At 71.6% G+C, this 110,244-nt stretch carries 110 protein-coding genes and 1 pseudogene (1 of these 111 only partly in view); 51 read left to right on the top strand and 60 right to left on the bottom strand.

The window, feature by feature from the left end; translation table 11 throughout:
• Nucleotides 1-984, top strand: partial view of a mandelate racemase/muconate lactonizing enzyme family protein gene (locus tag ACWF7A_RS00555; RefSeq protein WP_452248240.1) — the 3' portion only. It extends 288 nt beyond the left edge of the window; 984 of the gene's 1,272 nt are visible here — the last part of the coding sequence; the start codon falls outside the window, past its left edge; it ends in the stop codon at nucleotides 982-984.
• Here the strand turns inward: ACWF7A_RS00555 and ACWF7A_RS00550 are convergent.
• Nucleotides 981-1,718: a ribonuclease activity regulator RraA gene (locus ACWF7A_RS00550; protein WP_452248239.1), complete on the bottom strand. Its 738-nt coding sequence runs from the start codon at nucleotides 1,716-1,718 to the stop codon at nucleotides 981-983. The genes ACWF7A_RS00555 and ACWF7A_RS00550 overlap by 4 nt on opposite strands.
• A gap of 94 nt (nucleotides 1,719-1,812) precedes the next feature.
• Between ACWF7A_RS00550 and ACWF7A_RS00545 the strand changes: the two genes are divergently transcribed.
• Complete coding sequence (locus ACWF7A_RS00545) at nucleotides 1,813-4,275, top strand: M12 family metallo-peptidase (protein WP_452248238.1); 2,463 nt, start codon at nucleotides 1,813-1,815, stop codon at nucleotides 4,273-4,275.
• Between the two features lie 10 nt (nucleotides 4,276-4,285).
• Here ACWF7A_RS00545 and chvE read toward each other — a convergent pair whose 3' ends face one another.
• The 3 genes from chvE to ACWF7A_RS00530 all read right to left on the bottom strand — a co-directional run bounded on the left by chvE (nucleotide 4,286) and on the right by ACWF7A_RS00530 (nucleotide 8,000).
• Nucleotides 4,286-5,377: a multiple monosaccharide ABC transporter substrate-binding protein gene (chvE, locus tag ACWF7A_RS00540; RefSeq protein ID WP_452248237.1), complete on the bottom strand. Its 1,092-nt coding sequence runs from the start codon at nucleotides 5,375-5,377 to the stop codon at nucleotides 4,286-4,288.
• 230 nt (nucleotides 5,378-5,607) lie between these two features.
• Nucleotides 5,608-7,152 carry a hypothetical protein gene (locus ACWF7A_RS00535; RefSeq protein WP_452248236.1) on the bottom strand — a complete coding sequence of 515 codons (1,545 nt, stop codon included), beginning with the start codon at nucleotides 7,150-7,152 and terminating at the stop codon, nucleotides 5,608-5,610.
• 113 nt (nucleotides 7,153-7,265) lie between these two features.
• Entirely contained in the window at nucleotides 7,266-8,000 is a 735-nt protein-coding gene (locus ACWF7A_RS00530; RefSeq protein WP_452248235.1) for a hypothetical protein, read from the bottom strand.
• Between the two features lie 140 nt (nucleotides 8,001-8,140).
• Between ACWF7A_RS00530 and ACWF7A_RS00525 the strand changes: the two genes are divergently transcribed.
• Nucleotides 8,141-9,073: a hypothetical protein gene (locus ACWF7A_RS00525; RefSeq protein ID WP_452248234.1), complete on the top strand. Its 933-nt coding sequence runs from the start codon at nucleotides 8,141-8,143 to the stop codon at nucleotides 9,071-9,073.
• Nucleotides 9,074-9,098: 25 nt separating this feature from the next.
• On the opposite strand, the gene ACWF7A_RS00520 is transcribed toward ACWF7A_RS00525, so the two are convergent.
• Complete coding sequence (locus ACWF7A_RS00520; RefSeq protein ID WP_452248233.1) at nucleotides 9,099-9,884, bottom strand: alpha/beta fold hydrolase; 786 nt, start codon at nucleotides 9,882-9,884, stop codon at nucleotides 9,099-9,101.
• Nucleotides 9,885-9,950: 66 nt separating this feature from the next.
• Here ACWF7A_RS00520 and ACWF7A_RS00515 point away from each other — a divergent pair, with 66 nt between their 5' ends.
• Both ACWF7A_RS00515 and ACWF7A_RS00510 read left to right on the top strand, forming a co-directional pair.
• The gene (locus ACWF7A_RS00515) at nucleotides 9,951-10,625 is read left to right on the top strand and encodes a GntR family transcriptional regulator (protein WP_452248232.1); all 675 of its coding nucleotides are present in this window, start codon (nucleotides 9,951-9,953) and stop codon (nucleotides 10,623-10,625) included.
• Between the two features lie 125 nt (nucleotides 10,626-10,750).
• Entirely contained in the window at nucleotides 10,751-11,608 is an 858-nt protein-coding gene (locus tag ACWF7A_RS00510) for a M23 family metallopeptidase (protein WP_452248231.1), read from the top strand.
• A 51-nt stretch (nucleotides 11,609-11,659) separates the two neighbouring features.
• Here the strand turns inward: ACWF7A_RS00510 and ACWF7A_RS00505 are convergent, their stop codons facing one another.
• Nucleotides 11,660-12,322, bottom strand: a complete 663-nt coding sequence (locus ACWF7A_RS00505) for a response regulator (RefSeq protein WP_452248230.1) — start codon at nucleotides 12,320-12,322, stop codon at nucleotides 11,660-11,662.
• Complete coding sequence (locus ACWF7A_RS00500; RefSeq protein ID WP_452248229.1) at nucleotides 12,310-13,494, bottom strand: sensor histidine kinase; 1,185 nt, start codon at nucleotides 13,492-13,494, stop codon at nucleotides 12,310-12,312. Before ACWF7A_RS00500 ends, ACWF7A_RS00505 begins: the two co-directional genes overlap by 13 nt.
• A 159-nt stretch (nucleotides 13,495-13,653) precedes the next feature.
• Between ACWF7A_RS00500 and ACWF7A_RS00495 the strand changes: the two genes are divergently transcribed.
• Nucleotides 13,654-14,319: a DUF4386 domain-containing protein gene (locus ACWF7A_RS00495; RefSeq protein WP_452248228.1), complete on the top strand. Its 666-nt coding sequence runs from the start codon at nucleotides 13,654-13,656 to the stop codon at nucleotides 14,317-14,319.
• Nucleotides 14,320-14,325: 6 nt separating this feature from the next.
• On the opposite strand, the gene ACWF7A_RS00490 is transcribed toward ACWF7A_RS00495, so the two are convergent.
• From ACWF7A_RS00490 to ACWF7A_RS00465, 6 genes are all read right to left on the bottom strand, one after another.
• Nucleotides 14,326-15,081: a ZIP family metal transporter gene (locus ACWF7A_RS00490; RefSeq protein ID WP_452248227.1), complete on the bottom strand. Its 756-nt coding sequence runs from the start codon at nucleotides 15,079-15,081 to the stop codon at nucleotides 14,326-14,328.
• Nucleotides 15,082-15,255: 174 nt separating this feature from the next.
• Nucleotides 15,256-17,199, bottom strand: coding sequence for a TNT domain-containing protein (locus ACWF7A_RS00485; RefSeq protein ID WP_452248226.1), 1,944 nt, complete (start codon nucleotides 17,197-17,199; stop codon nucleotides 15,256-15,258).
• Nucleotides 17,192-22,627, bottom strand: coding sequence for a WXG100-like domain-containing protein (locus ACWF7A_RS00480; RefSeq protein ID WP_452248225.1), 5,436 nt, complete (start codon nucleotides 22,625-22,627; stop codon nucleotides 17,192-17,194). The genes ACWF7A_RS00485 and ACWF7A_RS00480 overlap by 8 nt, the downstream gene beginning before the upstream one ends.
• Nucleotides 22,628-22,636: 9 nt before the next feature.
• Complete coding sequence (locus ACWF7A_RS00475; protein ID WP_452248224.1) at nucleotides 22,637-22,954, bottom strand: WXG100 family type VII secretion target; 318 nt, start codon at nucleotides 22,952-22,954, stop codon at nucleotides 22,637-22,639.
• A complete protein-coding gene (locus ACWF7A_RS00470; protein ID WP_452248223.1) occupies nucleotides 22,951-23,472 on the bottom strand; it encodes a YbaB/EbfC family nucleoid-associated protein in 522 nt (173 codons plus the stop codon). Before ACWF7A_RS00470 ends, ACWF7A_RS00475 begins: the two co-directional genes overlap by 4 nt.
• Nucleotides 23,473-23,603: 131 nt before the next feature.
• Nucleotides 23,604-24,500 (bottom strand): hypothetical protein, encoded by an 897-nt coding sequence (locus tag ACWF7A_RS00465; protein ID WP_452248222.1) that lies wholly within the window; start codon nucleotides 24,498-24,500, stop codon nucleotides 23,604-23,606.
• 164 nt (nucleotides 24,501-24,664) lie between these two features.
• On the opposite strand from ACWF7A_RS00465, the gene ACWF7A_RS00460 reads away from it, so the two are divergent.
• The gene (locus ACWF7A_RS00460) at nucleotides 24,665-25,153 is read left to right on the top strand and encodes a peptidoglycan-binding domain-containing protein (protein ID WP_452248221.1); all 489 of its coding nucleotides are present in this window, start codon (nucleotides 24,665-24,667) and stop codon (nucleotides 25,151-25,153) included.
• Between the two features lie 122 nt (nucleotides 25,154-25,275).
• Here ACWF7A_RS00460 and ACWF7A_RS00455 read toward each other — a convergent pair whose 3' ends face one another.
• Nucleotides 25,276-26,106 (bottom strand): MerR family transcriptional regulator, encoded by an 831-nt coding sequence (locus tag ACWF7A_RS00455; protein WP_452248220.1) that lies wholly within the window; start codon nucleotides 26,104-26,106, stop codon nucleotides 25,276-25,278.
• Nucleotides 26,107-26,282: 176 nt separating this feature from the next.
• Here ACWF7A_RS00455 and ACWF7A_RS00450 point away from each other — a divergent pair, with 176 nt between their 5' ends.
• Together ACWF7A_RS00450 and ACWF7A_RS00445 are read left to right on the top strand one after the other, a co-directional pair.
• A complete protein-coding gene (locus ACWF7A_RS00450; RefSeq protein ID WP_452248219.1) occupies nucleotides 26,283-27,563 on the top strand; it encodes a DUF1800 domain-containing protein in 1,281 nt (426 codons plus the stop codon).
• 4 nt (nucleotides 27,564-27,567) lie between these two features.
• Entirely contained in the window at nucleotides 27,568-28,806 is a 1,239-nt protein-coding gene (locus ACWF7A_RS00445; RefSeq protein WP_452248218.1) for a DUF1501 domain-containing protein, read from the top strand.
• 21 nt (nucleotides 28,807-28,827) lie between these two features.
• Here ACWF7A_RS00445 and ACWF7A_RS00440 read toward each other — a convergent pair whose 3' ends face one another.
• The gene (locus ACWF7A_RS00440) at nucleotides 28,828-29,409 is read right to left on the bottom strand and encodes a biliverdin-producing heme oxygenase (RefSeq protein ID WP_452248217.1); all 582 of its coding nucleotides are present in this window, start codon (nucleotides 29,407-29,409) and stop codon (nucleotides 28,828-28,830) included.
• A gap of 130 nt (nucleotides 29,410-29,539) precedes the next feature.
• Between ACWF7A_RS00440 and ACWF7A_RS00435 the strand changes: the two genes are divergently transcribed.
• Nucleotides 29,540-29,944 (top strand): ATP-binding protein, encoded by a 405-nt coding sequence (locus tag ACWF7A_RS00435; RefSeq protein WP_452248216.1) that lies wholly within the window; start codon nucleotides 29,540-29,542, stop codon nucleotides 29,942-29,944.
• A gap of 11 nt (nucleotides 29,945-29,955) precedes the next feature.
• On the opposite strand, the gene ACWF7A_RS00430 is transcribed toward ACWF7A_RS00435, so the two are convergent.
• Nucleotides 29,956-30,426 carry a response regulator gene (locus ACWF7A_RS00430; RefSeq protein ID WP_452248215.1) on the bottom strand — a complete coding sequence of 157 codons (471 nt, stop codon included), beginning with the start codon at nucleotides 30,424-30,426 and terminating at the stop codon, nucleotides 29,956-29,958.
• The gene (locus ACWF7A_RS00425) at nucleotides 30,408-32,324 is read right to left on the bottom strand and encodes a PP2C family protein-serine/threonine phosphatase (protein WP_452248214.1); all 1,917 of its coding nucleotides are present in this window, start codon (nucleotides 32,322-32,324) and stop codon (nucleotides 30,408-30,410) included. The genes ACWF7A_RS00430 and ACWF7A_RS00425 overlap by 19 nt, the downstream gene beginning before the upstream one ends.
• A 91-nt stretch (nucleotides 32,325-32,415) precedes the next feature.
• Here ACWF7A_RS00425 and ACWF7A_RS00420 point away from each other — a divergent pair, with 91 nt between their 5' ends.
• The gene (locus tag ACWF7A_RS00420) at nucleotides 32,416-34,701 is read left to right on the top strand and encodes an ATP-binding protein (protein ID WP_452248213.1); all 2,286 of its coding nucleotides are present in this window, start codon (nucleotides 32,416-32,418) and stop codon (nucleotides 34,699-34,701) included.
• Between the two features lie 333 nt (nucleotides 34,702-35,034).
• Here ACWF7A_RS00420 and ACWF7A_RS00415 read toward each other — a convergent pair whose 3' ends face one another.
• Together ACWF7A_RS00415 and ACWF7A_RS00410 are read right to left on the bottom strand one after the other, a co-directional pair.
• On the bottom strand, nucleotides 35,035-35,874 hold the full coding sequence (locus ACWF7A_RS00415; RefSeq protein ID WP_452248212.1) for a hypothetical protein: 840 nt from the start codon (nucleotides 35,872-35,874) through the stop codon (nucleotides 35,035-35,037).
• Between the two features lie 14 nt (nucleotides 35,875-35,888).
• Nucleotides 35,889-36,494, bottom strand: a complete 606-nt coding sequence (locus ACWF7A_RS00410) for a TetR/AcrR family transcriptional regulator (RefSeq protein ID WP_452248211.1) — start codon at nucleotides 36,492-36,494, stop codon at nucleotides 35,889-35,891.
• 149 nt (nucleotides 36,495-36,643) lie between these two features.
• Here ACWF7A_RS00410 and ACWF7A_RS00405 point away from each other — a divergent pair, with 149 nt between their 5' ends.
• Nucleotides 36,644-37,330 (top strand): SDR family NAD(P)-dependent oxidoreductase, encoded by a 687-nt coding sequence (locus ACWF7A_RS00405; RefSeq protein WP_452248210.1) that lies wholly within the window; start codon nucleotides 36,644-36,646, stop codon nucleotides 37,328-37,330.
• 10 nt (nucleotides 37,331-37,340) lie between these two features.
• Here the strand turns inward: ACWF7A_RS00405 and ACWF7A_RS00400 are convergent, their stop codons facing one another.
• Nucleotides 37,341-38,075, bottom strand: coding sequence for an SDR family oxidoreductase (locus ACWF7A_RS00400; RefSeq protein WP_452248209.1), 735 nt, complete (start codon nucleotides 38,073-38,075; stop codon nucleotides 37,341-37,343).
• Between the two features lie 65 nt (nucleotides 38,076-38,140).
• Here ACWF7A_RS00400 and ACWF7A_RS00395 point away from each other — a divergent pair, with 65 nt between their 5' ends.
• Complete coding sequence (locus ACWF7A_RS00395; RefSeq protein ID WP_452248208.1) at nucleotides 38,141-38,923, top strand: helix-turn-helix transcriptional regulator; 783 nt, start codon at nucleotides 38,141-38,143, stop codon at nucleotides 38,921-38,923.
• A gap of 10 nt (nucleotides 38,924-38,933) precedes the next feature.
• Nucleotides 38,934-39,365: a MerR family transcriptional regulator gene (locus tag ACWF7A_RS00390; protein ID WP_452248207.1), complete on the top strand. Its 432-nt coding sequence runs from the start codon at nucleotides 38,934-38,936 to the stop codon at nucleotides 39,363-39,365.
• Here ACWF7A_RS00390 and ACWF7A_RS00385 read toward each other — a convergent pair.
• Together ACWF7A_RS00385 and ACWF7A_RS00380 are read right to left on the bottom strand one after the other, a co-directional pair.
• On the bottom strand, nucleotides 39,321-40,238 hold the full coding sequence (locus ACWF7A_RS00385) for an NADP-dependent oxidoreductase (RefSeq protein ID WP_452248206.1): 918 nt from the start codon (nucleotides 40,236-40,238) through the stop codon (nucleotides 39,321-39,323). The genes ACWF7A_RS00390 and ACWF7A_RS00385 overlap by 45 nt on opposite strands.
• Nucleotides 40,239-40,283: 45 nt before the next feature.
• Nucleotides 40,284-42,296, bottom strand: a complete 2,013-nt coding sequence (locus tag ACWF7A_RS00380) for an ATP-binding protein (RefSeq protein WP_452248205.1) — start codon at nucleotides 42,294-42,296, stop codon at nucleotides 40,284-40,286.
• A 159-nt stretch (nucleotides 42,297-42,455) separates the two neighbouring features.
• Between ACWF7A_RS00380 and ACWF7A_RS00375 the strand changes: the two genes are divergently transcribed.
• Complete coding sequence (locus ACWF7A_RS00375) at nucleotides 42,456-43,337, top strand: cyclase family protein (RefSeq protein WP_452248204.1); 882 nt, start codon at nucleotides 42,456-42,458, stop codon at nucleotides 43,335-43,337.
• Between the two features lie 7 nt (nucleotides 43,338-43,344).
• Here ACWF7A_RS00375 and ACWF7A_RS00370 read toward each other — a convergent pair whose 3' ends face one another.
• The 3 genes from ACWF7A_RS00370 to ACWF7A_RS00360 all read right to left on the bottom strand — a co-directional run bounded on the left by ACWF7A_RS00370 (nucleotide 43,345) and on the right by ACWF7A_RS00360 (nucleotide 48,397).
• Nucleotides 43,345-44,526: a fumarylacetoacetate hydrolase family protein gene (locus ACWF7A_RS00370; protein ID WP_452248203.1), complete on the bottom strand. Its 1,182-nt coding sequence runs from the start codon at nucleotides 44,524-44,526 to the stop codon at nucleotides 43,345-43,347.
• Between the two features lie 335 nt (nucleotides 44,527-44,861).
• On the bottom strand, nucleotides 44,862-47,738 hold the full coding sequence (locus tag ACWF7A_RS00365) for a tetratricopeptide repeat protein (RefSeq protein ID WP_452248202.1): 2,877 nt from the start codon (nucleotides 47,736-47,738) through the stop codon (nucleotides 44,862-44,864).
• Nucleotides 47,739-47,821: 83 nt separating this feature from the next.
• A complete protein-coding gene (locus ACWF7A_RS00360; RefSeq protein WP_452248201.1) occupies nucleotides 47,822-48,397 on the bottom strand; it encodes a TetR/AcrR family transcriptional regulator in 576 nt (191 codons plus the stop codon).
• A 57-nt stretch (nucleotides 48,398-48,454) separates the two neighbouring features.
• Here ACWF7A_RS00360 and ACWF7A_RS00355 point away from each other — a divergent pair, with 57 nt between their 5' ends.
• Together ACWF7A_RS00355 and ACWF7A_RS00350 are read left to right on the top strand one after the other, a co-directional pair.
• On the top strand, nucleotides 48,455-48,868 hold the full coding sequence (locus ACWF7A_RS00355) for a DUF3995 domain-containing protein (protein WP_452248200.1): 414 nt from the start codon (nucleotides 48,455-48,457) through the stop codon (nucleotides 48,866-48,868).
• 10 nt (nucleotides 48,869-48,878) lie between these two features.
• Nucleotides 48,879-49,643 carry a DUF7662 domain-containing protein gene (locus ACWF7A_RS00350; protein WP_452248199.1) on the top strand — a complete coding sequence of 255 codons (765 nt, stop codon included), beginning with the start codon at nucleotides 48,879-48,881 and terminating at the stop codon, nucleotides 49,641-49,643.
• 28 nt (nucleotides 49,644-49,671) lie between these two features.
• On the opposite strand, the gene ACWF7A_RS00345 is transcribed toward ACWF7A_RS00350, so the two are convergent.
• The 4 genes from ACWF7A_RS00345 to ACWF7A_RS00330 form a co-directional block, all read right to left on the bottom strand.
• A complete protein-coding gene (locus ACWF7A_RS00345; protein WP_452248198.1) occupies nucleotides 49,672-50,562 on the bottom strand; it encodes a VanZ family protein in 891 nt (296 codons plus the stop codon).
• An 80-nt stretch (nucleotides 50,563-50,642) separates the two neighbouring features.
• On the bottom strand, nucleotides 50,643-52,025 hold the full coding sequence (locus ACWF7A_RS00340; RefSeq protein WP_452248197.1) for a ferritin-like domain-containing protein: 1,383 nt from the start codon (nucleotides 52,023-52,025) through the stop codon (nucleotides 50,643-50,645).
• A 45-nt stretch (nucleotides 52,026-52,070) separates the two neighbouring features.
• Nucleotides 52,071-53,108: a saccharopine dehydrogenase gene (locus ACWF7A_RS00335; protein ID WP_452248196.1), complete on the bottom strand. Its 1,038-nt coding sequence runs from the start codon at nucleotides 53,106-53,108 to the stop codon at nucleotides 52,071-52,073.
• Nucleotides 53,109-53,136: 28 nt separating this feature from the next.
• Entirely contained in the window at nucleotides 53,137-53,697 is a 561-nt protein-coding gene (locus ACWF7A_RS00330) for a GNAT family N-acetyltransferase (protein WP_452248195.1), read from the bottom strand.
• Between the two features lie 114 nt (nucleotides 53,698-53,811).
• Here ACWF7A_RS00330 and ACWF7A_RS00325 point away from each other — a divergent pair, with 114 nt between their 5' ends.
• From ACWF7A_RS00325 to ACWF7A_RS00315, 3 genes are all read left to right on the top strand, one after another.
• Nucleotides 53,812-55,131 (top strand): alpha-lytic protease prodomain-containing protein, encoded by a 1,320-nt coding sequence (locus ACWF7A_RS00325; protein WP_452248194.1) that lies wholly within the window; start codon nucleotides 53,812-53,814, stop codon nucleotides 55,129-55,131.
• 96 nt (nucleotides 55,132-55,227) lie between these two features.
• Nucleotides 55,228-56,088, top strand: coding sequence for a hypothetical protein (locus tag ACWF7A_RS00320; RefSeq protein ID WP_452248193.1), 861 nt, complete (start codon nucleotides 55,228-55,230; stop codon nucleotides 56,086-56,088).
• Between the two features lie 24 nt (nucleotides 56,089-56,112).
• Nucleotides 56,113-57,342, top strand: coding sequence for a DUF6357 family protein (locus tag ACWF7A_RS00315; RefSeq protein ID WP_452248192.1), 1,230 nt, complete (start codon nucleotides 56,113-56,115; stop codon nucleotides 57,340-57,342).
• A 108-nt stretch (nucleotides 57,343-57,450) separates the two neighbouring features.
• On the opposite strand, the gene ACWF7A_RS00310 is transcribed toward ACWF7A_RS00315, so the two are convergent.
• From ACWF7A_RS00310 to ACWF7A_RS00295, 4 genes are read right to left on the bottom strand one after another with little or no spacing between them, the layout of a single operon-like run.
• On the bottom strand, nucleotides 57,451-58,410 hold the full coding sequence (locus ACWF7A_RS00310; RefSeq protein WP_452248191.1) for an ABC transporter permease subunit: 960 nt from the start codon (nucleotides 58,408-58,410) through the stop codon (nucleotides 57,451-57,453).
• The gene (locus ACWF7A_RS00305; RefSeq protein ID WP_452248190.1) at nucleotides 58,407-59,282 is read right to left on the bottom strand and encodes an ABC transporter ATP-binding protein; all 876 of its coding nucleotides are present in this window, start codon (nucleotides 59,280-59,282) and stop codon (nucleotides 58,407-58,409) included. The genes ACWF7A_RS00310 and ACWF7A_RS00305 overlap by 4 nt, the downstream gene beginning before the upstream one ends.
• Nucleotides 59,279-59,674, bottom strand: coding sequence for a GntR family transcriptional regulator (locus ACWF7A_RS00300; RefSeq protein ID WP_452248189.1), 396 nt, complete (start codon nucleotides 59,672-59,674; stop codon nucleotides 59,279-59,281). The genes ACWF7A_RS00305 and ACWF7A_RS00300 overlap by 4 nt, the downstream gene beginning before the upstream one ends.
• A 51-nt stretch (nucleotides 59,675-59,725) precedes the next feature.
• On the bottom strand, nucleotides 59,726-60,166 hold the full coding sequence (locus ACWF7A_RS00295) for a DUF6326 family protein (RefSeq protein ID WP_452248188.1): 441 nt from the start codon (nucleotides 60,164-60,166) through the stop codon (nucleotides 59,726-59,728).
• Between the two features lie 158 nt (nucleotides 60,167-60,324).
• Here ACWF7A_RS00295 and ACWF7A_RS00290 point away from each other — a divergent pair, with 158 nt between their 5' ends.
• Complete coding sequence (locus ACWF7A_RS00290; RefSeq protein WP_452248187.1) at nucleotides 60,325-61,482, top strand: sensor histidine kinase; 1,158 nt, start codon at nucleotides 60,325-60,327, stop codon at nucleotides 61,480-61,482.
• Nucleotides 61,479-62,135 carry a response regulator gene (locus ACWF7A_RS00285; protein WP_452248186.1) on the top strand — a complete coding sequence of 219 codons (657 nt, stop codon included), beginning with the start codon at nucleotides 61,479-61,481 and terminating at the stop codon, nucleotides 62,133-62,135. Before ACWF7A_RS00290 ends, ACWF7A_RS00285 begins: the two co-directional genes overlap by 4 nt.
• Before the next feature lie 7 nt (nucleotides 62,136-62,142).
• Here the strand turns inward: ACWF7A_RS00285 and ACWF7A_RS00280 are convergent, their stop codons facing one another.
• Both ACWF7A_RS00280 and ACWF7A_RS00275 read right to left on the bottom strand, forming a co-directional pair.
• Entirely contained in the window at nucleotides 62,143-63,111 is a 969-nt protein-coding gene (locus ACWF7A_RS00280) for a hypothetical protein (protein ID WP_452248185.1), read from the bottom strand.
• Between the two features lie 28 nt (nucleotides 63,112-63,139).
• The gene (locus ACWF7A_RS00275; RefSeq protein WP_452248892.1) at nucleotides 63,140-63,499 is read right to left on the bottom strand and encodes a PadR family transcriptional regulator; all 360 of its coding nucleotides are present in this window, start codon (nucleotides 63,497-63,499) and stop codon (nucleotides 63,140-63,142) included.
• Nucleotides 63,500-63,631: 132 nt separating this feature from the next.
• Here ACWF7A_RS00275 and ACWF7A_RS00270 point away from each other — a divergent pair, with 132 nt between their 5' ends.
• A complete protein-coding gene (locus ACWF7A_RS00270; protein WP_452248184.1) occupies nucleotides 63,632-64,342 on the top strand; it encodes a ThuA domain-containing protein in 711 nt (236 codons plus the stop codon).
• On the top strand, nucleotides 64,312-65,379 hold the full coding sequence (locus tag ACWF7A_RS00265; protein ID WP_452248183.1) for a Gfo/Idh/MocA family protein: 1,068 nt from the start codon (nucleotides 64,312-64,314) through the stop codon (nucleotides 65,377-65,379). The genes ACWF7A_RS00270 and ACWF7A_RS00265 overlap by 31 nt, the downstream gene beginning before the upstream one ends.
• On the opposite strand, the gene ACWF7A_RS00260 is transcribed toward ACWF7A_RS00265, so the two are convergent.
• Both ACWF7A_RS00260 and ACWF7A_RS00255 read right to left on the bottom strand, forming a co-directional pair.
• Nucleotides 65,376-66,005, bottom strand: coding sequence for a response regulator (locus ACWF7A_RS00260; protein ID WP_452248182.1), 630 nt, complete (start codon nucleotides 66,003-66,005; stop codon nucleotides 65,376-65,378). The genes ACWF7A_RS00265 and ACWF7A_RS00260 overlap by 4 nt on opposite strands.
• The gene (locus tag ACWF7A_RS00255; RefSeq protein ID WP_452248181.1) at nucleotides 66,002-67,210 is read right to left on the bottom strand and encodes a sensor histidine kinase; all 1,209 of its coding nucleotides are present in this window, start codon (nucleotides 67,208-67,210) and stop codon (nucleotides 66,002-66,004) included. Before ACWF7A_RS00255 ends, ACWF7A_RS00260 begins: the two co-directional genes overlap by 4 nt.
• A gap of 172 nt (nucleotides 67,211-67,382) precedes the next feature.
• Here ACWF7A_RS00255 and ACWF7A_RS00250 point away from each other — a divergent pair, with 172 nt between their 5' ends.
• The 6 genes from ACWF7A_RS00250 to ACWF7A_RS00225 all read left to right on the top strand — a co-directional run bounded on the left by ACWF7A_RS00250 (nucleotide 67,383) and on the right by ACWF7A_RS00225 (nucleotide 72,323).
• Nucleotides 67,383-68,468 (top strand): ABC transporter permease, encoded by a 1,086-nt coding sequence (locus ACWF7A_RS00250; RefSeq protein ID WP_452248180.1) that lies wholly within the window; start codon nucleotides 67,383-67,385, stop codon nucleotides 68,466-68,468.
• Entirely contained in the window at nucleotides 68,465-69,148 is a 684-nt protein-coding gene (locus ACWF7A_RS00245) for an ABC transporter ATP-binding protein (protein ID WP_452248179.1), read from the top strand. Before ACWF7A_RS00250 ends, ACWF7A_RS00245 begins: the two co-directional genes overlap by 4 nt.
• Before the next feature lie 122 nt (nucleotides 69,149-69,270).
• Nucleotides 69,271-69,699 carry a hypothetical protein gene (locus ACWF7A_RS00240; RefSeq protein ID WP_452248178.1) on the top strand — a complete coding sequence of 143 codons (429 nt, stop codon included), beginning with the start codon at nucleotides 69,271-69,273 and terminating at the stop codon, nucleotides 69,697-69,699.
• 202 nt (nucleotides 69,700-69,901) lie between these two features.
• Nucleotides 69,902-70,405, top strand: a complete 504-nt coding sequence (locus ACWF7A_RS00235) for a SigE family RNA polymerase sigma factor (RefSeq protein ID WP_452248177.1) — start codon at nucleotides 69,902-69,904, stop codon at nucleotides 70,403-70,405.
• Nucleotides 70,402-71,466 (top strand): hypothetical protein, encoded by a 1,065-nt coding sequence (locus tag ACWF7A_RS00230; protein WP_452248176.1) that lies wholly within the window; start codon nucleotides 70,402-70,404, stop codon nucleotides 71,464-71,466. The genes ACWF7A_RS00235 and ACWF7A_RS00230 overlap by 4 nt, the downstream gene beginning before the upstream one ends.
• Nucleotides 71,467-71,762: 296 nt before the next feature.
• Entirely contained in the window at nucleotides 71,763-72,323 is a 561-nt protein-coding gene (locus ACWF7A_RS00225; protein ID WP_452248175.1) for a snapalysin family zinc-dependent metalloprotease, read from the top strand.
• 50 nt (nucleotides 72,324-72,373) lie between these two features.
• On the opposite strand, the gene ACWF7A_RS00220 is transcribed toward ACWF7A_RS00225, so the two are convergent.
• Nucleotides 72,374-73,108, bottom strand: coding sequence for a class I SAM-dependent methyltransferase (locus tag ACWF7A_RS00220; RefSeq protein WP_452248174.1), 735 nt, complete (start codon nucleotides 73,106-73,108; stop codon nucleotides 72,374-72,376).
• 41 nt (nucleotides 73,109-73,149) lie between these two features.
• Nucleotides 73,150-73,623, bottom strand: coding sequence for a hypothetical protein (locus ACWF7A_RS00215; protein WP_452248173.1), 474 nt, complete (start codon nucleotides 73,621-73,623; stop codon nucleotides 73,150-73,152).
• 24 nt (nucleotides 73,624-73,647) lie between these two features.
• Between ACWF7A_RS00215 and ACWF7A_RS00210 the strand changes: the two genes are divergently transcribed.
• From ACWF7A_RS00210 to ACWF7A_RS00180, 7 genes are all read left to right on the top strand, one after another.
• Nucleotides 73,648-74,358: a hypothetical protein gene (locus ACWF7A_RS00210; protein ID WP_452248172.1), complete on the top strand. Its 711-nt coding sequence runs from the start codon at nucleotides 73,648-73,650 to the stop codon at nucleotides 74,356-74,358.
• Nucleotides 74,359-74,742: 384 nt separating this feature from the next.
• Nucleotides 74,743-75,498, top strand: a complete 756-nt coding sequence (locus ACWF7A_RS00205; protein WP_452248171.1) for a class I SAM-dependent methyltransferase — start codon at nucleotides 74,743-74,745, stop codon at nucleotides 75,496-75,498.
• 82 nt (nucleotides 75,499-75,580) lie between these two features.
• Complete coding sequence (locus ACWF7A_RS00200) at nucleotides 75,581-76,195, top strand: hypothetical protein (RefSeq protein ID WP_452248170.1); 615 nt, start codon at nucleotides 75,581-75,583, stop codon at nucleotides 76,193-76,195.
• A gap of 128 nt (nucleotides 76,196-76,323) precedes the next feature.
• Complete coding sequence (locus ACWF7A_RS00195) at nucleotides 76,324-77,259, top strand: hypothetical protein (RefSeq protein ID WP_452248169.1); 936 nt, start codon at nucleotides 76,324-76,326, stop codon at nucleotides 77,257-77,259.
• Nucleotides 77,260-77,486: 227 nt separating this feature from the next.
• Entirely contained in the window at nucleotides 77,487-78,128 is a 642-nt protein-coding gene (locus tag ACWF7A_RS00190; protein ID WP_452248168.1) for a TetR/AcrR family transcriptional regulator, read from the top strand.
• Complete coding sequence (locus tag ACWF7A_RS00185) at nucleotides 78,125-79,789, top strand: FAD-binding dehydrogenase (RefSeq protein WP_452248167.1); 1,665 nt, start codon at nucleotides 78,125-78,127, stop codon at nucleotides 79,787-79,789. Before ACWF7A_RS00190 ends, ACWF7A_RS00185 begins: the two co-directional genes overlap by 4 nt.
• A gap of 115 nt (nucleotides 79,790-79,904) precedes the next feature.
• Nucleotides 79,905-80,663: a hypothetical protein gene (locus tag ACWF7A_RS00180; protein ID WP_452248166.1), complete on the top strand. Its 759-nt coding sequence runs from the start codon at nucleotides 79,905-79,907 to the stop codon at nucleotides 80,661-80,663.
• On the opposite strand, the gene ACWF7A_RS00175 is transcribed toward ACWF7A_RS00180, so the two are convergent.
• The 3 genes from ACWF7A_RS00175 to ACWF7A_RS00165 all read right to left on the bottom strand — a co-directional run bounded on the left by ACWF7A_RS00175 (nucleotide 80,656) and on the right by ACWF7A_RS00165 (nucleotide 82,469).
• Entirely contained in the window at nucleotides 80,656-81,315 is a 660-nt protein-coding gene (locus ACWF7A_RS00175; RefSeq protein ID WP_452248165.1) for an anti-sigma factor, read from the bottom strand. The genes ACWF7A_RS00180 and ACWF7A_RS00175 overlap by 8 nt on opposite strands.
• Nucleotides 81,302-81,856, bottom strand: coding sequence for an RNA polymerase sigma factor (locus ACWF7A_RS00170; protein WP_452248164.1), 555 nt, complete (start codon nucleotides 81,854-81,856; stop codon nucleotides 81,302-81,304). The genes ACWF7A_RS00175 and ACWF7A_RS00170 overlap by 14 nt, the downstream gene beginning before the upstream one ends.
• Before the next feature lie 73 nt (nucleotides 81,857-81,929).
• Nucleotides 81,930-82,469, bottom strand: coding sequence for a hypothetical protein (locus ACWF7A_RS00165; protein ID WP_452248163.1), 540 nt, complete (start codon nucleotides 82,467-82,469; stop codon nucleotides 81,930-81,932).
• 158 nt (nucleotides 82,470-82,627) lie between these two features.
• On the opposite strand from ACWF7A_RS00165, the gene ACWF7A_RS00160 reads away from it, so the two are divergent.
• Together ACWF7A_RS00160 and ACWF7A_RS00155 are read left to right on the top strand one after the other, a co-directional pair.
• Complete coding sequence (locus ACWF7A_RS00160; protein WP_452248162.1) at nucleotides 82,628-82,927, top strand: DUF3099 domain-containing protein; 300 nt, start codon at nucleotides 82,628-82,630, stop codon at nucleotides 82,925-82,927.
• Nucleotides 82,924-83,304: an NAD-binding protein gene (locus ACWF7A_RS00155; protein ID WP_452248161.1), complete on the top strand. Its 381-nt coding sequence runs from the start codon at nucleotides 82,924-82,926 to the stop codon at nucleotides 83,302-83,304. Before ACWF7A_RS00160 ends, ACWF7A_RS00155 begins: the two co-directional genes overlap by 4 nt.
• On the opposite strand, the gene ACWF7A_RS00150 is transcribed toward ACWF7A_RS00155, so the two are convergent.
• Nucleotides 83,296-85,044, bottom strand: coding sequence for a glycosyltransferase family 4 protein (locus ACWF7A_RS00150; protein WP_452248160.1), 1,749 nt, complete (start codon nucleotides 85,042-85,044; stop codon nucleotides 83,296-83,298). The genes ACWF7A_RS00155 and ACWF7A_RS00150 overlap by 9 nt on opposite strands.
• Nucleotides 85,045-85,268: 224 nt before the next feature.
• On the opposite strand from ACWF7A_RS00150, the gene ACWF7A_RS00145 reads away from it, so the two are divergent.
• The 5 genes from ACWF7A_RS00145 to ACWF7A_RS00125 all read left to right on the top strand — a co-directional run bounded on the left by ACWF7A_RS00145 (nucleotide 85,269) and on the right by ACWF7A_RS00125 (nucleotide 90,946).
• Nucleotides 85,269-86,423 (top strand): nucleotide disphospho-sugar-binding domain-containing protein, encoded by a 1,155-nt coding sequence (locus ACWF7A_RS00145; RefSeq protein WP_452248159.1) that lies wholly within the window; start codon nucleotides 85,269-85,271, stop codon nucleotides 86,421-86,423.
• Between the two features lie 246 nt (nucleotides 86,424-86,669).
• Nucleotides 86,670-89,534, top strand: coding sequence for an AfsR/SARP family transcriptional regulator (locus tag ACWF7A_RS00140; protein ID WP_452248158.1), 2,865 nt, complete (start codon nucleotides 86,670-86,672; stop codon nucleotides 89,532-89,534).
• Nucleotides 89,534-90,100: a tetratricopeptide repeat protein gene (locus tag ACWF7A_RS00135; protein WP_452248157.1), complete on the top strand. Its 567-nt coding sequence runs from the start codon at nucleotides 89,534-89,536 to the stop codon at nucleotides 90,098-90,100. The genes ACWF7A_RS00140 and ACWF7A_RS00135 overlap by 1 nt, the downstream gene beginning before the upstream one ends.
• Nucleotides 90,101-90,141: 41 nt before the next feature.
• Nucleotides 90,142-90,558, top strand: coding sequence for a DUF6892 domain-containing protein (locus ACWF7A_RS00130; protein WP_452248156.1), 417 nt, complete (start codon nucleotides 90,142-90,144; stop codon nucleotides 90,556-90,558).
• A 109-nt stretch (nucleotides 90,559-90,667) separates the two neighbouring features.
• Nucleotides 90,668-90,946 (top strand): DUF4342 domain-containing protein, encoded by a 279-nt coding sequence (locus ACWF7A_RS00125; RefSeq protein ID WP_452248155.1) that lies wholly within the window; start codon nucleotides 90,668-90,670, stop codon nucleotides 90,944-90,946.
• Between the two features lie 101 nt (nucleotides 90,947-91,047).
• Here the strand turns inward: ACWF7A_RS00125 and ACWF7A_RS00120 are convergent, their stop codons facing one another.
• Both ACWF7A_RS00120 and ACWF7A_RS00115 read right to left on the bottom strand, forming a co-directional pair.
• Entirely contained in the window at nucleotides 91,048-92,286 is a 1,239-nt protein-coding gene (locus tag ACWF7A_RS00120; protein WP_452248154.1) for an RNA polymerase sigma factor, read from the bottom strand.
• On the bottom strand, nucleotides 92,283-92,672 hold the full coding sequence (locus tag ACWF7A_RS00115; RefSeq protein WP_452248153.1) for a YciI family protein: 390 nt from the start codon (nucleotides 92,670-92,672) through the stop codon (nucleotides 92,283-92,285). Before ACWF7A_RS00115 ends, ACWF7A_RS00120 begins: the two co-directional genes overlap by 4 nt.
• A gap of 158 nt (nucleotides 92,673-92,830) precedes the next feature.
• Here ACWF7A_RS00115 and ACWF7A_RS00110 point away from each other — a divergent pair, with 158 nt between their 5' ends.
• From ACWF7A_RS00110 to ACWF7A_RS00100, 3 genes are read left to right on the top strand one after another with little or no spacing between them, the layout of a single operon-like run.
• A complete protein-coding gene (locus ACWF7A_RS00110; protein WP_452248152.1) occupies nucleotides 92,831-93,289 on the top strand; it encodes a TetR/AcrR family transcriptional regulator in 459 nt (152 codons plus the stop codon).
• Between the two features lies 1 nt (nucleotide 93,290).
• Nucleotides 93,291-93,644: a hypothetical protein gene (locus tag ACWF7A_RS00105; RefSeq protein WP_452248151.1), complete on the top strand. Its 354-nt coding sequence runs from the start codon at nucleotides 93,291-93,293 to the stop codon at nucleotides 93,642-93,644.
• Nucleotides 93,641-94,660, top strand: coding sequence for an alpha/beta hydrolase (locus ACWF7A_RS00100; protein WP_452248150.1), 1,020 nt, complete (start codon nucleotides 93,641-93,643; stop codon nucleotides 94,658-94,660). Before ACWF7A_RS00105 ends, ACWF7A_RS00100 begins: the two co-directional genes overlap by 4 nt.
• On the opposite strand, the gene ACWF7A_RS00095 is transcribed toward ACWF7A_RS00100, so the two are convergent.
• The 6 genes and pseudogenes from ACWF7A_RS00095 to ACWF7A_RS00070 form a co-directional block, all read right to left on the bottom strand.
• Entirely contained in the window at nucleotides 94,661-95,470 is an 810-nt protein-coding gene (locus ACWF7A_RS00095; RefSeq protein ID WP_452248149.1) for a serine hydrolase, read from the bottom strand. It abuts the gene before it with no gap.
• 208 nt (nucleotides 95,471-95,678) lie between these two features.
• Nucleotides 95,679-96,539 (bottom strand): ATP-binding cassette domain-containing protein, encoded by an 861-nt coding sequence (locus ACWF7A_RS00090; protein WP_452248148.1) that lies wholly within the window; start codon nucleotides 96,537-96,539, stop codon nucleotides 95,679-95,681.
• On the bottom strand, nucleotides 96,536-96,931 hold the full coding sequence (locus tag ACWF7A_RS00085) for a GntR family transcriptional regulator (RefSeq protein WP_452248891.1): 396 nt from the start codon (nucleotides 96,929-96,931) through the stop codon (nucleotides 96,536-96,538). Before ACWF7A_RS00085 ends, ACWF7A_RS00090 begins: the two co-directional genes overlap by 4 nt.
• 45 nt (nucleotides 96,932-96,976) lie before the next feature.
• Nucleotides 96,977-97,960 carry an ABC transporter permease subunit gene (locus ACWF7A_RS00080; protein WP_452248147.1) on the bottom strand — a complete coding sequence of 328 codons (984 nt, stop codon included), beginning with the start codon at nucleotides 97,958-97,960 and terminating at the stop codon, nucleotides 96,977-96,979.
• Nucleotides 97,961-98,187: 227 nt separating this feature from the next.
• Nucleotides 98,188-98,655, bottom strand: a pseudogene (locus ACWF7A_RS00075) (ATP-binding cassette domain-containing protein); the annotation flags it as partial.
• Between the two features lie 222 nt (nucleotides 98,656-98,877).
• Nucleotides 98,878-99,747, bottom strand: a complete 870-nt coding sequence (locus ACWF7A_RS00070; RefSeq protein ID WP_452248146.1) for a helix-turn-helix domain-containing protein — start codon at nucleotides 99,745-99,747, stop codon at nucleotides 98,878-98,880.
• A 136-nt stretch (nucleotides 99,748-99,883) separates the two neighbouring features.
• Between ACWF7A_RS00070 and ACWF7A_RS00065 the strand changes: the two genes are divergently transcribed.
• Nucleotides 99,884-100,867: an SMP-30/gluconolactonase/LRE family protein gene (locus ACWF7A_RS00065; protein WP_452248145.1), complete on the top strand. Its 984-nt coding sequence runs from the start codon at nucleotides 99,884-99,886 to the stop codon at nucleotides 100,865-100,867.
• Nucleotides 100,868-100,940: 73 nt separating this feature from the next.
• Here the strand turns inward: ACWF7A_RS00065 and ACWF7A_RS00060 are convergent, their stop codons facing one another.
• The 6 genes from ACWF7A_RS00060 to ACWF7A_RS00035 all read right to left on the bottom strand — a co-directional run bounded on the left by ACWF7A_RS00060 (nucleotide 100,941) and on the right by ACWF7A_RS00035 (nucleotide 105,377).
• Nucleotides 100,941-101,210 carry an Atu4866 domain-containing protein gene (locus tag ACWF7A_RS00060; protein WP_452248144.1) on the bottom strand — a complete coding sequence of 90 codons (270 nt, stop codon included), beginning with the start codon at nucleotides 101,208-101,210 and terminating at the stop codon, nucleotides 100,941-100,943.
• Between the two features lie 241 nt (nucleotides 101,211-101,451).
• On the bottom strand, nucleotides 101,452-102,225 hold the full coding sequence (locus tag ACWF7A_RS00055) for an isocitrate lyase/PEP mutase family protein (RefSeq protein ID WP_452248890.1): 774 nt from the start codon (nucleotides 102,223-102,225) through the stop codon (nucleotides 101,452-101,454).
• Nucleotides 102,226-102,304: 79 nt separating this feature from the next.
• A complete protein-coding gene (locus ACWF7A_RS00050; RefSeq protein ID WP_452248143.1) occupies nucleotides 102,305-102,769 on the bottom strand; it encodes a DUF5980 family protein in 465 nt (154 codons plus the stop codon).
• Between the two features lie 120 nt (nucleotides 102,770-102,889).
• Nucleotides 102,890-103,840 (bottom strand): alpha/beta hydrolase, encoded by a 951-nt coding sequence (locus ACWF7A_RS00045; RefSeq protein WP_452248142.1) that lies wholly within the window; start codon nucleotides 103,838-103,840, stop codon nucleotides 102,890-102,892.
• Nucleotides 103,841-103,865: 25 nt separating this feature from the next.
• Nucleotides 103,866-104,804, bottom strand: a complete 939-nt coding sequence (locus ACWF7A_RS00040) for an NADP-dependent oxidoreductase (RefSeq protein WP_452248141.1) — start codon at nucleotides 104,802-104,804, stop codon at nucleotides 103,866-103,868.
• A 105-nt stretch (nucleotides 104,805-104,909) separates the two neighbouring features.
• Complete coding sequence (locus ACWF7A_RS00035) at nucleotides 104,910-105,377, bottom strand: cupin domain-containing protein (protein ID WP_452248140.1); 468 nt, start codon at nucleotides 105,375-105,377, stop codon at nucleotides 104,910-104,912.
• 160 nt (nucleotides 105,378-105,537) lie between these two features.
• Here ACWF7A_RS00035 and ACWF7A_RS00030 point away from each other — a divergent pair, with 160 nt between their 5' ends.
• Nucleotides 105,538-106,035 carry a MarR family winged helix-turn-helix transcriptional regulator gene (locus tag ACWF7A_RS00030; RefSeq protein WP_452248139.1) on the top strand — a complete coding sequence of 166 codons (498 nt, stop codon included), beginning with the start codon at nucleotides 105,538-105,540 and terminating at the stop codon, nucleotides 106,033-106,035.
• 4 nt (nucleotides 106,036-106,039) lie between these two features.
• Here the strand turns inward: ACWF7A_RS00030 and ACWF7A_RS00025 are convergent, their stop codons facing one another.
• Both ACWF7A_RS00025 and ACWF7A_RS00020 read right to left on the bottom strand, forming a co-directional pair.
• Complete coding sequence (locus ACWF7A_RS00025; protein WP_452248138.1) at nucleotides 106,040-107,296, bottom strand: AAA family ATPase; 1,257 nt, start codon at nucleotides 107,294-107,296, stop codon at nucleotides 106,040-106,042.
• Between the two features lie 28 nt (nucleotides 107,297-107,324).
• The gene (locus ACWF7A_RS00020; protein ID WP_452248137.1) at nucleotides 107,325-108,179 is read right to left on the bottom strand and encodes a helix-turn-helix domain-containing protein; all 855 of its coding nucleotides are present in this window, start codon (nucleotides 108,177-108,179) and stop codon (nucleotides 107,325-107,327) included.
• A 91-nt stretch (nucleotides 108,180-108,270) separates the two neighbouring features.
• On the opposite strand from ACWF7A_RS00020, the gene ACWF7A_RS00015 reads away from it, so the two are divergent.
• Complete coding sequence (locus ACWF7A_RS00015) at nucleotides 108,271-109,230, top strand: NAD(P)-dependent alcohol dehydrogenase (protein ID WP_452248136.1); 960 nt, start codon at nucleotides 108,271-108,273, stop codon at nucleotides 109,228-109,230.
• Between the two features lie 28 nt (nucleotides 109,231-109,258).
• Nucleotides 109,259-109,777 (top strand): TetR/AcrR family transcriptional regulator, encoded by a 519-nt coding sequence (locus ACWF7A_RS00010; RefSeq protein ID WP_452248135.1) that lies wholly within the window; start codon nucleotides 109,259-109,261, stop codon nucleotides 109,775-109,777.
• Between the two features lie 15 nt (nucleotides 109,778-109,792).
• Here ACWF7A_RS00010 and ACWF7A_RS00005 read toward each other — a convergent pair whose 3' ends face one another.
• Nucleotides 109,793-110,140, bottom strand: a complete 348-nt coding sequence (locus ACWF7A_RS00005; RefSeq protein ID WP_452248134.1) for a hypothetical protein — start codon at nucleotides 110,138-110,140, stop codon at nucleotides 109,793-109,795.
• Nucleotides 110,141-110,244 lie beyond the last annotated feature (104 nt).

Genomic DNA, 110,244 nt, shown 5'->3' with positions numbered 1-110,244 from the left:
GTCTCCGGGGTCGAGATGGCGCTGATGGACCTCGCCGGCAAGGCGTACGGAGTGCCCGCGTACGCGTTGGCCGGCGGCCGGTTCCGCGACCGGATCCGGTGCTACGCCGACACTCCGTCGCTACCGGACCCGCACGCGATGGGCGCCAGGCTGCTGGAGCGCAAGCGACGCGGGTTCACGATGCTGAAGATGGACGTCGGCGTCGACCTGCTGTGGGACGTGCCGGGGGCGTTGATCGCGCCGCCCGGTGCCCGCGAGGACCTGACGACGATGCACCCGTTCACCGGCATCCAGGTGACCGGGAAGGGCGTCGAGCACCTGGCGTCCTATGTGGACACGGTCCGGTCCGTCGTCGGGTACGACGTCGCGCTCGCCGCCGACCACTTCGGTCACATCGCCCTCGACTCGTGCATCCGCATCGGCCGCGCGCTGGAACCGTTCACGCTGGCCTGGATCGAGGATCTGATCCCGTGGCAGCTGACGGACCAGTGGCGTCAGCTGACCGAGGCCGTGGCCGTCCCGACGTGCACGGGGGAGGACATCTACCTGCTCGACGGCTTCCGTCCGTTGCTCGACACCGGTGCCATCCGCGTCGTGCACCCCGATCCGGCGACGGCGGGCGGGATCGCCGAGACCAAGCGGATCGGTGACCACGCGCAGGAACGCGGCATCCCGATGGCGCTGCACCTCGCGGCGTCCCCGATCGCGACGATGGCGTCCGTGCACCTGGCCGCGGCCACGGAGAACTTCCTCGCGCTCGAACACCACGCGGCCGAGGTGGAGTTCTGGAGCGACCTCGTCACCGGCCTGCCGCGCCCGCTGATCCAGGACGGCCACATCACGGTGCCGGACACGCCGGGACTGGGTTTCGGCGACCTCGACGAGGAGCTGCTGCGATGCCACCTCGACCCGCGCGACCCGGTGTTCTTCGCCGAGACGACGCACTGGGACGGCGAGTCGAGCCACGACCGGCTGTGGAGCTAACGCCCCTGCTCGGCGCGCCACCGCTCGTACTCGGGCCGGGCGTCCTCCGACAGCGGGTAGTACCTCCGCAGGTCACCGCCCTCGGCCAGCTTGATCCGGGAGAACTCCTCCCACTCCGCGTGTTCCCGGGCGACGGCGACGAGGGCGGGCGCGAGCTTGACCGGCACCACGACCGCGCCGTCGTCGTCCGCCACGACGATGTCGCCCGGCTCGACGATCGTGCCCCCGCACGCCACCGGCACGTTCACGGCGGTCGGGACGATGCCGGTCTGGGCGTGGTAGTTCGGTGTGGCGCCCCGGATCCACAGCCCGAGACCGAGTTTCCTGGCCTCGCCGACGTCGCGCAGACACCCGTCGATCACGACACCGGCGCCGCCGCGACCCTTGAAGTAGGTCAGCATCATCTCGCCGAACACGCCGCTGCTCATGTCGCCGCGCGCGTCCACGACGATCATGTCGCCGGCCTGCGCGTGGTACATGACGTGCCGGTGCAGCTGCTTCTCCGGCTCCTCGTACTCGTCGACGGGGTAGAGGTCCTCCCGCTTCGGCAGGAACTGCAGTGTCAACGCGGGCCCGGCCACGCGCATGCCGGGTGTCACGGTGACCGGGCCTTGGATGAACGCGCTGCGGATGCCCATGCGGCTCAGTTCGGCGCTGGCCGTCGCGCTGCCGAGAGTCGCGAGGGCGGCGCTGAGTTCTGCGGGCGGGCGAACGATGTCGTGCGTCTCGACCACGTCGGTAGCTCCCTCGTTGGGACGTCGAACCGAGCGTAGTGCAGAAACCGTTGTGCAGAGCCAGAAAAAGTTTCGAAACCCCTGGGAGACCTACGTGCCAAGACGTTCGCCGACACACCGGGCGCTGATCGTGCTGCTGGTCGCTGTGACAACGGGCGCGCTGGTGGCCTCTCCGGGCACAGCCGCCGCCGCGGAGAATCCGTGGGCCGGGGTGGACGATGCCGTCTCCGCGTCGGGAGCGGGTCAGCAGGGGTTCACCCTCGACCGCACCGCGATGGCCTCCGCCCTGGCCGGAACCGGCACCGTCGAGGTCGTGCTGCCGACGCCCGCGGGCACGTTCGAACGGTTCGCGCTGGCCGACTCGCCGGTGATGGAGCCGGAACTTGCGGCAAGGCACCCCGAGATCAGGACGTACGCGGGCCGCGGTCTGGACGACCCGGCCGCGTCGGTCCGCGCTGACCTGACACCACTGGGATTCCACGCGTCGGTGCGGTCGCAACGCGGACACTGGCTCGTCGCGCCGTTGTCCCATCGCGACCAGAGCCTCTACGTCAGCTCCTACGGCCGTGGCCTCGAACCGTTGCGGGAAGCCGGTGTCGGGTACGCGTCACGACAAGCCCGCTCCACTGGCGCCGCCCCGAGTCCGCTCGTGCAGCGCCGCACCTACCGGCTGGCGATGATCAGCGACCCGTCCTACGCGCGCTACTTCGGCCTGGAGAACGTCACCGCGGCGAAGGCGGCCCTGGTCAACCGGATCGCGCAGATCTACGACGACGAGCTCGCGATCCGGTTGGTGCTGGCCAACGGTTCCGACAGGACCGACCTCAGCACCGACGCCGAGGCGACCGGGTCGAACGGTCCGTGCGGCGCGGCTCCCTGCTTCCTGCCGGAGGAACTGGAGCGGTGCGTGACGGGGACTCTTGGCCGTGCCGCGACGGTGCTGGGCCAGCTGGTCGGGGCGAGCAACTACGAGATCGGGCACGTCGTGCTGGGCGTCCGGGGCGGCGGCGGGGGAGTGCCGGGCGTGGGTGGTGCGCACAAGGCGGCTGCCTGCACGGGCATCGCGACTCCCACGGGTGACTACTTCGCCGTGGACTACGTGGCGCACGAGATGGGGCATCAGTTCAACGCGGAGCACACCTTCAACGGCGACCAGTACTCGTGCGGCACGGGACAACGCGTCGCCGCGTCGTCCTACGAGCCGGGCAGCGGGTCGTCGATCATGTCCTACTCGGGCACCTGCCAGCAGGACAACCTCCAGCGCCACAACGATCCCTACTTCTCCCACCGCAGTCGCACGGAGATCGGCGAGTTCACCTCCTCGACCCAGTGGGACTGGGACGAGGTGCAGAACGTGTCCCTGCGGGACTTCGGCAGTGGCGACTCGTTCACCCTGACCTACGAGGGCCGCAGGTCGGCGCCCGTCACCCACGCCGGCTACAGCCAGGAAGCGATCAAGGCCGCCGTGGAGGCGATCCTGCCCGCGGGCGCGGAGGTCGACGTGGTGGGCCTCGGGGACAACGTGAACCGGCCGACCCCGTTCGACACCACCGGTTTCCAGGTCACGTTCGGCGGAAGCCTGAGGTGGAAGAACGTCTCCGCACTGGGCATCGACCTCACCGGGGCGTCCGGGTGGGCAGGGGAGACGGTCAAGGGCGGCCCGCAGGACAACGGTGGCCACCGCGTCGAGTCCACCCGCAACCACGTGCCGGTCGTGACCGTGCCCGCGCGGCGGACCATCCCGGCGCGCACCCCGTTCGCCTTGACCGGCAAGGCCTCCGATCCCGACGGCGACCCGGTGACGTACCTGTGGGAGCAGAACGATCCGGGCGGTGAGGCCGGTACCTCGCTGGTGGACAACACCAAGACCGACGGCCCCCTGTTCCGCGTGTTCGGCACCGCCGCCGTCGTCAGCGCGGAAGACGCCCTGAAGTACCACTCGCCAGGCGCCAACACCGCGACGACCGACCCACGGCGGGTCTTCCCCGACCTCGCGCAGATCGCGGCCGGCAACACCAACGCGGTCACGGGCCGATGCCCGGCCGCGCCTCCACCTCCCGCGCCGGAGACCGGTTTCGACACGAACGTGCCGCCCGCTCTCGTCGACTGCTACTCGGAGTTCCTGCCCACCGCGGACTGGGTGGGCGTGGACGGTTCTCGCACCCTCCACTTCAGACTCACCGCCCGCGACGGCAGGCAGGGTGGTGGTGGCGTGGGCAGTGCCGACACCGAACTCGTGATCGCGCCGGGCACGGGCCCGTTCCTGGTGACCTCACACGCGTCCCGTGCGTCGTACCGGGGCGGTTCGCGGCACCAGGTCACCTGGGACGTGGCCGGGACGGCGGCCTCCCCGGTGAACGCGAGGACCGTGCGGATCACCTTCTCCACCGACGGCGGGCTGACCTTCCCGCACGTGCTCGCGGCCGGCACCCGCAACGACGGGGCCGAGACCGTGAGGCTGCCGAGGGTGCGGACCGACCAGGGCCGGATCAGGATCGAGGCCGTCGGCAACGTCTTCTTCGACCTGAACGACGCCGACCTGACCATCACCGGCTGACCTCGCGGGTTCAGCGGAGCTGGTCGTCGGTGTAGTAGCCGGAGTCGACGAGGACCTTGTGGTAGTTGGACTTGTCGACGCTCACGGGGTTGAGCAGGAAGGCGGGGACGATCTTGACGCCGTTCTCGTAGTCGTTGAGGTTGTTGAGCTGCGGCGGCGTCCGGCCCTTCAGCACGGCCTCGGCCATCGACGCCGTCGCCGTCGCCAGCTCGCGGGTGTCCTTGTAGATCGTCGAGTACTGCTCGCCCGCGATGATGGACTTCACGGAGCCGAGCTCGGCGTCCTGGCCGGTCACGGTGGGGAAGACGGGGCCGTACCCGTTGTTCTTCAGCGCGGCCAGGATGCCGAGGGAGATGCCGTCGTAGGGCGAAAGCACGCCGTTGACCTTGTTGCGGCGGTACGCCGTCGTGAGGATCTCGTCCATCCGCTTGCGCGCTGTCTCGCCGTCCCACCGCAGGGTCGTCACGGCCTGGAAGTCGGTCTGACCGCTGCGCACCACCAGCTTCTTGTCGTCGATGAACGGCTTGAGCACGGACATGGCGCCGTTGAAGAAGAACACCGAGTTGTTGTCGTCCGCCGAGCCGGCGAACAGCTCGACGTTGAACGGACCGGCCTCGGGGCCGGGGCTGCCGTCGCCGTTGCGCAGGCCGAGCCCGGTCAGCAGCGACTCGGCCTGGTAGACGCCGACGCGGAAGTTCTCGAACGTCGCGTAGTAGTCGACGTTCGGGCTGCCGCGCAGGAGCCGGTCGTAGGCGATCACCGGGATCCCGGCCTCCGCGGCCATCTGCAGCTGGCTGGTGAGCGCCGAGCCGTCCACCGACGCGATGATCAGGAGCTTCGCGCCGGCGCCGATCTGGGTCTCGATCTGCTTCGCCTGGGTGGGCACGTCGTTCTGCGCGTACTGCAGGTCGACCCGGTGCCCGCGCGACTCAAGGTCGCGCTTGATGTTCTCGCCGTCGCTGATCCATCGCTGCGACGTCGTCGTCGGCATGGTCACGCCCACGAGAGCGCCATCGGGTTTGCCCTGTTCACCGGCTGCGGGAGCACCGCACGCCGCCACGAGCAGCGCTAACACGAGCACCCCGAACTTCGACGATCGCATCCCGGCTCCTAGCGCGGACCAACTACGTTCTGTGACCTGGGCCACAAGCGGATGTGGACGTTAACAACTGGGGCCAGGGGGATCAAGCAGGGCGACGTGGAATGCGGTCCGGCCATCAAAGACACGAATGGTTCGGCGGACACCGCAGTACCGGCGTGAGGCGATCAAGAGGTGGACTGCAACGCGATGACGGCAGTCGGGGCGGTTCCTCGGGGACGCCTTCGCGGCGGTTACCGCGGTGGAGTCGCCGGGACCTGGTCTCGGCCGGTGACGGCCGGGTCGCGGCCCGCCCACCAGCCGGCCACGACCACCAGGACCAGGCATGCCGCCGCGAGGGCCAGGCCGATCTGGGTCGCGGGCCCGCGTTCTGCGGGCAGACCGAGAGTCCAGCCCAGGAAAGGCACCAGGAACGCCAGCCCGGTCAGCACGGCGGCGGCGTCGACCACCGCCGCGCGTGACCGGCGCACCGCCCCCTGCGCCATCGTGAGACCGATGCCGATGCCGGTCAGGAACAGCGGGAGCAGCAGCTTGGGCATGGTCGACGTGCCGGAGGAGGACGTGAAGAACACGACCGCGCCGGTGATCGGGATGGCCACCAGCAGGAGGAAGACGAGGGGCAGCACCACCACGAGCACGTGCCCGATCCGGGCGCGGGACCGGCGGGCCGCGACCGACATCCCGATCAGCAGTGCGAGCAGGGTGATCATCCCGGCGTCGAGCACGTCGTCCCCGATCACCCGGCCGAACCCGGTGAGCGGTGCGGGGCGGATGGTCACCCCGGTTGCCGAGACCTCGACCGGTACTCGTTGCCACACACCGGAAGCGTCGCGGACCGCGAGCCCGTCGGCGCCGTTGGCCACGACCACCTCGTGTCCACCCGGGACGGTGCGGACCAGGACGTCCACACTGGCCACCTTCGACACGCGGTCGATCCCTCCGGAGGCCGGGTGCTGGCGCTGGACGAACGGCCACCGCGAGGCCGGCACCTCCCAGGCGGTGCGCCAGGTCCGGCCGCCGTCGGTCGTCTCGTCGACGCCGAGCAACCGGCCACCGTGGGGCACCGGGCCGGGGACGTCGAGGTCACCGACTCCGTGCACCCGGTAGCAGTGCGCGGCGTCGCCGGGCACGCAGGCTTCGGGTTGCCGGCGACCCAGCAACTCCTCAGGCGTGACTTCCGCCAGTGGAGTCCACCCGCCGCCAGCGGAGCCGGAGCTGTAGAGCCGCTGTTGCACCTCGATGACCACCTGGTCGCCCACGAGCTGCACGGAGTTCACCGACTGAAGGGTGTCGAGGGGCGCGGAGGTGGCGGCGACGGCCAGCACCGCGAGCGGCATCGCGAGCAGCACTCGCACCTGGTGGACGGGGCCGTCCGGCAGGGGAGGAGCCGCGGCCGCCTGTCGCCAGGCCCACCACGCGAGTCCCAGCGCGGGCAACGCGACCAGGTCGGTCGGGTCGGCCAGGACGACCGAGGGTCCGTTGACGACGGACCACGCCGCCGAAGCGACCTCGGCTCCCGTGCCGCTCAGCTTCACCCACGCGAACCCGGCCCCCGTCAGCAGCGTCGCCGCCGCGGCACCGAACGAGCCGGCGCGGAACAGGCCGAACACCACCCCCAGCACCGCCGGCGCCACCACCAGTCCGGCGACGTCGCTGAGCTTGCCGGTGACGACACCCGGCCACGCCTGCTTGAACACGTGGTCGTTGAGCAGCAGGACCGCGGTCGCCCCCACGGTCAGCGGATGCGCCACCCAGCGCAGGAACACCCCGGCTCGCATGGGGTCCAGCCTGCGTTGCCGTGATCACGGCAACGACTCGGTCCGGCGCCAGATCGGCCTGGGACAGCGGTGCGCACCCGGCTGGTCCAGGGCACAGCAGCCCGACTCCCGCCTCAGAGCTTCATCTTCGCACCCGGCTGGGGCTGTCGCTGCCAGAGCCGGACCAGCAGTACGACGCCGAACACCGCCATGCAGCAGGCGATGTAGTAGGCCAGGCAGAACGCCGCGATGGCCGCGGGAGGGTGCATGTCCGGCGGCAGGAACGGTTTGCCGTCCTGCCACAGCATGGACGCGGTGTCGAAGAGAACGACCGCGGCGGTGGGAACGCCCCACACCAGGGTCGGAGCGCTGATGATCGTCGCGTTGATCGGGACGACCCGGTCGTCGAGCCGGGTTTCGCTGCGTCCGGCGAGGAACAACACGCCGATCGCCGACAGCAGGTACAGAAACGAGAAGGTGTCCAACGCCGTCGCGCCTGCCGGCACGCCGACCCCGACGACGTCCAGCGGGATGATCGGGCTGTCCCGCAGGCCGAAGCCGAACGACAGCAGGTTGCCGATCAGGAACACGACGTACAGCCACAGGAGTTCCAGGCCCACCAGCACCACGAACGAGCTGACCAGCAGAACGCGCTCCAGCCGTGGCCTCGATCGCAGCCCCGCGTCGACGGTCCGCGCCGCGCGGATCGCGAGTCCCAGCGCCGCGCGGATGAAGCCGAACCAGGCCGTCACGAAGAGCGCACTCGCGATGAGGAACGCGAGCAGGGGTAGGCCGAGTTGGTTCTCCACCAGGTGCACGAGCGCGTCGTCGGGCTTGTCCGGAAGGTTGTCGGGGTCAGGCTGGACCATGGCGACCGTCCTAGCTCGCGGCGGGTGTCTCCACTCAGTTCGCGCGGCGCGGCGATCGAGTTACACGCGACGAGAAGCCGTGCGGTAGCGGACTGCACCGCATGAGCGATAGCCGGATGTCGTCCACGAGGAGGTATCCGGTGACCTGTCCCCACTGCGGTAGCGCGGCACACAAGGTCATCGCGCCGGGTTTTCACGAATGCCTGGGGTGGCGTCCGGAAGTGTTCACCGACCCAGCGACGGGGCTGGCGGTGGCACGAAGGATCCCGTGCGGGCAGCGCTACCACGCAGGTGGCGACCGGGGCCGCAACACGACATGTGCCTGCGGGACTTTCGCCGTGGGCGTGTGCACGTCCTGCGGCACGTTCGTGTGCGGTGACCACTCGGCGGGTGGCGCTCAACGCATGTGCTTCGCCTGCGTTGAAGCCGCTCGCGCCGCGTCCGAACAGCAGGAGCAGCAGGAGGTCGCGGCCGAGAACGCTCGGGCAGAGGCGGAACTCGCGAGGGTGCGCGCGATCGCCGACCCCGTCGAGCGGCTTCTGTGCGGTGCCAGGTTCTTCACACCAGTATCGAAGCCTGACCCGGGCCACAACCCGTGGGGGCGAGCGTCCTCCGCGGATGGCACGAGTGAGCTTCTCCGCCTGTCCCTGCAGGAAAATCTCGTGGGTCTGTGTCCGGAGCTGTGGCCCGACGGTCATGACGGCGACCCGCCGTGGCACACGCCCAAACTGGGTTCATGGTTCGCGAAGCGGGCCTCTGCCGCGGGAATCACGCCGCCGCCGGACCTGGTTCCCCTGGTGCGCCGAAGCTTCTTGGCGCCGCGTGACGAACTGGTGCGAGGAAGGCCGCAGGCAGCGTGGCGGCTGCCCGAAGGATCCACCACGCTGCTCAGCCACGTGGCCGACGAGGACGCAGCGAGGTACGCCACCGAGACCTGGGCCGATGCCTACGTGCTGCCGAAGGGCGAGGTCGTGCTCCACCCTTACCTGCAGCACGGCACCAAGCTGCGCCCAGCGTTCCTGAGTCCGCACGGCCTGGCCGCGATGGCGGACGTTCTCGGTCTGACGTGGTGATCCCACCTAAGCCGGCCTGCTCGGTTCACCTCGTCGCGGCCACCCGGTCGACGACCTCGCGCACGGTCTCCAGGACCTCGTCGGGGTGATCGAGGTGGACGCTGTGCGTCGCACCCGGCCAGCTCCGGATCTCGCCGCCGAACGCGTCGGCGAGACGGCTGTGAGCGAGCAGGACCGCGTGGCCGGGCTTGCGCTCGGCCGTCACCACCACCGTCGGCAGCCGGGGGAGGTCGGACTCCCGCAGCCCGTGGGAGAGGCCGGTCAGCCCGCGGACAGCGCGGGCGAGCGTCGGGATGTCCAGGTTCGCCGTGCGTTCGGCCGCGGCGGCGCAGTCGGGACGCAGACCGCGCGCGGTCCGGCGTGCGGTGGCGCGGAACGCGGCGGCGAGCAGGCGGCGCAGTCCGGGGATCGTGGCGATCCTGCCGAGCACGCCCGTCATGCGTTCGATCCTCGTGCAGGAGTTCGGGTCGTTGATCGGCGTGGGGTCGAGCAGCACCAGGCCCGCCACCTGCTCGGGGTGGTCGCGGGCGAGCAGCACCCCCACCGCGCCTCCCAGGCTCTGGCCGACCACGACGACGGGACCCCGGCCGAGCCGCTCGACGAACGAGCTCAGCGCGGCGGTAGCGTCGGCCAGCGATCCGTCCGACGTCGACGTGCCGGTGCCGGGCCGATCGTGTTCGACCACCAGGGCCCGGCCCGCCAGGCCCTCGCGCAGGCCGGGGAAGAAGCCGTCGCAGGACTCGGCGCCGCCGGGCAGGAGCAGCACCGGCGGGCCTGACTCGCCGTACACGCGAGCCTCGTCGTTCTGCATGGTGCGCCCCCGTCGGGATCGAGGATCGTGCAACAACTTCTCCATGATTGTGACACAATCTGATCCGTGGACGAGGTCATGGCCGCTCCCCAGCGGATCGCAGCGGCATTGCGGGGTGAGCTGCTCGACGGCGCGCACCCGGTGGGCACCCGCTTCCGCGAGGAGGACGTGGCCGCGCGGTTCGACGTCGGCCGGCACACGGTGCGTTCGGCGCTGCGGTTGCTCACCGAACGAGGGCTGGTGGTGCACGAGCGGCACCGCGGAGCTGTGGTGGCGCCGCTGAGCAAGGCCCGCATCGACGAGATCTTCGACTACCGCAAGGTCCTCGAACTGGGCGCGCTGCGCATGGCACTGGCCGCGGGCGCGGACCTGTCACCCGTGCTGGCCGAGGTCGACCGCCTGGAGGAGATGGCCGGACGCTCGCCGCAGCCGTCGTGGCGCGCACTGACGGGCGCGCACAGTGCCGTCCACCGGGCGATCGTCGCGGCCGCCCGCAACCAGCACCTGCTCGACAGCTACCGCCGCTGCGAGGACGAGGTGAGGCTGCTGCTCACCTTCGTGCGTCCCGACTTCGATCCCGCGAGCCTGACCGAGGTCCACCGCGCACTCGTCGAGAAGTTGATGCAGGGCGGGGAGATCGCGACGGACGCCCTGACGCACGACATCGACCACATGGGCCGGGCCGCGTTGCTGAGCGCGTTGGGCCGCGCTGAGGAGAGCGTGCGCCTTTTCGGGCACTGACAGCGACCTCGGGTGGTCCGTGAGCAGCGGATTGTTGAAACCCCGGGAAAGTTCACGGACACGACGGCACACAGTGTGAAGGCCGGACCGGCAAGCACACCTCGAACCCGTCAAGGAAGTGGATCATGAGACCAGGGATGGTGAGCAGACTGCGCGCCGCCGCACTGTGCGTGGCAGTCGCAAGCGGACTGATGGTGACCGTCGCGGCGCCCGCGGCCCAGGCGGCGCCGTCGTTCCAGCTGCCCTTCGAGTGCGGTCAGCAGTGGCGGCTGGACACCTGGGGCCACAGCCCCGCGCTCGACATGGTCCGCGAGCCCGACCAGGCCGGCACGGAGGGCGCGGCGCTGCTGGCCTCCGCCGCGGGCACGGTGAACCAGTCCTTCTACCACGGCAACGCCGGCAACGTGATCCAGATCAACCACGGCGGCGGCCACTTCAGCACCTACCTGCACCTGCAGTCGCGGGCCGTGTCGGCGGGCGCCTCGGTCGCGCAGGGTCAGCTGATCGGCCGCGTGGGACGGACGGGCCCCACCTCGAACAACCACCCGCACCTGCACTACGAGCAGGGCTTCGACAGCAACGGCAACGGCAGCGTCACGTGGGGCGCGGCCGGAACGGAACGCGTCGCCGCGTCGTTCAACGGCGTGACCTACACCGGCTCCGCGAAGACCTGGCGCAACGTCGCCAGCCGCAACTGCGGTGGCGGCGCCTGGGACTGCCAGGCCGGGTACTCCTGCTACTACGACGGGACCGACGGCCGCGACAAGTTGTTCACGGCGGCGCGGTGCGGCACGCACGACCTGCGGGGAGGGCCCTACCAGGACAGGATCTCGTCGATCGCGAACTACGGCGGCGGCAAGGTCTGGGTCTACGTTTGGGACGTCGAGTCCCGCGACCACTTCGACCTGCACGGGTGGGTCGAGATAGGGACGCAGGGCAACTTCTTCACCAACGACATCGACAAGATCCACATCGACTGCTGAGACGGCCGGCGAACGGCCCGTGGCGAGAGCCGCGGGCCGTTCGCCGGGGGCTCACCCGGGCTCGGCGTCGTACAGGCACCGGGCCACCTGGACGCGGTTGGTGACCTCCAGCTTCGCGAACACGCTCCCGACGTGCGTCTTGACGGTGGCGAGGCCGAGGTGCAGGGACTCGGCGATCTCGGCGTTGGTCGCCCCCTCGGCGATCGCGGTGGCGACCTGGCGCTCGCGGTCCGTGAGGCGGGCGAGCAGCGCTCGTGCCGTGCGTTGCCGGGAGTCGCCCTGCCTGGTGGCCACGGCGATGAGCCTGCTGGTGACGCTCGGCGAGAGCATCGGCTCGCCGAGCGCGACGCGGTGCACGGCGGCGACGATGTCGGCGGGTCTGGTGTCCTTCAGCAGGAATCCCGCCGCTCCCTCCCGCAGCGCCGTGAAGACCATCTCGTCGGTGTCGAACGTGGTCAGGACGACGACCCTGGCCGGAGATCCCCGGTCGCGGAGCCGTCGGGCGGCCTCCAGGCCGTCCATCCGGGGCATCCGGACGTCCATCAGGACGACGTCCGGTCGTTCGCGCAGGATCACGTCGATCGCGTCCCGCCCGTCGGCCGCCTCGCCGACGAGGTCGATGTTCCCGGCGCCGCCCAGGATCATCCGCAGTCCCGCTCGCACCAGCGGGTCGTCGTCGACGAGGACGAGGCGCACCACGTTCAGCTCTGCCACGGCAACCTCGCCGTCACGACGAACGACCCGTCCCGCGGCCCGTGGGCGAGGGTTCCGCCGGCGAGCTCGGCGCGCTCCGTGAGACCCAGCAGCCCGAGACCTGGCGACGCCGTGCTCACCCGGTCGCTCAGCCGGTTGCTGACCTCCACCTCGAGCCCGCTTCCGGAGGCACCGGTGAGCCGCACGGCGACGGGCTCACCGGGTGCGTGCTTCCTGGCGTTCGTCAGAGCCTCCTGGACGATCCGGAAAGCCGTGCGCGACACCGTCTCCGGGAACCGGTGCGCGAGCATCTCCCCGCTGTCGAACCGCACCGCGGAACCGGCCTCCCGCGCGTCGGCGAGCAGAGCGGGCAGCTGGGCGAGCGTCGGCTGCGGAGGTTCGGCGGTGACGTCCGCGCTCCCACCGGCGCGCAGGACGCCCAGCACCTCCCTCAGTTCGGCCAGGGCGAGCCGGGCGTTCTCCTGGATGGTCTCCGCCGTCTCGACCGTCTGCCCGCGGTCGAGGTCGTCGCGGTAGGTGAGCGCTCCCGCGTGCAGCGCCACCATGGAAATGCGGTGCGCCAGCACGTCGTGCATCTCGCGGGCGATCCGGTTCCGCTCCGCGTCGCGGGCGACCTGGGCGGTCAGGGCCTGCTCCCGCTCAGCGGTGAGGGCGCGCTCGCTCAGCGAGTCGACCAGGTCGCGGCGGGCGGCGACGTAGTACCCGGTCGCCACGGCGGCGGCGAGGAAGAACCCGCTGAGCACGACCCCGCCCGCGGCCTCGACGCCGCCGTTCTCCAGGAACAGAAAACGGCGCTGGTAAAGGGACTCCGACACGATCGCGCCCGCGAGGAACACGGCCGCGGCGACCGCGAGGGGCCCTCGTCGCCGCCGCGTGGCCAGTGAGGCGACAGCCAGTGCGGCCGGGCCCATGCTCGTCACCGACACGGTGCAGGCGGCGTTCGTCAGGCACGCCACGGCCAGCGGAAACCGCCGCCGCAGCGGGAGAAGCGCGAGCGTCACCACGCCGAACACGAAGTCGAGCACCAGCACCGCACCCACGACGTCCTGCTGCGCCACGGTCAGCGGACGGGACAGCACCACCGCGGTCATGGCACCCCACGCCGCCACGCCGATGGCCGCCGCGAGCAGGTGGCGCCAGACGCGGGACCAGGGACGAACCAGTGCCGGCATGACCGAAGCGTAGAGGGCGCGCGGCACAGCGCAGATCCGTCGCAAGGCTCGTCGGTCTCCACCCAGAGGGGGAGGCGCACGAGCCTTCGCGGGGAGTCGCCCCAGGCTCGGTCACGACAGCGTTGGTGCCGTCATCACCGCCACCGTCGAGGAGAAACCATGACCAAGCCCCAGACACTCGCGAGAACAGCGGGTCTGCTGTACCTGGCACTCGCGGTCCTCGGCATCTGGGCCGAACTGGTCGTGCGCGACAGCGTGCGCGTGCCCGGCGATCCCGTCGCCACCGCGGCCGCCCTCGTGGCCCGCGAAACGCTCTTCCGCTGGAGCCTCGCGGCGGACGTGCTGATGGCGGTGGTGTTCGTCCTGCTCGGACTCGTCCTGCAACGCCTGCTGCACCACGTGGACGAGCGCGCGACGACAGCGCTCCTGGTCTTCGTGTCGGTCGGCGCGGGCTCCATCCTGCTCAACCTCGCCTTCCAGGCGGGCGCGCTGCGGGTCGCCACCGATCCCGCGTACGACGACGACAGCCTCGCGTCGCTGCTGCTCGACCTGCACGGCTACGGCTACACGCTCGGCGGCGTGTTCTTCGGCCTGTGGCTGCTGCCCATGGGCTATCTCGCCCTGCGCTCCGCCCTGTTCCCGAAGCCGCTGGGGGTGCTGCTCGTCGCCGGCAGCGTCGCGTGGGTCGCCGACCCGCTGATCGCGTTCGCCCTGCCCGGCGCACCCGGCCTCGTCCGCGACCTGGTGTCGGTCCCGACGTTCCTCGCCGAGTTCGGCCTGATGCTCTACCTGCTCGTCTGGGGCGTTCGCTCCAGGTCGTCGTGACGACCGTCAGGAGACGCCCTCCGACAGGCCGAAGGCGACGAGGAAACCGATCACGGTGATGAGGCCGATGAGGAGGTGGGCCTCCTCGAACGCCTCGGGGATCATCGTGTCCGCGACCATCGCGAGGATCGCACCACCGGCCAGCGCGGTGATGACGGCGAGCACGACGGGGTCGGCGCCGCCGAGGAGACCGTTGCCGACCATCGCCGCCACGCTGCTGATGGCGGCGATGCCGGTCCACAGGCCGAGCACGTATCCCTTGCCCCGTCCGGCGCGGCGCATCCCGGCGGCGCTGGACATCCCCTCGGGCACGTTGCTGATGAAGACGGCGGCGACGGTCACCAGGCTGACCCCGCCACCGCTGAGCAGGCTCACGCCGATGACGATCGACTCGGGGATGCCGTCCAGCAGCGCGCCGAGCGCGATGGCGCCGCCGGAACCGGGATTGTCCTTTTCGGAGGGTTGCTGGCCGCCTGACCGTTTGCGGTGGCGTGCACCCCGGCGGGCGAGCAGCACGTTGGCGCCGGTGTAGAGGACGGCGCCGGCCAGCGCCCCGGTCGCCGCGGCGACGAGACCACCGCGTTCGTTCGCCTCCGCGACCAGCTCGAACGACACGGCGGACAACAGCACCCCGCTGCCGAACGCCATCACGCTGGCCAGCACTTTCGCGGGGACGCGGGCGAAGAACCCGGCCAGCGCCCCCACCAGCAGCGCGGACCCCGCGAGCAGGCCCCACAGGCCGGCCTCGATCACGCTCGGCATCACCGACTCCTTCGCACTGGACGTCCCGGCACAGCGTTCCCCGTTTCCGGGGGCGCACGCATCTCGGGCGGCGACCGCGCGAAGAAGCCGAACACGGCCCAGGCCGACTTCGTCCTCAGCCCCGGCGTGGAGGACGCGGTCGCGCGGCGGTGACCACCGCCGCGCGACCGCGGCTCATTCCCCGCTGATGTCGGTGAGGCTGCCGTCGGCGAGGTGCTCACCGATCGAGCGCGGCAACAGGTAACCGCGACCCCCGCCGGGCTGGCCGTGCCACGGCACCGTCGTCCCGGCCAGAACGCGCAGGTCGCGGACCACCCGGTAGCGGCGTGATCCTTCCGCTTCCCGCTCGGCGCGCAACGACGTCTCCGGGAACTCGGTGTTCGGGGTGAACACCAGGTTGCCGCCGGGGCCGCCGTACCGGACGACCTCCCGGCCCGCCATGAGCGTCGCCATCCGCTTGTGCGTCAACAGGGTCAGTGGCGGCTCGCCGGGCAGAGGCTGGATCGGCCAGTCGTTGAGGGCGGCGACGGTGTTGTTGTCGGCACCGCCCGCGCGCAGGCGCGCGGGCAGGATCGTCAGCGTGCCGAGCAGGTACGCCCCGGCCTCGATCAGCGCGGGGAACCTCCGCGCGCCGAACGACCGCCCGCGTTCGTACTGCGCCACCTGCCACTCGTCGCCCGCGCGCTCCAGGCACCAGCTCTCGTCCACCGGGCCGTCGAGGCTGTACGCCCTCGGGATGACCCCGGCCTCCGACAGCGCCAAGGCGATCTGCGCCATCTGTTTCCGCTCGCCGTCGGACAGCTCGGCCGACGCCGGTGCGGCCGACGCCGGTGCGGCGGACACCTCGCCGGTGAGCGCGGTGTGCGCCAGCGCGGCCGTCGCCGCGTCGACCGGTGGCGGGGTGAAGTTCGCCGCCCGGATGTGGGCGATGAGCTCGGGCTCCGGCGGCACGCCGTGCTTGGCCAGGTAGTGCGGGATCGACGCGGGCCACAGCCAGGTGCCGTCGGTGTGGAAGCCCGCGGGGACGTCCGGCACGCTGTCGGGCACGAACAGGTCGGTGTCGTGGCCTCGGCCGCCCAGCACGAGGTGGGCCTCGTTGAGGTAGCGCAGCACGCCCGAGACCTCGTCCGCCGGTACCTGCGGGCGGTCGACCACGGGGCGGCCGTTCGGCTCGCGGCGGTCGAACACCCGTGCCTCGCGGAACCGGGCGCGGGCGCCCAGCACCTGCTCGACGTTCGGCACGATCGCCCGCATCCACTCCGGCACGTGCTCCGGTGAGCGGGGGAAGCGCCGCAGGTCGTCCAGCACCGCGGGCGCCGGTGGCCTGGTGTTCCAGCCGGGGTCCTCGTAGGTGTAGCTCGTGGAGGAGCGCAGGGGGAACTCGATGATCATCTGCGCGCCCGACCACGGGCCGACGCCCGGCGCGGCCATCCTGGCCCGCAGCGCCGCGAACTCCTCGGCCGCCGCCGGGGGCGGGTTCCACGGCCTGAGCTGCCCGTCGAGGCCCTCCACGAAGGCGGGCATCTCCACGAAGGCTCCGGCGGCGCGGTACCCGACCCGGATCTGCGTCCAGTCGCTGGGCGCGTGCATCACCAGCAGGTCGGCGATGTGCCGTTCCACGTCCCGCTGTTCGACGAGCCCCGCGCGTTCCGTCCGCGGCGGGAGCTCGGGCATGCCGAGCTTGCGGCGCAACCAGTTCGGGATCTTCTCCTCCGGCCGCGGGAAGCGCTCCAGGTCCTTGCGGAACACCTCGTCGGGCACGGGCGGGTCCCAGACCGGGTCGTGCTGGTAGTTGTACAGCACGTGGTACTCGCTGGGCGGGTTCATCATGAACCGCGCGGAGAACCACGTGCCCCGGCCCGGCAGGTACATCAGCTCGCGCAGCTCGACGAACGCCTCGGCTGCCTCGGCCGGGGGCTCCACCTGGGCCGCCGTTCCGTTGTCCAGCAACACCACCAGACCGAAGTCCTGCGCGCTGGACGCCAGCGTCGCGACCAGGTCGAGCCGGACCCACCCCTGCGGCACGGCCTCCAGCAGGGCGACCCCGATCTGCTGGACCAGTTCCTCGTACCGACGGCCCCGTTCGGCGTCGGTCGCGCCGTGGTCCACATCAGACATTGTCGAATCTCCTGAGCTTGATCCTCGGGGCTCCGCTGGCGTCGACCATCACGAAGCGGGAGTGCACCTGGTGCGGGACCGGGCCGCCGTCGGCTTGGAAATCGTGCCAGGCAACCCTACTGCCGGCCCGTTGCTCCCTCGCGGCCTGCATGTCCCCGGCGTACCAGGTCTCGCGGTTGTCCGGGGTCCCCCTGCCCTGGTTCTGAGTGGTGAGCTGCGGGAACTGGCCGACGGCGTCGGGGGTCGGCCTGGTCACCTGGTTCGGCTTGATGTGACCGCCGTCGTAGTTCGGCCCGCCCACGGCACCGACGATGTCCTGCGACCACTGGCTTCGGGTCTCCCGCCTGCTGGGGCCGTAGGTGCGCTCGTCGGTCGTCTCCGCCGGGATGCCGTGGTCGTTGGTCGCGATCACGTAATTGCCGTCGAGGACGTACTGGCTGTTCGCGTGGAAGTTGTTCAGGTCCGGATTGGCGTTGTCCCGGACACCGCCCGGGCTCGACACCGCCTCGATCGCCACCACCCGGCCGAAGCCGTCGGCGTCCGGCGGTCCTGTGTAGAACGTGCCGCGTCCCGGGACCTCGAACATGGTGTTCGGCGGCAGGTTCGTGCGGTCGCTGAAGGCCTCCCTGGGCGCGAGCGGCGCGAGCGGGTCGCCCGGCTGCGCGCCCGGAGCGGGCACCTGCACCGGGTTGTTCGGGTTGACGGAGTAGGGCTGGACCCATTCCTGGTACCGCGGCGGGAATCCCCGGTCGTCGGTGGTGTAGCGGTGCTCGGCCCCGTCGACGTCCACCCGGTAGGTGGTGTTCGGCGCCGGGAACTCGACGTCGGGGTTGTTGTCGTTGCGGGTGTTCGGCGACACCAGGTCGGCGTGGGTGATCACGCCGCGCTGGTCGGTGAAGTACGTCCCCCGACCGTCCACTCGGTACGCGGTGTTGGGGGTGAGGCCCTGCCTGCCGATCAACCGTTCATCGGTCGCCAACGGCCGCAACGGCTGGCCCTGCAGGGCAGGGTCCGCCGCACCCCGGTTGTCCACCGGGATGGGGATCGGGTCGTTCGGGTTGCTCACCCTGGGCGGGGTGAAGGGCGACTGGATGAGCCCGCGCGACGGGTCCGCCGGCGCGCCCGGTGTGGCCTGGGGGGCCACACCGTCGGACGCGGTGCCGACGGGCAGGCCTCCCGACCCCGTCGGGGTCATGTCCCCGTTGGGGGAGAAGGCGTTCCAGCCGCCGTCCGGCGGGATCCTCGGGTACGTGCGCCCGTCCGCGTCGACGTAGTCGGGGCTGGACGAGTACGGCGTGGTGTTGCCCTCGCCCGACCAGGCCCGCTCCGTGGGCGCGATGACCGTGGCCCCGGAGTTGCGCGCCAGGTCCGCGGCGAGGCCGTCCGGATGACGTCCCGCCTCGCAGCCGACGAGCACGATCGGGTCCGTGCCGTTCCAGCCGAGCCCTCGGGCGAGGGCGGCCAGCTCGGCACCGTTCAGCTGCTGCCCGCCGACGTGGGCGGTGCGGCCGTCGCTGTGCACGTCGAGCACGAAGTGGCCGGGGATGGGCGCGACCGCGTTCGCCGCGTTGCGGGTGCGCACGTCCGTCGGGTCGAACAGCGCGCCGCCCGCCGGGGTGGCGAACCCGGTGGACTCGGCCAGCGGCCGCAACCCGTCGGGAACGGCGTCCAGGTTCGGCATCCCGGCGTCGTCGCGGGGCGAGCCGACGTCGGACGGGGTGTCCGGCGTGCCGTTGTGCGCGAGGGCGTCCGGCGTCGGCGTGCCGTGCGTGTCGCCGAAGTCCGCGGGCAGGACGGGATGACCCGGCGGCGCGACGTGCACCTCCCGGATGGCGCCACTGGCCAGCAACTGCTCGACACTGGCCGTGTCGGGCAGGGTGAACTGGCGTCCGCCACCGGGCTGTCCCAGCGCGGGTGCGACGTCGGCGAGCTCGCCGCGCACCCCGTCCGGGTCCACGACGACGTAGACGTGGTACCCGATCTCGGCGTTGTCCGGGAAGATCGCCCGGTCGCGGTAGTGGTACGGCTGCCCGTTCGGGTCCATCGGCGACAGGAACCGGCCGGTCTCGCCGCCGAAGCGGTCGAGCACGGTCCCCGGCGGCAGCGTGACGTCCCGCTGCGACCCCGGAACCGCGCCACCGTGCGGGGGCCACTGGTTGGTCCGGTACGTCCCGTCGGGCCGGTGGTGCTGGTTGAAGTCGTCCCGGTCGCTGTGCGACCCCCACGGGTCGTGGTCGCCGATGAGGTCACGGGTGCGCTGGTCGTAGCTGCCCATGCCGTTGGAGCGGTCGCCGCCCATCGGCACGTACTCGCCCATGTCGGCAAAGGGGTGCTCGCCCTGGCGCGTGCCCAGGTAGGTGAGCGGAACACCGTTCTCGTCGACCCGAGGTCCGGGCGTCGGAGGGGGGCCGTCAGCGCTGTCGGGGCTGGGGCCGTCGCCGTCCGCGTCGGGCGCGGGCCCGTCCCCGGCCTCGCCGGACATGTCCGGCGGTGCGGACCGGTCCACGTCGCCGAGCCCGTGCGGAGAAGGACTCGCGTCCGTGCCGGACGGCTGGTCGGGGCGTGCCGCGGGCTCGCTCGTGCCGGTGTCGGCTGGCCGGGCTCCCGGTGCCGTGTCCGGGCGGGTGGGGGACGTGTTGTCCGGGCGGGCAGGCGGTGCGGTGTCCGGTCGGGTGGATGTGCCGGTGTCCGGTCGGGTGGGAGGTGCGGTGTCCGGTCGAGCGGACGTGCCGGTGTCCGGTCGGGTGGGAGGTGCGGTGTCCGGACGGGTAGATGAGTTGGTGTCCGGACGAGAGGACGGGCCTGTGTCCGGGCGGGCAGGTGGTGCTGTGTCCGGTCGGGCACCGGGTGCGGGCCGACCAGGGCCGTCGGTCCGCTCGGGGGAGCGGCTGGCGTCCGGCTGACCTGAGGTGTCGTGCCTCACGGGCGCGTCGGGCCGAGTGGAGCCAGGCGGCGTCCACATCGGACGCTGGCCGTCCGGTGCCCTCGAGGTGTCGGGCCGGAGCTGGTTCGGACGCGGTTCCGGCCGGTAGCCGCCCGCGTCGGGGTGAGGCGTCTGACGAGCCGGGCCACCCTGCTGAGGCGTCCCGGGCGCCGTAGGTGCCCCGCCGAACGCGTTCGGCCCACCGAACGTGCTCGGCGCACCACCGCGTTGGTCGGGGGTACCGGCAGGCGGCATCCCACCATCGGGGCGCGTGGGGTTCCACGACGTCTGCGGCGCGATGGAGTCCGCGCGGCTGCTGGAGGTCGCACCCGAATCCGGGCGCGGACCACCTGCTGTACCAGGGGCGGGCGAGTGTCCGCCGGGCCCGAAACCGGGACCGTTCGCCGGCAGTCCACCGCCGCCTGTCTGTCCTGGCGCGTTGCCCGGTGATGCCGGGCCGTTGAACCCGCCGGCAGGGCCATGACCCGCCGGAACGCCCTGTCCACCTGGGCCGTAGCCCGCCTGCCCGCCGGGATTGCCGAATCCGCCGGGGTTGGCGAAGTTGCCGGTTCCGCCGGGGCCGCCGGGGTTGGCGAAGTTGCCGGTTCCGCTGGGAGTGCCAGGTCCGCCGAAGTTGGACGGTCCACCTGGGTTGCCCGGTCCGCCAGGTCCGGCGACGTGGGAGGTTCCGGTGGGGTTGCCTTGCCCGCCAGGGTTGCCTGGCCCGGCGAAGTTGCCCGGTCCACCGGGATTGCCGGGGCCACCGGAACTGCCGGGGCCGCCGAAGTTGGCCGGTCCGCCGGCGTTGCCTTGCCCGCCTGGGTTACCCGGCCCGCTGAAGTTGCCTGGTCCACCGGCGTTGCCGGGGCTGCCGAAGTTGCCCGATGAGCCGGGGCTGCCGGGCGTACCGGCGCCGCTCGGATGGCTTCCGTGGCTGCCGGGCGCAGGCGAGCCGTAGCCGCCCGACGAGCCAGGCCCACCAGAGCCGTGAGATCCGCTCGGCGAGCCCGGGCCACCGGGTGCGCTGTGTGCGCCACCCGGCGTCGGACCGCCGAAGCCGCTCGGACCGGGCGGCGTGAAGCCGGCCGGCCGTGAGGTACTCGCCGACGGGCTGCCACCGGCCGGGTTGCCGCCCTGCGCACCGCCGGACGGCACACCACCCGCGGGCGTCCCGCCGCCTCCGAGCGGTGCGGGGCCTCCGGAGGCCGAGCCGCCGGAGGTGGGGGAGCCGGGGTGGGACGGCGATGTCGGCGCGTGCGGAGCGGTAGGAGCAGGCGGAGCGGCGGCCGCGGCACTGGTCTCGGAGCGCGTACCGGGACTCCCCGGACCGTCCGAAGAGCCCGCCGATGGTCCACCGGAAGGCCCACCAGAAGGTCCGCCGGTGGGACCGCCGGAAGGCCCACCAGAGGGGCCACCGGAAGGACCGCCCGACGGTCCGCCCGACGGTCCGCCTGAAGGTCCACCGGAGGGACCACCGGAAGGCCCGCCTGAGGGACCGCCCGTGGGGCCGCCAGAAGGTCCACCGGAGGGACCGCCCGTGGGGCCGCCAGAAGGTCCACCAGAGGGACCTCCGGAAGGTCCACCCGACGGTCCACCGGGAGGCCCGCTCGGCGGACCACCCGGCGAGGGCGGAGCACCCGGCCCGTCACCGATGTTCGGCGCCGTGGGCGTGTCGTAGTGGGACTTCGCCCCGCCGATCCCACCGGAGACCGCACCGGACACACCGCTGCGAGCGAGGTCGCCGGCACTGATGTCCTCGCCGGTGACGACCGCGCTCACGACGGTGGAACCGACGCCCTCGACGCCGCCGCGGACGGCGCCTTCGACGACGTTGCCGCCGAGGCCGGTCGCTCTGGTCGGGACGAAGTCCATGCCGCCGCCGATCGCGCCGGAGATGGCCCCGGAGAGCGCCGCGCTGCCGGTCTTGTTCCAGTCCCAGCTGTGGCGGTCGCCCTTGGCGATCTGGATGCCCTGGATCGCCGCGTCGATGGCGACCTCGGTGAGCACCTCGCGCAGGATCGCGGTGATCAGCTTGCGGAAGATCATCTGCACGGTGATGCGGGTGGCCGCCTGGGCGATCGGGATGCCCGCCGTGGACGTGCCGAACGTGCCGAACGCCGCCGCGATCAACGCCGCGATCTCGATCGCGAGCATGATCAGCGCGGCGATGATGGCGTACTTGGCGTACTCCACCTCCAGCGCGGTGTTGTCACACGAGCCGGCCAGGCCGTCGCAGGACTCCTTCAGCTTCACCAGGTAGGCGTCCGCGCCCTCGACGAACTTCTTCCAGTACTCCCCGAACGCGTCGGCGGCCTGGCCCTCCATGGCGCCGAACGACTTCGTCGCGGCGTTGCCGGCCTGCGTGATGACCTCGTCGATGTCGGCGGACGCGGCCCGCCACGCATCGCCGAGTGCTCTGAGCTTGTCCTCATCGCCCTCGGGCCAGCTCTCGCCGACCACGATGGGGAACAGCCAGGTGATCTCCGATGGAATGGTGATCGACATGGTTCCCGCTCAGCCCCCGATCGCGCCGAGGCCGCCACTGCTGGTCTCGTCGATGTTCTGATGCGTGTTGGCGGTCTCGTTCAGCGCGGTCTTGATCGCCTGGATCGCCTCGCTCAGCTGGCCGAACGCCTTGACGGTGCCCTCCGCGGCGGGCACGTAGTCCTGGGAGAACTGCCGGCCCGACTCGTCGCCACCCCAGCAGGCACCCTGCGCGGACAGCGCGCTGGACAGCGTGCCGCCCGCCTCGGAGAGCATCTCCGCGGCGACGCCGAACGCGCCGGCGCCCGCCCGGACCTGGTCGGGCTCGATCCGAAATGCGCCGGTCATCGCTGACCCGGACCCTTGAGCACGCTGCCGAAGCCCTCGTCGTCATCGGGATCGGGGTCGCGCGGGGGCCTGCCCCGCTGCGGCGGCGCCTCGGCGGCGGGCGGACCCGGAGGCGGGGGCGGCTGCAGGAGGTCGACGAACGACGGCGCGCCCTCGACGAGCTCGGACAGGTCGGTCTGACCCTGCAACGGCGCGAGCGCGCCCTCGACCTGCTCACGCGCCGACCGGGCCGCGGACTGCGCGGTCTCGATCACCGAACGCGCCAGCTTCTCCGGCGTCGACCGCTGGAACGCGGCGGGAGCGAACCGCAGGTCCGTCAGCACCCCGGCCGGGTTCACCTTGGCCTGCACCAGGCCATCCGGCGAGGTCGCCTCCCCGGTCACGGCGGCCGCACGGGCCTGCGCGCCGGCGAACTCACTCGTGCGACGCCGCAGATCAGCCATCAAGTTGTCGACGTTCTCCCGCATGGCGGCGTTGCGCGCTTCCAGCTCAGCCTTACGCGCGGCAGCGTCACTCATGTGTCCCCTTCCCCTGATTGCCCGAAGGACACACGCAAGCATCCCGAAAGTACAGACGCCAAACCTAGCGAGTTGGATCCGTTCACCTCAGTGGTTTCGAGATGATGACCTCGAGTTGACTCCAGACGGATCTAGGAGTAGGCGATGTCCAGCTCGGCGAAGCCCGCGGACCCGAACAGCGCCTTGCCATCCTTCTTGAACGGGTTGCCGCAGTCCACGACCATGATCTTCGCCAGCTTCGGGCAGTCGAGCAGCGCCTCGACGTTCACGATCCTCTTCGAGTTCAGGACGGTCAGCTGCACCAGCTCGGGCAGCGCCGGAAACACCGCGCAGTCGATCTCGGCACGGATCCCGTTGAGCCGCAACGACTCCAGTGTCGGGACGGCGGCGAGCCGGGCCACCGGGAACTCGCGTCCGGTGCCGGCGATCTCCAGCACGCGCAGCGGCGCCACCAGGTGGCCGACGACGTCGGCGTTCTTCACGTCCACCAGCTCCAGGTGCCGCAGCGAGGGCAGCTCCCCGAGCTGGCGCAGCACCGCGTCGTCCCCGCTCACGTTGGTGCGCAGGAACTCGAGCGGCGGCAGCGGGTCGACCACCTGAGGCAGCCGCGGCGTGGTGTAGGAGCTGACCCACAACAGTCCCCGCAGCCCCGGCAGGGCGGTGTCGGCGGCGAGCGGCGCCGAGGGGACCCGGCCGTCGGGGTTGCCGATCACGAGCGACGTCAGCGCGGGCGACGCCAGGCGCGCCACGAGCGGCGCGGGCAGCGTCAGCGACTCCAGGTTCACCAGGGACGGCAGATAGGCGGGCAGCACCGCCTTGCGCAACTGGGCGTCGGTCGGGCACAGGGCGAGGCTGCGCACCCGCGCGACGTCCTCGGGTCGCGGCGAGCCTCTCCACGGAATCCGGACGGCGCCGTCCTCGGTGTAGTGGTCGCACTCGTCGGCGTTGCCCACGCAGAAGACCCCGTCGCCGTCGAACGGGCCGAGGCACCGTGCGCGGCTCTTGCCGAAGAGATCGAGGTCCGTCATGCCGCGCATCATGCGGCATTCGGAAGTAAAACCCAGCCGCCTTATGGAGTAGAAAAGTGACGCCCGGGAATGGCGGATGTATTCGAGGGTGAAGTATCGACGTTATTCGTGCATCGGATGGCATGATGCGTTCTGCGGTGACACGATTCAGTGACAGGAGAAGGATGAAGCGTTTGCTCAAGGCTGTCGCGGTGGTGACCTCCGTTGTCGCCGTCACGCTGACGGTGGGGTTGCCCGCGCAGGCATCGGTGTCCCAGGGGTACATCAGCGGTGGCGGCACCGTGACCGACGACTGGGGCGACGAGGGCGAGCTGTCGAGGTCCACGTTCCCCAACAGCTCCGCGACGGGCATTTGGCAGAAGGTGCTCTACGCGGACGGATATCTCACCGTCAACGACATCGACTGCCGTTTCGGGCAGAACACCGAGAGTGCCACCAGGAGGTGGCAGGCGGCCAGGAGCCTCGGCGACGACGGCCGCGTCGGGACGCTGACCTTCGGTCGTGCCGACAACCAGCTCCGGGCCACCGGCGACCCGGAGATCTTCCGCTACGACGGCACCAGTCGCGACGAGTACTTCCTGCGGGTCAATGGCCGTTACGAGCTTTTTCCCGGTCACGTCGCGTACTACCGGTCCATTTCATCCGCCTGCTGATGAACCCGGGCTGACGGTGTTCCGGTAACCGAGGTCGAGCAAAGAAATTCCGGCGGATCGAGGTGTTGGTCCGCCGGAATCGTCCTGCCCGAAAACAATAGTTCGCGCACTGCGTTTCGTCGTCAGCTGTCCGGGTCCTGCCCGATGAGTCGCCCGGCGAGCTCGATGCAGCGCAATCGCGCGGGAGAGAAGTCGTACGGCATCTTGGTGAACGCCTCGTAGGCGCTCATCAGCACGTCGTGCTCCCCGTCCAGGGCGTCGTCTTCGAAGAGCTTCTCCTCGGCCGCTTCCAGTCCGGCGGCCGCGATTGCCCGCTCCAGTGTCTTGTGGTGGGCGTGCCGCTGCTGGGCCAGCTCCTCGACCCGCGGGTCGTCGGGAGCCACGCCGTCGTCGAGCGACGCCTCGGCGGCATCGAGCCGGTCGTCCTCGGCCCGCAGCTCGGCGTGCGTGGCCAGCACGATGAACACGCTGGCCTGGACCGCGGCGGCCACCGGGCCGAAGATCCGCTCCGTCACCATGAGGGTGTCCAGATCGGACGGTCGCACCGCACCGGACGGCAGGTGCGCGAGCCGGTCCGTCACGAGGTCCGACAGCAACCCCATCGGACTCCCCACGGCTCGCAGGCGCCGGACGGCCGCGAGCTGACGTTTGATCTCGTCCTCCTGGGCGGCCAGCGTCTCTTCGAGGCGCCGCAGGTTCTGGTCGATGTCCTGGGTGTCGTCGAACGCGGCCCGCACGTCGTCGAGCCCGACGCCGGCCTCGGCCATCCGCCGGATCCACAGCAGACGGATCATGTCGTCGTAGCCGTAGCGGCGACGGCCGTCCGCGCCGCGTTCGGGCTCCTGCAGCAGGCCGATCTGGTGGTAGTGGCGGATGGCCCGCGGGGTCGTCCCGGCGAAGGCGGCGGCGTCACCGATCTTGACCTGGCGGGGCGGCGTGAACGAGAGGTGCATCGTGGACGGTGCCTTTCGAGCTGTGGTGCCTTGAAGAACAGCACATGCCGCTACGTCAGGTGCAACTCCGCTGGAGCGGAAGCCGGCGCGGAACGGGCACGCGAGCGCCTGAAGCGAGTCTGAAGGATCCGCGGCCGGGCTGGTCACGCCACGGCACGCGACGAACACTGTCCGCCATGGTGCAACTGGACGATCGCGCCGCGGTGCGAAGGCTGCACGACCGGCTGGGGACGGGCCCGCGGCCTGGTGACCTGGACAGGACGTTCGACGCCGCGCTGGACGCGCTGCTCGCCGGTGACCCCGCCGGTGACGTCGCCCCGCCACCGCTCGCCAGCCCGCCCCGTCCGGCCAAGGGCGACCGCGCGGCCAAGCAGGACGCCGCACACCAGCGTGCGGAGGACGACCACGCGTTGACGGTGTGGTGGCTCGACCGCATGGTGACGACGGGCAGACCCGCCGTGGAGCGCATGACGTGGTTCTGGCACGGGCACTTCGCGACGAGCGAGCAGAAGGTGCGCTCGCCGCGGTCGATGCTGGCGCAGAACGAGACGTTCCGCCGGCTCGGCCTGGGGCCGTTCGCGGACCTCGCCCAGGCTCTCGTGACGGACCCGGCGATGCTGGTGTGGCTCGACGGCAACGACAACAAGGCCGGTTCCCCCAACGAGAACCTCGCGCGGGAGTTCCTGGAGCTCTTCGCGCTGGGCATCGGGCACTACGAGGAACAGGACGTGCGGGAGGCCGCGCGTGCGCTCACCGGCTGGACGGTGCGCGCGGACACGGGCAAGGCCGAGCTGGTCGCCAAGCGCCACGACGACGGCCGGAAGACGGTCTTCGGACGCAGTGAGCGGTTCACCGCGGAGTCGTTGGTGACGCTGGTGCTGGACCGGAAGGAGAGCCCCGAGTTCGTCGCGGGCAGGGCGTGGTTCCGGATGGTGTCCGACCGGCCGCCCGCCGCCGACGTGCTGGCCCGGCTGGTCACCGCGTTCCGGCGCGACACGCGGTCGTTGGTGCGTGCCGTGGCTTCCGAGCCCGCGTTCCGCGATCCGGCGAACGTGCTGGTCAAACAGCCCGTCGAGTGGGCGGTGGGGCTGATGCGCGCACTCGGGGTCCGGCCGCGCGACCTCGAGCGCAAGCAGGCCGACGCGCTGCTGCGGGCGTTGCGCGGACTGGGGCAGACACCCTTCCGGCCGCCGAGCGTCGGCGGCTGGCCCGCCGGTGGCGCGTGGCTGACGACGGCCGCGTGGCCGTCCCGCCTCGACCTCGCGAAGCTCGTGGCGGACCGTGCCGACCTCGAGACCGCCCTGGGCACGGTCGACCGGATCGAGGGGGCCCGGCGCCTGCTCGGCGTGGACTCCTGGTCGGACCGCACGAAGACCGCTCTCGGCAAGGTCGCCGACAACCCGGTGCGGCTCGTCGTCGTGGCGGCGAGCGCCCCCGAGTACGTGGTGAGCAGGTGAGCTCGTGGACACCCTGACCCGACGCCGTTTCCTCACGCTGTCCGGTGTCACCGCGGCCGGTGCCCTCGCCTTCGGCGCCACGCAGGTGAACTGGGACGACCTGATGAAGGCGGCCTCCGACGACCCGCTCGACGCGAGCCAGGGCGTGCTGGTCGTCGTGACGCTCTACGGCGGCAACGACGGCCTCAACACCGTCGTGCCCGCCGAGGACCGCGCCTACCAGGACGCCCGACCGGACCTCGCCTACGAACCAGGCGAGGTGCTCGGCCTCGGCGAGGGACTGGGCCTCAACCCCGGGCTCAAGGGCCTCAAGCAGCTGTGGGACGAGCGCGGCCTCGCCATCGTGCGCGGCGTCGGCTACGACCGGCCCGACCACAGCCACTTCCGGTCGATGGCCATCTGGCAGACCGCCTCGCCCCGCACCTCCGTGCCGTCCGGCTGGCTGGGCCGCTGGCTCGACGAGACCGCGGGCGACGACCCGTTGCGCGCGCTCTCACTGGAACCCCTGCTGCCGCCCATGCTCGCGGGCGAACGCACGGCGGCGGCGTCGTTCCCGCTCAGCGGCCTGAAGCTCCCGACGGGCCCGCTGGGCGACGCGTTCACCGCGCTCGGGCAGGCCTCCGACGGCGAGGAGCACTGGCAGGCACGGGTCGCGCGGTCGATCGCGGACCTCCGCCACACCGCCACGACGCTGACCGGGTCGCCTGACGGCGGCAAGCTGCCCGACGACGACCCGGACGAGCAGCGCGACAAGGGCTCCTCGGCCGGAGGAGGGGGCGCGTTGGGAGCACAGCTCGACGTGGTCGCCCGGCTGATCGAGGCGGGTGCGCCCTGCCGCGTCTACTCGGCGTCGCTCGGCGGGTTCGACACGCACTCCGACGAGCGCGCGACCCAGCAACGGCTGCTGTCCGAACTGGACGCGGCACTCACCCCGTTCGTCCGCAGGGTGGGGAAGCGGGCGGTCGTGCTCGTCTACTCCGAGTTCGGCAGGAGGGTGCGCGCCAACGCGAGCGACGGGACCGACCACGGCACAGCGGGTCCGGTCTTCCTGCTCGGGGCCGGTGTGCGGGGTGGCTTCCTCGGCGCCCAGCCGAGCCTGACCGACCTCGACGACGGTGACCTCAAGCAGACCACGGACTTCCGCGACGTGTACGCGACACTGCTCGACCGCGTGCTGGGCACCGAGCCCGGACGGGTGCTGAAGGACCACGAGGGACGGCTGGAGGGGGTGTTCACCACCTGAGGTCCTGAACGGGGCGCGGGATCAGAACGTCGAACCGACCGCGTCGACGGCACCGGGGCGGCGCAACCACCCGCGCACCGTCACGAAGTGCCGCTCCGCCGCCAAGACGGCGTCCGGCACCTGCTCCGCGGGCAGCACCGCCTCCGCCATCGCGCCGAACCGCCGGAACCTCCGGCGGGCGTCACCGTCCGCCGCGAAGAACGACACCGGGACCGGGCCGAGCGAGTCCCCGACCCACCGCGTGATCAGGAGACCGCCGAGTCGTGCGCCCTCCACGACGTAGAGCGAGCCGACGAGCGCGGGCAACGTCGCCACGTCGGGCGGGGACGACCTCGGGATCGCGGCGATCCGCGACGGGCTCCACCCGCTTCGGCGCAGGTCCGCCGTGAGCCGTCCGGCGTCCGGCATCAGCTCCCACGGCAGCCCGTGCGCGGCGACGGACGCCGCCAGGGCCTCGTCCAGTGGTTCGTGGAACCCCAGGAACGCCGCGAGCAGCTCCTCGTAGCGCGCCGGCGAGGTGAGCCGGGAGAGGAACCCGAGGTCCTCCTCCAGGGCACGATGCGCGGCGCGGGTCTCGCTCCGCAGGCGAGCCAGCAGGGTCACCGCCGCATCGTAGTTCGGCCGGTCCGGCGACCTGTTCCCGGCGAGATCGAACCGCGCGCGGTGGCCGGCACGAACATCCGGATGCCACTTCTGCGGTCGTCGGGTGTGCGGCGACGGATTGGGGACCCGCATGTCCGTCGAGGAGGACTTCCTCGCGACCTCGGCGAGACCGTCCGCCGTGCTGGCGATCGGGGGCGACTCCGGCGAGCTCCGCCGGGCACGTGCCTGGATGCGCGACCAGGTCGCCGGGTTACCGCCCGAGCAGGCGGAGGACGTGGTGCTCGTCGCGGACGAACTGGTCGCGAACGCGCTGTGCCACGGCGAGGAGCCTCGACGTCTGTGCCTCACGCAGCGCGCCGGCTTCCTGCGGCTGGAGGTGCAGGACGGTGCTCAGACGCCGGCCCGTCCCCGGGAGGGCACGACGACGGGAGGCCGCGGACTGGCCTTGGTCGCCGCGCTGGCGACGACGTGGGGACAGCGGCAGACCGGCGACGGCAAGGTCGTCTGGGCGGAGTTCGTCCTGGCCGGGAGCTGACCGAGGACCGGTCACCCCACGGGTAAGTCCGGCGGCGCGGCGGGCCGCACGAAGCCGTTGGTGTGCCAGTACTCGACAGCGCCTTGCAGCACCGTCCGGAACAACGTGAAGTTCACCGGCTTGTAGACGTAGCTGTCCGCGCCCGCCTCGTAGCACCTGTCGATGTCCGGCGACGTGGTCGAGGAGGTGAACACGACGACGATCACGTCGCTCAGGCGTGAGTCGGGGTCGGTGCGCAGATCCGACAGCACCCGGTAGCCGTCGGCTCCCGGCATGTTCAGGTCGAGCAGCACCAGCACCGGCGTGACCAGTGAGGTGTCCCGCAGCCGGTCCGCGACCAGATGTCCGTCGTGGAGGAACTCCAGCGCGAGCTCCGGGTGCGAGCGCGACAGCGCGCGCTGGATCGCCTCCCGGTCCTCCTCGCTGTCCTCGACGACCAGCACGACCTGTTCGCCGCCCCCGGTCACAGGACCGTCCACCACGTTCGAGCACCTCCGCCGATCTCGATCCGCGCCCAGGCGGAGTCCCCGTCCACGGTGACGGTCACCTCGCCCTGCTCCGGTGCGCCCGCGAGCCGGTCCGGCACCGGTCTGCCCAGCGACCTGACGGCCGTGAGCGCGGCGTCGAGCGCCTGGTCCGCCGGCAGCACGGCGTCGAGCACCCTGCTGCCGCGGTACCGGATCACCATGACCGCCGCGTCGTCGTCCACCCCGTAGCGCCCGTCGCCCTCGACCAGCGTGGCCGCCATCTCGGGCAGCGGCAGGTCGTGCAGCGCCGCCAGCGTCGGCTCGAGGTCGGTGTCGCCGAAGAACGCCCCGGCCTCGTCCCTGGCCTCGATCAGCCCGTCGGTGAACAGCACCACGCTGTCGCCGGGCACCAGCACGTCGTCGGCCGTGGACAGCGTGAGCACGTCGAGCACGCCGACCAGCTGACCGCGGCAGGCCGTCTCCTCGACCCGGCCGTCACGCCGGATGATCATCGGTGGCGGATGTCCCGCCGTCAGCGACCGCATCGGCAGGCCGCCGGGACCGGGAGCGCCGAACGTGACCGCGGCCATGGTGAGGAACTTGCCCACCTCGTTGCGCAGCATCTTGGTGTTGAGCAGGCGCACCGCGTCCTCGGCACGGCCGCCCTCCTCCAGGATGGTCTCCACCGTGTGGCGGGCGAGTCCGGTCAGGGCGGCGGCCGCGGCGCCACGGCCGCACACGTCGCCGATGAGCGCGGTGAACCGGTCACCGGGCTGCCGCACGACCCCGTAGAAGTCACCGCCGACGTCGAGCAGGTGGCCGGCCACGTTGTACCCGGTCGCCACCTCGACGCCCTCGATCTCGGGCAGCACCGACGGCAGCAGGTGCCGCTGGAGCTCCTCGACCTCGGCGCGCCGGCGGCTGTAGAGCGTCGCGTTGTCGATGGCGAGCGCGGCTCTCGCCGCGATGTCGCGCACGAACTCCCGCGTGGGCACCCGGCGGGTCCCGGCGCGGTGGAAGAACGTCAGCACGCCCAGCACCCGTCCGTGCGCGTGCAGGACCGCGCTGGTCATCAGCTCCAGGCCGACGTCGGCGGGCAGCGACGAGGGCACCGGGCCGCTCTCGTCGTCGTCGTGCACCGGCGCGCCGGCCCAGCGGCCGTTGCGCAGGTGGTCGTTGAGCAGGCGTTCCCGGCGCACGTCCACGTGCGCCGCGGCGATCTTCTCCAGCCCGCCGTCACGCCGCCGGACGTGCACCGCGGCCCCGTCGGCGAGACCCGGCACCGCCATGCGCACGACCGCGCGGAGCGTCTCCTCCACGTCGAGCGACCGGGCGAGCCGCAGGGAGACCTCGGCCAGCACCGCGTCGGCCGCGAGCCGGTTGTCGAGCAACGCCTGGTCGGCGATCCGGTCGTCGGCGGCGATCACCACGTCGGCGATCTGCTCCAGCGCCCGTGCGACCGTCTCGTCCTCCGGGGCGCGCTCCAGGCAGACGAGGAGCAGGCCGCTGTCGCCCTGGGCGGCGCGGAAGGACGCGACCACCACCGCCGTACCGCCGACCTCGCCCACGCGCGCACCCAGGCCGGGGGCGAACGAGGCCAGCGCATCGGCGCGCAGCTCCGTGATCCTCGCCTGACCGGCGTCTCGCGCGGGCAGGGCGGGGGAGTGCGCGAGCCACGCGGCGACGTCCCCGGCGAGCCCGGCCGGCCCGCTCAGCACCCCGTGCTCGTGGTCGGCCCAGCGCACGACGCGCACGTCGCCGTCGGGGCCGACCCGCGCGCCGAGGACGCCGCGGACGTGCGGAAGCTCCAAAAGCCCCAGGTAGAGTTCCTTCGCGAAGACCTTGGTGCTGCCCGCGGCGAACGCGCTGCGCCACAACGCGTGCAACAGGCCGGGCCAGGAAGGTGCTGTCATCGGGGCCGCTCCCTCCGCTCCACGCGTCCGCCGTGTCCTGCCAAACAATCTTCGCCACAGAACCGTACGCCCACCGGAAGCAGGACTCAGCATGCAGGACGACCAGGTGGGCCTCGGTGCGGAGTGGGCTCTCGCCGCGCGGGCGGAGTCGGAGGCGGGGACGACGTCGTTCGACCTGACCGTCTGCCTCACGGAGCCCATCCACCTGCTCGGTGGCATCCAGTCCTACGGCGCACTGCTGGCCGTGGACGACGCGGGGCTGGTCGAGGTCGCCAGCGCGAACACGACGGACGTGCTCGGCAGAGCGCCCGAGTCCCTGCTCGGGACGCCGGTGGAGGCGTTGCTCGGGGCCGATGGCGTCGCGGCGGTGCGGGCCACGCTCGACGCCCCGACCGGTGACCGGGGGCTCTGCGGCCTCGCGCTGCCGGGCTCGGGCGAGAACTTCGACGTCACCGTGTACCGCGCGGACGGCCGCACGGTGCTCGAGTTCGAACCGCGCCCCGCCGCGGACACGTTCCGGTTCTCGCAGTTCTACCCGCGCCTGCGCACGTCGCTCACCAAGCTCCAGCACGAACGGACCGTGGTCGACGTCTGCGCGTCGGCGGTGGCGGAGATCCGGCAGCTGACCGGGTACGACCGGGTGGTGGCCTACCGGTTCGAGGGCCCGGCGGGGCCCGGTGAGGTGATCGCGGAGTCGGTGGCCGACGAGCTCGAGCCGTGGCTCGGCCTGTGGTTCCCCGCCACCGACATCCCACCCCAGGCACGGCGGCTGTACGAGCGGAACTGGATCCGCGTGATCCACGACGTGGACGACGCCACCGCCACGTTGCTCCCGCAGGTGCTGCCGGGCACGAGCGCGCCGCTGGACCTGTCCGACTCCGCGTTGCGCACGGTCTCGTCGTTCCACCTGGAGTACCTGCGCAACATCGGTGTGGCGTCCTCGATGTCGGTGTCGTTGCTGCACTCCGGCTCGCTGTGGGGTCTCATCGCCTGCCACGGCGTCACGCCCCGCCGCCTCGACCCGGAGGTGCGCTCGGCCTGCGAGTTCTTCGGCGTCACGCTGTCGCTGCAGCTCGCCGCGCTGGAGGAGGCGCAGACCTCCCGCGCGCGCCACGACACCCGCACCGCGTTGGCGCGCCTGGTCACGGACCTGAGCACGGACGTCACGCAGTCGGTCTCGACGAGCGTCGACCTGCTGCACGAGCTGATCGACGCCGACGTCGTGGCGCTGCGGTTCGGTGGTGCCACGACGATCGTCGGCGGTGGCGACGAGGCCGACCTGATGCCCGGCCTCGACGCGTTGTGGGCGGTGGCGCCCGAGCTGGCCGCGGGGGAGGTGTGGAGCACGGACGACCTCGGTGCGCACGACGCCTCCATGACACCGCACGCCGAGCACCTCAGCGGGGTGCTGCTGCTCGCCCTGGGCAACGGCGACCTGATCGCGTGGGTGCGGCCCGAACGCCGGGCCAGCCGGACGTGGGCGACGGACCCGAGCACGCCGGTTCAGCTCGGCGAACACGGTCAGCGCCTCACTCCGCGCGGCTCCTCGGTCGTGTACCGGGCCCTCACGCGCGGGCACTGCGTGCCGTGGACCGCCTCGGACGAGGCCGTGGCCGGTGAGTTCGGCCGCGCGATCACCACGCTGGTGCTGCGGCACAACGCCCGGCTCACCGCGTTGAACGACGAGCTTCGCCGCGCGAACGACGATCTCGACACCTACGCGCACGTGGCCGCGCACGAGCTCAAAGAACCACTGCGCGGCATCTTCAACTCGACGGCGTTCATCCGCGAGGACACCGACGACCTCGACGCCACGACGGTGCGCCGCCTCGACACCGTGCAGCGCCTCGCGCAGCGGATGGACGAGCTGATCAACTCGCTGCTGCACTTCGCCCAGCTGGGCCAGAGCGCCCTGCAGCGCCAGGAGATCGACCTGCGCGACGCCGCCCTGACCGCGCTGGAGGTCGCGGGTCTGCGGCTGGCGGAGCAGGAGGTCGAGGTCGTGCTGCCCGAACCGGGCCTGCTGGTGTGGGCGGACCCCGACCGTCTGAACGAGGTGCTGGTGAACCTCCTCGTGAACGCGGCGAAGTACGCGCGTGAGGAAGGTCCTCGCACCGTGGAGATCGCGCTCGCCGGTGAGGACGAGGTGCTCGTGCGGGACAACGGCATCGGCATCCCCGCTGAGCAGCGCACCGAGGTGCTGCGGCTCTTCCGCAGGCTGCACAAGCGCGACTCCCGCGGCGGTGGCCACGGAGCGGGCCTGGCGATCGTGAACCGCATCGTCGAGCGGCACGGCGGCCAGGTGCGGCTGGACGCCACGCCCGGAGGCGGCACGTCGGTCCTGTTCACCCTGCCGCGGGGCGCCGAAAGGACCTGACCTGGTCGACCGGTCTCCGCCCCGGAACAACCGGACCAGACCGAACACGACTTCGGTCGAGTTCTACTCGGTCGAGCCGGTGAACTTCCCCGGTCGCTACCCGAGGCACACGGGCAGCGTGGAGGCGGGCACCGGCGGTTGGTTCGCGGCGGACGCCACCCGTTCCGCGGCGTGCGGCTGAGCGCGTGGAACCTCCCCGGCTCCTGCCTCAGGCACATCAACAGCGAACTGTGGCTCGCCACGCCCGGTGGCTCCCGCCCCTGCGACACCGCGGCGAACCTGGTCGCCGACATCGCCTGGTCCGTCGACGCCCCCTGGGCACCTCGAGGAAGCTCAGGAGTTCGCGAGTGCGTGCCGGTGGTCGGCGACGAAGGCCGCCAGCGAGCGCGCCGGGTGGCCCGTCACCTTCTCCACCGTGTCGGTGACGCCGGCGAACACCCCGTCACGCACCCGTTCGAGCGTCCACGCGAACTCGTCGCGGTCGAACCCGTCGAGGCCGGCCACCGCCTCGTCGATCGTGATCTCCTCGTGCGCGATCGGGCGTCCGAGCCCGTCGGAGAGCACGGAGGCGGTCTGCGGCAGCGTGAGCGACTCCGGTCCTGTGAGTTCGTAGGTCTGGCCCGTGTGACCGTCGTCGAGCAGCGCGCGCTCGGCGACCGCGGCGATGTCCCGTGCGTCGATCCACGCCAGGTGCGCGCCGGATCCGGCGTACGGCAGGCGGCCGCGCTCGGCGATGTCTCCTCGGTAGAACCGGTCGTCGGTCAGCACCTGCATGAACCAGCTCGGTCGCAGGAACGTCCACGGATGTCCGCTGTCGCGCACCGCGCGCTCCGCCCGGGAAGCCCAGTCCTCGGGCGCGAACGAGTCGACGTCCCGTTCGGACAGCAGCACGATCCTCGTCGGAGCGGGGATCTGGCCGAGCAGGCGGGCGATGAGCCCGGGAGCGTCCTCGCGGTCCGGCCGCACTAGGTAGAGGGCGTCGATGCCGCCGGTGGCGGTGGCCCAGGTCGAGGGGTCGTCCCAGGAGATCCTGGTCGGGACGACGCGGTCGATCCTCACCGCGGACGGGTCGCTGCTCCCGCCGAGGACCTCGACGTCCGGACGAGCGGTGAGCAGCTCGGTCAGCGGAAGTCCTGTCTTCCCGCGGACACCGGTGATCAGGATGCGGGGCATGGGGCTTCTCCTCGTCAGCAGGCGGGCCAGTGGCGCAGGAAGGCGTCGGCCATCTCCTGCAGCTCCTCGGGGCTGACGCCGCCGGCGGCCTCCACGGCGATGCCCGCCTGCAGGGTGTGGACGTAGCGGGCGAGCAGCCCCGGGTCGCAGTCCGGTGGGAGGTCGCCCTCGTCGACGGCGCGCTGGAACCGCTCGCGGATGCGTTCGTGGCCCTTGTTGCGCCAGTCGACGAGGAGCGCGCGGATCTCGCGGCCGGCCTCACCGGTGGCCAGGGCCGCTTGCACGCCAAGACATCCCTGCGGTTGTTCCGGGCACGTGGTGGTGCGGATGGAGCCGGCGAGCAGCGCGGTGGCGACGCCGAGCGCGGTCGGCTCGGCCAGTGCGGGGACGACGTACGCGCCGGGGCCTTCCTCGTAGCGTTCAAGGGCCTTGCGGAACAGCTGTTCCTTGTTGCCGAAGGTCGCGTACATGCTGGCGGTGGAGATGCCCATCGCGCCGGTCAGGTTCGCGAGGCTGGCGCCTTCGTAACCCTGGTCCCAGAACACCAGCAGGGCGCGGTCGAGCGCCTCGCCGGCGTCGAAGCCGCGTGGGCGCCCTGTCGCCCGTCGTGTCGTCTCCACCGCCGCAGCCTACCTCTTCTGAAGTGATCGCTGCAGAACGTGCTACGGTCGAGTTCTGCATCGATCATTCCAAAAGAGGTCGATCCGGAACGGGGAGAGGCGCCGCCGGCCGACCCGTTGACCACGCCCGCAGATCCGAGAGAGAGCACATGACCATCACACTGATCACCGGGGCCAACAAGGGCATCGGTTTCGAGACGGCGAAACAGCTTCTGCAGCTGGGTCACACCGTCTACGTCGGAGCGCGCGACACCGAGCTGGGGGAGAAGGCCGCCGCCGAGCTCGGTGCCCGGTTCGTGCGGCTCGACGTGACCGACGACGACTCGGTGCGCAGCGCGCTGGCGAAGATCGGCGCGGACGAGGGCCGGCTCGACGTCCTGGTGAACAACGCGGGCATCCTCGCCAACGACGCGCTCGACGGCCCCGCGGCGCTGCGGGCCTTCGACGTCAACGCGGTCGGGGTCGTGCGCGTGACCGAGGCCGCGCTTCCGCTGCTGCGCGAGTCCTCGAACCCCGTCGTGGTCACCGTGTCGAGCAGCATGGGGTCGTTCTGGGCCGTGACCAACCCCGACCGCGGCGAGTACCAGATGCCCCTCGCGCTCTACGCCGCGTCCAAGTCGGCGGCGACCATGCTGACCGTCCAGTACGCGAAGGCCAACCCGGGCATCAAGTTCAACGCGGTCGAGCCCGGCCCGACCGCCACCGACATGACCGCGGCCTTCGGGATCGGGCGGCCGGTGCGGGAGAGCGCGGCGGTGGTGGTGCGGTTCGCGACCCTCGCGCAGGACGGCCCGACGGGGACCTTGCAGGACGAGAACGGCGTTCTGGCCTGGTGAGGAAGCGGTCTCAGCTCTGCGCGGTCGGCCGCACGACGATCTCGTTCACGTCGACGTCGGCCGGTTGCTCGATCGCGAAGGCGATGGCGCGGGCGATCGCGTCCGGCGGGATCGCGATGGCGTCGCGCATGCCCGCGATGCGCTCGCGCAGAGCGGGGTTGGAGGAGGCCTCCGCGAACCCGGTGTGCACGAAGCCCGGGAACACGGTGGTCACGCGCACCGTCGGCCCAGCCTCCTGGCGAAGCCCCTCGCAGATCGACCGCACGGCGACCTTCGTGCCCGCGTAGACCGCCATCGCCGGCGCCACGGTGAGGGCGGCGGTGGAGGCCGTGGTGACGAAGTGTCCCGCCTGCTGCTCGCGGAACACGGGCAGCGCGGCCGCGATGCCGTGCAGCACGCCCTTGATGTTGACGTCGACCATCTCGTCCCACTCGTCGACACGCAGATCGTCCAGCGGTGAGATCGGGCCGACACCGGCGTTGTTCACCAGCACGTCGAGTCGCCCGAACCGCTGCTGTGCGAGCCGCACCAACGCGTGGAGGTCTTCGCGCTGGGTGACGTCCGTGCGCGCGTAGACCGCTGTGCCGCCAGACTGCTCGATCTTGGCCACCAGGTCCTTCAGACGGTCCGACCGCCGTGCCCCGAGCACGAGACGTGCGCCTCGTCCGGCCAGCATCAGCGCGGTCGCCTCGCCGATCCCGCTGCTGGCACCGGTGATCGCGACAACCTCTCCCTCAACATTCATGACCCCAGCTTGCGGTGACCTCAGACTGGTATCCAGAATTAATTCATCCTGGTATCGGAGGTGCCATGACCGAGCAACAGGCGCGCGAGCTGGGGGTGTTCCTGCGCAGCCGCCGGGAACGGATCACCCCCGCCGAGGCAGGGATGCCGACCACCTCCCGGCGCCGGACTCCCGGGCTGCGCCGCGAGGAGATCGCCATGCTCGCGGGCATCAGCGCCACCTGGTACACCTACCTCGAACAGGGCCGGGACGTGCAGGCCTCCGACCAGGTGCTCGCCTCGCTCGCCGCGGCACTGCGGCTCGACGGCGCCGAGCGGGACCACCTGTTCCACCTCGCCGGGCACACGTCGAGCGCCGTCCCCAGCACGTCGCTGCCCGAGGAGGTGGCCGCGGTCCCGGGACTTCTCCAGCCGAACCCGGCGTACGTCATCGACGCCACCTACGAGGTGCTCAGCCACAACGAGGCCGCGGCCGCGCTGTTCCCCGTGCTGCGCGAGCAGACGCCGAACCTCGCCCGCTGGGTGTTCACCGCCCCCGAGGCGCGGACCGCGGTGATCGACTGGGAGGCGGAGGCACGCGGACTGCTCGCCCGGCTGCGGGGGCTGCACGCGCGCCACCCCGGCGAGCCGAGGTTCACGAAGCTGATCGACGACCTGCACGAGGCCAGCGCGGAGGTCCGGGCGTGGTGGCCGAACTACGAGGTGCAGCCCCAGCGCGGTGGCCGGAAGAGCCTGAAGCACCCCGAGCTCGGCGTGCTCGACTACGCCTACACGGCGTTCCACCTCGCCGAGCAGCCGGACTGCACGCTGGTGATCTACGCCGACGCGAGGCCCGTCGCCGAGTCGTAGTCTGGGTTCCGTGACCACGACTCCCGCCGCCGCGACGATGAAGATCGGCGAACTGGCCCGGTTGACCGGCGTCAGCGCCCGCTCGCTGCGGTACTACGAGCAGCAGGGGCTGATGCACAGCAGCCGGTCGACCGGCGGCCAGCGGCACTACGCGGCGACGGAGGTGGAGCGGGTCGAGATCATCCGGCGCCTGTTCGACGCGGGACTGAGCAGCAAGGTGATCGCCCGGCTGCTGCCGTGCGTCGACAGCGGCGAGAACGAGGTCGCCGAGGCCGCCTTCGTCACGATGCGCGAGGAACGCGACCGCCTGACCGCCGACATCGGGCGGCTCGTCGGGGCGAGGTCCGTCCTCGACGAGCTGATCGAGATCAACACCCGCTATCGCTACCGGAACGGGTCAGAGGCTCAGGTCGAGGATGAGCTTGCCCGAGGCGTGGCCTGACTCGACGAGCGCCAGGGCCTCGTCCGCCTGCGCGAGCGGGTACGTCCGCGTGATGTGCGGGTCGAGCCGCCCCGCGGTCATCAGTTCGGCGACGCGTTCGAGGTTCGCCCGGTCCAGGCGGCGGCGCACCATCTCGCCACCCAGCTCGGCCACCGCCGGGTCCCCGACGGAGACGATCGTGGTCGCCAGCGGTGCGACGGCACGCAGGGACTCGCCGCCGACGTTGTCGGCCAGTGCCGTGAAGCCGTCCGGAGCGAGCTCGCGGAGCCGCCGCACCACGTCGCCGTCGGTGTAGTCCACGAACGTCGCGCCGGTCGCCGTGACGATGTCCTTCTTGGCCGCACCGGCCGTGCCGGTCACGACCAGCCCCCGGTCCCGCGCGAGCTGGGCCAGCGCGATGCCCACGCCACCGCCGATCCCGTTCACCAGCAACGACGCCCCGGCGGGCAGGTCGAGCTGGTCGAGCACGTCCAGCGCGGTGGTGCCGGCGACGGGAATGGTCGCCGCCCAGACGTCCTGCAGGGCGTCGGGAACGCGCGCCGTGGACTCGCCGAGCAGCAGCGTGGTCTCGGCGTACGTGCCCGCACCGGTCAGCGCGAACCCGGTGACCCGGTCGCCGACGGCCAGCCCCGTCACGTCGGCGCCCACGGCGAGCACCGTGCCGGCCGCCTCCATGCCGAGGACCTGGGGGAACGGCAGGTGGCCGTTCAGGGCGGTGCCGTGGCCGGACCGCAGCTTGTGGTCGAGCGGGTTGACCCCGGCCGCCGCGACGCGCACGAGCACCTCGGCGGGACCGGGCACGGGGTCCGGCCGCTCGAAGAACTCCTGCACCTCGGCGCCGCCGAACGCCTTGTACCCCAACGCCTTGCCCATGATGATCCGCTCCTCGTGCTGTCGATTTCTTCCGACGACACGACGCTATTCGTTGACACCGGTGTCAACTTCCACCTGTTGTGACGCAGACGACTGACGGTGGTTTCCCGTTTCGCGGTCCCACAGCAGCTCGGTCAGCTGTGCGACCGCCTTGTCCCGGTGGCGCCGGTAGGTGTTGAACGACAGGTGCAACGACTCCGCGACCCGCTCCTGAACGCCGACCGGCCGCAGGAACGTGCGGTCGACCAGCACCCGGAAGTCGGGCTTCAGCCCCGCGACGGCGTCGTCGAGCAGGTCTCGCAGGCAGTCGACGGGCGTGCGTCCTGCGAGCCCGTGCCGCCGGACCATCCGCGACCGCACCAACGGGTTGGCCAGCAGCAGTTCCGGCGTGTGCAGGCCGCGCAGGGCGGAGCGGACGGCGTCGGTGAAGTCCGGCCTGGACAGCACCGCCCCGGCCGGAGCCGGTCTGCCCAACTGGTTGGCGTGCAACAGATCCGTGTACTCCTCGACGCCGATGCGGCGCCAGTCGTGGGCGAACACCGGGTACGACGACTCGCCGACGACGTAGCCCGCTCCGGCTGCCCGGAACCCCAGTGACTCCATCGCGGGCGCCCACAGCTCGCCGTCGCCGAACGCGCCGACGAGGCTCCACGCCGTGTCGTCGTCGATCAGGACGATCTCCAGCATCTGCCACGCGACGAACAGCGTCAGCGACGGGGACGGGCGCTGGCCGTGGTCGCGGTCGAGGAAGAACCGCCAGGCGCGGACCCGTTCTCCGGCGCGCGGCGGCCCGGACTCCGAGACGTGGTCCCACATCGCGTCAGTGCCGGGGTCCACGCCGAGGTCGGCCTCGGTCAGGTCCAGGCACGCGCCATACCCGCGCGGTTCGCCGGTCTCGGTGCGAAAGACGCGGAAGGCCTCGGGCCGGCGCTTCATCCACCGCGCCACCGACCCGGCCTGCTCGGGACCCTGCCACCGGGTGGTCATGGCGACGATCGCGGGCTGGTCACCGTCGCGCAGCCCGTCGGCGTGAGCCCGCAACGTCGGCGGTAGCGACGCCAGCGCGGCGAACCGGGACCGGGCCCCGTTGAGCACGACCGTCATGACCATCAGGTCGAGCCGCTCCCGTTCGCTCGCCGTCGCCCGGACCTGACGGTGGAACACGGCGAGCTTTCTGCGGTAGAGGTCGGCGTGGCGGGCGGGGTCGCGCCAGCGCAGGTCGGCGACGACGGCGTCGCGGACCACGTCGTGCGGGTACAGCCCGTACGGGGACTCGTCGACGAACACCTGCGCCCGCAGCCAGGCGAACAGCTCACCGGTGTCGTCGCCGGCCATCGAGCGCAGCAGGTCCTCGGTCGTGACGAGCAGCAGCGCGCAGACCTCCAGCGCGGTGCGGTGGCGTGCACTCGGCACCTCGCCGATCAGCTGCGTCAGCAACGCGCCCGCCCCGCCCGGCAGGTCCGACAGCGTGCGCGGGGTGACGCCGCGGCGCACGGCGTCCACCATCATCGACAGGGTGAGGGGGTGACCTCTGCTGATCTTCAGCAGCCGTTCGCGGGACTCCTCGGGCACGTCCTGGGCACTGAGGTAGGCGAGACCTTCCCGCGAGGACAGGTTCGCGAGCGGGACGACCCTCGTCACCGCCCGCCAGGCCGGGTCCGCGCGCCACCTCGGTCCCGGGCCGCGCCGTCCGGCGATCACCACCAGGCAGGGCTCGGGGAGCGACGGCAGGTAGTGCTCGCGGATCCAGTCGTCGATCGGCTCCAGCAGCTCGTAGGTGTCGAGGAAGAGGATCGCGGGCTCGTCGCCGGTGGGCACGGGCAGCGCGCCCCGGCCGAGGGCCAGGTGACGGGCGTCGACCCGGACCGGCTCGAAACCCTTCTCGGCGGCCAGGTCGGCGAACGCGTCGAGCAACGCGCTCTTGCCCACCCCGCCGGGCCCGTGCACGAAGACCACGCCGGAGCCGCCGAGCGCGTCCCGGAACACGGCGACCTCGTCGTCACGACCGGTGAAGGACCGCCGCCGCAGCTCCCGCAGGGTGTGTCCGAGTGAGGGCATGCACCCGACAGTATCCAAGCCGCCACCCACCGGCTTTGGGCACCGGATGGGCAGCGGATGGGCTGGTGGCGGACGCCCGGCGCGGTGACGATCTTGGTGCGGTGTGGACGCTCGCGCCGCGAGTCCTGTCCTCGCAACGGAAACGAAGGAAAGCCACCAATGGACCAGAGTCCTGCCGAGTTCCCGAGCAACTGGGGGCGCTGGGGCGGCGCGGACCAGCTCGGCACCGTCAACCTGATCACGGAGGAGGCCCGCGCGCGAGGCGCCGCCGAGGTGCGCACGGGATCGTCGGTCTCGCTGGCCCGCAAGACCCCGACCGCGCCGCTGATGGGCGGTCCGATGGCGGCTCTGCAGGCCGACACCACGGGCGTGCAGACCATCATGTCGTTCACCGGCGCACCGCCGATGGCGATGGCCGAGCTGATGCTCGTGACGACGCACCATCCCGAGGTCACCCACCTGGACGCGTTGTCGCACATGGTGATCGACGGGCAGGTCTATCCCGGCATCGCGCAGGCGGAGAGCTCAGGACCCGCAGGAGTGACGCACGGCGCCGCCGACGTGTTCGCCGGCGGGATCGTCACCAGGGGCGTGCTGCTCGACCTGGCCCCCGGCGGCAAGCTGCCCGACGGGCACGCGGTCACGGCCGGCGACCTGGACGCCGCAGCGGCACGGGCGGGCGTCGTGGTGGAGCCGGGTGACGCCCTCGTGGTGCGGGCGGGCTGGGACCGGGTTCCCGACCACGGCCGGGCTCTGCCGGGCATGACCTCGGGCGCGGTCCGCTGGATGCACGACCACGGGATCTCCCTCTACGCCGGGGACATCGGCGACGCGTCCCCGCCGGTGCAGGGCGACGTCCCGGGCGCGCTGCACCGGCTGGGACTCTTGCGGCTCGGGCTCGTGCTGATCGACGGCGCCCAGTGCGAGGAGCTCGCCGCGGTGTGCGAGGAGCAGGGCCGTCACACGTTCCTCTTCGTGGCCGCCGTTCCCCGCATCCTCGGCACCACCGGCCTGCCCGTGAACCCGCTGGCCGTGTTCTGAGCCCCGATCACGGGCGTGGGCCCAGCAGGCCGCGCGCGGCGAGGTTCTCCATCAGCGCGGTGATGCCGAACGTCCAGTCCTCCGCGTCCTCGGCCGTGTTCACGACGTTCGTCAACGCGCCCAGCCGGGGCGAGGAGATGCGCACGACGTCCCCGACCCTGTGCGTGAACCCCTCGCCGGGCTGGTCGCGGTCCTCGGTCGGGGCGAACATCGTGCCGGTGAACAGCACGAAGCCGTCGGGGTAGCGGTGGTGGGCGCCGAACGCGTGGGACACGAGGTCCTCGAGCTCGCGGCTGATCTCGGAGACCGGGTTCACGCCGTGCAGCTCGAACCCGTCGGGGCCGGTGACGTCCAGCGCGATCTCGGTGGCCTTGGCGTCCGCCAGGGTGAACCTCTCGTCGAACAGCCGGAGGAACGGCCCGATGGCGCAGGAGGCGTTGTTGTCCTTCGCCTCGGTGAGCAGGAGAGCACTGCGGCCCTCGAAGTCGCGCAGGTTGACGTCGTTGCCGAGCGTCGCGCCGGCCGGGTTCCCGCGCGAGTCCACGACGAGGACGAGTTCGGGCTCGGGGTTGTTCCAGGCCGAGCGGGCGAGAACACCGATGTCGGCGCCGAGCCCCACCGCCGAGAGCACCGGGGCCTTGGTGAAGATCTCGGGGTCCGGGCCGATGCCGACCTCGAGGTACTGCGACCACAGGCCCTCGGCCTGCAGAACCCTCTTCACCTCCGCGGCCTCCGCCGACCCCGGCCTCAGGTGGGAGATGTGGCCCTGGACGATCGCACCGATCTTCGCGCGGACCTCCTCGGCCCGCGTGGGATCGCCGTCGGCGCGTTCCTCGATGACCCGCTCGAGCATGCTGCGGACGAAGGTCACGCCCGCGGCCTTGAGCACCTGCAGGTCGACCGGGGCGAGGAACCGGGGAACGGCGCCGGCCGGGGTCGTCGTGGCGGCCAGCACCTCCGCGAGCGGCCACGACGTGCCGCCGGGGTGGTTCCGGACGATCTCCAGCGCGTCCGGCCGGTCGAGCAGCGACGAGACGGTGGCCGCCACCGGCGACAGGTCGACGACCTCCTCGCCGCGGATCGTCACGACCGAGGGGCCGCCCGCGGCCGGGTCGAAGACCCTCGCGACGAGTGTGGAGTCCGCCGCGTCCCCGGGAAGGACGTCGGCCGCGCTGAGTGAGATCCCCATGGAGGTCCTTTCCTGCCGCAACGCTTCCGCTCCCAGCCTAGGAGGGACGTCGAGCCGGGCGGAACGGTGCGCCGGACCCGTTCCGGGGTGGGGCCGGTGGCCTCACTTGCGGCTCGTCACGCGTTGCCGGCGAAGAAGCAGCACTCGCGGGGGTCGTTCACCGGGCCCGGTTCCTCGCGGTTGAAGATGATCGAACCGCAGACCGGCGTCGCGGCCGACGAGTGTTGTCCGGTGCGGCCACGGCCGCTGTCGGGAAGATCAGAGCGGCGAGCAGCGCACCGAGGCTCAGTGCGATGGCCGTGGGGTCCGCAGCAAGATCGTCTCCTGGGGTTCGGTCAGCCTCTGCGGCCGGTCGGCGCGTCCTCGCCGCACGACGCTATGCCGGCCGTGGCACGTGACTGCTCGTCCTGGTCACCGGTCTCGGTCGCGATGGCCAACGCCTCCCGGTGCGCCGCGAGCGCACCCGGCCGGCCTGCCGCGCGCAGGGCCTCGGCCAGGCCGTTCAGCGTGTACGCCTCGCCGTAGCGGTGCCCGGTCGCCCGGAAGATCTCCAGCGCCTCCTCGTGCACCCCGATCGCCTCCTCGGCGCGGCCCAGGTGGACCTGGACCTGGCCCAGGGTCGACAGCGCCGACGCCTCGCCGTAGCGGTGACCGAGGTCGCGGAAGTGGGCGAGCGCCTGGTGCAGGTGCGCCGCGGCGGCGGTGTGGCGGCCGAGGTAGGTGTACGCGTCGGCCAGGTTGGTCAGCGCGGCCGCTTCCCCCGCTCGGTCGCCGAGCGCGCGGAACAGGTCCCTGCCCGCGGTCAGGGCCTCGGCGGCGCCCGCGTGGTCGCCCGTCTGGCCCTGCACGGTGCCGAGGTTCGTGAGCACCGAGGCCGTGCCGTGCCGGTCACCGAGTTCGCGGTACCGGGTGAGTGCCTGCCGCAGGTAGCCGATGGACGCGTCGACGTCGCCGAGGCGGTCCTCGACGATGCCGAGGTGGGACAACGCGCGGGCCTCGCCGGCGCGGTCGGAGTGGTCGCGGTGCAGGCGCAGCGACTGGCGCAGGCGGGCGGCCGCGGGGCTGTAGCGGCCGAGCAGGCGGTGCGCTGCGCCCAGGTTCGTCAGGGCCCGTGCCTCGCCCTCGCGATCACCGACCAGGCGAGCGGCGCGCAAACCGTTGGTGTGCATGACAAGGGCCTCGGTGTGGTGCCCGGCCTCGAAGTACCGGTACAGCATCTCGGCCAGGCGCATCGCCTGCCCGGCGCGCCCGTGACCGGCGGCGAACGCGCAGAGGTCGGTCAGGTTGGCCCGCTCGGCGTCGAGCCACGCGCGCATCCGGGCCGGGTCGGCGACCGGCGCGGTCACGGCCACGCGGCCGGTGGGGTAGACGACGTCCATCGCCGCGGCCGCGGTGGTCAGGTAGTGGTCGAGCAGCCGGTCGAACGCGGCGGTCCGCCCGGGCTCGTCCTGCGCCAGGTCGACGGCGTAGGCGCGCAGCAGGTCGTGCATGCCGTGCCGCCCGGCCGGACCGCGGTCGACCAGGTGCGCCCGGACGAGCACGTCCACCAGCCTGCTCGCGGTGTCCGGGTCGAGGTCCGCGAGCGCGGCGGCGCAGGCCACGTCGAAGTCGCGGCCGGGATGCACGCCCAGCAACCGGAACAGCCGCGCGGCCTGCGCCGGAAGGTGCTTGTAGGACCAGGAGAGCACCTCGCGCACCGCTGCCCGTTCGTCCCCGCCGCCGTCGAGCAGCCGCAGCCGCCGCTGCCGGTCGCCGAGCTCCCCGACCAGGTCGGCCAGCTCGGTCTCCGGCCGGCTGACCACGAGCTCCGCGGCCACCCGCAACGGCAGCGGCAGGAACGCGCACTGCTCGGCCAGCTCGGCCAACGCCGCGGACCCGGCCCGCGGCCGGTCGCCGATCAGCTTGCGCAGCAACACGATCGCGTCACCCCGCCGCAACGGCCGCAGTTCGAGCCGCCGCGCGCCGTGCACCGAGACCAGACTCGCCAGGCTGTCCCGGCTCGTCACCACGACTACGCACGACGGCGCACCGGGCAACAGCGGCCGCAGCGGCTCGACCGCCGCCGCGTTGTCCAGCACGATCAGCAACCGCCGGTCCGCGACCTCGGTCCGGTACCGGGCCGCACGCGCGTCCACGTCGACCGGGATCGCGTTGCCGGGAACTCCCAGCGCCTGCAGGAACCCGGCCAGCACGTCCGCGGCCGTGACCGGTTTCCCGGCCTCGTACCCGCGCAGGTTCACGTACAGCTGGCCGTCCGGGAACCCGGCGCGCATCCGGTGTCCCCACTGGACGGCCAGAGCGGTCTTGCCTACGCCGGCCGTCCCGCAGACCGCGATCACCGCCGTCGCCGCGGGGTCGCGTTCGGCGAGCAGCCCGTCGAGAACGGCCAGTTCCGTTGCGCGGCCGAGGAAACCGGGTGTGTTGGCGGGCAGCTGCGCCGGCACCGGAACGGCACGACGAGACGTGACCGGCGCTGGTTCGTCGAGCAGCTCCGCATGAGCAGCGAGGAGTTCCGCTCCGGGGCCGATCGCGAGCTCGTCCCGCAGCACCCGCCGAGTCCTGTCGTAGACGGCGAAAGCGTCCGCCCGCCTGCCCGCCGCGGCGTAGGCGCGCACCAGGAGTGCCTGCACCGCCTCGTCCAACGGGTGGTCGGCAGCGTGCTCCACCAGCAATGGCAAGACGTCCACCGCCCGGCCCAGCCCGATCATCGCCCCGGCGTGGACGAGCACGGCGTTGCGCCGTTCACTCAGCAGCGCAACGACTTTCGCGTGCCCGGCGAGTCCGGGATGGTCGGCGAACGGCCGCCCCTGCCACAACCCGAGCGCGGTGCCGAGCAGCCCGGCGACCTCCTCCACGTCACTCGACCTCCCCGCCGCGGCCACGAGGGAGCGGAACCGGTCCACGTCGACCTCGTCGTCCGGGATGCGCAACGCGTACCCGTCACCGACGAACGGAATGCTGGTGCTGCGCGCATATCTGTGCCGCTCGGGGTCGAACAACCGCCGCAGGTGCTTGACGTGCGTCTGGATCACGTTGGTGGCGCTGGGAGGCGGGTTCTCACCCCAGAGCGCGTCGACCAGATCAGCCCGCGGCACCACCCGCCCACCGGCCAGGGCGAGCAGCCCGAGCACCGAGCGTCTCCCCGCCGGACCGAGCTCGATCTCCCGGCCGTCCTGCCAGGCCCGCACCGGGCCGAGAACCTGGACGCGCAACGACACCCCCCGAATGCCCCTGCCATGCTGGCACAGGCCGTTCGGGCACGGCAACGACCGAATCTTGTTGGCAGACGGTCGAATCAGGACCCGGCGGCGGGGTGCGGGATCAGCTGCTCCACGAAGTGGGTGAGCGCCTCCGGGTCGTCCGCGATCTCCGGCAGCGCTTTCGGCGTGGCCCGCTGGAGCTGCATCCAGCCGACGTAGGCCGAGTACGCCGAGATGGCCTGATACCGGGCTTCGTCCTTCGCTAGTCCGAGTTCGGCGTACACCTCGGTGAGGAAGCCGACGCGGCGTCGGGTCACCCGGTGCAGCGCCGGTGCCACCACCGGATCGTCGGCGTGCGCCACGAGCGCGGGCTCCAGTCCGCTGGTCGGATCCTCGACGATCGCGACGTGGAACAGCCGCCGCAGCCGTTCCCGGGGATCGGCGATGGTGCTCACCTGCTCGATGACGGCCTCGGTGCCCTGCAATTCCCACCACTCGAGCGCTTCGCGCAGCAGGGCGTTCCGGTCGGCGAAGTGCCAGTAGAAGCTGCCGCGGGTGACGCCGAGCCGTTTGGAGAGCGGCTCGACCGCCACGGCGCCGACACCACCCTCCGCCAGCGCGCCGAGTGCCGCGTGGAGCCAGTCCTCTTTGGAAAGTCGCTGCTTCGCCACCTTCCGTACAGTACTGTATGGAAAACCGTACAGGGGTGTACGGAACGGGAGGTCGTGATGACTGGACTTGCGCTGCTCACATCAGCGGTGTTGCTGGCGGTCGGTGTGCTGCACGTGGTGTGGACGTTCTCGCCGTGGCCGCTGCGCACGCGTGAGGAGTTCGCACGGCGCGTGGTCGACGTGCCGGTGGACAAGCTGCCGACACCGGGGATGACCCTCGTCGTGGCGTTGTTGCTCGTGGTGGCCGGTTACCTCGTGGTCGGCGAGGCGGCGTTGCTCGCTGTGCCGGGCCCGGCGTGGCTTCCGGCCGTGGGTACGGGGGTGGTGGCGGCTGTGTTGTTGTTACGGGGTGCGGCCGGTCTGGTGATGTCGTTCCGCCGCGACACGGAGTTCGCTCGGCTCGACCGGCGTTACTACTCGCCCTTGTGCCTTGCCCTCGCTGGGAGTTGTGCTGTTCTCGTAGCGCTCTAGCCTGGGCAGGATGCCGGCCGAGTACGCACCCTTCACGAGTCATCTCGCCGCCCTCGCCGAGGCAGGCCGCCAGACGGCGGAGTTCGGCTTCGCCGAGATCGCGCATCTCGTGAGCGGTCTGCCGCCGACCGCGCATCACGTGCGCCAGTGGTGGGCGAACAGCACCTCGGTGCAGGCGCAGTCGTGGCGCGACGCCGACTGGCACGTGGCGCAGGTCGACTTCGCGCGGCAGCGCGTGCGGTTCGAGCGCGGGCCGGTCGGCGCCGGGTATCGCGATCGTCCTCCCGCTTCGGAGGTGGTCGTGGCCTCCGCTGTCGAGATGGAGACGGTCGAACTGGACGTGCGCGTGCGCATGTCGTGGCAGCGGATGGGCGACGTCGGGCTCGGCGCCGACGGCCGCCTGGTGTTCCCGACGTTGCCCCGCGTGCCCGGCATCTACCGGATCAGCCTGTCGGACGCGCCCGACCAGGACCTGCCCGTCGTGTACGTCGGGGAGTCCGGCGACCTCCGCACCCGGTCGAACGGCTACCGCAACCCCGGCCCGACGCAGCAGACGAACCAGCGGCTGCGGGACGAGCTGCTCGGCCACCTCCACCGGGGTGGCCGCGTCAGCATCGCGGTGGTGACCAGGGCGACCGTCGAGGCACTCGGTGAGTCGAGCGAGCTGCCGCTGGTGAGGAAGTCCGCTCGCGTGCTCGCCGAGCACGCGGCGCTCGCCCTGATCTACCTGGACGGCACGTCCGCCGTGCTCAACCGTGACAAGGGTTCGGACTGAGAGCGGCACATCCGGCGCCGCGATCGGGTCAGGTGTTCTCGGCCGTCTCGCTGAGTACGACCTTGCCCTCGATGTTCTTGCGCGGCACTCCGTCCACGTCCACGCAGAGCCCGAAGACCCGCTCCCTGCTCGTCCAGCCGTTGATCCGCCCCCGGTTGTTCCCGATCTGCACCCGCTGTCCGGCGATCGCGGTGACCCGGTGCAGGTAGGTCGTTCCGGCGACTCGCACCAGCACGATGTCGTCCACCTCGAGCTTCGCGGTGTCGACCGGGGCGACGGTCACCCGCTGACGGCTGTGGATCAACGGCACCATCGACGACCCGGTCGGGCGGAACCGCACCTTCTCGCCGCGCGCGACCCGGGCCGCTACGGCATCCAACATCCCCACGGGCGGTAGCGTCGGCGCCGGACCGGATCTGCGCAACGCATTTCCGGCTGCACGGTCGCGCAACGCCACGTAACCGCCGGCGAGAGCAGCCGCCACCACGGCTCCGGCACTGTTGTTGAGGAAGTCCTGCGTCTCGCAGAGACCGCGTCCGACGAGCGGCTGCAGGACCTCGATCGCCGCGCTCAACGCCACCGCCGACACCAGCACCGCGAGCGGCCGCCTCGTCGCGAGCACCGCGAACCACACCGGCGGCACCAGGAGCAGCGCGTTGAACAGCTCGGACACCCCGTCCAGCGAGAAACCGTTGAGGAGGCAGAACTCCGTGCCGGTCAGCGCCCAGCTCGGCAGGGACCGCGAGAAGGTCAGGGCGAGCACGAGACCGAGGAAGATCCCCGCGAACACGGAGGGGACCGGCCGCCACCCGAACCTCGGTGCCGCGAACCAGCCGCCCGCGCCGAACGCCACCGCTCCGACCACCGTGCCGCCCGCGGTCAGCGGATCCGAGTACACGAAGAGGATGGCGTCCAGCACAGCCCAGAACCCCCGCCCCACAACGGAATCCGACGTGGCGAAGCGTACTGGGCGGTCCGGGGTCCGGACTGCCCGCCCTCTCAGGCCCGCAGGTCGGGCGGCACGTACTCGAACGTCGGCCCGGCCGTGGTCTCCCCGTCCTCCAACGGCATCATCATCAACGCCTGTGCCTGCGCCTTCACCTGGTACATGCTCCCGACCGTCGCCCCGAGACGGGCGGGCTCACCGTTGAACGCCCCCTCCAGCTCCTGGAGCAGGCGGCAGTAGGTGACGTTGAACCGCTCCTGCGCCACCCGGATCTCACTGCCCTCGGGTTGATCGGCAGAGCGCTGGTTCGGCCGCACGGGCATGACCGCGTCGAAGTCGACCGCGATCGCCTCACCGGTCGGACCGGACTGCGGCGTGTCACCGGTCTGGTAGCGGCGCCCGTGCTGGAGCTCCCGGAACCGGTAGTAGTGCGCCACCTCCTCCCGTTCGGGGTGGAAGACGTCGCGGTCGCCGTCCCAGACGTCGGTCCGCGCGGCTCCCTCGCCCTGCTCGGTGATCTCCGTCAACGCCGCCAGCGCGGACTTCAGGTCGTGCACCGGAACCACCGCACCGCCACCGCCGCGCAGGTGGAACTCACCTACCTGCCGGGCCGGGTCACCGCTGAACACGGCCTCCTCGCCCAGCTCGTCGCAGAGCCTCCGCATCCCTTCCTCGACGGCGGCGTAGAACTGGCCGATCGTCTCGTAGGCGTCTGCTTCTGGCGGTGCGCCGACCGAAGCAGGTCGTTCGATGCGCAGGAACAGCTCCAGGGCCTCCGGGCCGAACGGCACGAGCTGCACCTCGAACGACTTGTCGCCGTGAGGCAACGGGTGCGGGTACGGCGGCAGCAACGTGGGGGAGTCGAGCACCGGCTTGCCGCCGACGGCGTTGAGCAGGTTCGCCGCCAACGCCAGGTGCAGCATCTCCTCGGCCAGCACGCTGCCCACGACCTGCACGGCCTCGGCGTTGCGGCCCGGGTCCAACGAGTACAGCGCGCACAGGTACGGCGGAATCGTCGAGTGCTCCAGCTCGATGGCCCACTGCAGGTGGCGGCGCAGGTCCTCGACCGTCCTGATCGCGCCGCCCGAGGGCCGCAGCTCGACCGCGACGCGGTACGAGGCGGGTTCCGAGACGACGTGCAGGCCGGGGTCGTCGAACAGGCGCCGCACCGAGGCACGCCACTCGGGGTCGGTGACGGCCTCGTCCAGCTCGGTTCCCGACCGCCACTCCGCGACGTGGACGAACCGCACGTCCGGCCCATCGGCGAGTGGCCTGTGCAGGCGAGACCGCACGAAGCCCGGCTGGGCGGACATGATCCGCGCGTTCTCCCGGTACACCTCGACGAAGTGCTCGGCCTCGCCGGCCGGCACGGTGTAGCTCTTGATCACGACGACCGGCTCGTCCGTGCCGGTGCTCGATTCCAGGGATTGGCTCACGTCGAGGAAGACAGGACAGCCCGCGCGTTTGTGACACGGGGCCGGTTACCGGGACGCCTCCTTCAACGACGCGACGGTGTCGTGGAAGAGCCGCTCCGCGCGTTGCCAGGGTGAGGTCGTGCGCGGCAGGTCCCGCAGCAGCGGCAGCAGGTCGGCGGAGAACGCCTCGCTCGCCTCGAGCGGCACCAGCGACGGGAGGTTGTCGATCGCGATGAGGTCCAGCGGCGGCTCGTCGCGGAGCGTCCGCGCGGGCTGCTCCCAGCTCGTGGTGCGGTCGTAGATCGGCAGCACGTTGAACGGCGAACCGACGTCGCACGTCACGTCGCACACTGTCCGCAGCGCGCGCTCCGGCTCGTCGAGGTCGGCGGGGCGCAGGAACGGCGGCACGGGCGCGGACGTGAGCACCGCGTTGACCATCACCTCGTGCCGCAGCAACGCGTGCCGGTCGAGGTCGCGCGTCTCGGCCAGATCCCAGAGCGACGGCGTCAGGCCCGCCGCCGTCAGCGCCCGCTCGGCCCCGCGCCCGCATCGGCCGAGTGCGCCGACCACCACCGCGCTCATCGGATCGCCGCCGGCCAGCAGGGCGTCGAGCTCGGGCACGGAGGTGGGGTGGAGCGGCACGTCGAGCACGCCGCGGTGGTGCAGCACGGCCAGCGCCGCGCCGACGTAGCCCGCCCAGTAGCCGAACGCCGCCAGCCGCCTGCCGGAGTCGTCGGTCAGGTACTCCAGGTCGAGCAGCACGCCGCCACCCGCGTCGAACCGGCGCAGCAACGCCTCCGCGCCCTCCTGCTGTTTGTAGGCGTGGCCGAACAGCACGTGCCGATGCCGCAGCGCGGGAGGGCCGTCCGGCAGTTCCTTCAGCCCGACGACCACCGCGTCCTGCGGCGCGTCGACCCAGCTGCCCGCCTCGGCGACGGAGCAGCCCGCGGCGGCGTAGTCCTCGATCGGGTGCACGCGTTGCGCGGACTCCTCGACCGTCACGGCGAAGCCTTCGCGCACCAGCGAGGCGGCGTCGGCGGGCGTGATCGGCGCACGGCGCTCGGTCGGCCGCACCTCGCCGCGCATCCACAGTCTGAACGTCATGCCACGGAAAGGTAGTCGTAGTGACCGATCACCCGCAGGAACGCGGTTTCCGGGGCTCGTCGTCGAAAACGACGGGCGTGACCGTTCCGGTCTCCCAGTCGGTACGCAGAACGCCGTAGCCGACCGCGTCGAAAACCGCGCCGTCCGCACCCGGCCACGCCTGGCGATGGTGCGCTTCTTTGACGTAGCCGCAACGCAGGAACAGCCGCCGCATCGCCTGGTTGTCCTGGCGGGTGGACCCTTCGATCCGGCGGATCGAGGGCAGCTCGGTGAACAGGTACCCGGTGAGCCAGCGCAACGCGGCGCTCCCGATTCCGGCACCGCGGAACCGTTCGCCCACACGCAGGTCGAACATCGGTGTGTCGTCGTCGAGGTCGAACAACCGGATCACGCCCGCGAGCAGTCCGTCCTGGACGACGCAGAAGGTGCGGGCCGTCTCGTTGTCGTAGTAGCCGGCGGCGACCCGCGCCACCACGTCCGCCCGGTCGACGCGCGGTCCGGCGTGGAAGGGCCACGCGGTGCCGGCCAGGAGATCGGCCAGATCGTCGGTCTGCGCCGCGGTGAACCGCCGGAACTCGATGTTCTCCACCCGAGCGACGCTACCCGCGCGGCACGCCCGACCTTATGCCCAATTGGTATGTACCACTTGGCTGATACCCGTCGTACGGTCTGCCCGCAATCACCCTGCATGCAAGGAGCGGACATGAACCGCAAGCTCATCGCCGCCGCCACGGCGGCGGTCACAGCGGCCGGGCTGACCATCGCGGTGGCGCTGACGTCCAGCGCCACCGCGGCCGACACGGCCGACCCCGCCGTGCTGGCCGCGATGGCCCGTGACCTCGGCATCTCCTCGGAACAGACACGCGAACGGCTCGACGCCGAGAAGGTCGCGGGCCAGACCGACGCGGCACTGAAGTCGCGCCTCGGCCCGGCGTACGCCGGGTCCTGGCTGGACGGCACCGGCCACACCCTCACCGTCGCGGTCACCGACCCGGCACTGGCGAGCGCGGTGCGCTCGCGCGGCGCCGTCGCCACCACGGCCAAGCACAGCGCGTCCGCCCTGGACAGCGCGAAGACCAAGCTGGACGCCAAGGCCACCAGCGCCCCCGACGCCGTTCCTGGCTGGTACGTCGACGTGCGCGCCAACAAGATCGTCGTGCTCGCCCACGCCGGTGGCGCGGAGCAGGCCAGGGCGTGGGCGGCCGAGGCGGGCCTCCGCAGCGACGTCGTCGCGGTCGAGGCCAGCACCGAGGATCCCAAGCCGCTGATCGACATCATCGGCGGCAACGCCTACGGGCTTCCCGGCGGCGGTCGCTGCTCCATCGGCTTCGCCGTCGAGGGCGGCTTCGTCACCGCGGGCCACTGCGGAGCCACCGGCGGCCGCACCTCCAACCCCGGCGGCACCATCCAGGGCAGCAGCTTCCCCGGCAACGACTACGCCTGGGTCCGCGCCGACGCGGGCAACACGCCGCGCGCCCTGGTCAACCGCTACCCGGGCACGGTCCCGGTCGCGGGCTCCCAGGAGGCCCCGGTCGGCTCCTCGGTCTGCCGCTCCGGCTCCACCACCGGCTGGCGCTGCGGCACCATCCAGCAGAAGAACGCCTCGGTCACCTACCCCGAGGGCACCATCACCGGCCTGACCCGCACCAACGCCTGCGCCGAGCCCGGCGACTCCGGCGGCTCGTGGCTGACCGGTGACCAGGCCCAGGGCGTCACCTCCGGCGGGTCCGGCAACTGCCAGTCCGGCGGCACCATCTACTTCCAGCCCGTGGCCGAGATCCTGCAGGCCTACAACCTGCGCCTGGTCACCTCGGCCGGTCCGACCACGACCACCCCGCCGACCAGCACGACCACGACCACGACCACGCCGCCCGGCGGTGGCGGCTCGTGGGCCCCGTACACCAACTACGGCACCGGCTCCCAGGTCACCTACGACGGTGCGACCTACCGCGTCATCCAGCCGCACACGTCCGTGCCCGGATGGGAACCGCCGAACACCCCTGCCCTCTGGCAGCGGCTCTGACAGCAGCGTCCCCCCGGCGGCTATCACCCGTCGGGGGGCTTGCGTTTTCTTCGGGTTACCGAGCGGGCTTCGATCACCGTTTGACACAATGGGCGAATGGCACTGGGTTACGTCTTCGCTGTGCTGGCTACCCTGGCGTCAGGTAGTGGCTCGATCCTGGAGTCACAGGGTGTCCGGCGTGCCGGCGCGTACGGCGGAAGGTCTCTCGACCTCATCGCCCTGCGGCGCCAGTGGCTGTACTTCCTCGGTCTCGGTGTGAACCTGCTGGGGTTCGCCTGCGCGTCCGCGGCGTTGCACAGGCTGCCGTTGTTCCTCGTCCAGTCCATGCTCGCGTTCAGCGTCGGCGTGACCGCCATGATCAGCGCTTTCATGGGCACCCGCCTCCGCAAGTCGGGCTGGGCCGCGCTGCTCGTCGGCGCGACCGGCCTGGTGATGCTGGGCGTGTCCGCGGAGCCCGGTCCCGCGACGGCGCTGTCACCGCAGTGGCGGTGGATCCTCGTGGCCACCCCGATCCCGGTGGCGGCGATCGCCCTCTACGCCCGGCGCCACCACCGCGTCTGGGCCACGGTGGCACTCGCGTTCGGCTCCGGTGTCTCCTACAGCGTCGTCGGCATCTCGGCCCGCACGCTCCACCTCCCGGACGCCGTCTGGCGGCTCGTCCTGGAACCGGCGGCCTGGGCCATCGTCCTCAACGGACTCACCGCGGCGGTGCTGTTCGCGATGGCGTTGCAGAAGGGCGGCCCGACCGGGGTCACCGCCGTCATGTTCACCACGAACACGGCGCTGTCGTCGTTCGTCGGACTCGTCTACCTCGACGACCGCGTCCGCGACGGCTACGTGGCCGCCGCGACCATCGGGTTCGTCCTGGCCTTCGCCGGAGCGATCGCCGTCGCGCGCTACTCGGCCGACACCCGGCAGAAAGAACGCCCGAGGACGCCGGCCGGCGCGCGGGCGTGAGACGCCCGACAGCGAGGACGAGCGATGAGGCCGCTGACCTTCAGCGACGACAAGGACACCGAGCAGGAGTGGCTGCCCGGCGGTAGCGAGTCCGCCGCGGACGCCTTCCTGGGGTTCGTCGCCCGGCACCGGGCCGCGGACAACACGTCGTTCTCCATGGAGGACGCGGTCAGCGAAGAAGCGCTCGTGTTCATGGTGGACATCGGCGCCATCTGCCGGGTCAGGGGCTGGCAGGACTCGTACACCGAGTTCCGGGTCGTCACGACCGGTGGTGATCACCGGACGCTGGCGGCCGAGTTCGCCCGCGGCGGGTTCACCGCGCTCGACCACCACGGGCCCTGGCTGCCGGACGCCGACAGCTTCCTGCAGGCTCGATCGGCCCACCTCGCGCACCGAGCCGCACGGGGCGGTGCGGAGCGGGAACGAGGTCGTGCCGAAGAGCTCCGGTCCGAGTTCGACCGGTCGGTGCTGCGGCGGACGCACCCGCGCGAGCTGCGCCGGCGCCTGGAGGTCCTGGCCCGCGTCGACGGACGCGAGCCGGTCACGGTCGACGGCGTCACCCACTACGGCTACGGCACCGTCAACGCCTGGTTCACGGCTGGCGGCCGCGGCCTGGTGCTCACGTTCGACCGCGCCAGCGCTCTCCGCCCCACCGCGGCGCTGTACGACGGCGTCCCCGAGGACCTGCTCGCCCTGGTGAGGAACGTGCCGGAGTCGGCCACGACGCCCACCGTCCCGCATCCCGGCGGCGGCACGGTGGTGGCCGCGACCGGGATCTTCACCTTCTCCGGCCCGTGCGCGATGGCGGACGGCCTGGTGACGCGCCTGCGGGAGGACGGGCTGGGCATCGAGGCCACCGGGACGGGCCGGCTGCTCGATCCCTTCCTCGCGGTGCGGGACCTCACCCCCGAGGCGGTCGCGGAGGCGGGGGAGTGGAGCCCGGAGGACATCGCGAAGGGCTTCGCCGCCACTCCCGCTCCGGACGAGGGCCGGGCCGCCCCACTCGACCCCGATGCGCTCACCGGCTTCTGCCAGATCTGGGCCGACTCCGGCTACAACGACCGCTGGGACGTGCACTACGTCCTCTTCGACAGCCGCACGCTCGAGGAGGCGGGTCCTGCCCGGGACGACCTCCTGGAGCTGGTCCGGACACTCGGACTCGAGCGCGTGGACACCCCACCGGGAGCGGCCACCGGTGAGGTGTGGGTCCGCACCGACCCCCGGATCGACGCGGAGCTCAGCAACTGGGCGTGAACCGCCGAGCGCGGATCACGCCGCCCACGTTGCGTGCCGCACCACTAGAGCACCCGGCGCCGCACCCGCCGGGCGCGGATCACGCCGCCCACGTTGCGTGCCGCACCGCTAGAGCACCCGGCGCCGCACCCGCCACACCACCACGCCGATCAGGACCGCCGCGACGCCGGAGAACAGGGCCGCCTCGACGAGCTGGAACGTCCAGAACCGGTCGGCCGGGTGGTAGACCTCGAACCGCTGGAGTCCCTGTGAACGCAGGAACTGGGTGAGGTTGGTGCCGGCCCGGTCGGCCGCGGCCTCCAGCTCGGAGTACTCGGTCGAGCTCAGCCTGCGCCCGGTGGCGTCCGCGTAGCCCTGGTCGATCGTCCAGTCCGCGACGCCCGCCTGGTCCTTCGCGCCGCCGGCGGGGATCGGTCCGGTGGTGGTGAGCGGCGTGGCGTACGCGGGACGGGCCACCAGCGCCACCAGCATCCGGGCGGCGAGGAACGCCCCGAACGCGACACCGAACGCGGGCAGGCTGCGCCGCAGGATCGCTCCCGCGGCGGTGGCGACGCCGAACGCGAACAGCGCGTACGCCACCGGAACGAGTCCTTCGAGGTCGAAGGCGTCGTACTGCAGGCGCCCTTCCCACGCGTCGAACGGCTGCCGGAACCAGGTGAGCACCGCGGTGAACATCGCGGTGAGCGCGATGGTGACACCGGCCAGCGCCGCGAGCTTGGCCGCCAGCCAGCGCATCCGCGGCACGGCCTGCGTCCAGGCGAGCTGCCAGGTGCCGTCCTCCAGTTCGCGCGCGAGCAGCGGCGCGCCGAGGAACGCGCCGATGACGAGGGGGACCAGGTAGAAGGCCGCGAGGAGGTTCTCGACCCACCCGTACTCGTCGTCGAGCCGGCGGAAGGAGGCCGTGCAGGCGTCGCCGGCCCCGGCCTCGCCCACACACGCCGAGGGACCGCCGGGGAACAGGTCGTGGGCCTGCGTTCCGAGCACGAGCAGGGCGATGCCGAACAGGCCGAGGAGCACAGCCAGGACGCCGGCCTCGGTCCGGTGCTGGCGCCAGATCAACCAGGTCATGCCGCCCCCTCCGCCGGTCGGCGCAGGTACGCCAGCACCAGGTCCTCCAGCGAGACCGGCTCGGCCTGCCATCCGGGCGCGGCCGGGATCGCGCCGTCGCGCACCAGCAGGGTCGTGTGCCGGTCGCTGTGGACGGCCTGCACGACGGTGCCGGACCGGTCGAGGTCGGTGGCCGTGCGGGGGCCGACTAGCAGCCGGTGCTCGGTGAGGAGGGTGTCGATGTCACCGGTGAGCGTGACCCGGCCCTGGTTGAGCACGATCAGGTGGTCGCAGACGCGCTCCAGCTCGTGCACGACGTGGGAGGAGAACAGCACGGTCACCCCGTCCTCGGCGACCGCGCCCATGAGGACCTGCAGGAACTCGTGCCGGGCCAACGGGTCGAGGCTCGCCACCGGCTCGTCGAGGACGAGCAGGTCCGGCCGCTTCGCCAGGGCCAGCGCCAGGGCGACCTGGGCCTGCTGCCCGCCGGAGAGCGTGCCGGCCCTGCGGTCGAGCGGGATGTCCAGCTTCGCCAGCCGGCGCTCGGCCAGCCCCTGGTCGAACCGCAGGTTGCAGGCCCGGCCGAAGCGGAGCATCTCGGCGACGGTGAACCGCTTGTACAGCGGGTGGTCCTGGGCCAGGAACCCGATGCGGGACAGGGTCTGCGGGGTGCTGGCGGTGACGTCCTGACCGAGGACCTCGACCGTGCCGGTGCTCGGTGCCAGCAACCCGACGACCAGGCGCAGCAACGTGGTCTTGCCCGCGCCGTTCGGGCCGACCAGGGCGATCACGCCGCCCGGCGGCAGGGCCAGGGTGCAGTCCCGCAACGCCCAGCCCTTGCGGTACCGCTTGCCCACGCCGTCGGTGCGCAGCGCGAACTCGGTCGCCGTCACGCCACGTCCTCGTTCCTGATCTCCTGGTGGACGGACGTGAGAAGCGCGTCGACCGCCTGCTCGTCGAGGCCAGCCGCGTAGGCGCGCCGCAGCCAGGTCGCGAGGCCGCGGCGCAGCGACGTGTACGTCGCCGCCGACATCACGGCCGACTGCTGTTCGTCGACGAACGTGCCGTGGCCGGGCCGGCCGGTGACCAGGTTCTCCTGCTCCATCTGCCGGTACGCCTTGGCGACGGTGTTCGGGTTGATCGCCAGGTCCTCGACCACCTCGCGGATGAGCGGGAGGCGGTCACCGGGCTGGAGGAAGCCCAGCAGCACCGCCTGCCGCACCTGCTGGACGAGTTGCAGGTACGGCGGCACGCCGGAATGGGTGTCGAGCCGGAAGACGAACACGGTAGCCCCTCACTGCTTTACTAGTAACCTAGTAAAGCAGGAGGAGGACGATCAAGCGAGCTGGTGCGCCGGGGAGGCCACCGGCCATCTCCAGGCGGTTCGGGCGACCACGGCCAGGAGCACGGCCTCGATGAGGCTGCCGGCGATGTAGTAGACCCAGGTCTCGCCGATGCACGACGCGATGACGGTGATCGCGTAGAGGCAGCTGACGACGATGTTGACGACCCGGTTGACCCGTGCCGGGAGAACGAGTGTCAGCAACACCATCAAGATCGGCGGCACGATGTAGACCGTCGTCAGGATCAGGAACGTCTGGTCGATCGTGAACGGCGTGGACGAGACCTTGCCGTCGAGCGCCGCGGTGAGGAGATCAGCGCGGAAGAACCCGAAGATGTCGACGTAGGCGAACAGGAAGAGCGTCGTGGCCCACAGGCCGCTGAGCACGAGCTTCACATCGACCGGGGTGTCCTGGTAGTGCTTCGGTGTCGTCACGCGATCCGCTCCTCTGGTGGGTGAGGAGGTCCAGTGTCATCGCGCCGGGCCTGCGGCACACCGGTGTCCCGGCCAGTGTCGTCCTGGCCGAAAAGCCAGGGCCGGGCCTGCCTTTCCGGCCGATCCGCCGTCCCCTCCGAAGCTCTAACCTGGTGCGGGTGAAGAGAACGCCCGGTTGGTCGTGGACGGAGCCCGACGGCGGGAGCCCACCGTTCCGAGTGTGGCGCGACTGGGTGCTCGTCGCCGTGGTGATGGCGTCGGCGACCGCGGAGGTCGTCGTCCGCGACGACATGATGTGGCGTCCCGCCGGTGTCGTGCTCGGTGTGACGTCGGCGCTCGCGTTGCTGTGGCGGCGAGTTCGCCCGCTCGCCGCGGTGGGGCTCGGCTTCGGCGGGGTGATGCTGCTCGACCTGGTGGCCGTCTTCGTCGGCGGCGCTCCCTTTTCTCTGAACGTGAGCGCGTTCGTCGTCGTGGTCCTCGTGTACGCGCTGTTCCGGTGGGGGACGAGCCGGCAGACCGCGATCGGGCTGATGGTCGTGCTGCTGGCATGGCTCGTCGCCGTGACGTCCGACTTCCCCGGCGTCGTCGAGGCCGGCGGTGGCCTGCTCGTGTTGTTGTTCCCCGCCGCTCTCGGCGTCCTGGTCCGCTACGGGCGCATCGTCCGGACCCAGCGGTTCGAGCAGGTCCGGTTCCACGAGCGGGAGATGCTGGCCCGGGAGCTGCACGACACCGTCGCTCACCACGTGTCCGCCATCGCCGTTCAGGCGCAGGCGGGCCGGTTCCTGGCCGGTTCGCGCGACCTCGACGGTGCTTCCAAGGCGCTCGAGGTCATCGAGGCGGAGGCGTCGCGCACTCTGAGGGAGATGCGCTCCATGGTCGGCTCCCTGCGCCGTGGCAACGACATGCCGGAGGTGTACGCCCAGCGCGGCGTGGCCGACATCCAGGGTCTGGCCACAGTGGACGGGGACCGGGGCCTGAGGGTCGACGTGGAGCAGTCCGGCGATCTCGGCGACCTGCGCCCCTCGGTCGCGACGGCGCTGTACCGGGTCGCCCAGGAGTCGGTCACCAACGCGATGCGGCACGCACGGCACGCGACGCGGGTGCACGTCCTCGTGGACGGCGGCGCCGACACCGTGCGGTTGAGCGTCAGCGACGACGGCGAACGCGGTCCGTCCAACTCCCGTGTGCCAGGCTATGGACTCGTGGGCATGGCCGAACGCGTGACCTTGCTCGGAGGAACCCTCGAGGCGGGTCCCGGGCCCGACCGCGGCTGGACGGTCCACGCGGTGATCCCGAGGCGAGAGGCGGTCGCATGACCATCCGCGTCATCATCGCCGACGACCAGGACATCGTCCGGGCGGGACTGTCCACGATCCTCGACGGTCAGCCCGGCATCGAGGTCGTCGGCCAGGCCGCCGACGGCGTGGAGGCCGTGGCGCTCGCCCGCGGGCTGCGCCCCGACGTGTGCCTGTTCGACATCCGGATGCCGCGCCTCGACGGCGTCGAGGCGACCCGCCTGCTGGCCGGACCCGATGTCGAGGACCCTCTGGCCGTCGTCGTCATCACCACCTTCGACACCGACGAACACGTGAGCGGCGCGTTGAAGGCGGGTGCGAAGGGCTTCCTGCTCAAGGACGCCGGACCCGGCCTGCTGGTCCAGGCCATCCGCGCGGCGGCCGAGGGCGACGCCCTGATCGTTCCCAGCGTCACCGCCCGCCTGCTCGCCCGCTTCGCCGACTCCGCGTCTCCCTCGAAGCGGGCCGTGCCGCACGTGGCGCTGACCGACCGGGAGGAGGAGGTCGCGCTGACCGTGGCCCGCGGCCGGTCCAACGCCGAGATCGCCGCCGAGCTCCACATCAGCCTCAGCACCGTCAAGTTCCACCTCGCGAGCCTCATGAACAAGATCGGGGCCCGCAACCGCGTCCAGATCGCCATCTGGGCGTACGAGACCGGGCGAGTACGGCCCTGAACGGTCGTCAGACGGCACGTGGCCGGCGGAGAACGCGGCGCACGTGGCTGTGGGCCGTGGTCACCGCCGCGAACGCCACCGCCGTCTTCGCGACGATCGGGAGGAGTCCGAAGAGGACGGACATGGCCATGAGCGAGCCCCGCGGCAGCAGATCGTTGATCGGCTGGAGCGTGTACGTGGTCGCGCTCGCGATCACCAGGGCGGTGAGCACGCCGCGGCCTCCCGCGCGGCGCAGGACCGCGACGGCGGTGGCGACGAGCGCGACGGCCATGCCGATCGGGAGGGCCTGGGAGTCGAGGTCCATCGGGAAGGACTGCCTGCTGTAGGCGGGCACCTGCGTCGCGCCGGTCGCGACCGCGAAGGCCGCGCTGACCGGTGCGGCGAGCGCGGCGATGCGTCCGGCCGCCGCCCACTCGCCCCGGTCAGGCCGAAGAGTGGGCGCGAGCAGCACGAGCAGGGCGCCGACGACCACGGTCGTGCGGGCACCCGGTCCTTCGCCCACGTCCGGTGCGAACGACGCGGTGAGAGCCGTCGCGGCCGCGAAGACCTTGGCGGACGTGGTGTGGTCCAGCAGCGCCGACATCAGGACGCCGAGCCAGGACGTCGTGGTGATCGCGAGCGCCAGGTGGTCCAGCGCCGAGCCGACGCGCACGGCATCGGTCAGGCCCGTGGCGTCGAGGGCGACCAGTGCCCAGACCGCGACGAGGTAGGCGGTCACCAGGGCCGCGACCGGCATCGTGGCCGCGGCCGTCGCGCCGCGGAGGGCGTCACCCGCGGCACGCACGTGAGCCCGCGCGGCGCCGCGCAGCAGGCTCGCGCGTTCCCGTGCGGTGGGCCGGATCTGGCCGGGCTCCGCCATCTCGCACAGGGTGCCCAGCATCTCCTGCTCGCGCTCGGCGCGGTAGGCGGCGGGGTACCAGCGGAGCAGCCTGCGGTAGGCCTGTTCCAGGCGGGAAGCGGGGTCGGGGAGGGCCACGAACGAGCTCCTTCGGGTTCGGGGTGGTTCAGGCGAGACCGGCGGCGGGATCCGCGCCGAAGCCGAGGCCGCGGTCGGCGCGGGCGCGAAGTCCTGCCGCGGCGGCGTCGGCGTTGGCGCGCAGCCGTGCGGTCTCGCCCGCGAGAACACCGGCGCCGGTGTCGGTGAGCCGGTAGTAGCGGCGCAGGCGGCCGTCGACGACCTCTTCGCGGTCGAGCTCGATCCAGCCGTCGTCCTTGAGCCGGTCGAGCGCGCCGTACAACGTGCCCGCCTGCAGCCGGACGCGGTCGCCCGAGAGCGCCGCGACGGCCTGGACGATGCCGTAGCCGTGCAGCGGTTCGGTGGTCAGCGACGTGAGGATGAAGAACGTGGGTTCGCGCAGCGGCATCGGCACGCCGTCAAGCTACAGCGCCCGACATATATCGGCAACCGACCTATGGTGTGCGTCGAGCCCGTTCTTGACCCGGTGGTGGCGTGCGCGGCAGTGTGCAAGGAGGAAAGCGATTTCCAGGGGGTGGGTGTGGCACAGCCGAAGGCGTTGGTGGTCCGCGGTGGGTGGGAAGGCCACGAGCCGGTGAAGGCGACCGAGTTGTTCATCCCGTTCCTGGAGCACAGCGGCTACGCCGTGCGGGTCGAGGAGTCGACCGAGGTGTACGCGGACGCCGATGAGATGGCGCGCACCGACCTGGTCGTGCAGTGCGTGACGATGTCGGAGATCACCACCGGGGAGCTGGCCGGGCTGCGCGCGGCGGTCGAGGCGGGTACCGGGTTCACCGGCTGGCACGGTGGCATCGCGGACTCGTTCCGCGCGTCGTCGGACTACCTGCACCTGGTGGGCGGCCAGTTCGTCACGCATCCGGGCAAGGAGCCGTGCGAGCGCCGAGGCGAGCAGGAGGACAACTTCCTGCCGCACGAGGTGAACATCACCGCGCTCGGCCGGGAGCATCCGATCACCGCGGGCGTCGAGGACTTCGAGCTGGTCAGCGAGCAGTACTGGGTGCTGCACGACGACCTGGTCGACGTGCTGGCCACCACGACCCACCCGGTCCGGCCGTGGCATCCGTGGCACCGGCCGGTCACCTGCCCGGCGATCTGGACCCGCCGGTGGGGCGCGGGGAGGATCGTCGTGACCACGCCGGGACACAGCCTGGACGTGCTGGAGCATCCGAGCGTCCGCACCGTCATCACGAGGGGGATGTCGTGGGCGACCCGCACCGCGTCGGCATCGTAGGTCTCGGGTTCATCTCCGGCGCGTACCTGACCACGCTCCGCGACCACCCCGCCGTGCGCGTCACGGCGGTCGCCGACCTCGACGCCACCCGCTCGGCCGCGGTCGCGGCCGGCCTCCCGGGCGCCGAGGCGGTGAGCGTCGAGCGCCTGCTCGGTGGGGACGTCGACACGGTCCTCAACCTCACCGTGCCCGCGGCCCACGCCGAGATCACGCTCCGTGCGATCGACGCCGGCAAGAACGTCTTCGTCGAGAAACCGCTCGCCGTCACGTTCGCGGACGGCCGAGCGATCATCGACCGGGCCGCCGCGGCCGGCGTCCGGGTCGGATGCGCGCCGGACACCGTTCTCGGCACGGGTACGCAGACCGCGCGGGCGGCGGTCGACGGCGGGCTCATCGGGCGTCCGATCTCCGCGTCGGCCGTGATGGTCACGCCTGGGCACGAGCGCTGGCACCCCGAACCCGACTTCTACTACACCGCGGGTGGCGGTCCGTTGATGGACATGGGGCCGTACTACCTCACCGCGCTGATCCACCTGCTCGGCCCGGTGCGCGCCGTGCTCGGCGCGGCCAGCCGCCTGCGCGCCGAGCGCGTCGTCGGTTCCGGTGCGCGAACGGGGGAGCGAGTCCCGGTCGAGGTCGACACCCACGTCACCGGCGTGCTCGAACACGCCGACGGCGCGCTTTCCACGATCACGACCAGTTTCGACGGGGTGGCCACCACCGCCGCACCGATCGAGGTGCACGGCGAGACCGGCACGCTCGCGGTCCCGGACCCGAACCACTTCGACGGCGAGACCCGTCACTTCCCGCTCGGCGGCAGCGAATGGCGAACCCTTCCCGCGAGCGCGGGCTACCGGGGAGCGGGAAGGGGAACCGGCCTCCTCGACCTCGTCGCGTCCGGCACGCCGCGCGCCGGCGGTGAGCTCGCGCTGCACGTGCTCGAGACGATGACCGCCCTGCTCCGGTCAGCGGACGAGGGCCGGCGGATCGAGCTGACGACCACGGTGCGGCGGCCGTCGCCGGTGCCCCTCACCTAGCGGCGGATGAGCCCGAGGTCGGCGGCGGTGGCCACGGCCGCGGTGCGCGAGTCGACATCGAGCTTGGTGTAGCAGCGGGCCAGGTGCGACTTCACGGTGCCTTCGGTGAGGTGCAGGCGTGTGGCGATGGCCCTGTTGGACAGACCGTCGGCCACCAGGACGAGGACCTCGGTCTCCCGCCGGGTCAGCGCGCGGTCCGGCGCGCGCATCCGGGTCAGCAGCCGGTCGGCGACGGTGGGTGCCAGCGTGGTGCGGCCGGCCGCCGCGGTGCGCACGGCGGCCGCGAGGTCCTCGGGCAGCGCGTCCTTGAGCAGGTACCCGGTGGCTCCCGCCTCGATGGCGGGCACCATGTCGGCGTCCGTGTCGTAGGTCGTGACGATCAGTACTCGGGGCGCGCCGGGTCGTGCCGTGATCGCCGCCGTGGCCTCGGCACCGCTCATCCCGGCGCCGAACCGCAGGTCCATCAGGACGACGTCGACGTCGTCCCGGGCGGCCCGTTCCACCGCCTCCTCCGCGGTGGCGGCCTCGGCGACCACGACGAGACCGGGTTCGGTCTCCAGCACGGCCCGCAGGCCCGCGCGCACCACGGGGTGGTCGTCTGCCAGCAGGAGTCGGATGGTGGTCATCGCCGGGCCTCGGTGGACCGGGCCAGGGGGACACGAGCGGCCAGGGCGGTGCCGCCACCGGGCGTCGACTCGACGGTGAGGGAACCGCCGAGCGCACTGGCACGGGTGCGCATGGCCGCCAGCCCGAACCCTCCCTCGCCGGGGTCGGGAGCGGGCAGCGCCGCGGGGTCGAAGCCGATGCCGTCGTCGACGACGGCGAGCGCGATCTCGTCGCCGAGGTAGCTCAGGGTGATCTCCGCGGTGGCGGCCTCCGCGTGCCGGACGGTGTTGCCGAGCGCGGCCTGGGCGATGCGCAGCAGGGCGACCTCGGGCGCGGTCGGCAGGGGGACCGGCTCCCCGGCGAGGTGGAAGCGCGCGGTGATCCGGTGACGGGTGCTGGTGGTGGCGCACAGGCGTTCCAGGGCGCCCGCGAGCGTGGTGTCGTCCAGGGCGGGCGGGGTGTGGGCTGCGACGAAGCGGCGGGCCTCGGCGAGGTTGTCCGCGGCGGCCTGGCGGGCCTGCTCCACGTGCCGGGCGGCCTTGCCGGGACTGTCCGGAAGGGACCGTCCGGCGGCGTGCAGCAGCAGTTGGATGCTGGACAGGCCCTGGGCGAGGGTGTCGTGGACCTCGTGGGCCAGGCGTTCCCGTTCGGCCAGGACGCCCGCGGTGTGCTGGGCCGCGGCCAGGTCGGCGCGGGTCGCGGTGAGCTCGTCGATCAGCCGCCTGCGCCGCTCGCTCTCCCGGTACAGCGCCTGGTACCCCCGGACGACGGCCACCGCCACGGCGGCGCCGAGCGCGGGCCCGATCACGGCGGCCGGGTTGAAAACGCCCTGGTGGGCGACGAAGGCGGTGATCGCGGTCAGCGCCGTCGCGGTCACCGCGACGAGCCCCGTCCTGCGCGGCAACAGGTGCAGCTGGAGGAAGTACAGGGGGAAGGCGACCCACACCCCGTCGGCGGTCAGGAGCACCAGCGCCAGCCACAGGACACCGACGGCACCCAGCCACCCCGCGGCGGCCCGCCGGGACGTCCGGACGCCGGGGAGCAGCGGTCCGGCCGCGTACACCGCCGCGCACAGCACCGCCACCGCGACCACCGCGGCGGCGTGGGGCCGCGCACCGAGCACCGCCCGTGCGGCCGCGAGGACGAGCAGGGCGACGAACAGCAGGTGCAGGCACCAGGTCAGCACGCGGTTGACCGGTGTTGGAGCGGGAGCGGCGGTGTTCACAGTGCGTTCCAGGCTAGCCAGCGCCGGCGCCGTTCGCCTCTGTCGAAAGGTGGAGGCGGCGTGCCGTCTTCCGGCTCGGGAAGTGCCATCGCGGGCCAGATGCCGCGACACCCCGCCGCCCACGACTGTGGGGAGCACCTGATGTGCTCGTGGGAGAGGACTGATCGACGCCGTGTTCGTCGCCTGGAGAGACCTGAAACACGCCAAGGGGCGCTTCGCGCTGATGGGGTCCGTCATCGTGCTGATCACGCTGCTGGTCGGCCTGCTGTCCGGGCTGACCGCCGGGCTCGGCCTGCAGAACGTCTCGGCGGTCACCGGCCTGCCCGCCGACCGGATCGTCTTCGCCGAGCCCGGCGAAGACCGCGAACCGTCCTACGCCGACTCGGCTGTGACCGCGACGCAGTGGCGGCAGTGGTCCGCCACCCCCGGAGTCACCAGCGCCGAACCGCTCGGCATCACCACCACCAAGGCGTCCGTTCGTGACCGGAACGCAGGTGTCTCGGTCTTCGGCGTCCGGCCCGGATCGGCCCTGGCCCCGGACAGCGGCCGGCTCACCGGCCAGGCCGTCGTGCTGTCCGCCCCGGCCGCCGCGGACCTGGGAGCCGAAGCGGGGGACGACGTCGTCCTGGCCAGACGGACGCTGACCGTGGCCGCCGTGACCGGTGACGCGTTCTTCAGCCACACCCCGGTCGTCTGGACGACCCTCGACGTGTGGCGGGCCACCGCTCCACCGTCCACGGGCGAGAGTCCACTCGCGACGGTCATCGCCCTGACCACCACGTCCGACGCCGCCGTGGCGAGCACCGACCAGACCGCTGGTACGAGAACGGTCACCAAGGACGACTCCCTGGCCGCGATCGGCTCCTACACCTCCGAGAACGGCTCCCTGCAGCTGATGCGCGGCTTCCTGTTCGCCATCTCCGCCCTCGTCATCGGCGCGTTCTTCACCGTCTGGACCATCCAGCGCAGTGCGGACGTCGCCGTCCTCAAAGCCTTGGGCGCCACCACGTCCTGGCTGCTGAAGGACGCACTGGGCCAGGCGGTCGTCCTGCTCGCCGGCGGCACGCTGACCGGCACGGCGCTCGCCGCGGCCCTGGGCGCCGCACTGGCCGGGTCCGCGATCCCGTTCGTCCTCACACCCGCCACCGTCGTGGTCCCGGCCGCCGTGACGATCCTGCTCGGAGCCGCGGGCGCCGCGCTGGCCATCCGCCGCATCACCTCCGTCGACCCGCTGATCGCCCTGGGGAGCGCCCGATGAGCCTCGACCTGACCGGCATCACCCTCACCTACCCGGACGGCGACACCCGTCTCACCGCGCTGGACCACGTGACCCTGGCGGTCCCCAGAGGCAGCCTGACGGCGGTGGTTGGCCCGTCCGGTTCCGGCAAGTCCAGCCTGCTCGCCGTCGCCGCCACCCTCGTCACCCCCGACGCCGGCACGGTCGTCGTCGACGGCACCCCGACCACCGGCCTGACCCGAGGCGAACTGGCCGACCTGCGCCGCCGCAGGATCGGTGTCGTCTTCCAGCAGCCCAACCTGCTCCCGGCCCTCACCGCCGTGGAACAGCTCCAGGTCATGGCCGAGATCGACGGCCGCTCCCCGTCGGCGGCACGCGGCCGTGCGCTGGACCTGCTCGACGCCGTGGGCCTGGCACCCCAGGCGGGCCGCCGGCCGCACCAGCTCTCCGGTGGCCAGCGCCAGCGGGTGAACATCGCCCGCGCCCTGATGAACGGCCCCGCGGTCCTGCTGGTGGACGAACCCACGAGCGCCCTGGACCACGACCGCGGAGCCGCCGTCGTCGAGCTCATCACCCGGCTCACCCACCAGCGGGCCACCGCCACCGTGCTGGTCACGCACGACCGCGCGCACCTCGTCGCGGCCGACCAGGTCGCCGAGGTCCACGATGGACGGTTGAGCGTGGTCTCTCGCACCAGTTGAGCGCGCGACTGGCCTGCGCACGCCCGGACATGTGGTGTGCGGGCGCACTTCATCGAACCCGGCAAGCGCAAAACGGGCCTGATGCGACGCCGGTTCCGGGCGCGAACTACCGAGGTGAGTGCGTGAAAGAACCGAAGGCGGTCACGGCCAGGCGAGTTGCGTCGGACCGGGCGGAGGAGTTCCCGGGTTTCGTCATCTGGCGCACACTGCACCTGCTTCGCAGGATCGGGCCGGTCCTCCAGGGAATCTGCATCGAACGAACCACGTCGGGAGACGAGTACTTCGCCACGGCCCACGTTCATTCGCTGGCGAGTGACTTTCCGGTTGTCTCGCTCACACTTGCTCAGCGACTGCTCGGTCCCGGCGGGCAGCCTGAACGACTTCGGTTCACGTGCCATGAAGCCGAGTTCCGTGCGGCGGCGGACGGGCTGAGAAGCCAGAGCACACTCTCCCTCGGCGAGCCGCCCTCGTTGGAACAGATCGTCAGGGAGTACCACTCGGTTGCCGTCGATCGGCGGACGAAGGGTCGTCCTCCGCTGTGCTGGAGATGATGGACAGCATTCTGATCGCGGCGGCCGGCGGCAGGACCGATCTCGTGGACGAGGGACTGCGCCTTGCGGATCAGCTCGCCGGTGTGTGGCCCAGGTCGAGACTTCCCCTCGAATGGGAGAGCAAGGAGGCGTCGAGTGGATCAACTTGTTCATTCGGGAAGACGGGTAAACGGATCGCCGCCGACGCGAGTCTTCCAAGGTGATGGCTGACTACGACGACTTCGCCCGAGCGCAACTGCCGCGGTTGCTGCGGTACGCGACGATGCTCACCGGCGAGCGGGAGCAGGCGGCTGATCTGGTGCAGGACGTGCTGGTGAAGGTGTACCGGCACTGGTCCCGGATCAGCGGCGCGGATCACCCCGACAGGTACGTGCTGCGGATGGTGACCAACGGCTACCTCTCCTGGCGACATAGCTGGTCCGCCCGTGTGATCGCCTCGGGCGACCTCCCCGAGGAGGCACGTGCGGACGACTTCGCGTCGGACCACGCCGCGCGCGAGGACATGTGGCAGCGCCTGTCGCGGCTGCCCAAGCGCCAACGGGCCGTGGTGGTGCTGCGGTACTACGAGCAGCTGCCCGACGACGAGATCGCCGGACTGCTCGGCTGCGCCCAGGCCACGGTCCGCGCACACGCCCACAAAGCATTGGCCTCACTGCGAAACGGCTTGGCCGTCGAGCAGATGGCGGAGGCCAGGGAGACAAGATGAACATCGAGAACCTGATCAAGGACACCTTCACGGCGCGCGAACACGACGCGCCCGACAGCGACGCGGTGCTGGCCGCGGCACGCCAGCGCATCGACAGCAGGCGCTCCGGCCTGAGCCGCCCGCTGGCCGTCGCCGCCGGTGCGACCGTGCTGACCCTGGGTGCGGTCACCGCCGTGGCGCTGAACCGACCGGACTCCGCGGACCGGTCCCAGACGATCGCCACCGCCGCCAACGCACCTCAGAGCAGCCAGACCTCGGCCCCTGCGGCCCCGGCCCCGGCGGGTCTGCGGATGCCCTACTCCCTGGGCTGGCTCCCGCCGGGCTCGGTCGCCTACCGGGCGCAGCGGATCAACGTCGGGTCCAGCGCGGACAACCCGGCCGCGCCCCTGTACGGCGGCGAGTACATGCTGACCGTCACGGCCGGCGGCCAGGTCCTGGAGGTCGACGTCCAGCAGTTCCGGATGGTGACGGTGGACGAAGCGGCGTTCAAGTCGGGTCCGGGCAAGCCCGTGACGATCAAGGGGCAGCGCGGGGTCGAGAGCTCGGTGTCCACCGGGCCGGGTGGGTACGAGCTGTACGTCGCGCACGCCGACGGCGGTTCGATGTACGTGCACGTGTCCGCCGCGCTGGGCAGCACCGCCCCCGAGCAGCAACTGATCGACGCGGGCCGCCGGATCGCGGAGAACATCCAGTTCCCGGGCACGACGACCATCACCCCGGCGTACGGCCTGCGCGACCTGCCCGACGGGATGCGGATCTGCGCCTTCAGCGTCGACCAGGGCCTGGACCGGTCCTCGGCCGTGCCGACGACCAACACGGGCTACTCGCTGGGCACCTGCACCGTCCAGCCGACGGTCCACGTCAGCAGCGCGGTCGTCGGCGAACCGAGCGGAACACCGGGACAACCCGTGCAGGGCCACGCGACGCGCTACTCCGACGACAACGGCTACCACCGGCTGTGGGTCCTCGACGCGCTCGGCGGACGTCCGGTCGTCGTCGCCGGCAAAGTGCCCGAGGCCGACCTGTACGACATCGCCAACCGGCTCGTCCTGCCGCAGTGACCGCGAGAACGGCGATGGCCTTTCCGGCCATCGCCGTTCGCAATGATGACGTTCTCTCGAACGGCGAGGATTCCGACGACCTCTCCGAACCCGGAACAGGTTGACGCACCGTGACGGCCATTCGCCCCGTTTCCGATTCTTTCACCGCGTTCGTCCGGATAACGGGCGACGTCAACCGTCAAGAGCGCTGAGCCGCTTCACGCCAATGGCAGGCGAGTGGGCATGACGGCCTTCCTTACGTTGGGTGGCGGAACCCCGAGGTTCCATTCTTCGCACCCTGCAAGCGAGGAGAACCCATGTTCAGGAAACTCGTCCTGTCCGTCGCGCTCGCCGCGGCCACGACCGTCGTCGCACCCCTGACCGGCCACGCGTCGGCGGCCGAGGGCCCGATCACCGCGGCGGCGGTCACCGTCTACTACGACACCAGCAGCGCGCCCACGTTCGCGAGCGCCATCCGGCAAGGCGCGGCGAACTGGAACGCGCGAGTGAGCAACGTGAAGCTCGTGGAGAACCGCAGCGCGGCCACCCTGCGCTACCGCGAGGGCAACGACCCGCGCGGTTCGTACGCCTCCACCAACGGCCACGGCAGCGGCACCATCTTCATCGACTACACGCAGGCGCGGCAGTACTACGTCACCCGTATCACCGCGCACGAGACCGGGCACGCCCTCGGTCTGCCCGACCACTACAGCGGCCCGTGCTCGGAGCTGATGTCGGGCGGCGGTCCGGGCACCTCGTGCACCGTCGCCTCACCGAACGCCACCGAGGCGGCCAGGGTGAACTCCTTGTGGGCCAACGGATTCGCCGGCACCTACGAGTGGAAGGTGATCTACGAGCAGATCCCCGTCCACTCCTGATCGAGCACGACCGCGAGGCCTGGGTCCTCTGTGGACCCAGGCCTCGCCGGTCAGGCGGCCTCCAGGACGAAGAACACGAAGCTCAGGAAGGACCCGGCCGGGAACTCCGCCATCTCGTCGGGAAAGAGCTCATGTGCCTCCGGTGCGGGAGGCGGCTCGCTGATGACGGCCGTCCGGAAGCCTGCCGCGGTGAAGGCGTCGGTCATCGCGTGCAGCGGCCGGTGCCAGTAGGTGAGCGTGGCCTTCTGACCGTTGAAGTCGTAGTCGTCGGTCCACTTGGTGGTCGCGAAGTAGCTGGCCTTGCGATCCAGGAACGGGAGCATGATGGGGTGGTTGACGACCACGATCAGCCGGCCACCGGGCTTCAGCACCCGCCGCAGCTCGGCCAGCGGCGCGGTCCAGTCCTCCAGGTAGTGCAGGACCAGGGCGGCGACGCAGTCGTCGAACGCGCCATCGGCGTACGGCAGAGGCTCGCTGATGTCGGCAACCCGCAGGTCCGCGTCCTCGCCGAGGCGCTGCCGGGCCAGCTCCACCATTTTCGCGCTGCGGTCGAAGCCGACCACGACGGCGCCCTTGTCGCGCAGCGCCGCGGACACGGGCCCGGAACCGCACCCGGCGTCCAGAATCCGCCGGCCGGTCACGTCACCGGCCAGGTTCACGATCGCGGGACGGGTGTAGTAGGCGTTGATGAGGCTGGTCTCGTTCACGACCGTGTACCCCTCGGCGAAGAGGTCGTAGTCGTTCTCCATGGCCACGTCGGTGGCACTGCTGGGATCGGCGGACATGTTCTCCATACTGGCGATCGATCGATCACGGCGCCAGGAGGTCACCACGACCGCAGGCCGCTCGCCGCTGTGGCCGGGTTTCGCCGGAGGTGTTCGCACGCCGCGCTCGCCAGGCGTTCCCGCAGGTGCTCCACGAGGGCGTGCCGGTCGTCCGGCGTCAGGTCGAGCCGCCGGTCCGCGCGCCGGACCCGGTCCGCGTAGAACTCCTCCCGCCGGGCGCGGGCAGCCTGGCCGGTCAGCCCGGCGGTCCGAAGCCGCGCCTCGAAGACGTTCACCCGGAACCGTTCCAGGGACAGGATGGTGGTGAAGGTGCCGTCGGTGGGAAGGACGGCGATCTCGTGCCCCTCGCGGTGGAAGTGTTCGAACGCCTCGCCCAGCAGCACGTCGACGTCGACCGGGACCACCGGTTCGGTGTCCTCGACCCCCGTCGCCTCGGCGGCCATCACGGCTGGCCGGGGGTGCGGCCACAACGGGACCAGGGCGTTGTCCTCCGACAACGAGGAGATCGTGGTCATCGGGTCTGCTCCTCGTCGTACGCGGTGGTGGGCGAAGCCCAACGCTGTCTGGGCGATGAGAACCGCCACGCCGGACTGTTCGTTGCGCTCATGGGCATGCGGGCGCTCGGTGGCACGAGCGGATGTTCGTCCCGGCATGATCTGTACGAGCATCATGAGGTCGATCGCGCCGTCGGCATCGTAGAATCAGCTCCGACCACCAGTGGATCCTCTGGAGGTCGGAAGGATCGTTCTGCCTGGACCGTTCGAGTGCGAGTGGTCTCGAACGGTTCACCTGCGGCGCAGTATCTCTCGGGGGGATTGACCATGGTGGACATGAGGATGTTGTCCGTTGCCGCAGCACTCATCGGTTCCGCGGAGGAGTCTGGTTCCGCAGCTCTGACGCAGCTGGAGAAAGCGGTCCGTGCGGTGCCCGGCCTGGGCGATGCGCTGGATGCGGCTCGTGCGGGAGAGGAGTCCGACAAGATCCACCTCGCGGAGGAACTGGCGAACGGCCTCAAGGCCGCCTACGACGGTGGTGGCGCTTTCTCCGTCCTGCTCGACGCTCTCCGGCCCGAGGTGCTGTCGGGCCCTCAGCCCAAGTGGGTGCGCAACGTCAACACCGGCTCCGTCCACGGCAGCCTGATCCAACTGGGTGTCGTCGGCTCGATCGACCTCGCCGGTCCATCGAGCCCGGCCCGGTCACGATTCTCGTTCTTCGGCTCTGGGCGACGCGCCAAGAAGCACCGTCCGTGACCTGCCGATCAATCCCAGGTATCTGAGTTCGTCCTGGTCCTCGAAGATCAGCCGAGACCGGAGGCTGACTTGGCCGGTTCCGCAACCGACAGTTCGTGCTTCGACATCCTCGATTCGGCATGGTCGGACGTTCGTCTGGCGCGTGCCCATCTTGCTTGGGTGAGCCGGAACCGGGCGTCGCCGAGGTGCTCGAGGTCGAGAGTGCGGGTGATTCGGTGGGGACTCGTGGCCGGCGGCCGGCGAAGCCTCATGTGTCAGCTACTCGATCACACCCGCTGCGGCATGAGCGGACGGCTTGCCCCTGCGAAAACCATTGGTGAACCGACTTGCTCCGCTGATGTACTGATGTGCCACCGTGAGTGGGCCACATGACGGAGGCAGTAGTTGACGGGTTATGACGCGCTTGCCGAGGTGTACGAGTGGCTCATCTCCGATGCGAAGCTGGCTCCGGCCGAGTTCGCCGCGTCGTTCGACGACGTTTTCGGTCTCCTGCCGTCGAACGCCCACGTCCTCGATTGCTCGTGCGGAACCGGACAGTTGGCGGTCGGCCTCGCCGGTCTCGGCATCCAGGTCGTCGCAACTGACGCCAGCGAAACGATGGTTCGTCGGACCGCTGAGTTGGCTGAGGAGTTCGGTGCATCTGTCCGGACAGTGCGGGCGGACTGGGAAGAGTTGCCCGACCATTTTGATGACGCCACCTTCGACATGGTGTTCTGCGTCGGCAACTCGCTGCACCATGCCGTGGGCGCGAGAGGCAGGGTTGCTGCTCTGGAGTCGATGTCACGGCTCCTGCGCCGTGGCGGGCGCTTGGTGCTCACCTCCCGCACGTGGGAGCTCGTGAGGGCCAGAGGTTCCCGGCTGGACATCGGTGACCGGCTCGTCCGCCGGAACGGTCGCGATGCCGTCGTGGTCTACCGCTGGGAGATCGCACCGCGGTGGGAGGAGGAGCACCACATCGAGATCGCGGTCGCGCAGGTTGATGCGGCTGGGCCGGTTCTCGTCCGCTCGGAGCTGCTGTCGTGCTGGCCCTACCGACACGACGAACTCGAAGTCGAGTTGCACCGGGTCGGACTTCGGATGGAAATGAGCACGTTCAACCCTGAAGCCGAGAACTACATGGTGGTGGCGAGCAAGGTATAGACAACGTGCTCACAGTCCCTGGCCGGACCGCGTGGTGGCTCGCAGGAGGCTTGCGCTTCCTCATCAGTAGGAGGATGTCGGCATGGAATCTGCGAGCGGGGCTGGTGATCCGCGGCCACGGTTCGAAGCGAAGCTGCAAGGGCTCCAGGGCCGGCGGCTCGTGGCGGTGGACTACTGGGACATCCACAACTTCTCCCCGGAGCCGGCGAGATGGGACTACGGCGACTGGCATCACGCGGTCATGGGCGTCGGGCTCCTCACCGACTCAGGGCCTGTGACGGTGACGTGGACCAGTACTTTTCACCCGTACGGCGTCGAAGTCTTCCACGACAGGATCGAGGACCATCTCGTCCTGGGTGAAGACGGCCCGGAGCGGGTCGGACCGCGCATCGAGTCCGGGAGTCCGTGGGACCGATACCTGGGGACACCGATTCGTCGGACCGCCTCCCATTGGGAGCGTCTGGAACTGGGGCCCAGTCGGCGAACAGATGGCAGCGTCGTCGCATCTGCACGCGTGGTGGACGTGCCGACGGCACTTCGCATCGACTTCCCAGCGGGATCAGTGTGGTTTGTCGCTGCCATTCCCCAGGCGCCGGAAATGCAACGCGTGTTCCTTCCAGGCGACGAGATCATGGTTGTCTTCTCCCGGGAGAAGATGCGTGACATGGGCTTTGAGGACGCGGCGTTCCTCCGGTGACTCAAGGGCACGCTCATCGGCACAAGCGCGTTTCTGTTCGGATCACTCCCGCTCACGGCATGGGGGTGCGTCCACGCTGGTCGCGGAACGTCGTTGCAGATGTCGGCCAGCTCGAACATGATCGCGTCGTGGAACTCGACTGGGGCTACTTCCGTCAGCTGTACGAGGGGTTGCTCGATCACGATGACGGCGCCGCCGGTCGCCGGGCATTCCTGAGCAGTCAGAGTCCGACCGCAGCCGCACATCTGGCCGATTTGGAGCCACTGCGGAAACGGGAGCGGATACCCGTCGGCGGTTACTCCGGAGACGACGAGCAGCTGTGGCGGATCATGAAGCTGTACGGGCTCAGCCGCGTCAGCGACTACCTGATCGAACGGTTCTGCACTCAGGAAGAACCGCTCACCGAGTACGGCGACACCGGAGAACCTGCCACCGCCAGTGGGCTGGCGCCCGACGGGCTCGCCGTGCACACGGAGTTCTTCTCGGGCATCGGGCTGACCCCGTTCGGCCACGCCGAGGCGTTCTCCCCGTTCCACCACGAGATCTTCGCCGTGGTGCAGGATCCCGCGGCGACGAGCGTGACCGTGGAGGAGGTGTTGTGGCCAGGCCTGTGGTTCGGTGACCTGCTGTTCAGCCGCGCGGGTGTGCGGGTGCGGGCGCCGCGGCACCTCGTCGACGCCGCGGCGGCCACGACCTCGACGCTGTACTTCACCTTCCGTCGCCGGTCGCGTCCGACCGATGACTTGTCGCACGGCTGGGGTTCGAACTCGCAGTGGCGGACGTGCTTCAGCCGGTTCTACTCGGACGAGGACGGGCTGCACCTCAACTGGGACGGCGAGGTGGACGTCGCCGCCGATCCTCCAGCACCCCGAGCGGGGTGGTCCGAGCACGAGACGGAACCGCTGGACCAGCGCCGAGAACTGTTGCTGCATCGGTGTCTCGTTCGCGATCCGCTACCGGCTGACGAGAACGACCGGCATCCCTATGGCGATCGGCTCAGCCTTACCTCCGCGGAGTGGCCGTTGCGTCCGGAGTCGCTCCTGCGTGTGTCGACTGCCGAGTAAGGCGGCCGCACCCGGCAGGGCGCACTGAGCCGGTCCTCTGCAAGATGCGCCCAGAGGACCTCGAACGAGTCCTCGCCTGGGCTTCCTCCGTGCGCACCGCGGTTCCCGAGATGAGCTGACGCAGTGCGTCCGCGTGCCGGCGGAGCACGGCACCGGAGTCGCCAGCAGGGCCTTTCGATACACTGGTGTATCCGATACATTCTTGTATCCGCGATCAGGAGACGAGAATGACCAGCACGGACCCGGAGCCCAAGCGGCTGACCAAGCGCAGGGTGGAGACCCGGCGGCGCCTGCACCAGGCGGCGCTGGAGGAGTTCGCCGAACGCGGGTTCGGCGTCGTGACGGTGGAGCAGGTGTGCGCGGCCGCCGGGTTCACCAGGGGCGCGTTCTACTCCAACTTCGACTCTCTCGACGAGCTGTTCCTGTCCATGTGGGAGGACCGCTCCAAGACCCTCCTGCGAGATCTGCACGAGGTCCTCGCCGCCGTCGACCTCGGTGAGGTGCGCTCGGTGCGGCAGGTGGTCGAGCTCATGGACCGGGCCGTCGGCCTGGACGACGCCTGGTACCGGGTGACCGCCGAGTTCTCCGCGCACGCGTTGCGCGATCCCTTGCTGCGGCAGGTGATGGCGGCACGCGAGGAAGCCATCGTCGCCACGCTCGCCTCCGTCCTCGTGTCGTTCCTGCGCGGTGCGGGCAGGGTGGCCGACGACCCGGAGGCCCTCGCGCTGGCCCTGGTCGCGGTGCACGACGGGACCTCCCTGCAGTGCCTGACCGAACCCGACGACCCACGGCCGCGGCTTCGGCGGCTCGACCTGTTCGAACGGGTCGTGCTCGCCTACACCGTCGAATCGACAGGAGAATCCGAATGAGCGCGCAGCACGACGTGATCGTGGTCGGCGCCGGCCTTGCCGGGTTGGTCGCGACCTACGAGCTGACGAAGGCGGGCAAACGGGTCCTCGTCCTCGACCAGGAGAACCGGAACAACCTCGGCGGGCAGGCCTTCTGGTCGCTCGGCGGGCTCTTCTTCGTCGACTCGCCGGAACAGCGCCGGATGGGCATCAAGGACAGCCGTGAGCTCGCGCTGCAGGACTGGCTGGGCAGCGCCGCCTTCGACCGCGAGCGCGAGGACCACTGGCCGCGGCAGTGGGCCAGGGCGTACGTCGAGTTCGCCGCCACGACGAAACGGCAGTACCTGCACGATCTCGGGTTGCGCGTCGTGCCGATCGTCGGGTGGGCCGAACGCGGTGACGGCAGCGCCGACGGGCACGGCAACTCCGTGCCGCGCTTCCACCTCACCTGGGGAACGGGGCCCGAGGTGGTGCGCGTGTTCGCCGAGCCCGTGCTGGCCGCCGAACGCGCCGGACTCGTGACGTTCGCCTTCCGGCACAGGGTGGACGAGCTGCTGGTCGAGGACGGCGCGGTCGTCGGCGTTCGGGGAACGGAGCTCGAACCGTCCGATGTGGAGCGAGGAAAGGCCTCTTCTCGCACGGAGGCGGGGGAGTTCGAGCTCCGGGCGAAGGCGGTCGTCGTCACGACCGGCGGCATCGGGCACAACCACGAGCTGGTCCGCAGGAACTGGCCGGTCGACCGCTTCGGCCCGTGCCCGGAGACGCTGATCGCGGGCGTGCCCGCGCACGTGGACGGACGCATGCTGGAGATCAGCGAGAAGGCGGGCGCGAGCCTGGTCAACAGCGACCGCATGTGGCACTACACCGAGGGTGTGCACAACTGGGACCCGATCTGGCCGAACCACGCGATCCGCATCATCCCGGGGCCGTCGTCGATGTGGTTCGACGCGACCGGCGAACGGCTGCCCGCGCCGAACTTCCCGGGCTTCGACACCAACGGAGCGATGAAGGCGTTGCTCGCCAGCGGGTACGACTACTCGTGGCTGGTGCTGACCCAGACGATCATCGAGAAGGAGTTCGCGCTCTCCGGCTCCGAGCAGAACCCGGACATCACCGGCAAGAGCCTCGGCGACGCCCTCAAGTCCAGGCTCACCAAGGGCGCGCCGGGACCGGTCGAGGCGTTCAAGCAGCACGGTGCCGACTTCGTCGTCGCGAACACGCTGCGCGAGCTCGTGGACGGGATGAACAAGATCGCCCGGGGCCCGCAGCTCGACCAGGCCGGCCTCGAACGGCAGATCCGCGCCCGTGACCTCGGCGTCGCCTCCGGGCACGGCAAGGACCTGCAGGTCATGGCGATCGAACACGCCCGCAGGTACCGGGCCGACCGGCTCTCCCGCGTGGCCAAGCCGCACCGCATCCTCGACCCGGCCCACGGCCCGTTGATCGCGGTCCGTCTCAACATCCTGACCCGCAAGACCCTCGGAGGTCTGGAGACGAACCTCGACTCCCAGGTCATGCGCCCGGACGGCACGGTGCTGCCCGGCCTCTACGCGGCGGGCGAGGTCGCCGGTTTCGGTGGCGGCGGAGTGCACGGCTACAACGCGCTGGAAGGAACGTTCCTCGGCGGGTGCATCTTCTCCGGACGCGCCGCGGGGCTCGCCCTCGCCAGGGAACTCGCCTGAGGCGCCGCCTCGGCGACCGAGGCCGGTTCGGCCGTCATGCGGGCCGGGCACCGCTCCGCCACGATGGAGGTGAGCGGAAGGGACCTCGGTGCTGTCGACTGCTGAACGAACCTCGGTGACCTGGCGGGTGGTTCTCGTCCTGCTCGCGGTGGGGCAGGTCGTGAGCCCCTTCGTCATCACCGCGCTCGGTGGAGGTCAGTTCCGGACCTCGGACCGCGTCGGCGAACCGCCGATCGTGCCGGCGGGGTACGCCTTCTCGATCTGGGGACTCGTCGAGGCCCTGTGCCTGGCCTACGCGGTCTGGGCGCTGGTCACGCGGACGCCGGGTCAGGAGGTGCGCGATCGGCTGGCACGGCCGTTGTCCGTGGTGTTCGCCGGGTTCACGGTGTGGCTCGTCGCCGCCGAGGTGGAACCGGTCTGGTCGACCGTGGTCGTGTTCGTGGTGATGGTCGTCGCGCTGCTCAAGGCGTTGTCGATCGCGCTGGGCCACGCCGCCGGCATCGCGCGCTGGCACCGGGCGCCCCGCGTGCTGCTGTGGTCGATGCTGGGCGTCTACACGGGCTGGAGCAGTGTGGCGATCTGGGTCAACGTCACCACCGCCTTCACCGAGAGCGGCGCGCCGATCGACGGCGCGGCCGGAGTGGCCGGGCAGATCGCGATCCTGGCGGGTGCGACGGCGACCGCGGTGGCGTTGCTGTGGCGCACTTCCGGTCTGCTGTCGTACGGGCTGGCGGTGGCGTGGGCACTCGTCGCCGTGGTGATCGCCGCGGCTCAGGCCGGCCAGCCCGCACTGGCCGTCGTCGCGGCCGTGGCGCTGCTGCTGGTCGGGGCGGCGACCGCGTTCTTCCGCCTGCGCCGCCCCGAGGTCAGCTGAGAGTGCCCTGCAGCATGCTGGTTCCGTGCTCCTGCTGCCCCAGCCGTTGGGCGGAGACGTCCACCACCCGGTAGGTCCGCAGGTCGACGCCGTCCGGCAACGGCATGTCGGCCTGGCCGCCGGTGAGCACGCCCAACGGGATCATCGTGGCCACGCCGTCGTAGAGCCACACCTGGTACAGCCCCGCCGGTGCCGGCATCCCGTCCACGGACACCCGCAGCACCTTCCGGTCGGCGACGCGCACGACCCGCGCACTGCCCCGCGCGGTGCCGGGAGCACTGGTGAGCCTCGCCAGATCCGCTTGGGCCACAACCTGTTCGACAGCCGTGGGAGTCGAGAGCCGATCCACCACGACGGCACCGGAAGCGCCGGCGATCGCGGCGACCGCGGCGACGGCGAGCAACGCACGCCATCGGCGGGGCCGTGCGTGGGCCGTCCCCGTTTCGGCGGCGATGCGGTCCCAGACGGCTTCCGGCGGAGGCGGTAAGTCGCGCTCTCTACGGGTTTCGCGGCCGAGGGTGACGATCTCGCGCAACGTGTCCAGCTCGGCGCGGCACGGGGAACAGGACCGCACGTGGTCCTCAGTGGACTGGTCGGGCGCGGGTTCGCCCAGCGCCAGCAGGGTGAGGGTCTCGGGGTCAGCGTGTGCCACCGTCCACCTCCCAACGCCGTCTGAGCCCGGCCATCCCGCGGCGCAGGTGGCTCTTGACCGTGCCGAGCGGCATCCCGGTCGTCACAGCGATCTGTTCGTGCGTGAGGTCATCGTAGAAGGCGAGCAGCAGCACGCGTTGTTGCTGGGGCGGCAGCTCACCTATCGCCTCCAGCACCACCATCCTGTCTATCACGCGCTCCGGTCTCACGGGCTCGTCGGACTCCGTGCCGCCGACGGTGTGCAGCACCTGGACGACGCGTTCGTCACGCCCGCGCGACCGCAGCACGTCGATCGCCCTGCGGCGAGCGATGGTGAGCAGCCAGACGAGCAGGCTCCCCTTGGCGGGGTCGAAGCTCTCCCGGCTGCGCCACGCCGTGACGAATGTCGTCTGCGTGACGTCCTCGGCGTCCGAGCGCGACGCCAGGCTCGCCGCCGCCACGCGCAGCACCGCCGGCGAATAGCGCTCGTAGACCGCGCGCAGCGCACCGTCCTCCCCGGCCACGAACGACTTCGTCGTCTCGTCGACCGAGTCGCCGGCCATCACGGCGACCACCGCGAACGCGCCGAGGCAGGCCCGCCCACAACGCCGTGGGCGGGCCCGGACAGGGGAGACCTCAGCGCAGGACGGGGTTGCCGTAGCCGAGGACGAGGCCCGGCGTGAACGCGGTGACGCCGAACGTGCTGTTGAGCACCGACGCGGCACCGGGGGTCAGGGCGAGCGTGACGCCCTGAGGCGTGGTCGCACCGAGGGTGAACAGGTCGGCGCGCTGCCGGAAGTTCACCAGGCCGGACAGCACCCCGCGGTTCAGGTCGATCGTGTAGTTGGTCAGGTAGAGGCGCGTGTGACCGGCCTGCAGCACGAGTCCGCCGACGTGCTCGATCGTGCCGTCGGCAGGGTTGCCGACGATGCCGAAGCTGATCGCCGATCCGGTCTTGCCCGCGAGGAAGGGCTTGACCTTCACGCCCAGCGACGTCAGCGCCGCCGCGGCCGCGGGATCGAGCGTCAGATCGGTGCGCCCCTTGAAGAAGTTCCCCCACGCCTTGCTCGAGGCCGACGCGGACACGGGGGAGGCCGTGGCGGGTGTGGCCACGGCCACACCCCCGGCGACGGCCATGCCGAAGGCCAGGGCGGCGGCGATCATGCGGTTGCGCATCGAAAGCACTCCTCATCCGTCGAGCGGGACTGGTCATGGGGGATACGACCGCCACCGCCTCCGCGGATGCACTTCCGCGAATGAGATCGGTGTGACGAGGGAAACCCGAACCCGAACGGTGTCCGCTGCGAACCTCAAAAGGAAACGGAGGTCTGCTTGTGAACACCCCTCGCCACGACGGACCCGTGCTGATCACCTCTGCCGCACCGTCGTACCAGGACCAGCTCGCCGCACGCCGCCGCAGGTACGCCGTGATGATGAGCCTGCGCATCCCGTGCATCGTGCTGGCCTTGCTGTTCGCCAAGATCTGGTGGCTCGCCCTCCTGTTCATCCTGCTGTCCGTCCCGCTGCCGTGGATGGCCGTGCTCATCGCCAACGACCGCCCACCGCGCAAGGCGGAGGACGTGCAGCGGCTGCCGCGGTCGCGCAGGGCGATCCTGCCGAAGGACCCGTCGTGAACGGCCGCACCGTCGTCGTGGGCTACGGGGACGCTGCCCTGGACGTGCTGCGGCACCTCCCGCTGAACTCGCGGCCGTCCGCTGTCGTGGTGCTCGACGTGGACGAGGTCGCGCTGACCGGTGCGCTGGCCAACGGAGCCGAGGTCGTCCGCGGTGACGGGCGGGACCTCTGCGCGCTCCAGCGGGCGGGCGCGCAGTTCGCCGCACGCGTGGTCGTCGCCGTCAGCGACGACCGGGACGGTCTGGCCGTCACGGCGTCCGCGCGCAGCCTGAACCGCACCGCGATCATCACTGTCGCGGTGCGCGAGCCGGCCAACCAGGAGCTGTTCGCCAGGCTGGGCGCGGACGACGTGTTCGTGCATGCCCGGTCAGCCTGAGATTCGGCCGTAGAGCGCCGCGAACGGCCCCGCCACGGTGTCGATGTCGAACCTTTCGCGGACCGTCCGCTGTCCGGCCGCCGCGACCGAAGCGGTGGCCGGGCCCAGCCCGACGACGTGCGCGAGCCCTTCGCCCAGAGACCGGGCGGTGGACGTGTCGACGAGGAACCCGTTGCGACCGTCGTCCACGTAGGACGACAGACCTCCGCGCGTCGGGCCCACCGCGAGCAGGCCCGCCTCCATCGCCTCGAGCACCGCGATGCCGAACTCCTCCTTCACGCTGGAGCAGGCGTACAGGTGCGGCGCGCCGGAAGGCGGTGGTGCGGCCGCCAGCTCGTGCTGCAGTGCTCTGACGTCGTCGTTGGACCAGGCGGCCAGAACGGCGAGCCGTCCGCGTGCCGAGGGCGTGGACCGGGCCAGCGCGAGGACCTCGTCGAGGACCGCCTGCTCGTCCGGCGTCCTGTCGGTGGACGAGCCGCCGATGATCACCAACGCCGTCTCGTGCTGCAGCCCCGCTTCCAGCCACGCCCTCACCAGCAGCGGTTGCTGTTTCACGGGATGCAGCCGTCCCACGTTCAGCAGCACGCGCAGGCCGCGGGCCCCTTCGTCGAGACGGGGCAGCGCCGACGGGACGAACAACTCCTCCAGGAGCGATCGCTTCGCGTGTGCGGGCCCAGGCGTGATGCCTTCCTCGAGGGCGATCAGGGTGCCGGGGTCGAGCCGGGGGAAGTGGGCCAGCACCTCGTCCTGCTTGCCGCCGATGGTGATCACCTGGTGCGCCCGCCGGACGAGGTGGTCCGCCACGCGGACCCGGTGCAGGTCGAACCGCATCGCCGTCAGGTCCCCGGTGTCCTCGGGGTGACGCTCGGCGAGGTGGCGGTGCGGGTCGGGAGTGACGGTGAACACGAGCTTCGAGCCGAGCAGGCGTGCGGCGTCGGCCACGGCGAGCGAGGCGTCGTCGGAGTAGCGGACGTGTACGACGTCGGGTGTCAGGCCGCACCGCGGCAGGAGCTTCGTGAGCCACCAGGTGATGCCGGCCCGATGCCGCGCCATCTCGGGCTGGGCGAGCTCCACCGGTGAGTCGACCGGCACGTGCACGGTCCAGTGGTCGAGCCCCGGAGCCTTGCGCACGGTCACGGTGGTCGGCTCGGGCGCGAGGACCACGGTGACGACACGACCGATGTCCTGCCGCTTCACCAACGCGCCCGCCAACGAGGACAGGAACACGGTGAGACCGCCGCTCGCCCCCTCACCCGGCCGCGCGATCCCTCCGATGAGCATCGACTGCGCGATCGTCGGCCCCGCCGCGGGCGGGGCCAGGGGCAGCGCGACGTCGCCGTGCAGGAGGTCGAGCATCAGCTTCTCGTAGGGAGAGCCGGGAGGGTCGTCGACGGTCTCGCCGAGCGAGTCCAGGTAGCGCCACAACGGCGGACCGCCTGCTCGGGCGCGCGCCTCGTCCGGGCTCAGGGGTTCGAGACGGTTCGACGTCGCGAGGTCGAGCAGGCCCGCGACGACCTCCCGGTCCTGTGTGGACGAGAGCGCCCAGCGCAGCTCGCCGGTCATCGCCTCGGTGCCGTGCTCCTCGATCACCGCCCCGACCTGCTCGCACGTGAGGGAGAAGGTGGTGGGTCGCGGGTCTCGCAGGATCGCGCCGACCAGGGTCTGGGGAGTGGGCGGCGGCAGGGTGTTCTCGACGCTTCGGGCTCGCAGCTCGCGCTGTACTTCCGGATGTGTCCGCACATCCTTGTGTTCGAACCAAAAGGGCGTTCGGATCGAACTATTTTCCAGTAGTGCCAACGAGGAGGAGACCAGTGTCACGGTTTGTGGTTGTCAGTCCGCCGTTCCGCTCGCATGCGCAGCCGATGTCCGTGTTCGCCGCAGCCTTGAGCGCCGCGAGTGCGCGGGTGACGTTCGCCTGCGGCGCCGAGTTCGCCGACCTCGCGGGAGAACTTCCTTTTGCCGCAATGAAGACCACGCGCGACTCGAACAGCGGCATCGCCGAGCGGACCGAACAGGACGAACGCTCCGCGCGCCAGCTCACGGACTTCCTCCGGGCCACCGAAGGAGGTGCGGCCGCGGCGTTGCTCGCGCAGACGCGCCGGCGCAGGGCGGAACCGCTCGCCGCGCCGGACCTGGTGCTGCGCGATCTCGCCGCGCTGCACGACGAGCTCCGTCCCGACTGGTACGTGGTCGACCAGATCGATTACGCCACAACACTTGCGCTGCACGCGCTCGACCTGCCGTTCGTGTCCTTCGTCACCGGCCACCCGACCTACCTGGTCTCGCAGGACGACCAGTTCTTCGGACTGCCTCAGGCGTGGCCGTCCGCGGTGCGCCCGTCACCCGCCGAACTCGCGTTGCTGTCCACCGAGGTGCGCCTCACCGATCTCGCGTACACCGCGGCGTTCCTGCGTTTCCTGCGTGACTTCGCGCCCTCGCGTCCGTTGCCGCGCCGGGCTTTCGGCCTGACCTCCTCCCGCGCCGCAGTCGTGAACTACCCGGAACTTCCCTGGCTGCCACCGTTGCCGGAACACCAGCGGCAGATCTTCCTCGGCCACTGCGCCACCGCCGACGCACTCGACGACGTGTGGCTCGATCGCGTACGCGACCGACGGGTTCTCCTGGTGGCGCTGGGAACCTTCCTGTCCGCGCGGCACGACGTGCTGCGCAGGGTCGTCGAAGGCGCCCTGCGGATCCCGGACCTGACGGTGGTGGTCGCCGCGGGCGGCCGTGTCGCCGAACTGGCCGACCTGGCCGAGGATCCGCGGGTGGTCGTGGAGTCCGTCGTTCCGCAACGCGCCCTGCTGCCGCACGTGACCGCGATGGTGCACCACGGCGGCAACAACTCGTTCACGGAATGCCTGGCGGCGGGGGTGCCCGCCGTGGTTCTCCCGTTCTCGAGCGACCAGTTCTGCATCGCGCACGACGCCGAGCGGTCGGGTGCGGGTGTGTGCCTCGACCCCAACGCCGCTACCCCCGAGGACGTGGCGAACGCGCTGAGCCTGCTCCTGCGGGACCCGAACCCGTTCACGGAACTGCGGGACGCGGTGAGGGCCGCGGGACCCGACCGGGGTGCCGCGCGGTTGCTGGAGGTGCTCGGCACGGCTCGCGAGGCTTGAGGGACACCATGAATCCATGGTTGCCCGGCGCCACCGCGCCTGCATGATGAGTGGGGCGGTCACGCCGAACCAGTTCCGCGAGCCGGTTCGGCGGACGCCTCCCCGACGCTGGACCTGATGGTCGCAGCCCTCCCCGCACGGTCAGCCCGCACGGCCTAGCCCGAACGTCCGCAGCGCGGCGGCAGAGCTTGAGCGTGCTGGTCAGACCCGGTAAGCATGCTGCCGGGGCGTGGGGGAGGAAGCCAGATGACGGTGCGGTTCCGGCTGCTCGGGGACGTCGGGGCACAGGTCCGCGGTGAGCCGATCGCGATCGGCTACGGGCAGCTGCGGTCGATGCTGGCGATGCTGCTGGTCGAGGCGAACCAGGTGGTGTCCGTCGACCAGCTGGTGGACCGGATCTGGAGCGAGCGCCGTCTCCCGCGCAAGCCGCGTGCCGCCGTCCAGCACAGCATGACCATGCTCCGCACCGCCCTGGCGCCCGCGGAGGGCGTCACGATCGCGCGCAGGTCGACCGGCTACCAGCTCACCGTCGAACCGGAAACCGTGGACCTGCACCGGTTCCGGCGGCTCGTCGACGACGGTCGCGCCGCCGCGGACGACAGCCGGGCCGCGACCCTGCTCGAGGAGGCGCTGAGGCTGTGGGTGGGAGAACCGTTCGCCGGACTGTCCACGGCGTGGCTGGGCTCCCTGCGCACCACGCTGATCCAGCTGCGCCACGCGGTCCGGCTCGAGCTCGTCGACGTCCGGCTCCGCTGCCTGCCACGGCCCGAGCACACCGCTCTGCTGCTGCCCGACCTGGCGGAGTGGGCGGAGCACCACCCGCTGGACGAACGCCTGGCGGGCCAGCTGATGCTCGCCCTGTACCGCAGCGGCCGCCCCGCCGACGCCCTGGACCACTACCAGCGGATGCGCAGGCGGCTGGCCGAGGACCTCGGCACCGATCCCGGTCCGGCCCTGCGACGCCTGCACGAGCAGATCCTGGTGGCCGATCCGAAACTGACTGATCCGGCGCTCGCCGATCCGGCGCTGACCGTGCCGGGCAGGCCGCCGATCGCGGTACCGCGGCAGCTTCCGGCCCGGCCGAGGCTGTTCTCCGGCAGGGCCCGCGAACTGGCGGAGCTCGACGCCGCACTGGGGCAGGACACCGTGGTGATCACGGCGGTCGGCGGCCTCGGCGGGATGGGCAAGACCTGGCTCGCGTCGCAGTGGGCGCACCGCAACCTCGACCGGTTCCCCGACGGCCAGCTGTACGTCGACCTGCGCGGGTTCGACCCCACCGGTCTGCCGACACCCGCCACGACGGCGTTGCGCGGCTTCCTCGACGCGCTCGGCGTCGCGTCCTCCGCCGTCCCCACCGAGGTGGACGCCCAGGCCGGGCTGTTCCGGAGCCTCGTCGCCGGCAGGAGGATGCTGATCTTCCTCGACAACGCGGCCGACAGCGCCCAGGTGGCCCCGCTGGTGCCGGGGAGCCCGACCTGCGTCGTCCTGGTCACCAGCCGACGCCACCTCGGCGGGCTGGTCGCCGCGCACGGCGCGCGGGTGCTGAGCCTGGACCGGTTGACCGACGAGGAGGCACGACGGCTGCTGGCCACGCACCTCGGTGAGGCCCGGCCGGCGGCCGAACCCGGTGTGACGGACGAACTGCTGACCCGCTGTGCGGGACTGCCGCTGGCGATCGGCATCGTGGCCGCCCGCGCCTCCGCGCACCCGGACTTCCCGTTGTCAGCACTGGCCGGTGAACTGCGCGAGCAGGGCGAGCTGCTCGACGCCCTGGACGCAGGCGAGGACCTGGTGAGCCTCCGTGCCGTGTTCTCCTGGTCCTACAACGCCTTGTCCGCGGAGGCGGCCGCCGTGTTCGGTGCCGTGGGGATCGCTCCCGGAGCGGACGTCGGTGTGCCCGCCGTCGCGAGCCTCACCGCACTGCCCCTCGCCCGCGCCCGCGCCTGCCTGCGTGAACTGGAGCAGGCGCACCTGGTCGGTCAGCACGTTCCCGGGCGCTACCGGATGCACGACCTCGTCCGGCTGTACGCGGCAGAACGCGCGCATCGTGACCCCGCGGCGTTCGAGCGGGTGATCGACTTCTACGCGCACACCGCGTACGCCGCCGACCGGACGCTCGCCCCGCAGCGTCACCCGATGGCGATCGGAGAACCCGCCGAGGGCGCGGTCCCGCTGGGGTTCGAGGCCGACACGGCGGCGGCGCAGTGGCTGACCACCGAGCTCCCGAACCTCCTCGCGGCGCAGGAGCTGGCCGTGGAGCAGGGTCTGCACGCCCAGGTCTGGTACGTGGCCTGGTCGTTGGGCACGTTCTTCCGCAGGCGGGGTGCCTATCACGACGCCCTGACGACGTGGCGGGCGGCGGTGGCCGCGGCGGACCGCACGACCGACCGGGTCGCGCAGGCCATGACCCGGAGGAATCTCGGCAACAAGTGCGGTGCCCTGGGGCTTCACGCCGAAGGACTGCCCCTGCTCCACAGCGCGCTCGCCATCAGCGAGGAGACGGGCGACCTCCACGGCCAGGCGCACGTCCACCACATGCTCGCCAGTCTGTGGCAGGCCCGCGGGGACTACGGGCGGGCGTTGCGGCACTCCGTCCCCTCCCTCCGCCTGTACCAGGACGTCGGCCTGCGGGGCCCGGAGGCGTGGGCACACGCGCAGGTGGGCTGGGACCACGCCCAGCTCGGGTCCTACGAGCAGGCACGCGCCCACTGCGAGTCCGCGCTGACGCTGGCTCGGCGCCTTCCCGACCGCGAAGTGGAGGCGGACGCCCTCGACACCCTCGGCTACGTCGCCCACCACACCGGCGACCTGACCCAGGCCCTCGGCCACTACCGGCACGCACTCGTCCTGTTCCGCGGGATCGGGCACGACTACCTCGAGGCGAACGTCCTGGAACGCCTCGGCCACACCCACCGCGCCCTCGGACACCACGATCGGGCACGCACGGCCTGGCTGAGGGCCGTCGAGCTGTACCGGACCCAGCGCCGTGCCGAGGACGCGGCGAACCTCCGGCGGCTGGTGGACGAGGTCTCCCTTGGCGGGGTCACCGCACACACGCCGAGGCGCGCCCGGCAGCAGCCGGACGCGCCTTCGGTGACTCGCGTCAGATGATGATGTTGAACAGCAACGCGATGACGTCGGCCCAGCACGTCGGCGACCGGCCTGGCAGCGGACGGTGCCGGCGAAACTCGCGCCTGCGGTTCTCCCAGGACTGCATCGCCGACGCCCGCCGGCTCTTCAGCGAGGCGCTGGGCCGGTACCGCGACCTGCACGACGTGCGCGGCCAGGCCGCCTCGCTGACCGGGATGGGCCCGGCATGCCGCGAACCCGGACACCTGACCGAGGTCGGCATCGGCCACGTGCCGCGGATCAGGGGTTCGGTCCACCTGGAACTGGGCGAGTACGACGAAGCGCGTGCGGACCTGGAGCAGTCGCTGGCGGCGTACCAACGGGCCGGCGGCAGGCGAGGGACCGCACTGTCGTTGCGCAGCACGGGTCTTACCACTCATGCACTCCTACGCTGTACGAGCGCACGCCAAGGCGCAGATGCGGTCCCGCCGCTGCACCGGAGCCGGGGTGACGCGGAGGCGGCGGACGCGGCGTTCACACACGCCCGGTCGGTGTTCCGCGCGCGAGGAGCACGGGAGTACACGGAGTACGGCGAGCTACCGGTGTAGCCGTCGGCGTTCTGCGAGGTACGGCTATATATGGTTCGGGTGTGAGCCACCCGATTCCATTCGTCGATGCCAACTTCAAGCTCGCCGTCGTGCAGGAGCTGATGTACAACCAGGGCCTCCTGCCGAGGTTCGACCTGCGCGAGTACGCCGCCGCGCAGGGTTTCACCTATGACGACGGGAGCTTCGAGGCGGTACCCGAGGCGCTCGCGTACTTCGCGGCGCTCGAGGTCCCGGCCGAGCTCGCGGAGAAGATCACCGAGATCTACATGGACGGCGGCAACGAGATCTACCTCGAGATCGCGCCGAACTGGGACGGCGAGGACGGGCTGTTCGACGTCGACGAGTTCGCCGACGTGCAGCACTTTCCCAATCTGAAGTCGATGACGCTGCTCTACACGGGCAACCAGGAGGCGCTGGAGGCGCTGCGCGCCCGCGGGATCGAGGCGGACTGGCTCTGACCGGCCGCGGCCTCGTTGCCCGAGTTCGCGCGTTCGGCAACCTTCGCCGTGCAAGACCTGCCAGGCTCGTGGTGCAGTCGTCAACGGCGATCCGTGGTCGAGGAGAGTTATGAGCGAGTTCCGGTCCGAATCCGTCCGTGAGACCGTCGACTCGGTCGTCGGCGCCGTCCAGGGACTGGTCAGCGAAGGCCTCGACAACCACCTGGTCGTGCGCAACCGCGACGAGGAGGTCGTGGTGGAGGTGCCGGTCGCGGTCGGGCTGTTGGCGGCGTTCGCCGCTCCGATGGCCGCGACGATCGCCGCCGGCGTCGCGCTGCTCGGCAACTGTGAGATCAAGGTCGAGAGCCGCAAGTCGCCCGCGACGGCGGAGGAACCGGACGAGGCGTAGTCCGCGGCGCCGGCGAGTCCCATGTTGTTGCCGTTGCGGCCCGGAGCCATCCCGAGTCCGAAGTGGACAGACGACGGGACCGTCGCGGCTGCTGAACCGGATCAGGTCGGGTCCAGGCGACTGATTCGTGAGTTGAGGTAGCGCTGCTCGGGCAGGCTCGTCGTGAGCTGGGCCGCCTGACGGTAGCTGTCGGCCGCGCCGGTGAGGTCGCCGGTCATCTCCAGCAGGTGGGCCCGCACGGCGTGGGTGCGGTGGTGCCGGCGCATCGCGGGGTCGTCCAGCAACGGCCGGACCAGCGCCAGGCCGTCCTCGGGGCCGAACGCCATGCCGGCCGCGACCGCCTGGTTGAGCGTCACGACCGGGCCGGGCGCGACCCGCGCGAGCATGGCGTAGAGCAGGCAGATCTGCCGCCAGTCGGTCTCCTCCCAGGTGGTCGCTTCGGCGTGCACGGCGGCGACCGCCGCCTGGAGCTGGAACCTGCCGACGTGGCCGCGGGGCAGCACCCGTTCCAGGATTCGCACCCCTTCCGCGATCTGCTCGTGGTCCCAGCGTGAGCGGTCCTGTTCGGCGAGCGGCACCAGGTGTCCGCCGTCGGTTCGAGCGGGGGTGCGGGCGTGGGTGAGCAGCATCAGTGCCAGGGCGCCCGCGATCTCGTCGTGGTCGGGGATCACCGCGTGCAGCCGGCGGGTGAGGCGGATGGCTTCGTCGGCGAGGCTCGAGTCCACGAGCGCGTCACCGGTGGAGAGCGTGTGTCCTTCGGTGAACAGGAGGTGGCAGACGTCCAGCACCGCCGCGATGCGTGCCGGCAGCTCCGGTTCGGTGGGGAGCCCGAACACCGCGCCTGCCGCCCGCAACGTCGCCCGCGCCCTGGTCAGGCGTTGTGTCATGGTGCGTTCGGGAACCAGGTAGGTGGCGGCGATCTGCGCGGTGCTCAGGCCCGCGACGGCGTGCAGGGTCAAGGCGACCTGCGAGGAGCGGCTCAGGCTGGGGTGACAGCACAGCAGCAACAGCCGCAGGGTGTCGTCCCCGTCCTCGCGCGCCTGATCGGCCGCGGGCGCGAGACGGGCGTCGCCGGGTTCCGTCGAGGCCACCACCTCCTCCCGGCCCGCTCGGGCGCTGTCGGCGCGCACTCTGTCGATCAGGCGCCGGGAGGCGACCCGGATCAGCCAGCCACGGGGGTTGTCCGGCACGCCGTCGCGATCCCACTGCCGCGCCGCCGCCTCTGCCGCCTCCTGCGCCGCGTCCTCGCAGTCGCCGAGGTCGCCGTGCCTGCGCAGCAGAGCGGCGAGGACGTGGGGCGACTCGCGCCGCCACACGTCCTCGACCACCCGTGTGCTCACTGTTCGCCACCGCCGGGCCGCATCGTGGGGCGCAGTTCGACGGTCTCGCCCGGACCGGCGAAGCGTGCCGCGATCTCCTCGGCGCGGGCGTGGCTGTCCACGTCGATCAGGAAGAACCCCGCGAGGTGCTCCTTCGCCTCGGTCGGGCCGTCGGTGACCAGCGGCTTCCCGTCGTCCCACCGGTAGAGGCGCGACGACCGGGGCGCCCCGAGGGCCTCGCCGCCGAGGAGCTCGCCCTTCTCGTGCAGCTCGCCGAGCATCTTCTCGAACTCGGCGTTCAGCCGGTTCCGCTGCTCACGCGGCATGTCCTGGTAGTCCGGCAGGTACTCGGGGGTCGGGTGCCCCCACGGCTGCGGACTGGAGTGAATCATGATCACGTACTTCACCCTCGGCTCCTTCGAACGACGTCGTGGATGCGTCCGTGCGACCCATCCTCACCTGTGACGTCGGAGCGGGCCGCGCCACGTCGACATCACCGCAGATCTCGAAAATTCAGGAACGCTCGTTCTTGACTGACCGTTCCTAAAAACGCTACGGTCATCCCATGGGACGACGACGGTCTTTCGACGAGAACGAGGTCGTGGAGGCGGCCGCGGCGTTGTTCGCCCGCCGCAGCTACGACGGTGTCTCGATCGACGACCTGGTGAGCGCGGTCGGAGTGCATCGCAACAGCCTCTACGGCGTGTTCGGCAGCAAGCGCGGGTTGTACCTGGCCGCGTTGCGCCGGCACGTCGACCAGGACGTGCGTCCGCATCTGGCCACGGCGGCGCGATCGGGAGAGGTCCCGGCGTGGGACCTGCTGCTGCTCGCCGCCGTGGACCGGGCGCCGGAGGACCCGGAGGTCGCCGAGCTCGTGTCGGCGGTCTTCGCCGAGCTCGACGTGGCGACGGGTGATCCGGCGGCCACGGAGGCGTTGCTGGGCCGATGGCTGCGCGGACGGCCCGACCGCGGCGTCCCGACCGAACACGACGTGCCGGAAACGGCGCCTGCTGAGGAGATCTGACATGGCGGTGGTCACTGTGCAAGGCCAAGACCTGGTGGTGGAGATGGAGGGGCTGGACAAGCTGTGGGCGTTGAAGAGCAAGCTCACGATCCCGCTGGCGAACGTGCGGGGAGCCACTGTGGATCCCGGGATCCTGGGTGAGCCCAAGGGAGTCCGGGCGCCGGGCACGCACGTGCCCAAGGTGATCACCGCCGGCACGTTCCACCACGAGGGCGAGAAGGTCTTCTGGGCGGTGCGGGACGCGCAGAAGGCCGTGGTCGTGGAGTTGGCCGACGAGACCTACACCCGGCTCGTGGTCGAGGTCGACGACCCGCGCGCGGTGGTGGCCATGGTCGAGAAGGCGACGCGCCGGTGATCGGCAGGATGGCGGTGGCGCTGGCGACGGTGGCCACGGTCGCCTTGACTCCCGCGGCCGCCGCGGAGTCGGCCCACCACAAGGCTTTCCAGGTGCCGGCACACGACGAGGAGGTGTCGTTCGTCGTCGACGGCACGACCACCTACGGGACGTTGCACGTGCCCGCACACCGCCGCGGCGAACGGCTGCCCGCAGCCCTTCTGCTTCCCGGCAGCGGGCCCACCGACCGGGACGGCAACCAGCCGCCGGCGTTCACGCCGAACACGATCCGCGATCTCGCCCTCGCGATGGGGCGCGACCGGGTGGTGACCCTCCGGTTCGACAAGTACGGCACCGGCAGGACGGGGCTGGGGGCGTTCGCGGGGCGTCCGCAGGAGATCGACCACCCGGCGTTCGTCCGGCAGGCCGCTGCCGCTCGCGACCACCTCCGGCGCCGTGGCGAGGTGTCTCCGCGCCGGGTGGCACTCGCCGGGCACAGCGAGGGGGCGCTGACCGCACTGGTGCTCGCCGCGGACGCCCCTCGCGACCGGCGTGCCGCCGCGCTGATCCTGTTGCAGCCGCTGGCGTTGCGGTTCCTGGACGTGCTCGCCACCCAGCTGCACGACCAGATCGGGCAGGCGGTCGACGCCGGTGCCCTGTCCGAGGAGGAAGGGCGCGCCGCGGACCGGGCGATCGACGGTGCCGTGGCCGACCTGCGTGCCGACCGACCGGTCGACACCACGGGCATGCCGCCGGCGCTCGCGGCCCTGTTCCAGTCGCTGGCCGGACCGAACCGCCGGTTCGTCACCTCCGTGGACGCCGTCTTCCCGCCGGACGTCGCCCGTCGGCTGCGGCCGATGCCGGTGCTGCTGACCTGTGGCGAGCTGGACCCCCAGGTGCCCTGCCGGGCCACCGGCCAGCTCGCGGCCGTGGTGGGCGGCCCGGTGGTCCTGCCCGGCGTGGGTCACGCGATGACCACCCCCGACGGCACGCTCTCGCCGGTGCTGACCAGTCGGCTCGGCGCCTTGCGGTGGTGACTACCGCATCGTGGTGCGCAGGGCCTCGGCGGCTGTCGTGAGCGCGGCGCTCATCGTCGCCAGGTCGGCGTCCTTGCGCCAGGAGCTCAGCAACGTCACGGCGTAGGTGCCGCCGAGCTCGACGAGCCCGGTGCTGTTGAGCACGCGGCGATCGCCCGAGCTGCCCCAGCCCTGCTTGACCGCCCACGTCGCGCCCGGCAGGCCGCCGGGGATGCCGAAGTACTGGTCGACCCCGTCCGCGGCGGTCCGCGGGGCCTCGGCCATCGCCGAGGTCAGCAAGGCACGGTCCTCGGACTCGAGCGTGCCGGCGATGTGGCGGTAGACGAGGGAGACGTCCGAGGCCGACATCATCGTGCTGCCCCACTGTCCCGCGACCGCGGGCGGCCGGGTGTGGCGCAGTCCGAGCGCCTTGACCTGGCGAGCGACGATCTCGGACCCTCCGCCGTGCTGCCACAGCCGGCTCGCCACCCCGTCGTCGCTGCGCGTCAGCATCGCGGTGACGTCGTTCTCCACCTCGTCGGAGTTCGTGGACGTTCGCTGCAGCAGGTCCAGCGCGATCAGAAGCTTCACCACGGAGGCCGTCGGCACGGCGAGGTCGGCCTTCCACGACAGGGTCGTCGCACAGGTCTCCAGGTCGACGATCTCCATCGACAGCACGGGATCGTGCCCGGCGCTCATCAGCGCCCGACGCGCCTTCTGCACGGCGGGCACCTCTCCTGTGGCCGGCGTGAACTCGGTGCAGCGGGTGCGCCAGTCGTCCGAGCCGGTCCGCAGCACGACCACGACGAGGACCGCGAGCAACGCGATCACGAGACCCGCCGAGGCGACCCACCTGCCCCGCCGTTTCGGCGGACTCCAGGTGACCGGTCTCGGAAGCAGTTTTCGGGTAGGCGAATCCGCATCACCGTGCATTGGTCGTGGTCCAATCCGAAAGAGGGCAGCAGAAAGCCGCACAACTGAGCCGAAAGGCGAGCCGTGTGAACGAGAAGTGATCAGCCGCGGTTGCCCGCGAGGTCTTCTATGCGCGTGGGGCCGACCGTGCGCGCGATGCGCGCAGGTAGCCCATCACCAGCGACTCCAGGTCGGGTTCCGCGTCGGTCCAGCCGTGCGGCGCGGGCCCGGAGTCCTTCAGCAGCAACGTGGCCTGGCGCTGCGTGCGGGTCGCGCTGACGAGCGTTCCGTCCACCGAGGACTCGTCGGCGGCCGGACCGACCAGGATCCGGTGGCGTGCCAGGACTTCCTCGATGTCGCCGTCGACCTGGACCCGGCCCTCGTCGACCAGGAGCATGTGGTCGCACACCTCGCGCAGGTCCGCGAGCAGGTGCGAGGACATCACCACGGTGGTGCCCCGGTCGGCGACCTCCGCCATGATGATCCGCAGCGTCTCGTCGCGGGCCAGGGGATCGAGGTCGGACAGCGGTTCGTCCAGCAGGAGCAGCCGGGGGAGCCGGCCCAGGGCCAGCGCGACGGCCACCTGCGTCCGGGTGCCCGCGGACAGGGTGCGGATCTTCGCGTCCTGGTCGACGCCGGCCTGCAGGCCGAGCACCTCCTGGACCCGTTCGGCGGACCAGCGGTCGTTCATGCCCGCCGCGACGCGCACCATCTCGCGCACGGTGAGGTGGCCGTAGAGCGGCCGGTCCTGGGCGAGGAACGAGACGTCCGGGTGGGTGCCGCCGCGCACCGGCGTGCCGAAGACCTCCAGCTCGCCGGTCGTCGGACGGACGAGGCCCGCGGCCAGGCGCAGCAGCGTGCTCTTGCCCGCGCCGTTCGGCCCGACCAGGGCGATGACCTTGCCCTCGGGGAGGGCGAAGGTGCAGTCGCGGACCGCCCAGTGGCTGCGGTACCGCTTGCCGACTGCGGTGGCGCTCAACGGGATCATGATCGTTCCTCGACGGGGTAGTGCTCTTCGCGGACCGCGGTGTAGAGGGCGTCGACGTCCTCGACGACCAGGCCGCCCTCTCGCGCGAGACTCATCCAGTGGGCCAGCGCCTTGCGCAGCGGCGCGTCGTCGCCGGTCGCCTCGGAGGCCAGTGACTTGGTCACGAAGGTGCCCAGACCGCGGCGGCCCTCCACGAGTCCTTCGCGTTCGAGCTCGCGGTAGGCCTTGAGCACGGTGTTGGGGTTGACGGCGGTGGCGTCCACCACCTCCCGCGCTGAGGGCAGCCGGTCGCCGGGGGCCAGCAGTCCCAGTCGCATGGCCTGCTCGACCTGGTGGACGATCTGCATGTACGTGGAGACCCCGGAGTGCCGGTCGATCCGGAACTCGATCACGTCGGTCAGCATAGGTGCTCTCCCGCTCCAGGGCGTCCACCACGCTCAGCTCTGCCTGCGCAGGGCCCACACCGTGCCTGCCAGCAGCAGCACCGCGAACCCTCCGAAGATCGCCGCGTCGTACAGGTGTGCCAGCCAGGCACTGTTCTCCGGCAGGACGAGCGCGTACCTGTTCACGAGGCCGGACTCCCGCACGCACGCGAGGAACTCCTCCTGACCCGGCGGCGTTCCCGACGGCGCCGTCCGGCACGCCTCGGACACTGCCATGGACCTGTCCCGCGGCACCTCCAGCCCCGCGGCGTCGAGCCAGCCCGAGCCGACCTGCAGGCCACCGTCGCGCAGGTCCGGCGCCGCGCCGTCCGCGGCCACCCGCCGCTCGCTCGGCACGAACCGGTTCACCTGTCCGACCAGGGCGAAACGCACCACGACGAACACGCTGAACGCCGCGGTCATCGCCACCAGGGTGCGGCGGGACACCACGCCGACGAAAGCGCCCAGAGCGAAGGCGAAAAGCGTGTAGGCGATCGGCGAGACGTGGTCGATGCCGAAGTTGACGGGGTGCCACGCACCGTTGCCCCGCGGGCCCAGCGTGCCCGCCGCGGTCAGCCACCACCAGACGAGGTACTGCAGCACCGCCACCACGACGAGGGCCGGCACCAGAGCCACGAGCAGCTTGCTGAGCGTCCACCGGGTGCGGCTCACCGACTGGGTGAACGCCAGGACGTGCGTGCCGTGTTCCAGTTCCTGGGCGAACAGCGGAGCCCCGATGAACACGCCGATCAGGATCGGCAGCACGATGACCAGGATGCGCGCGATCTGGAAGAGGTTGCCCCAGTCGCCCAGGAAGACGTTCGCCGCATCCGACGCGCACGCTCTGCCGCCGCGCGCCGCGCACTCGGTGAGTCCCGCCGAGGTGATGGCGTCGACCATGGCCGAACGCAGCAGGACCAGGACGCCCGCGCCGACGACCAGCACCCCGAGAAGGGTGAGCAGCTGCACGCGCTGCAACCGGAACGATGCCCAGATCATGCCGCTGTCTCCTGTGCCGCCGCCGCACGCATGTGGTGCAGAACCAGTTCCCCGAGCGGGGTGCCGTCGGTGCTGAGCCGGTCGACGTCCCCGGCCAGCAGAATCCGTCCTTTGTGGAGCAGCACGAGGTGGTCGCAGACACCTTCCAGCTCCGCCAGCACGTGCGAGGACAGCACCACGGTAATGCCCTGCGACCTCGCCTCGGTCATCAACGCGCCCAGCACCGCCTCCCGTGCGAGGGGGTCCAGATCCGCCAGCGGCTCGTCGAGCAGCAGCAGCCGGGGCCGCTTCCCGAGGGCCAGCGCCAGCGCCACCCGCGTCCGCTGCCCGCCGGACAGGGTGCCGACCTTCGCGTGGACCGGCACCCCGGCCTGCTCGACGAGGTGCGCGGCGTAGCCCTGGTCCCAGGTGGGGTTCGTGCGCGCACCGAACGTCAGCGTCTCGGCGACGGTGAGCTGCCTGTACAACGGCTTCTGCTGGGCCAGGTAGGACACCGCGGGATGCAGCCCCCTGCCGGTCGGCTGGTCGCCGAAGACGGCGATCGAGCCGGCCGTCGGGCGCAGCAGACCCGTGATCAGCCCCATCAACGTGCTCTTGCCGGCGCCGTTCGGGCCGACGAGGGCCACGACGCGGTTGCCCGGGATCGTCAGGGACGTCTGTCCCAGTGCCCAGCCCCTGCGGTACCGCTTGCCCACGCCCTCGGCGAGGACCGGGAGCGCAGGGGCCGGGTGCGTTCGCACGGTCACGGCCACCTCCTCTCGTCATCGACGAGCCGAAGGTAGCACGGTTCACTATTTAAATAGTGAACCAGGTGACCGTTGCCTCCCGGAGGCAACCTGCTGGCTGCCGCGGCGTCCTGGGTAGCGACTCTCGCTAGCCCTCTGGTCCGTTGTGGACCCGGTCCGTCCACAACGGACCTACACGCGCTGCGATGCCGCCCAGCTGGCCAGCAGGGCGAGCTTGTCCGCGTCGGCCGAGCCGGGCCGGGCGGTGCAGACGCACACGTGCCGGGTCTCGGTGGCGGAGATCGGCAGGTCCATCGAGTGGTAGCTCAGGCTCAGCAGGCCGGCCTCGGCGTGCCGGAAGAGCTTGGTGCCCCGCGGGTGGATGAGGACGTCGTGGGTGCTCCACCTGGCCCGGAACCCGGCGTCGGCCGTCAGTTCGCTCACGAGTGCGCGGGTCTCCAGGTCGTCCGGGTGGCGCCCGGCCTCGGTGCGCAGCGAGGCCACGAGCATGTCGGCGGTGGCGTCCCAGTCGCCGTAGAAGTCGCGAGCTCCCGGGTCGAGGAAGTGGTACCGCGCGAGGTTCGCCCGATCGTCGCCGAGCGTGGTCGCACCGGCGAAGAACGGCGCGTAGAGGGCGCGGGCCAGCGGGTTGGCCGCCAGGACGTTCTGCCGCCCGTCGGTCACCATGGCCGCGGACGACGTCATGCCGTCCAGCAGCCACTGCACGGTCTCCGGTAGCGGTGGTGCCGCAGCCCTGGCACGGCGTGCCGGTCGCGAGGCGCGAGCCAGGTCGAACAGGTAGGTCCGTTCCTCGTCGTCGAGCCGCAGGACGCGGGCGACGGCGTCGAGCACCTCCGCCGAGACACCGTTGATGTGGCCCTTCTCCAGTCGCGTGTACCAGTCGGCGCTCACGCCCGCGAGCAGTGCGACCTCCTCGCGCCGCAGCCCCGGCACCCGCCGCCGCCCGGTGGAGGGAAGTCCCACCTGCGAGGGGCTGACCCTGGCGCGTCTGCTGATCAGGAACTCGCGCACGTCGGCCCGGTTCGGGGGGAGGTCGCTCACTTCCTCATCGTAGGTACACCTTCGCGGTGTGAAGGGGGTTGAGCCCGTACCCCCGAAAGACCGGCCCTGCCGCCGTCGTCCGGAAGGGACTTGCATCGGGGTCGTCCGAACTTCTGATCGACAACTGGAGTGCGTCATGTTCGCCACTCGTGCTCGCCGGCTCCTCGGCGGCGTCCTCACCGCGGCGGTGGTCTCGTCGGCGTTCGCCGCGGCGCCCGCCCACGCCGGCGGCCCTCCGCCCGTCGACCGTTACGTGGTCCCGGGGGACAGGGCCTACCCGGAGGGCATCGTCCGCGAGCCCGGCACGCCGTACTTCTACGTCGGCGGAACGACCGACGGCACGATCTGGCGGGGCCGGGTCGATCAGCCGCAGTTGGAGGTGTTCCTGCCCGGCGGCCGGCACGGCCGCACCACCGCGGTGGGCATGAAGATCACCAGGGGCGTGCTCGTGATCGCGGGCGGTGCCACCGGAAAGGTCTTCGCCCACGACCTCCGGACCGGGGAACTGGTGCACGTCTTCGACTCCGGGGCACGGGACGGGCTCGTCAACGACGTGGCCATCGCCCCGAACGGCGACGCCTACGTCAGCGACTCGATCCGTCCCGTGCTCTACCGGATCACCGCGGCACAGCTGGCGGCCCGGCAGGTCGAGCAGCCGCTGCGGCCGGTGGTCCACTTCACCGGCACGCCGGTGGAGTACGAGCCCGAGGGCATCAACGGCAACGGTCTCGTCGTGACGCCCGACGGCCGTTACGTGGTCATGGCCGACACCAACTCGCAGGCGTTCTACCGCATCAGCACGAAGACCGGTGCCATCGTGCCGATCGACCTCGGCGGTGTGAAGGACATCGGCTCGGACGGACTGCTGCTGCGCGACGGCACGTTGTACAGCGTCACCAGTCTCTTCCACCCCGAAGGGGAGATCAGCCTCCTGCGGCTGAGCGACGACTACTCGCGGGCGAAGGTGGAACGCCGGATCAACGGCCGGGGCATGGACGTCCCGTCGACGGCGGCCTTCGACGGCGAAGACCTGCTCGTGGTCAACTTCCAGTACCAGATCGCCGAGCCGAACCTGCCCTTCACCGTCGTGCGGGTACATCTCTCGTCCTGCTCCGGCTGAGCCGGCCCGGACGGGTCCAGCGCTCACCCTCGTCGACGTGGTGCGGTCAGGCGGCTGGGCCGTGTCGCCGAGCTCACCGCGCCCGCCGGTCCCAGGCGTCCACGGACTCGCGGTACAGGACGAGGTGCTCGTGGTGGAGCACGCCGTCACGGACGTCGCCGGTCGCCGTGAAGCCGGTGTCGTCCACGTAGTCGAGATGGGTCCCGGTCACCGTGTAGCGACCGGTGTAGGCGCTGGGGCGTTCGCCGCGCGCTTCGTCATAGCGCCCGTCGGCGCGGAGCTCCTGCCGGATGTACCCGTCGGCGGTGACCCACATGCCGACCACGTCGATGTCGTCCGTCATGCCGGCCAGCGTCGGCGACGGCGGACAGCCGTGCCAGGACGTGGGGGGGGGGGGGGGGGGGGGCCCCCCCCCCCCCCCCCCGCCCCCCCCCCCCCCCCCCCCCCGGGGGGGCGGGGGGCCCCCCCCCCCCCCCCCCTTTGTGTGGCGGCCCTCGCGCCCGCCCGGGGGGGCGGGGGGGCCCGCGCGGGCGGGGGGGGGGGGCCGGGGGGGGCCCCCCCCCCGGGCCCCCCCACGGGCCATGTCAGTTCAGCTTGCGCGTGTCGGCGGGCAGCCCGCCGCCCGCGTAGACGTCCTCGGCGAGCTTGGCCAAGGCGGTGAGTGCGACGTTCTGGCTCCACGGCCCGTAGGACACGCGCGAGACGCCGAGCTTCTGCGCGGTGGCCAGGGGGATCGAGCCGGGGATGCCGATGAGGTTGACCTTGCGTTCGCCCAGTGCCTCGACGAGCCGCTCGACCTGCGTGGTGTCGAGCTTGCCCGGCACGAAGAAGTTCGACGCCCCGGCGTCGAGGTAGGCGCGGCCGCGGGTGATGGCCTCCGCCAGGGCCTCGTCGGGATCGCCGGTCCTGAGGAACGCGTCGGTGCGGGCGTTGAGCACGAAGTCGACGCCGGCGGCCTGGGCGGCGGCGACCGCGGCTTCGACCGCCCGCACGGACTCGTCGAGCGGCTTCATCTGGTCCTCGAGGTTGGCGCCCACCGCACCGGCCTCGATGGCCCTCGCCACGGTGCCGCCCGGATCGCCGTAGCCCGCTTCCAGGTCGGCGCTGACCGGCAGGTCTCCGGCCACGCGCACGATCAGCGCGATCTCGGCGATCATCTCGTCGCGCGGGATCTTCTCGCCGTCCGGGTAGCCGCGGGAGGCCGCGATGCCGTGGCTCGGCGTGGCGAGAGCCCGGGTGCCGGGCGTCTCGGCGACCACCTTCGCGGTGATCGCGTCCCACACGTTGACGACCAGCAACAGCTCCGGGGCCGCGTGCAGTTCCTGGAGACGCTTCGCCTTGTCCGCAATGGAGGTCATGTCGGCCTTTCGATCCGCGGGGTCGGTGTCGTGCACCGGCCCCACCCTTCCACCACCCGCGGCCCCGCGCCTGAGCGGCTCACGGTCGGTTCATGCAGTCCACCCAGGACTCGGTGGTGACGATGATGTCGGTGGGGAGCGTTTCGGTCACGGTCCCGTCCGACACCCAGACGTGTGCGCGGTAGGTGGCGATCGGCACCGTCGTGGGTCCCTGCACGCCGACGAACCCGTTGACGGTGATCGCGCCGTCCGGGGAGTGGTGGTTGGAACCCGGCGGGAGGTGGGACTCGGTGGCGGTCCAGCCGGGAGGCAGCTCGCGCATCCCGAAGTCGAGGTCGGTGGTCCACTTCCCGCTCACCACGAAGATGAAGTAGGAGGCGTGGATCCTGCCGTCGCCGCTGTGCTGGACGCACATCCGGCTGACCCTGTCGAACTGCTCCAGATGCCACGTCCGGCCCTGTGCCGACGCGATGCCGGACGTGCCGGACAGGGACATCAGGAGCACCGCGGCCAGGACGAGCACTGGTCTGACGATCCGGGACATCACTCTCACTGAACCCCTCCTGACGCTGGTGTGACCTTGCGCGGGTCACGCTAGCGACCGGATCTCAGAGCTCACTGAGAATCGTCGGGTCCGGTGCGGCGCAGGGCATCCCGGCCGGCGCTAGATCGACCTGAGCACCCGGACGCGGTCGCCGATGGCACGCTTGGCCACGTCGGACTCGAAGGCGATCGAGTCGAACTCGTGCGGTGCGCCGGGATGCAGGTGGAACTCGACCGGAACCCCGGCGCGGCTGAGCTTCGCGGCGTAGGCCAGGTCCTCGTCGCGGAAGACGTCGAGCTGGCCGACCTCGATGTAGGCGGGAGGCAGGCCGGTCGCGTCCTCCAGCCGGGCGGGCGCCGCGGTGGGAGGGACACCGGGCCCGCCCACCGCGTCCCCGAGCAGTGCGGGCCACGCGGTGAGGTTGTCGTCGTAGGACCACAACGCATAGGGCGCGACGTGCGGGTCGACCTCGGTGGTGCGGTCGTCCAGCATCGGCATGACCAGGATCTGCCGGGCGATGTCCGGGCCGCCGCGGTCGCGGGCGAGGATCGACAGCGCCGCCGCCATCCCGCCTCCGGCGCTGTCGCCCATCACGCCGATCCGGGCGGGGTCGACGCCGAGCTCCGCGGCGTGGTCGTGCAGCCAGCGCAGTGCGGTGTAGGCGTCCTCGAGCGGGGTGGGGAAGGGGTGCTCGGGCGCGCGGCGGTACTCGACGGACAACATCGGCACACCGCTCGCGGACACGTACCGGGAGACCGGCCCGTCGAACAGGTCGACGTGGCCGAAGATGTAGCCGCCGCCGTGGAAGAACAGCACGGCCGGGCCGGGCGTCGCGCCCTCCTTGGTGTACCAGCGCATCGTGATCCGGGCGCCGTCGTCCGCCGTGGCCTGGTGGTCGGTGGTGGTCACGTCGGCCGGGATCGGCTGGGCCGTCCCGGCGGCGCCGATGATCGGCTCCCACAGCGCCCTGCGCGCCTCGACGTCGCCGACGGCCGGTGGGGTGGCTTCCGCCATCGCGCCGGCCATCGGGGCCAGTGCGAGGGCGATCTCGGGGTCCAGTCCGAGTGACATGGCGTGCTCCTTCGGGTGGGGGTGATCAGGCGACGAGGAAGACGACCTTGCCGCGGACCCCGCCGGCCGCGGCCTGGACGTGGATCTCGGGCAGGTCGGTGAGCGGCACGCGGTGCGCGACGTCGACCCGCAGGTCGCCGGAGTCGACGAGAGCCACGAGCTTCGCCAGCTGCTCGGCGTCGCTGCGGACGTACAGGTTGACGCCGCGCACGTCGCGTTCCTCGTCGGTCGGCGCGGGCATCCAGATCGTCGTGTTGACGACGGCCCCGCCGGGACGGACGAGCGAGGGGAGCCCGGCCAGGACCTCGGGGGCGACCGGGGCCAGGTTGAGCACGAGGTCCACCTGCTTGGTCACGGCCGACAGCACGCTGGTGGTGGTGTGGTCGACGACCTCGTGGGCGCCGGCGGCCTCGACGGCCTCGATGCTGCGCGGGCTGGCCGTCGCGATCACGTGGGCACCGGCCTGCCTGGCCAGCTGCACGGCGTAGCCGCCGACCGGTCCGCCCGCGCCGTTGACCAGCACGCGCTGGCCCGCCTGGAGCTGACCGTGGTCGAAGAGTGCCTGGTAGGCGGTGAGACCGACCAGCGGCAACGCGGCGGCGTCGGCGAGCGGGACGCCCTTGGGCGCCGGGGTCAGGGCGTCGGCCGGCGCGAGGACGTACTCGGCCGCGGCGCCTGGCTTGGTCATCGGCAGGAAGGCGATCACCTCGTCGCCGGCCGCGAAGCCCTCGACGCCCTCCCCGAGCACCTCGACCGTGCCGGCGACGTCGAGGCCGGGGGTGTGCGGCAGGTCGACCGGGATCGGTCCCTGCATGACGCCCAGGCGGATGTTGCCCTCGACCGGGTTGAACGTGGTGGCCGTGACGCGGACCAGGACCTCACCGGCCGCGGGGACCGGCTGCTCGACGTCCTCGTACCGCAGGACCTCAGGGCCGCCGAACTCGTGGAAACGCACTGCCTTCATGGCTGCTCTCCCTCGCTTTTGCTTCGAACTTGAAGCATCTGGGACCGACGGTAGACCTGCTTCGAATTCGAAGCAAAGTGACGTGCGGCACGTCGCGGCAGTGGCTCAGCGCGGAGGGCCGAGCACGACGTTGCCGGAGAGCTCGGCGGCTTCGGCGAGCAGCGACAGCGGGATCTCGAACCCGTCGGGGCGAGGATCGCGCAGGTCGCGACCGGCGTGGCGGAACATCTTCTCCAGGCCGCCGGGCGTGGAGACGAGCAGCAGGTCGGCCCGCTCGGAGGTGATCCGGTAGCTGTGCGGGATCCGGCGGGGGAGGAAGACGATGCCGCCCTCCCGCAGTTCGTGCTCCTCCTCGCCCGCCCAGACCAGTGCCGAGCCGGACAGCAGGAGGAAAACCTCGTCCTCGTTGGTGTGCATGTGCCACGGCGGCGCTTCGCCCAGTCCGGCGTCGAATCGGCCGACCGTCAGCTGCCCGCCGGTCGCCTCGGCGTCGAGCAGGACGCTGAACACGCTCCCGCCGATCCACTCGAGCTGCTGCTGGTCCTCCCGCTGGGCGAGGTGGGGAATGCTCAAGATCGTCCTCTGGTCGGTGGGCGCGGCGGCGCCGTTCCCTCGTCCGCAAACCCTGGTCCGCGCCGCTGTCCGGGTGCCACGTCTTCGCCGTGCCCACCTGTGTCCAGCGGTGCTCAGCTCGGCCCTGCTCCTTCGAATTCGAAGCAGTAGGCTGGGGGTCATGTCCGAGTCACCGCCCTCGCTCGACCCCGTCCAGCTGGGTGCCTACTTCGCCCTCGTCGAGGTGACCAGCCTGCTGCGGCACGCGGTCGAACAGCAGCTCAAGGACGCCGGCGACCTGAGCTACGTGCAGTTCCAGCTGCTGGCGCGGCTCGGCGACTCGCCCACGGGCAGCCACCGGATGACCGACCTGGCCGACGGCGTCGTCTACAGCCGCAGCGGCCTGACCTACCAGGTGGGACTGCTGGAGAAGGCGGGCCTGGTCGCGCGCACGCCGTCCGCCGACGACGAGCGCGGCGTCACGGTCACCATCACCGGCTCGGGCCGTGACCGCCTCGCGGCCGTGCTACCCGGGCACGTCGAGGTCGTCAGCGGACTGCTCTTCGAGCCGCTCTCCCCGGACGACGTCACCGCTCTCGCCTCGCTGCTGACGCCGGTGCGCGACCACATGCGGTCGACGCCACCGCGGTCGGCCGCGCCGCGTCGCCGCAAGAGCTGACACGTCATCGCCCCAGGAGGTGCTCGACGAGCCGCTCCCTGGCCAGGGCGAGATGGCGCCGATAGGTGCCGTACGGCACGCCGAGCCGCCGCGCGGTCGCCCTGTGGGTGCCGGACGCCGAGAGGTAGGTGGCGGTGAGGGCGTCGTGCGCCTTGACGCCGGCCGGGTCGACTCGTAGCGCGTCGACCGCGGCGCCGATGGCACCGCGCAGGTCCGAGACCGGGTCGGCCGAGTCCGCTGGCACCAGGTGGGACCGCAGCAGGACGCTGGTCGCGAACTCGCGAGGAGTCCGCCACGTGCGCAGCGCACCGGCCACGCCTTCCTCGAAAGCCTTGCGCGACAGGGTACCGAGTTCGGTCGCACGCTCGATCACGCGTGCCGCGGGTGCACGGAAGCGGGCACGCAGGTCCTCGTGCCGGTCGGGGTCGCGCCAGCGCAGATCGGCGTCGAGCGTGGCCCGCACCGCGTCGTGGGGGACCAGTCCGTCCACAGTGGCCTCGACGAACGGTTGCCGGCGCAGCCACGAGAACGCCGTCGCGGCGTCCTCGTCGCCCAGAACCTCGCGCAACAACGACTCGCGCGTGACATCGGCTTGCGCGAGCACGTCGAGCGCCAGCTGGTGAGCCGGGCTCGGCACCTCGCCCACGAGCCGGTCGACCAGCGTCGTGAGCACGTCGCCGGTGGGCTCCCGCCCGCCGGCTGAAGCGGCGAGCGAGAGCACGAACGGGTTGCCCCCGGCGAACGTGCGGGTGGCGTCCCGTCGATCCGGGGCGAGCCCTTGTGCCGCAAGCAGAACATCGGACGCCCCGGCGTCCAGGGGCCGCACCGGCAGCGCGGTGAGGAGCTGTGCCCAGGCGGGATCCAGCGTCCACTCGGGATCGGGAGCGGTTCTGCTCGCGAGTGCCACGACGGCGCCGTCCGCGAGCCGGGGCAGGACCGCTTCGCGCAACCACGGTTCGAGCCCGCGGCACCGCTCCGCGGCGTCGATCAGGAGCACCGCATCGGGTGTGACGCACGCGAGCGCGGCGGCCTCCTCCACGCGGCACCGATCATCGCTCGAGCGCGCGTCCACGGTCACCACCTCGCGACCGGCGCGGCGTGCCTGCCGTGCGACGTGGCGCAGCAGCGCGGTCTTCCCGATGCCGCCAGGCCCGTGCAGATACGCCACGCGCGAGGCGCCGGCCAGCACCCGGTCCAGTACCGCCACCTCGGCGTCCCGGCCCACCAGGCGGGCCCCCTGGAGCAGGGCGTTGATCAACACCGCACCAGGATCGCCTCAGCAGGGCCGGTCAGCCTGGGCCAGGTTGTCCCACCCTGATGATCGCGGGCCCGGTCGAGGCGCGGACGACCTCACCGAGCCGTCCCGCGTCGGCCGACCCCGGTGAGGCAGTGAGGACCATCGCCTGGAGGTTGTCGCCGGGCACGTCGAGCAGCATGCCGTCGAGCGCGATGTCGCCCACGTCGGCATGCCGGAACACAACGCGGTCGTCATAGGCCGCAACGGCCTTGGGGGCACGCCACAGCGTGTCGAACGCACGGCTCGTGGTCCGCAGCTCGTCGACGAGCTCGGCCAGCGGCTCGTCGGCGGGGTAGCGCAGGAACGTGCTGTGCAGCCGCCTGACGAGCGTCGCCCGGAACACGGCCGCTTTGTCCTCCGCGCGGCTGATCACGCGGTGGGCGTGCGAGAACGTGCGCCAAGCGACGTTCCAGTCCCGCGGCCGCTGGTTCGACTTGCCCGCACCCAACGCCATCCAGGCGTCGTTGACGGCCACCACGTTCCACGCCGCGTCCGTCAGGAACGCCGGAGTGTCCGGAAACCGCTCGAGCAACCGCATCGCGGCCGTCCCGGCCTCCCGCGGCACCCGCCCGTCCGCCGCGGCGTACCCGGCCAGCGCGCACATCCGTTCGTACTCGGCCGGGCTCACGCGCAACGCGCGGGCGATCGCGTTCACCACGGCGGCTGACGGGTGCCGGCGGCCCTGTTCCAGTCGCCGCACGTGGTCCGCCGACACCCCGGCCAGCTCGGCGAGCTCCTCCCGGCGCACGCCGCGGGCCCGCCTGCGCCCCGGAGTCAGGCCGATCGCGGCGGGATCCGTGGTCTCGCGCAAGCGGCGCACCTCCGCGCCGAGATCCTGCAACGCCATGCCGCAAGTGTCCCTCAAGGAGCCACCGGTGTTGCCAACCGGGGTGGTCCCCCGCTTATGCTGGAGCCTCAAGTGGAGGGACACCCCAGTTATGCGCGCAGTCGAGTACGACCGCTACGGCGGCCCCGAGGTGGTGCACGTCAGCGAGGTGCCGGTGCCCGCGGCCGGACCGGGACAGGTCCTGGTCGCGGTGCTGTCGGCCGGTGTGGGCGGCGGCGAGACCGCCATCCGGGCGGGGAAGCTGCGGCGAGTCCTGCGGCTGACGTTCCCGCAGGGCACCGGGAACGAGTTCGCCGGACGGGTGGAGGCAGTCGGAACCGGGGTCGAGCTGCGTCCGGGTGACCTGGTCTGGGGGCTCACGCCGCACGGCACGTTCGGGGCGATCGCGGAGAAGGTGCTGGTGCCGCGGGACCGGGTCGCGGTGCTGCCGGCGGGGCTGGATCCGGTCGCCGCGGGATCGTTGCCGGTCGGCGGTACCACCGCGATCACCGCGCTGGAGGAGAAGGCGGCGCTGCGGCCCGGTGAGCGACTGCTCGTCCGCGGCGCCACCGGAGGGGTCGGCAGTGTCGCCGTGCAGCTCGGCCGGCACCTGGGAGCCCATGTCACCGCGTTGGCCGGTGAGCGCAACCTCGAATGGGTGCGTGAGCTCGGTGCGGACGTCGCGCTGGACTACCGGACCACCCGGCCCGGCGACCTGGACCCGTTCGACGTGATCGTCGACCTCGTGGGCACGGACGTGCTCGCGTACCGGCGAAGGCTGACGCGCGGCGGCCGGATGGTCGCACTGGCCATCGCGCCGGACGCGGTGGTGCGGTCGCTCGCCGCCACGACGGCCGGCCGGCTCTTCCCGCGGCCCGTGCTGGCCTTCAGCAACAACCCGTCGGCACGGACCCTCGCGCGGCTCGGCGAGCTGGTCGAGGCCGGTGCCGTGCGGCCGGTGCTGGACCGGGTGTTCCCGATGGACGAGATCGCCGACGTGCACCGGCGGCTGGAAGCGGGTGGCGTGCGGGGCAAGTACGTGATCGACCCGTCCGCGGTCCGACGGACGTGACCGGGTGGCTCCCCGTAGAGTTCGCCGGGTGCGAGCGGACGCCCGGCGGAACCACGACCTCATCCTGGCGGCGGCCGAGGCCGAGGTCGCGAGGAGTGGAGCGGACGCCTCGCTGGAGAAGATCGCTCGTGACGCCGGGGTCGGCTCGGCGACCCTGCACCGGCACTTCCCCACCCGGCAGGCGTTGCTCGAGGCGGTCTTCCACGACCGGGTCGAGGCGTTGTGCGCCGAGGCCCGCAGGCTCGCGACGGCGGCGGACGCCGGACAGGCGCTGGTGGACTGGCTGGTCGCCCTCGCGGTGTACGGCGCGACCACCCGCGGACTCGCGGAGTCGTTGCTCCACACCGCCGCGGACAGCAGCTGCGAGGTCATGCTGCGCGACGCCGGCACCGACCTGATGCGCCTGGCCGAGCAGGCGGGCGCGGTGCGCGAGGGCGTCGACGTCGACGACCTCCTGACCCTGGTCACCGCGGTGTCGCTGGCCACTCAGGACGCGGAGCACGCCGCCCGGCTCGCCACGCTGGCGCTGGAAGGCGTCCGTCCCTGAGAAGGCCCTCGCCGATCAGTCGGCGAGGCCGGGCAGGTGGTAGCCGGTGTGGTCGTCCCACTCGATCTCGTAGTCGTCGAGGGTGAAGGTCCAGTCCGCGTCCGGCACCGCGGTGCGCAACGCGGTGACCGCGGCCAGCCAGTGCACCAGTGACGGGACCGCCCGCTCGTCCACGGAGGGCAGCTTGGTCGACCCGTCCAGCACCGTGCCCGGCTCCAGCCGGTCGTAGAGGTACAGCCCCTCTTCTTCCGAGGAGTACGGCGCGTTCGCGTTGGAGGTGTCGACGGCCTGGCCGACCGCCGCGAGCTCGGTGCCGGTCAGCGGGGTCGCGCGGCGAGCCGTGTAGTAGAGGGAGACGCCCATGCGGGACACCCTAGGCGCTGTCCTGCAAGTTCGTTCGGTGACAGGCGCGGGCGAGAGACCCGGAGGCGGTGCCGCCGCGACGCCCTCATACCGGGCGTATTCGG

The sequence above is a fragment of the Lentzea sp. NPDC055074 genome (genome assembly GCF_053608005.1).
Note: the sequence above shows the minus strand (reverse complement) of the source record. Positions and strands in the feature narration are given on the sequence as shown.

Excerpts from the sequence above, each read along its gene's own strand:
- ACWF7A_RS00510 (WP_452248231.1), top strand. The coding sequence starts at position 10,751 with ATGAGACCAGGGATGGTGAGCAGACTGCGCGCCGCCGCACTGTGCGTG.
- ACWF7A_RS00245 (WP_452248179.1), top strand. The coding sequence starts at position 68,465 with ATGAGCCTCGACCTGACCGGCATCACCCTCACCTACCCGGACGGCGAC.
- ACWF7A_RS00495 (WP_452248228.1), top strand. The coding sequence starts at position 13,654 with ATGACCAAGCCCCAGACACTCGCGAGAACAGCGGGTCTGCTGTACCTG.
- ACWF7A_RS00315 (WP_452248192.1), top strand. The coding sequence starts at position 56,113 with ATGAGGCCGCTGACCTTCAGCGACGACAAGGACACCGAGCAGGAGTGG.
- ACWF7A_RS00485 (WP_452248226.1), bottom strand. The coding sequence starts at position 17,199 with ATGTCTGATGTGGACCACGGCGCGACCGACGCCGAACGGGGCCGTCGG.
- ACWF7A_RS00220 (WP_452248174.1), bottom strand. The coding sequence starts at position 73,108 with ATGTCCGCCGATCCCAGCAGTGCCACCGACGTGGCCATGGAGAACGAC.
- ACWF7A_RS00465 (WP_452248222.1), bottom strand. The coding sequence starts at position 24,500 with ATGACGGACCTCGATCTCTTCGGCAAGAGCCGCGCACGGTGCCTCGGC.
- ACWF7A_RS00225 (WP_452248175.1), top strand. The coding sequence starts at position 71,763 with ATGTTCAGGAAACTCGTCCTGTCCGTCGCGCTCGCCGCGGCCACGACC.
- ACWF7A_RS00405 (WP_452248210.1), top strand. The coding sequence starts at position 36,644 with ATGACCATCACACTGATCACCGGGGCCAACAAGGGCATCGGTTTCGAG.
- ACWF7A_RS00090 (WP_452248148.1), bottom strand. The coding sequence starts at position 96,539 with ATGATCCCGTTGAGCGCCACCGCAGTCGGCAAGCGGTACCGCAGCCAC.
- ACWF7A_RS00325 (WP_452248194.1), top strand. The coding sequence starts at position 53,812 with ATGAACCGCAAGCTCATCGCCGCCGCCACGGCGGCGGTCACAGCGGCC.
- ACWF7A_RS00500 (WP_452248229.1), bottom strand. The coding sequence starts at position 13,494 with ATGCCGGCACTGGTTCGTCCCTGGTCCCGCGTCTGGCGCCACCTGCTC.
- ACWF7A_RS00005 (WP_452248134.1), bottom strand. The coding sequence starts at position 110,140 with ATGGGCGTCTCCCTCTACTACACGGCTCGCCGCGCGACCCCGCTGACC.
- ACWF7A_RS00140 (WP_452248158.1), top strand. The coding sequence starts at position 86,670 with ATGACGGTGCGGTTCCGGCTGCTCGGGGACGTCGGGGCACAGGTCCGC.
- ACWF7A_RS00425 (WP_452248214.1), bottom strand. The coding sequence starts at position 32,324 with ATGACAGCACCTTCCTGGCCCGGCCTGTTGCACGCGTTGTGGCGCAGC.
- ACWF7A_RS00110 (WP_452248152.1), top strand. The coding sequence starts at position 92,831 with ATGGGACGACGACGGTCTTTCGACGAGAACGAGGTCGTGGAGGCGGCC.
- ACWF7A_RS00490 (WP_452248227.1), bottom strand. The coding sequence starts at position 15,081 with ATGCCGAGCGTGATCGAGGCCGGCCTGTGGGGCCTGCTCGCGGGGTCC.
- ACWF7A_RS00125 (WP_452248155.1), top strand. The coding sequence starts at position 90,668 with ATGAGCGAGTTCCGGTCCGAATCCGTCCGTGAGACCGTCGACTCGGTC.
- ACWF7A_RS00190 (WP_452248168.1), top strand. The coding sequence starts at position 77,487 with ATGACCAGCACGGACCCGGAGCCCAAGCGGCTGACCAAGCGCAGGGTG.
- ACWF7A_RS00535 (WP_452248236.1), bottom strand. The coding sequence starts at position 7,152 with ATGCGAGCCGGGGTGTTCCTGCGCTGGGTGGCGCATCCGCTGACCGTG.
- ACWF7A_RS00520 (WP_452248233.1), bottom strand. The coding sequence starts at position 9,884 with ATGCAGAACGACGAGGCTCGCGTGTACGGCGAGTCAGGCCCGCCGGTG.
- ACWF7A_RS00480 (WP_452248225.1), bottom strand. The coding sequence starts at position 22,627 with ATGTCGATCACCATTCCATCGGAGATCACCTGGCTGTTCCCCATCGTG.
- ACWF7A_RS00040 (WP_452248141.1), bottom strand. The coding sequence starts at position 104,804 with ATGAAGGCAGTGCGTTTCCACGAGTTCGGCGGCCCTGAGGTCCTGCGG.
- ACWF7A_RS00435 (WP_452248216.1), top strand. The coding sequence starts at position 29,540 with ATGTCCGTCGAGGAGGACTTCCTCGCGACCTCGGCGAGACCGTCCGCC.
- ACWF7A_RS00395 (WP_452248208.1), top strand. The coding sequence starts at position 38,141 with ATGACCGAGCAACAGGCGCGCGAGCTGGGGGTGTTCCTGCGCAGCCGC.
- ACWF7A_RS00135 (WP_452248157.1), top strand. The coding sequence starts at position 89,534 with ATGATGTTGAACAGCAACGCGATGACGTCGGCCCAGCACGTCGGCGAC.
- ACWF7A_RS00015 (WP_452248136.1), top strand. The coding sequence starts at position 108,271 with ATGCGCGCAGTCGAGTACGACCGCTACGGCGGCCCCGAGGTGGTGCAC.
- ACWF7A_RS00235 (WP_452248177.1), top strand. The coding sequence starts at position 69,902 with ATGGCTGACTACGACGACTTCGCCCGAGCGCAACTGCCGCGGTTGCTG.
- ACWF7A_RS00355 (WP_452248200.1), top strand. The coding sequence starts at position 48,455 with ATGACTGGACTTGCGCTGCTCACATCAGCGGTGTTGCTGGCGGTCGGT.
- ACWF7A_RS00455 (WP_452248220.1), bottom strand. The coding sequence starts at position 26,106 with ATGCACCTCTCGTTCACGCCGCCCCGCCAGGTCAAGATCGGTGACGCC.
- ACWF7A_RS00320 (WP_452248193.1), top strand. The coding sequence starts at position 55,228 with ATGGCACTGGGTTACGTCTTCGCTGTGCTGGCTACCCTGGCGTCAGGT.
- ACWF7A_RS00215 (WP_452248173.1), bottom strand. The coding sequence starts at position 73,623 with ATGACCACGATCTCCTCGTTGTCGGAGGACAACGCCCTGGTCCCGTTG.
- ACWF7A_RS00200 (WP_452248170.1), top strand. The coding sequence starts at position 75,581 with ATGGAATCTGCGAGCGGGGCTGGTGATCCGCGGCCACGGTTCGAAGCG.
- ACWF7A_RS00475 (WP_452248224.1), bottom strand. The coding sequence starts at position 22,954 with ATGACCGGCGCATTTCGGATCGAGCCCGACCAGGTCCGGGCGGGCGCC.
- ACWF7A_RS00460 (WP_452248221.1), top strand. The coding sequence starts at position 24,665 with ATGAAGCGTTTGCTCAAGGCTGTCGCGGTGGTGACCTCCGTTGTCGCC.
- ACWF7A_RS00375 (WP_452248204.1), top strand. The coding sequence starts at position 42,456 with ATGGACCAGAGTCCTGCCGAGTTCCCGAGCAACTGGGGGCGCTGGGGC.
- ACWF7A_RS00530 (WP_452248235.1), bottom strand. The coding sequence starts at position 8,000 with ATGGTCCAGCCTGACCCCGACAACCTTCCGGACAAGCCCGACGACGCG.
- ACWF7A_RS00185 (WP_452248167.1), top strand. The coding sequence starts at position 78,125 with ATGAGCGCGCAGCACGACGTGATCGTGGTCGGCGCCGGCCTTGCCGGG.
- ACWF7A_RS00400 (WP_452248209.1), bottom strand. The coding sequence starts at position 38,075 with ATGAATGTTGAGGGAGAGGTTGTCGCGATCACCGGTGCCAGCAGCGGG.
- ACWF7A_RS00350 (WP_452248199.1), top strand. The coding sequence starts at position 48,879 with ATGCCGGCCGAGTACGCACCCTTCACGAGTCATCTCGCCGCCCTCGCC.
- ACWF7A_RS00310 (WP_452248191.1), bottom strand. The coding sequence starts at position 58,410 with ATGACCTGGTTGATCTGGCGCCAGCACCGGACCGAGGCCGGCGTCCTG.
- ACWF7A_RS00065 (WP_452248145.1), top strand. The coding sequence starts at position 99,884 with ATGTTCGCCACTCGTGCTCGCCGGCTCCTCGGCGGCGTCCTCACCGCG.
- ACWF7A_RS00165 (WP_452248163.1), bottom strand. The coding sequence starts at position 82,469 with ATGCGCAACCGCATGATCGCCGCCGCCCTGGCCTTCGGCATGGCCGTC.
- ACWF7A_RS00060 (WP_452248144.1), bottom strand. The coding sequence starts at position 101,210 with ATGACGGACGACATCGACGTGGTCGGCATGTGGGTCACCGCCGACGGG.
- ACWF7A_RS00470 (WP_452248223.1), bottom strand. The coding sequence starts at position 23,472 with ATGAGTGACGCTGCCGCGCGTAAGGCTGAGCTGGAAGCGCGCAACGCC.
- ACWF7A_RS00020 (WP_452248137.1), bottom strand. The coding sequence starts at position 108,179 with ATGGCGTTGCAGGATCTCGGCGCGGAGGTGCGCCGCTTGCGCGAGACC.
- ACWF7A_RS00045 (WP_452248142.1), bottom strand. The coding sequence starts at position 103,840 with ATGTCACTCGGACTGGACCCCGAGATCGCCCTCGCACTGGCCCCGATG.
- ACWF7A_RS00450 (WP_452248219.1), top strand. The coding sequence starts at position 26,283 with ATGGTGCAACTGGACGATCGCGCCGCGGTGCGAAGGCTGCACGACCGG.
- ACWF7A_RS00380 (WP_452248205.1), bottom strand. The coding sequence starts at position 42,296 with ATGCCCTCACTCGGACACACCCTGCGGGAGCTGCGGCGGCGGTCCTTC.
- ACWF7A_RS00260 (WP_452248182.1), bottom strand. The coding sequence starts at position 66,005 with ATGACCACCATCCGACTCCTGCTGGCAGACGACCACCCCGTGGTGCGC.
- ACWF7A_RS00335 (WP_452248196.1), bottom strand. The coding sequence starts at position 53,108 with ATGACGTTCAGACTGTGGATGCGCGGCGAGGTGCGGCCGACCGAGCGC.
- ACWF7A_RS00030 (WP_452248139.1), top strand. The coding sequence starts at position 105,538 with ATGTCCGAGTCACCGCCCTCGCTCGACCCCGTCCAGCTGGGTGCCTAC.
- ACWF7A_RS00385 (WP_452248206.1), bottom strand. The coding sequence starts at position 40,238 with ATGGGCAAGGCGTTGGGGTACAAGGCGTTCGGCGGCGCCGAGGTGCAG.
- ACWF7A_RS00275 (WP_452248892.1), bottom strand. The coding sequence starts at position 63,499 with ATGCCGCTGCGCGAACCCACGTTCTTCATCCTCACGTCGCTGACCACC.
- ACWF7A_RS00415 (WP_452248212.1), bottom strand. The coding sequence starts at position 35,874 with ATGCCCCGCATCCTGATCACCGGTGTCCGCGGGAAGACAGGACTTCCG.
- ACWF7A_RS00230 (WP_452248176.1), top strand. The coding sequence starts at position 70,402 with ATGAACATCGAGAACCTGATCAAGGACACCTTCACGGCGCGCGAACAC.
- ACWF7A_RS00420 (WP_452248213.1), top strand. The coding sequence starts at position 32,416 with ATGCAGGACGACCAGGTGGGCCTCGGTGCGGAGTGGGCTCTCGCCGCG.
- ACWF7A_RS00370 (WP_452248203.1), bottom strand. The coding sequence starts at position 44,526 with ATGGGGATCTCACTCAGCGCGGCCGACGTCCTTCCCGGGGACGCGGCG.
- ACWF7A_RS00170 (WP_452248164.1), bottom strand. The coding sequence starts at position 81,856 with ATGGCCGGCGACTCGGTCGACGAGACGACGAAGTCGTTCGTGGCCGGG.
- ACWF7A_RS00080 (WP_452248147.1), bottom strand. The coding sequence starts at position 97,960 with ATGATCTGGGCATCGTTCCGGTTGCAGCGCGTGCAGCTGCTCACCCTT.
- chvE (WP_452248237.1), bottom strand. The coding sequence starts at position 5,377 with ATGCGATCGTCGAAGTTCGGGGTGCTCGTGTTAGCGCTGCTCGTGGCG.
- ACWF7A_RS00055 (WP_452248890.1), bottom strand. The coding sequence starts at position 102,225 with ATGACCTCCATTGCGGACAAGGCGAAGCGTCTCCAGGAACTGCACGCG.
- ACWF7A_RS00105 (WP_452248151.1), top strand. The coding sequence starts at position 93,291 with ATGGCGGTGGTCACTGTGCAAGGCCAAGACCTGGTGGTGGAGATGGAG.
- ACWF7A_RS00050 (WP_452248143.1), bottom strand. The coding sequence starts at position 102,769 with ATGTCCCGGATCGTCAGACCAGTGCTCGTCCTGGCCGCGGTGCTCCTG.
- ACWF7A_RS00285 (WP_452248186.1), top strand. The coding sequence starts at position 61,479 with ATGACCATCCGCGTCATCATCGCCGACGACCAGGACATCGTCCGGGCG.
- ACWF7A_RS00145 (WP_452248159.1), top strand. The coding sequence starts at position 85,269 with ATGAAGACCACGCGCGACTCGAACAGCGGCATCGCCGAGCGGACCGAA.